The sequence below is a fragment of the Kushneria aurantia DSM 21353 genome (assembly GCF_000382245.1).
Lineage (GTDB): Bacteria > Pseudomonadota > Gammaproteobacteria > Pseudomonadales > Halomonadaceae > Kushneria > Kushneria aurantia.
On the sequence record NZ_KB907865.1, the window covers coordinates 1 to 115,092 of the forward strand.

Consider the following 115,092-nt stretch of genomic DNA (forward strand, 5'->3'; position numbering starts at 1 on the left):
CAGCGCGCTTCGCTACGTCACACCGAGCCAGCGCCATAACGGCGAGGCCAAAGGCATCCTGGCGCAGCGTCGTGAGGTCTTCGAGGCGGCGAAAAAGCGTCACCCGGAGCGCTGGTCGGGCGACATCCGCAAGCTCAGCCTGCCGGATGTGGTGCACCTCAATCCCGAGCGGAACCCGGTGCCACAAGCCGCAGGATTTTAAAGAGCCGAAGTCATTTAATGTGCCAACTATGTTGACAGGCTCCGCCTTTTGATAGTCGCCACCATCCGGTAATTAAAATACAGTTGAACCACCGTTTTTTAATTGTATTTCATTGGCGATCATCAAAATGCATGCACCTCTCGGCTATGCCTGGCTCAATGAGCAGTTCAATCTACAGGTTGTTCAGCCCCTGCCGGTGTACAGTTCAGCAGGAGGGACCCGGAAGAGTCGGAAGGGAGTACAACCTGCATTTCAACGCTTATCCGGAGGCGCGCGCTATCCCGAGCTTACACGGCACGTCACCTATCTCCATGACGTGGTGGCGCAGACACTGCAACAGGAGATGCACCGGGAGGCGGGTCTCTTAAAAGCCAACGATGATGCCCGGCAGGCGCTCAAGACACTCTTCGAAGCCCCCGACATGGATCTCGACGTTATCATTCGGTCAGTGATGCAGAACGGGTATCGGCTCTCCAACAGGCTCTCTGCCCGCTATCCGATGCTGGCGGAAGACCCCTTGCTGGCCTCGCGGACGGTGGAGGTCATACGCGAAGTCTTTGAAAGGAGATGAGGCTGAAGAAGATGAGGCGCCGCTCAGCCAGCGCCTCACTGCAGATACGGCGGTGACTCAGCCGCCGTAAACGTCGTCGACGCTCTCGAGCGGATAGTGCGTCGGATAGCCGCGGCTGGCCGCGCCGGAGTCGACCGCCGCACGCGCTACCGCCGCCGACACCCGCCCCAGCAGGCGCGAATCCATCGGCGTGGGGATGATATAGCCGCGCCCGAACTCGAGGCTTTTGACCTCATAGGCCTCCAGCACTTCCTGCGTGACCGGCTCACGCGCCAGGCCCTTGAGGGCATGGACGGCAGCGACCTTCATCGCCTCGTTGATCTCGCTGGCGCGCACGTCCAGGGCACCGCGGAAGATGAACGGAAAGCCCAGCACATTATTGACCTGGTTGGGAAAGTCAGAGCGACCGGTGGCCATGATGACGTCGTCGCGCGCCTCTCGCGCGACGTCGGGATGAATCTCCGGGTCGGGATTGGAGCAGGCGAACACCACCGGGTCGTGAGCCATTTTCGCGAGCTGCGCGGCGGAGAGCAGATCCGGGCCGGAGAGGCCGATGAAGACGTCGGCGCCATCAATGGCGTCGTCCAGGCTGCGATCTTCGGTAGTGACCGCGTAGCCCTGCTTGAACGCGTTGAGATCATCGCGGCCGTCGTGAATCACGCCCTTGCTGTCGAGCATGCGAATGTTGTCGCGACGGGCGCCGCAGGCGATCAGCAGATCCATGCAGGCGATCGCCGCTGAACCGGCGCCGAGGCAGACGATACGCGCGTTTTCAAGCGACTTGCCGGCGATATCGAGGGCGTTGAGCAGCCCGGCGGCGGTCACGATGGCCGTGCCGTGCTGGTCGTCGTGAAACACCGGAATATTACAGCGCGACTTCAGCTCGCGCTCGATGCGAAAGCACTCCGGCGCCTTGATATCCTCAAGATTGATACCGCCCCAGCTGATGGCGATGTTGGCCACGGTCTCGATAAACGCCTCGGGGTCGGCGGTGTCGACCTCGATATCGATGGCGTTGATGCCGGCAAAGCGCTTGAACAGTACGCCCTTGCCCTCCATCACCGGCTTGCTGGCCAGCGCGCCGAGGTTGCCAAGGCCGAGAATGGCGCTGCCGTTGGAAACCACCGCTACCAGGTTGCCCTTGCCGGTGTAGCGATAGGCGTCCTCGGGGTTTTTGGCGATCTCGCGTACCGGCTCGGCAACGCCCGGGCTGTAGGCCATGGCGAGGTGTTTCGAGCTGCTGGTGGGCTTGGTGACTTCGACGCTGAGCTTGCCGGGGATAGGCTGCGAATGGTAATCCAGCGCCGCCTGCTTGCGGTCTTCTGACATGAGTAATTTCCGATAGAGGTGCTTTCAATCCGATGAAGCCTAAATAAAAAGTCGTATTCCCACAAGGGAACGTCTCGGGCAAAACCCTGCCACCATGCGGGTACAGTAAAACTACAAGGCATTAGACCCCTGCCCCACAATCGACCGTGATACTCTGTCCCGGCCGCGAATGCCCCAACCCCGATGGAGCCGTGCCCTTGACCAGCCGAGCCGCGACCGAGGCTACCCTGCTGTCGGTCGCCGTGCCCTCACCACTCAGACACACCTTCGACTATCTGCCCGGCGACGACACGCCTGACGGGGGCTGGACGACCGGCGTGCGGGTGCGAGTGCCCTTCGGCCGACGCTCGGTGGTGGGCGTGGTAGTGGCGCTCGATCCACCCAGCGCGCTTCCCCGCGAGCGCCTGAAGCCGATCGAAGCGCTGATCGACCGCAGCCCGCTGCCGGCCGACTGGCTGTGGCTATGCCGCTTCGCGGCGCGCTACTACCAGCACTCGCTGGGCGATACGCTGGCCGGTGCGATGCCCGCGCCGCTGCGCCAGGGGCGGCCGCTGGAAGCCCGCACCCGGACACGCTGGCGTATCACCGAAGCCGGTCACACGCCCGGCGAGCAGCTTGGCCGCGCGCCGCGTCAGGCCGAACTGCTGGCGGCGATCGCCCAACACCCGCGCGGTATGGTCACCTCGGCGATCACCGCCATGAGCTTCAGCCACAGCCAGCTGCGCGCTCTGCATGATCGCGGCCTGATCGAATGTTGCGAGGAAAACATCGCCGCCCCCGAACAGGGCGCCGGCGGCCACAGCCTGGCGGAGCCGTCGCTGCCGCTCAACCGCGAGCAGAGCGCCGCGCTGAGCGCCCTGCACGAGGATCTGGAGCGCTTTCAGGCCTCGCTGCTGCACGGCGTCACCGGCAGTGGCAAGACCGAAATCTATCTGCAGTTGATCGAGGCGGTGCTCGATCGCGGCCGCCAGGCGCTGGTCCTGGTGCCCGAGATCGGCCTCACACCGCAGACCCTGGCGCGCTTTCGCAAACGCTTCAATGCCCCGGTACTGGCGCTGCACTCGGGTCTCAGCGACGGCGAGCGGCTCGACAGCTGGGAGGCCGCCCGCGCCGGTCGCGCGGCGGTGATCATCGGCACCCGCTCGGCGGTCTTTACGCCGCTGGCCAGACCCGGCGTGATCATCGTCGACGAGGAGCACGACGGCTCTTTCAAACAGCAGGACAGCCTGCGCTACCACGCCCGCGACCTCGCCGTGGCCCGCGCTCACTATCACGGCATTCCGGTACTGCTGGGCAGCGCCACGCCGTCGCTGGAGAGCCTCGCACGGGCGCGCAGCGGCCACTACCGCCACCTGCGCCTGACCCGCCGCGCCGGCGATGCCCAGCCCGCCGCCATGTCGCTGGTCGACCTGCGTGGCCGCCCGCAGCGCGGCGGGCTGGGGCCGCAGGCGCTGACGGCGATCGGCGAGCACCTCGGCACCGGCCGCCAGGTGCTGGTATTCGTCGACCGCCGTGGCTTCGCGCCCACGCTGGCCTGCCACCAGTGCGGCTGGCTGGCCGAGTGTCGCCACTGCGATGCGCGCCTGACCCTGCACCGCGACCCCTATCGGCTGATCTGCCATCACTGCGAGCAAAGCGCTCCGGTGCCGGCGGCCTGTCCGCAGTGCGAAAGTGGCGATCTGCGCCCGCTCGGCGCCGGCACCGAGCGTACCGAAGAAGCCCTCAGCGAGGCCTTCGACGACACCCCCATCGTGCGCATCGACCGCGACAGCACGCGCCGGCGCGACGCCTTCGAACAGCAGCTGGCCGAAATTCGCCGCGGCGAGCCCTGCCTGCTGGTCGGCACCCGCATGCTGGCCAAGGGCCACCACTTTCCCCATGTAACGCTGGTGGTAGTGGTCAACGCCGATGGCGGCCTGTATGGCGCCGATTTTCGCTCGCTGGAACACAGCGCTCAGCTCTTGACCCAGGTCGCGGGTCGCGCCGGGCGCGCCCAGCACGCCGGGCGGGTGCTGATTCAGACCCTCCATCCGCAGGACCCGGCGCTGCTCACCCTCGTTGAGCAGGGCTACGACGCGCTGGCCGAACAGCTGCTCGAGGAGCGCCGCATCGCCGGGCTGCCACCCTTTCGCTTTGTGGCCCTGCTGCGCGGCGAGAGCAGCCGCAAGGAGGCGGTCAGCGATCTGTTCGAACGCGCCGCCGGCACACTGCGCCAGTGGTTGGGCGAGCGCGGCCTGGCAGTGCAGTGCCTGGGGCCGGTGCCGGCGCCGATGGAGCGCCGTCACAACCGCTACCACGTCCAGCTGTTGCTGATTGCCGAGCAGCGCAGCGCCCTGCACGAAGCCGCCGCATGGCTCGATGAGTGGCTCGCCGGGCAGCGCGACGCCCGCCGCCTGCGCTATTCGATCGATATCGATCCGCAGGAGATGTACTGAGAGAAGGCTTGCAAAAGGGCTGTATGCCCCTGTAGCACCCTCATGATTGCCATGTAATGGGAGCCGTGAGCGGGTTGAAACAAGGGTCTATCGCCAGGGAGGGCGATAGTAGCGTCCAGGGAGGATTCATGGCGCCCTTGTGGAAACCTGCTTTCGGCGGCAGGAGCCGATTCCGAAATGCACGCCGGATGCCTGCCCTCTCGACCAACGATTTTGACACTGCCCAGCGTTGAACGATAATGGCTGTCTCGACGGCCACCGCACACGGGTTTTGCCGACACGACCCGCCTTTTAAAAGACTGATGCCCGCATGAAAGAGACGATTACCCTGCTGCTGCGAACCGCCCTCGACGCCCTGCGTGCCGAAGGCGCCCTGCCGGTCGCCGGCCGCGACGACAACATTCAGGTCGAGGCGGCGCGCGACCGGGCGCACGGCGACTACGCCTCCAATCTGGCGCTGACGCTGGCGAAATCGGCCGGCATGAACCCCCGCGAGCTGGCCGAGCGGCTGGTAAAAGCGCTGCCCGACGCCAATGCGGTATCGAAAGTCGAGATCGCCGGCCCCGGCTTCATCAACTTCTTCGTCAACGCCGGCGCCGCCGGCGAGGTCATCTTCGATATCCTGGAAGCCGGCGACGACTACGGCCGCAACAACGACGGCGGCGGGCAGAAGGTGCAGGTCGAGTTCGTCTCCGCCAACCCTACCGGACCGCTGCACGTCGGCCATGGCCGCGGCGCGGCAGTCGGCGATAGCCTGTGCCGGCTGCTGGCTGCCAATGGCTATAGCGTTACGCGGGAGTTCTACTACAACGACGCCGGTGCCCAGATCGATAACCTGACCCTGTCGGTGGCGGCACGCCTCAAGGGTATCGAGCCCAACGATCCCGCCTGGCCGAAGGACGGCTATCGCGGTGAGTACATTCAGGACGTCGCCCACGCCTACATGCAGGGCGAGACGGTGAGCGCCGACGACCGCCGCGTGACCGCCGCCGCCGACCCCGAGGACATGGCAGCAATCCGCGCCTTCGCGGTCGCCTGGCTGCGCCACGAGCAGGATCTTGATCTGCGCGCCTTCGGCGTCGAATTCGATATCTTCTATCTCGAATCGTCGCTGTACGAAAGCGCCAGGGTAGAGGCCACCGTCGAGCAGTTGATCGACGGCGGCCACACCTACGAGGCCGACGGCGCCCTGTGGCTGCGCACCACCGACTTCGGCGACGACAAGGACCGGGTGATGCGCAAGCGCGAAGGTGGCTACACCTACTTCCTGCCCGATGTCGCCTATCATCTCGACAAGTGGCAGCGCGGTTTCACCACCGTCATCAACGAGCAGGGCGCCGACCACCACTCCACCGTGACCCGTGTGCGCGCCGGTCTGCAGGCGCTGGAGGCCGGCATCCCGGCAGGCTGGCCGGAGTACGTGCTGCACCAGATGGTGCTGGTGACCCGTTCCGGCGAGGAGGTCAAGCTCTCCAAGCGCGCCGGCGACTACGTCACCCTGCGCGATCTGATCGACGAAGTGGGTCGCGATGCCACACGCTACTTCCTGGTCTCGCGCGCGGCCACCTCGCAGATGACCTTCGACATCGACCTGGCGCGCTCGCAGTCCAGCGACAACCCGGTCTACTACGCCCAGTATGCCCACGCCCGGGTATGCAGCGTGGAAGCGAAGGCCGCCGCCGAGGGCAAACCCTTCGATGCCGACTCGGCGGCCAACGCCCTGCATCGGCTGGAGGATCAGCGTGAAAAGGAGCTGCTCAACCGCCTGGGGCGCTGGCCGGAAGTGGTGAAACGCGCCGCCAGCGGGCGCGAACCGCACCAGATCGCTCAGTACCTGCAGGAGCTGGCCAGCGATTTTCACAGCTATTACAACGCTGTGCGCGTCATGGTCGACGAAGATGAGCTGCGCAACGTGCGCCTCGCGCTGGGCATGGCAGTGCGCCAGGTGATGCGCAACGGCCTCGACCTGCTGGGTGTCTGTGCACCCCGGGAGATGTAAATGGCACAGCGCCAGAGCAAAAGCAGAAAGGGCGCCACCAGCCGCGGCGGTGGCAAGCGCCAGAGCGACGGCTTTCACGTCCCGGGCTGGCTATGGGGACTGGTGGGCGTCATCGCCGGCTTTGCCGGCGCTCAGTATCTACAGCAGGACGCTCCCGATCAGCGCGACCCGATCGCCTCGATCGTGACCCGCCAGACCAACAGCGGCGGCGCTTCCGACACCGCGGCGCCGGGCGAAGGCAGCGACAGCGGCGCAGAGAGCAGCAATGATGAGGGTCGCATGCCTACCTTCGAGTTCTATACCCTGCTGCCGGAGTCCGAGGTCATCGCCCCCAACTCCGACGAGGTAGCTTCACCGCGCCCCGGCGCCGAGGGGGCGGTGATCGAACAGCACGCCCAGCGCATCGTCGAAAACGACGGCGGTACCTCGCCGACATCGCAGGCCGGCAATGACGCCGACGGCGGTGGCGATGCCATTCAGCGTATCGTCGCCCAGCGCAGCCAGGCGCAGCAGCGTCAATCCTCCGGCAGCGCCTCGTCCTCGTCACAGCAACAGACCGGCAACAGTGCCAGCTATATGCTGCAGGCGGCGTCGTTTCAGTCACAGCTCGACGCCGACAACATGGCCGGACGACTGCGTGACCTGGGGCTGGTGGCGCAGGTCACCCGGGTGCGCACCGCCGACAACACCACCTGGTATCGCGTTCAGGCCGGCCCCTACCAGGACAGCGGCGAACTGGCCCGTGCCCGCGGGCTGATGCAGGCGCGCGGCATCGAGCCGATGCAGATTCGCCAGCGCTGACCCCCTCGTCGGCAACCGCGCTACGCCGTGACTTGATTTGCCGGATGCCAGCCCGCATTTCCGAACAAGGATCACATGGCGCCTGGCGTGCCGCCCACTGGCGGTGGCCGGCGTCAAAGTCATCGGGTGCCCAGCAGATCGGCGGAATCTACACCGCTTGTGACGGCACCCTTTCAATCGGAGTAGCGCCGATGACCACGATTGTCTCCGTACGCCGCGGTGAACAGGTCGCGCTGGCCGGCGACGGGCAGGTATCGCTGGGTAATACGGTCATGAAGGGTAACGCCAGCAAGGTACGTCGTTTCCATCACGGCCGGGTTCTGGCCGGCTTTGCCGGCGGCACGGCGGACGCCTTTACCCTTTTCGAGCGCTTCGAGGCGCAGCTCGACAAGTACCAGGGCCACCTCGCCAAGGCGGCGGTGGAACTGGCCAAGGAGTGGCGCACCGACCGCGCCCTGCGCCGGCTGGAGGCGATGCTGGCGGTGGCGGACAAGGACGCCTCGCTGATCATCACCGGCACCGGCGATGTACTCGAACCCGAATACGGCATCATCACCATCGGCTCCGGCGGCCAGTACGCCAACGCGGCCGCCCGCGCCCTGCTGCAGAATACCGAGCTCTCTGCTCGCGAGGTCACCGAAAAAAGCCTCAACATCGCTGCGGATATCTGCGTCTATACCAACCATCACATCACCGTCGAGGCGCTGGACTGATCATGACCGAGACGAATACGACTGTTCCCGAACTGCCGCAATCCCATATGACCCCGCGCGAGATCGTTCACGCGCTGGATCAGTACATCGTCGGTCAGGCCGAGGCCAAGCGCGCCGTGGCGATCGCCCTGCGCAACCGCTGGCGGCGTATGCAGCTCGACGAGTCGCTGCGCGCCGAGGTCACGCCCAAGAACATCCTCATGATCGGCCCCACCGGGGTGGGCAAGACCGAAATCGCACGCCGGCTGGCAAAACTCGCCAACGCGCCTTTCATCAAGGTCGAGGCGACCAAATTCACCGAGGTGGGCTATGTCGGCCGCGACGTCGAGTCGATCGTGCGTGACCTGGTCGAGGCAGCGATGAAGCTGGTGCGCGAGCAGGCCAAGGCGCAGGTGCAGAACAGGGCCGAGGACGCCGCCGAGGAGCGCATTCTCGACGCCCTGCTGCCGCCGGCGCGAGGCAGCGAATATGACAGCGGCAAGAGCCGCGACAGCGGTACGCGCCAGACCTTTCGCAAACAGCTGCGCGAAGGCAAGCTGGACGACAAGGAGATCGATATCGAACTCTCCCCCGCCGGCCAGGGCATGGACTTCCAGGCGCCGCCGGGCATGGAGGAGATGGCCAGCCAGCTGCAAAACATGTTCTCCAGCATGGGCAAGCAGAACAGTGAAACGCGGCGCATCACGGTTGCCGAAGCGCGCCGGCTGGTACGCGACGAAGAGGCCGGACGGCTGGTCAACGACGAGGATCTCAAGCAGCGCGCCATCGAGGTGGTGGAGCAAAACGGCATCGTCTTTCTCGACGAGATCGACAAGGTCGCCAAGCGCGCCGAGTCGGGCAGTGGCGGTGATGTCTCCCGCGAGGGCGTGCAGCGCGACCTGCTGCCGCTGATCGAGGGCTCGACGGTTTCCACCAGGCACGGCATGGTGCGCACCGATCACATCCTGTTCATTGCCTCCGGGGCGTTCCACCTCTCCAAACCGTCGGATCTGATTCCCGAACTGCAGGGCCGCCTGCCGATCCGGGTGGAGCTGTCGGCGCTGTCACCGGACGAATTCAAGCGCATCCTGACCGAGCCGTCGGCGTCGCTGACGCGCCAGTACGAGGCGCTGATGAAGACCGAGGGGCTGGATGTAAAATTCACCGACGACGGCATCGAACGCATTGCGCGTACCGCCTGGCAGGTCAACGAGGGCACCGAAAACATCGGCGCGCGCCGTCTGCATACGGTAATGGAGCGGCTGCTGGAAGAGGCGCTGTTCGACGGCAGTGATATGCAGGGACCGCTGGTGATCGACGCCGCCTACGTCGACGAGCGCCTCGGCGAGCTGGCCCGCGACGAGGATCTGTCGCGCTATATTCTCTAGCAGCCTGGCGGAGAGGTTCGGCAACAGCCTGCAGCGAGGGTTATTCGCCATGGATGGCGAATTCAGGGAAACGCTGAATAAATCGACGAGCGAGATGAAGCGCAAGGCGCATGGAACACAGAACACGAGACATAACATGGGGTTAGTCGAGTGTTCGACCGGGCTGGCGCACCAGTACCACGCAACGCAGCGATTCGCTGGCGCAGGCATTTATGCAGCGTTTCCTTAGCTGTCCATGGAAGGATTTACAGCGCCCCCGTGAAAGGCTTTTCCGATCCGACAGCAATGCCGGAACACCTGGTCAGCAGCCTCGGGCAGGGCGCCCTGCTCTTCTCTGCGTCACTATCGGAGGTGCCATGACAACGCCCCCCCTCACCAACGCCCACTACCATCAAAAAAGCCGCGAACTGGCACTCACCTGGCAGATCGACGGCGAACAGCAGACCTTTCGCCTGAGCGCCGAAATGCTCAGGGTCTACTCTCCATCCGCCGAGGTGCGCGGCCACAGCCCGGAGCAGGCGGTGCTGCAGACCGGCATGAAGTACGTGGGTCTCAAGAACATCACGCCAGTGGGCAACTATGCCCTCAAGCTGCACTTCGACGACGGCCACGACAGCGGCCTCTACACCTACGCGTATCTGTGGGAGATGATCGAAAACCGCGAGCTCTGGTGGGAGGACTACCTCCACGAACTCGACAGGGCCGGCGCCTCCCGCGAACCCCTGGGTATTCCATTGCAGTCGGGCTCCTGAGCCGTCAGGACAAACCTGACAGTGGCAGCTACAATGGCTTTTTGAGCGCCGCCACAGTTCGGCTGCACCCACTCCGAGCAGACGGGAAGATCGCATGGAAAAGCAGACCACCCACTTTGGCTATGAAGAGGTTCCCGTCGAGGAGAAAGCCGGTCGCGTCGAGAAGGTTTTCGACAGCGTGGCACAGCGCTACGACGTCATGAACGACCTGATGTCGATGGGCATTCATCGCCTCTGGAAGCGTATTACGCTGGAGCGCTCCGGCGTGCGCCGCGGCCAGACGGTACTCGATATCGCCGGCGGCACCGGCGATCTGACCGAGAAATTCGTTCAGCGGGTCGGCCCCCAGGGGCGGGTGGTACTGGCCGACATCAACGCCTCGATGCTGCAGGTGGGCCGCGACCGGCTGCTCGACCGCGGCGTCGGCGCCCGGGTCGAGGTGGTGCAGGCCGACGCCCAGGCGCTGCCGTTCCCGGACAATACCTTCGACTGCATCACCATCGCCTTCGGCCTTCGCAACGTCACCGACAAGGATGCCGCACTGGCGTCCATGGCGCGCGTGCTCAAGCCCGGCGGTCGGCTGCTGGTGCTCGAGTTCTCGAAGCCGCGCAACCCGGTCTTCGAGAAGGTCTATGACCAGTACTCCTTCCATGTGCTGCCGCGCATCGGCCGTTGGGTGGCCAACGACGCCGACTCCTATCGCTATCTGGCGGAGTCGATCCGCATGCACCCGGACCAGCAGACGCTGCAGGCGATGATGGAAAATGCCGGTCTCGAGCGGGTCGAATACACCAATCTGACCGGCGGTGTGGTCGCGCTGCATCGCGGCTTCAAATTCTGAAGCCGGTGACCGCACCGATCGTCTCACTTCTTTTTCGCAAGCAGGGACTGATGCCTTGATGTCCTTTGTGACCCACGGCCTTCTGCGACGAGGCGAACAGTGTTTCAATCGCCTGCTGGCGCGCGATCCGGCCGCTACGACGCGGCTGCGCTCGCTGGCCGGCCAGCGTCTGGTGGTGGCACTCGCCTCGCCGCCGCTGCGCCTGGCGATCGACTTCACGCCCGAGGGCGTGCACCTTGCACAGGCCGACGAGGCCAGCTGGCAAAGCGCCGACAGCCGGGTCGAGCTCGACGGCGACAGCCTGGGCGCGCTGCTGGGAGGAACGCCGGTGCAGTCACTGATGACACAGAATCGGCTGATCGTGCACGGCAGCCTCGCCACTCTGATGAAGGCCCGTGAACTGGTGATGGATCTCGACATGGATGCCGAGGGCGCGCTGGCGCGCTGGCTGGGCGAGTCCCCGGCACACGGCATCGCTACCGGCCTTGCGCGGCTGGGGCGTTTTGGCCGCGACACCTCGCAAAGCTTCGAGCATGACCTGCGCGCCTACATGATCGAGGAGGGAGAGTGGCTGGCAAGCCGTGACCTGCTCGATATCGCCAGGGCGCGACTGACCCGGCTGGAGGTCGCCAGCGACCGGCTGGAAGCGCGCCTTGACCGGCTCACCCGCCAGCGCGGCGAGGGCCCTGCCTCATGATGCTGTGGCGCCTGATTCGCATCGCCTGGGTGGTAACGCGCTACCGGCTTGATCATCTGATTCCTCTCGACCGCCTGCCGCGCTACGCCCGCCTGCTGATGGCCGTGGCCCCAATCCGCCTCTTTCCCAAAGGCGACAAGAGCCGCGGGGAAAGGCTGCGCCTGGCGCTGGAGAACCTGGGGCCGATCTTCATCAAGTTTGGCCAGATGCTCTCCACCCGGCGCGATCTGATGCCACCGGATATCGCCGTCGAGCTCAAGCGCCTGCAGGATCAGGTGCCCCCCTTCCCCGGCGAAACCGCACGCGCCATCATCGAGGAGGAACTGGGCGCGCCGGTGGGCGAGTTGTTCGAGGCGTTCGATGCCGAGCCGCTGGCCTCGGCCTCTATCGCCCAGGTGCACAGCGCGCGGCTGGACAGCGGTGAAGAGGTGGTGGTCAAGGTGATCCGCCCCGGCATCGACGCCGTGATGCGCAGCGACATCAAGCTGCTCTACACCTTTGCCAGGCTGCTGCTCAAGGTGTGGCCGGAGGCGAAACGTCTGCGCCCGGTCGAGGTGGTGGAGGACTACGAGTCGACGCTTTTCGACGAGCTCGACCTGCAGAAGGAAGCCGCCAACACCTCCCAGCTCAAGCGCAATTTCCAGTACTCGCCGCTGCTGCACGTCCCTACCATCTACTGGCCCCGCACCCGTCGGCGGGTAATGACCCAGGAGATGGTTCGCGGCGTGCCGGTGGCCGATACCGACAAGCTCGAGGCCAACGGCGTGGATATGCGTCTGCTCGCCGAGCGCGGCGTGGAGATCTTCTTCACCCAGGTGTTCCGCGACAACTTCTTCCACGCCGACATGCACCCGGGCAACATCTTCGTCGATATCAGCGACCCGCGCGACCCCAGTTTCATCGCCATCGACTGCGGCATCGTGGGCAGCCTGACCCGCGAGGATCAGGACTATCTGGCGCGCAACATCATCGCCTTCTTCCGTCAGGACTACTACGAAGTCGCCATGCTGCACATCGAATCCGGCTGGGTGGGCGAAAACACCCGCGCCAACGAGTTCGCCGCGGCGATCCGCTCGGTGTGCGAGCCGATCCTGGAAAAGCCGCTCAAGGATATCTCCTTCGGGCAGGTGCTGATGGGGCTTTTTCAGACCGCGCAGCGCTTTCACATGGAAGTACAGCCGCAACTGGTGCTGTTGCAGAAGACGCTGCTCAACATCGAGGGGCTGGGCCGCAGCCTCTACCCCGAGCTCGACCTGTGGAACACCGCCAGGCCCTTCCTCGAGCGCTGGATGCACGATCGCGCCGGCCCGCGCGGCTTCTGGGAGGAGCTCAAGCGCCAGGCACCCGATCTTGCCCAGCGCGTACCGCAGCTGCCGGTACTGGCGCACCAGGCGCTGTCGCAGGTAGAGCATCAGCGCAAGCATCGTGAGCGCCAGAGCGAGGCGCTGGCCACCCTGCACTCCTCGTTGAGCGGCGTGCGCCGCGGCGCGCGACGTATCCGCATCGGCCTGGCGCTGGTCGCCGCGGCACTGGCCTGGCAGCCGATCACCCAGTGGGCGCAAACCCAGCACTGGAGCGTGGTAGTGGCCGCCGCCGTGGGGCTGGTGCTGGTGGTATGGCGCTGAGTCACATCGCCCTAAAACCGTGCGCCTTGTGCCACTTCGGCCGCCGCCTCAACGGCCTATGGCACCAGCCGAATGGTCGTCTCGCCCCTTGAAAGCGGCACGGAATAGCCCCCTCTTTCGAAGACCGCATCCGCCACTCGCAGCGCTGAGGCATCATCCGTGGTGGCCTGCAGGAAAACACGCGCCGTCGACGTAAAGTCATCGGCCGGGGCGAGCGTCAGCGTGATGTCGCCGCTCGTACTCTGGTAGGTGGCGCTCTGAATCCGCCCCGCCTGCAGGGTGATCCACTGCCCCGCCGGCGCGATGAACAGCCGCTTTTGCGCCTCTTCCAGGGGGACAACACGAATGCTGTCTGCCGATGCCTGCAACTCTCCGCCAAGGGCAAGCCAGCCGAAGGTGGGATGATTGACGACATAGGTGCCGATGGCATAGGCATGGCCGAAAAAACCCATGCCGTAATCGCCACTGTAAGGGTCCCACTTCATCATGTCCGGCCAGGCATGGAAGGCAGTGGAAGTGAAGCCGTTGCGGTGAATGCTGGCCATGGGTCCCATCATGCCGCCATAGCCGACGCGCAGCAGATGAAAGTCGGACGGGTCGCGGCGAAAGGCGTCGAGCAGCGGTACGGCGTTCAACGCCGAGCCGTAGTGGTGAATCTGGCGCTCGAAACGCTCGTATTTACCGGCGGTGCCGAAGTCCCAGTAGCGTCGCGCGTTGCCGTTATAGCCCCAGCCGGGAATTGTTGGGTCATAACCGAGGATGACTTCACGGGTCTGTTCGGCCTGGGCATCAAAGCCGAAATAGCGCATCCAGGCATAGACTTCCGGCTGACCGGTGGAGTCCCACGGCATCTCGGAGCCAAAAGGATACTCGAGGCTGTGCCAGTGCTCGGCACGCTCGCGCATCAGGCTTTCCAGCTGCTCCGCCTTGTCGGTCATCCCTTCGCGCTGCAGGTCCTTGAGAATTTCGAGAAAGACCTCGCCGCCCATCAGACCGAATTCGGCATAGAGTTCGGCGTCGCGCGGCATGGCCACCGCTACCCTGTAGGCATTGTCGAGATAGAACTGCCAGTCGTGGCGCTTGACCAGCCCCTCGTGATTGCGCGCCAGCCGGTACAGCACCCAGTGGTTGATGGCAGGCCAGGGGTAGTTGTAGGAGCGGTCGAGCCGATCACTCTCCTCCTTGTCCCAGGACCACCTGAACCTTTCCGGGTCTTCTGCATAGCCCGGGTACATGTCGGCAAAGCGCTCGGGATCGAACCAGACCAGGCTCTTTTTGATCGCCCCTGCGTGCTCGCCCTCGGCAACCTGCAACCTGCCGATCACGGTCTCATCCGTCAATCGCTCGAGCTTTGCGATCTCTTGCGGGTCGGGATTGTTGAGCTGTTTGGCGATCGCCGCCATCCAGCTCCCCGCGCCGCCCTCATCGCTCATGCCGGGGATCCACATACGCCAGTCGGAGAGCACTACCCCGCCGGCCTCGCTGTCATAGCTCAGAATGGCAGGCGCGCGGCCGAAAGGGTCATCCGGATTGTCATACCACTGCTCGGTGGTGGCAAAGTGTCCCAGATCGGCAACGGCCTGCGACAACGGCTTGACAAGATAGTAGCTGATCGTCTGCTGCTGACCGTCGGCATACCCCAGAGTCAGGCGGGCGCGCCCCCAACCCCCGACCTTCACCTTCAGTTTTGTCCAGCCATTGACGCTGCCTTCGCGGCTTACCTCGAGGGCACCGGCCGGGTCACTGTCGATATGCTCGATCGCACTCGGCGCCCGCACGAACAGCAGCGCGCTCTGATTCGCCGGGACAATATAGCCGGGCAGGCCGACGGCCACCGGCCGCTGATGGGCAATGAGCGTCTCCTCGATGGCGCGTATCGTCGGCGACTGCACGAACTGCAGGCCAAACTGTGCCGTCTCGCCGGGCGCCAGCGTTTCCGAACCGGGCGTATTCCACTGCCGCCCGGCGTCACGCCACTCGCGCTCGACATACCCCCGCGAATACACCGTCCAGTCGTAAAAACCTTCGAAAAAGTTGGGGCTGGAGCGGTCGGTAAAGATCGAATTCGGCGCCTTGTCCGGCTGTTTGAGCGGCTTGTAGGCCTCCAGTGCTGTATTCGACTCCGGCAACACCAGTAGCGCCGGTCCTTCGCCGTTGAGTCGAGTCACCTGCACATAGCCGGCGTCGCGACCGATATAGGGATCGGCAAAGCTGGCCCGGGTGTGCGCTTCGTCAAGCGTCCGCCCATCGATGATATTGTCGAACACCATCGGCATGCCCAGCACGCCGATTTCCAGCGCCTGCTCGGTGACGTTGGTAATGCGAAAGCGCAGCGCCAGTCGGCCATTGTCCCGTGCCCACACCCGCTCGACCCGGAAAGGCGGCTGCTCGCCCATGGTCGCGGTGATATCGGCGGCGGCGATCACCTCTCCCTCGGCAGGAAGCGGATGGATCGGCTTGCGGTGAGTCGATGAGGAGAAATCCCGCCATTCGCTTCCCGGCGCACGCACCCGCAGGTTGAGATCGCCAATATGATTGTAACCGTCACCGGAGCGCTCGCTCTCGAGCCAGCTCGGCACGAAACTGAAGCCGGGCTCCTCGGTTGGTGACAGACGCGACAGCGTCTGTGTATCCGGGCGCAGTTCGAACTCGAGCTGCCCGATCGAGTGGACTGCCATGCTCGATGATCCTGCCGTGCCGGCAGGTGCGGCCAGCCCACCGGCGGCACCGGCCCCACCGACAAAGCTGCTCGTCATCAGCACTGCAAAAAATGGTGATGTTCTCACTGCTATCTCCCTGAAAAGGTCTCAATGGATGAAGATTTCCGGACAAGGCGGCTGAGATGTCTCCGACCGCACGCCATGGAGGTCGCCCTGTCACCTGTCGAATCGTCGCTGTCACCAGTCTCTATCGTGCAGGGCACTCAAGCCTTCGGCTGTTCCTGCCCTTCGCCCGTCCCTTCAGCGCGCTGCGCCAGATCGCTTTTGATGGTCTTGAGAAAACGTTCGTTCACCTTGAAGAAGTAGGTCGCCAGCGCCACCATAAAATGCAGCACCCCGGGAATCACGGTAACCAGCAGCAGAATGCCGGTAACCGAAGCTGTCGTCTGATTCTCCAGGCCGGGTTGATAGTGGACCAGAGAGAGCGTGAAGCTGACGATCGCACCGCCGGTCGCCCAGGCCAGCTTGATAAAGAAAAGATTGAAGGCAAAGGTCATGCCCGAGGTACGCTTGCCGGTTTTCCACTCGCCGTATTCGTCGGTAAACGCCATCATGGCAAAGGCCAGCGGCAGCACAAAGCCGTAGAAGACGGCGCCGAGCGCATTGAGCGCCAGCCACAGCGTCGAATATTCACCGGGAATGAAGGCGACCAGACAGGAGGCAATACCCAGCACAAGATTGGTCAGAATGAAGAAGCGAACCGTCTCTATCTTCTGGACAATATACTTGACCATGAAACTGCCGCCGATGCCGACAAAACCTACCCCAAAGAAAAGAGAGGTATAGGCCGGTGACTCTCCAAGGTAGTACTGAATAAAATAGAGCAGCGCGCCCCCTTTCACCATCCCGACATTGATACTGAGAAAAATAATGAAGAACATCAGTACCAGTTGATCGTTGCGCCAGGTGTTGCTGATCAACGTCTTCAGATTATAACGCTCGGTGTCGCTGTAACTGCTCGCCACGCGCTCCTTGACGGTTGCAAAGCAGGCCAGCAGCATAATGGCACAAAGCACCGCCATCAGCGTCACGCCCCACTGATACCCCCGGGCTTCATTGCCCTGCCCAAACCACGCCACCAGCATCGGCAGGCCAACGGTAATGCACAATCCCGCCAGCCCACAAAGCGCAAACCGATAGGACTGACAGGCAACCATCTCCTTCGAATTGCGGGTCATGGCGTTGATCATTGCGCAATAGGGCACGTTGGATGCCGTGTAGCACAATGACAGCAGAAAGTAGGTAATGATGGCGTAAACCACGAGGGCGTTACCTTCAAGACCGGGAGAGAAGAAGGTCAGGAAGAGTACAGCTCCCATCGGCAGCGCCATCCATAGCTGCCACGGGCGATATCGCCCCCATCGCGATCGGGTTCGGTCGGCCAGCATCCCCATCATGGGATCGGTAAAGGCATCGATAACGCGCAGCGACAGGAAAATAGTGCCGACGATCGCCGGCGCAATGCCGAAAACGTCGGTATAGAAGTAGGTCAGGAAGCTGCCGATCAATGCGGTAATGATGGTTCCACCGGCATCTCCCAGACCGTAGCCTATTTTTTCCCGTATCGACAGATGATCTCCGGAATCAACGGCTCTATCCGTTTTTTCTACAACATTTTCTACAACGGGAGTTGAAATTTCAGCGCGCATAACAGGCCTCCTTTGCAATGGATACCACCACCCAAACCGTCTCTCCGATCATCCAAAGGATCTATCGAGGCGTGTTTTTCATTTTTCTGTTCGGCCCCATGAGCGCGACATCCTGCTCAAGGGCACACATTATGGCAACCGGCCGACTCCTGAATAATGTCTCCCATGCTACCGATCCATGTCGTTCCGCTATTTTTATGGAAAATCCTTGTTACGCAGTATTCCAAAAAAAGCCTTGACCACCATCCGACCATGGTCTTGATGTCGAACCTCATGGCACATGGCTGGCGTGATCTTCCGGCCTTAAAACCAGGTTTCCATCTGAATGCCGTAGGTCCACTCATTACCGTCAAAATTGTCACGACCCAGACTGTCAGTGCGACAGAAACGATTGATACTCTTGTCCCAGTTACTCCAACTGGCAAAGAAACGAATCTCGGGGCGCACCAGGAAACCGCCCACTTTGGGTTTTATCGTCGGCGCCACGGTAAAACGCCGATAAGAACCCTCTATGGGTCTGAAATTCCTTGTCACATCGTCATCTTCGTAGGTCAGGCCGGCGGGGTCGATATTCATCCACTGATAGGTGGTCTCATACTGCATCTCGAAGTTACGGTTAACCTCGTTGACAAGGCGTACGGTCAGCGTGACCCAATCCTGTTTATCCCCCTGCGAATAACGGTTACGACCGCTAAAGGCGGCAAGCCAGGGTTCGATGCGCCAGTCGGGCGTAATATACGTCGTACCGCGAGTCTCCACTCGAACGCCCTCGGCACTATCAATCAAATTCTGGTCGACACCAAGCGAAACGACCTGCGCTCCCAGGCCCTTCCCCATCAACAGGGCCGCTCTGAAATTACCGTCACCCAGACCGTAAAAGCTATCGTCATCCTTGTAAGCCACCATGGCATGGAGGCCGGTATCGGCGGCAACTCCTTCGCCGTCAATGTCACGCTTATCGTTATCCCTGGCGGACATGGCGCTGAGCATCAGATACCAGTTGCCGATATGGTGGCTGTTGGAAAGAACAAGGGCATCGGTGCTGTACGCACCCTCGTCATCCGCATCATCGACGTCGCCCGGATAAACGACACCGGGTACTGCAGGGTCGCCGAAACTGCGGCCCACGAAGGAAATATCGGTATCCCAGTTTTCGCCCAGCTGTATATCCTGAATTCCCGCTCCGACACCACCCAGAAAGAAAATACCCAGCTCATCGGGGTAGAAGCGCTTGCCCGCCCACAGGATGGTATTTTCCATCGGACCGGTAAATGACGGCAGGTGACTGAACTCAACGTTGGCCTGGCGCACGTTGAAAGTCGACTCCTCGGCCGTCCAGTCGTTGAGGCTATTGTTCTGGTCGGACATCATCAGGTTATAGCGCGTGTGGGCACCGTTTTCGTAGTTCTGTTCATAGCTGAAAAGCCCCTCGAAGAAGACATCCTTCTCATTACCCAGCAGCCCCAGAGCGCCATCGTAACGCCCGGCCGGTGTCATATTGGGATTGATCGGCACGCTCTTGAAATTATCGCCCAGTATCAGCGAAGAACGGCTATAGGCATGAAAAACGAACCTGTCGCTTTTATCGGATGGCAATTCCACCTCCGGCAATTGCGTATCCTCCTCTGCCGATGCCCCTTTCAGCGCAAGACGGCCTGACTGAAGCGCAATTTTTCCCGTCTCCGAGGGTGACGATCCGGCATTCCCTGCGCTCTCGATCTGTCTTTCCGCCTGCTCTGCCTCTCGTTCTGCCTGATCGGCCCGCTGTTCGGAAGCATCAAGACGCGCCTCGAGTCTCTCGATACGCTCCTCGATAGTCAGCTCATTTTCTGTCGCGCAGGCAATTGAAGAACAGCAGCAAAGCAAGGCTACGAATAAAATCAAAAAACGGCGAAACGAAACCGATCTCATCAGACAACCCCCGGCCTTCTATTTTTCTTTTGATGTTCAATGAAAACCGCAGAACATTTTGGCACTGCCTTGAATATTCAGGGCACCCTTCAGGCGACCATCGAAGACAAGAGGCCCTTTTCAGGAACCCCCCTGCCATTCGATATGGCGTCTCACCAGCATATTGATAACGTAAAATGAGTATCAGGTCTGATGAAAATCACCTTCAGAACGCTTCTCCAGGTCCTGCTTGATGGTGGCCAGAAAAGTTTCATCCACCTTGAAGAAATAGGTGAGCAGTGCCACCAGAAAGTGCACTACGCCGGGAATTACGGTGACCAGCATCAGAATGCCGGTCACCGAAGCGTGAGTCTGATTTTCGAGACCGGGCGTATAATCGACAATGGAGAGGACAAAGCTGACGACCGCGCCACCCGTGGCCCATGCCAGCTTGATAAAGAAAAGATTGAAGGCAAACGTCATACCCGACGTTCTTTTTCCGGTTTTCCATTCACCATATTCATCGGTGAAAGCCATCATGGAAAAGGCCAGAGGCAGTGTAAAACTATAGAAAATGGCAGCCAGTGCATTAAGCAGCAACCAGACCTTCGTGTACTCGCCCGGGATGAATACCACCAGGCAGGAAGACACTCCCAGCACGAGGTTGGTTAAAATAAAGAACCGAACGGTCTCGATCTTCTTGACGATATATTTGACCATAAAACTACCAGCGATACCGATAGAGGCCACACCGAAGAAGAGCGAAGTAAAGGCCGAGGACTCCTCCAGGTAATACTGGATAAAATAAAGCGTCGCACCTCCCTTGATCATACCGATATTGATGCTGAGAAAAATGATAAAAAACATCAGCACAAGCTGATCGTTCTTCCATGTATTGGCGATCAGGGTTTTCAGCTTGTAATGGCTTTCACTACCGCTATAGCTGCTCTTGACGCGCTCCCTGACGGTGGCAAAGCAGGCCAGCAACATAACCGTACAGAGTACTGCCATCAGCGCGACGCCCCACTGATAGCCTCTGGCCTCATTGCCCTGTCCCAGCCACTCCACCAGCATCGGCAGCCCAACCGTGATACATAGTCCGGCAGTACCGGCCAACGCAAAACGATAGGACTGACAGGCCACCATCTCCTGGGAGTTTTTTGTCATGGCATTGATCATGGCGCAGTAGGGCACATTGGAGGCGGTATAGCACAGCGACAGCAGGAAATAGGTAGCGATCGCATAAGCCACCAGCGCCCTGCCCTCCAATCCAGGCGACAGGAAGGTCAGGAAAAGAACCACTCCCATCGGCAGTGCCATCCAGAGCTGCCATGGACGATATCTTCCCCAGCGTGAACTGGTTCTATCGGCCAGCATGCCCATGATGGGATCAGTAAAGGCGTCAACGATGCGAAGCGACAGGAATATGCCCCCGACAATAGCAGGCGCGATACCGAAAACATCGGTGTAAAAATAGGTCAAAAAACTGCCTATGAGTGCAGTAATAATCGTGCCACCGGCATCGCCCAGCCCGTAACCCACTTTCTCCCTTACCGAAAGGTTATCTCCGGACCCGGCGCACTCGCTTCCCTTTTCTAGTGACGAAATGTCAGCCTGCATATCACTACCTCGCATCAAACTACGCCCCCTGCTACTCATCACTGGCCTGGTCGATTTCACACGACAGTCGCAAGGAGAAGCAGATGTGCATTTAGTCAACCAGGAGTCGTGGACAAGCGGGGATTGGCTCGCTACTGATCGACATGGGAGACGCTATTACGAGGTTTAATTGCTCACTAATATCATTTTTTATATCAATTCATTTCAATAAGGCACTGCACTGCGCAAATAAAAACTGGCTCAATCCCTTACGATGCAAAGGAGGTTGTGGACACGAGACCAAAGTTTGCCTGGCATTCGTCGCTTGCGGCCAAAAGGGCAGGCCCGCGAATAGCGGCGCGCCGGGCCATTGCATGGGGATACCACTCGCTTTCGGACACTGAACGTCCCTGCTGTATCGATGATCGCGATAGCCGGGCCAGCCCTTCATCGACACCGACCTGCCGGTAGTGGTATAAGCCGATCATTGGCCAATTCTGGTATTCTGGCGGAAGAACGGATTTTTCATGAGCACCCTCCTCGACGAACTCGAGACGCGGCTGGCAAGCCGTCGCCACGGCGATGCCGACACCTCCTACGTGGCGGGTCTGCATCAGCGTGGCCTGAATAAAATTCTGGAGAAGGTCGGCGAAGAAGCGGTCGAGACCATTCTCGCCGCGCGCGACGCTGAAAACGGCGACGACAGCGCGCGCCAGGCACTGATCGGCGAGACCGCCGATCTGTGGTTTCACAGTATGGTAATGTTGTCTCACCTCGGGCTCGACCATCATACTGTGCTGGAAGAACTGGCTCGACGTCAGGGCATTTCGGGGCTGGAAGAAAAAGCCTCGCGGCCGACCGAGTAGCGCCCGGCGTCGCGCCCTGTCAAAACCCTGCAACAGCCCTGGTGCAGAGTAGCGTTTCACATAGCCTCTGCCCCGGCAGAACAGACTGGAGAAACACCATGTTGGGTGGTATCAGTATCTGGCAGCTGCTCATTGTACTGGGCATCATCATTCTGATTTTCGGCACCAAGAAGATTCGTAACCTGGGCGGTGACCTGGGCGGTGCCATCAAGGGCTTCAAGCAGGCCGTCAACGAGGAGGACGACGACAAGTCGTCGGCACAGTCGCAGCAGCGCGTCAGCCACGAAGAGAAGCGCGACAGCGACACCTTCGAGGGTCGCGCTGAAGAGAGCGGCAAAGAGAAAGAAGACGTGCGGAAATAACCGCTCATGTTCGATGTCAGTTTTCCCGAGCTGATCGTCATCGGCACCATTGCGCTGATTGTGCTGGGCCCCGAGCGTCTGCCCACTGCGGCCCGAACCACCGGGCTGTGGCTGGGCAAGATCAAGCGTACGGTATCCAGCGTGCAGAAGGAGATCACGTCGCAGTTGGAGACCGAAGACCTGCAGCGACGCATGAAGGATCAGCAGGATCGCTTCGATCGTGGCCTGAAAAAGGCGCGGGAAGATATCGAGGATCTCGGCGATGACGCCAGCGGGCGCCAGAAAAGCGTTTCTGAGCGCGCGCTCGGTGACAGTGCCGAGCGGCCGGCTGAGGAAGAGACCCAAGCCCGCGCCGCCTCGTCCGCTACCCACGCCTCCGATAGCGATGACAACGACCGGGCCGACAGGGAAACGCCGCATCAATGAGTCAGCAGCAGGATGAGCAGCCGCAGACACCGCTGATCGATCATCTCATCGAGCTGCGTTCGCGCCTGCTGCGCGCCGTACTGGTGGTGGTGATCGCTTTCGCGGCGCTCTACGGCTTCTCCAATCAGATCTACAGCTTTGTCGCCGAACCGCTGATGGCGCTGCTGCCACCCGGCTCGCAGATGATCGCCACCGAAGTCGCCTCGCCCTTCCTGGCGCCTTTCAAGCTGACCCTGATCGTGGCGGTATTCGCCGCCATACCCTTCGTGCTCTACCAGGCCTGGGCCTTTATCGCACCGGGGCTCTACGCCAACGAGAAGAAGTTCGCCCTGCCCCTGCTGGCTTCGAGCGTGCTGCTCTTCTACGGCGGTGCGGCCTTTGCCTACTACGTGGTATTTCCGCTGATCTTCGGCTTTTTCACTACTACCGGCCCCGAGAACGTGCAGATCATGACGGATATCAACGCCTATCTGTCATTTGTGCTCAAGCTGTTCTTCGCCTTCGGACTGGCCTTCGAGATCCCGGTGGCAACCTTTCTGCTGGTACTGACCGGCGTTACCACGGTGCAGGCGCTATCGGCCAAGCGCCCCTATGTGGTGATCGGCTGCTTTATCGTCGGCATGGTGCTGACCCCGCCCGATGTCATCTCCCAGGCGCTGCTGGCCGGGCCGATGTGGCTGCTTTTCGAGATCGGCATTCTCGCCGCGCGGCTGATTCGCCGCACCCGCGGCGGTCGCGACGAGCTGGAATAACCCTCACTGCCCGGGCAACCCTCGGGGTCGCAAGAGCGGCCCCGAGGCTTCAGGAACTTACCAGCGTGGCTGCACCATTAGCGCGTCCATTCTATCGACCAGCTTGAAAAGACCGGCAGCCACTTCCGAAGGTCGCCCTTCCATCAGCCAGCCGGGCGAGGTAATCACTCGGTGCTCGGCATCGACCACGATTTCAGAGACACCGGCGCTCTTGTGCAGACCCCCCATGGCACTCACTTTTCCGGACAGCTCGGCGCTCTGCCCCAGCGTCACCGGTATCGCCTGCTCGAAGATACGTAGCACCAGCAGCGCCGCCATGCCCGCCAGCGCAATCGGCTTGCGCGCCTGATGAAACTCACGCAGCAGCGCCACCAGATGCTCCAGCACCTGCATCGAGGCGCCGCTGGTGGCAAAGTCGCTGAGCTCGCTGATCGCGCCGTGGCCACCGGGTATGACAATGGCGGTAAAGGCTTCAGGGTCCAGGGTATCGAGAGAGTGCACTTCTTCGTGCAGCATGCGCCGCGACTCCACCAGGGTGCGACGCTCTTCTCCGGCAATCGGCTCGCCGCTGGCGTGATCGAGAACGTGATGCTGTGCGACATCGGGGGCAAAGCAGGTCCATGCGATATTGAGTTGATCAAGACGCAGAAGAACCAGCGCCAGCTCCTGGGGATCGGTACCATCCTGCCACCCGCATCCCGACACAATCACGGCTACCTGCTTTTTCATGATACTGCTCCCGATTGATGGCGGCCCGCCGCCGTTATCTCATGGCGCAAAACGCGACGGCCGACCAAAGGTGTTTCCCGGTCGTCAACGCGACCCCGGAACCAACTGTTATAATAGCGACCAACGATGTCATTTTGCGTTCAGGAGTCGTTCCGTGTCCTTTATACCAGCACGCCACTTTCCCGGCACCCGCATGCGCCGTATGCGCCGCGACGACTTCTCGCGACGCATGATGCGCGAAAGCACGCTGACGGCAGATGACCTGATTCTGCCCGTTTTTGTTCAGGAAGGCGAAAACCGTCGTGACGCCGTGCCCTCCATGCCGGGCGTCGAGCGTTTGTCACTCGATCTGCTGATCGAGCAGGCGCGCGAAGCGGTCGAGCTGGGCATCCCGGCGCTGGCGCTGTTTCCGGTCATCGACGCCGAAAACAAAAGTGAACTGGCCGAGGAGGCCTATAACGCCGGCGGCCTGATCCCGCGCAGCGTGCGCGCGCTGAAAACGCAGCTGCCCGAACTCGGCCTGATTACCGATGTGGCGCTGGATCCCTATACCAGTCACGGTCAGGACGGCATCCTCGATGACAATGGCTATGTGCTCAACGACCGTACCGTCGAGACGCTGATCAAACAGGCGCTGTGCCATGCCGAGGCGGGCGCCGACTATATCGCCCCCTCCGACATGATGGACGGCCGTATCGGGTCGATCCGCGACATGCTGGAAGCCGACGGCCTGATCGACACGCGCATCATGGCCTACTCTGCCAAGTACGCTTCACGCTATTACGGCCCCTTCCGCGACGCCGTGGGCTCGGCCGCCGGCCTGGGGCGAGCCGATAAGCAGACCTACCAGATGGACCCGGCCAACAGCGACGAAGCCCTGCACGAAGCGGCCATGGACATCAGCGAAGGCGCCGACGCCGTCATGGTCAAACCCGGCATGCCCTATCTCGACGTACTCTATCGCGTCAAACAGGAGCTGCAAGTCCCGACTTTCGTCTACCAGGTGAGCGGCGAATACGCCATGCACAAGGCAGCTTTTGCCAACGGCTGGCTGGACGAGCAGAGCGTCGTGCTGGAGTCACTGCGCTGCTTCAAGCGCGCCGGCGCCGATGGCATCCTGACCTATTTCGCCCTTGATGCGGCGCGGGCGCTGCGCGGCAGGTGTTGATACGACGCTGTCACCCGGGATTCACATGGATACGCGATTATATCGAGCGCCCCGTCGCTCCCCTTTTATTGTCTGCGGAGAATCCGAATGTCAGCTTCCACGCCTTATCAGAGTAACGGGGAAGACAAACAGCAGGATAGCGAGAACATCAGAGCCCCCCGCGTCAGCCCGCATCACAGCGCCGCGCGCGCACGCCTGGCAAGCCAGGAGGGCCACGAACTCTCGCTGGATGATCCGAGCCTCTACTTCAATCGGGAGTTCTCGACGCTGCGCTTTCACATTCGCGTGCTGGAACAGGCGCTGGACGAGAGCCATCCGCTGCTGCAGCGGCTGATGTTTCTGCTGATCTTCTCCTCCAATCTCGACGAATTTTTCGAGATCCGCGTCGCCGGGCTCAAGCGGCGCATCGCCTATGGCAACGAAACCCCCGGCATCGACGGCATGTCGATGTCCGATCTGTTTCAGCAGATCTCCGAAACTGCCCACTATCACGTCGAGCGCCAGTATCGGATTCTCAACGACACCCTGATTCCGGCGCTGGCCGAGCAGGGCATCCATTTCCTGCGCCGCAATGCCTGGACGGACGAGCAGCGCCAGTGGGTCAACGAATATTTCGATGAAGAGGTGATGCCGGTGATCAGCCCCATCGGGCTCGACCCCTCTCACCCCTTTCCGCGGCTGGTCAACAAGAGCCTCAATTTCATCGTCGAACTGGAGGGGCGCGACGCCTTCGGCCGCGAAGGCGGCATGGCAATCATTCCTGCGCCGCGCTCGCTGCCGCGCCTGATTCGCCTGCCCGAGCATCTCGAGGAGAGCGGCTGCCAGCAGTACATCTTCCTCTCCTCGATGATTCACGCCCACGCCGAGCAGCTCTTTCCCGGCATGAAGGTCAAGGGCTGCTACCAGTTCCGTCTGACCCGCAACGCCGATCTGTCGATGGATACCGAGGATGTTGCCGACCTCGCCACCGCGCTGCGCAGCGAGCTGCTGGCGCGGCGCTACGGCGACGGCGTGCGGCTGGAGGTGGCCAACAACTGTCCGGCGCACCTCAGCGACTTCCTGCTGACCCAGTTCCGCCTCACCCAGCAGGATCTCTATCTGGTCGACGGGCCGGTCAACCTCAGCCGGCTAATGGCGATGATCGGCGACAGCGGCCGTGCCGACCTGCGCTTCAGTGCCTTTACCCCCGGCACGCCCAAACCACTGCGCGGTGGCGACAGCATCTTCGATGTCATCAGCCGTCAGGACATCCTGCTGTTACACCCCTGGGAGTCGTTTACCGTCATCGAGAACTGGCTGGCCGAAGCCGCCCGCGACTCGGGCGTGCTGGCCATCAAGCAGACGCTCTACCGCACCGGCGCCGACTCCGGCGTGGTCAGCGCGCTGGTCGACGCCGCCCGCGCCGGCAAGGAGGTCACGGTGGTCATCGAGCTGCGGGCGCGCTTCGACGAGGCCGATAACCTCGCCCTCGCCTCCCGCCTGCAGGAGGCCGGCGCCAACGTCATCTACGGGGTGATGGCCTACAAGACCCACGCCAAGCTATTGCACATCGTGCGCCGCGAGTCGGGGCGGATTCGCCACTACGCCCACATGGGCACCGGCAACTACCACTCCAAAACCGCCAGGCTGTATACCGACTATAGCCTGCTGACCGCCCGCGAGACGCTCTGCGAGGACGTTCATCACGTCTTCCAGCAGCTCTCCGGCATGGGCGAGCCGCGCCATACCGAGCACCTGCTGCACGCCCCCTTCACGCTGCACAGCCGCCTGGTGGAGATGATCGACCGTGAAGCGGCCAACGCCCGCAAGGGCAAGAAGTCGGGCATCATTATCAAGTGCAACTCGCTGACCGAGACAAGGCTGATCCAGGCACTCTATCGCGCCTCGCGCGCGGGGGTGCGCTGCCGGCTGATCATTCGCGGTACCTGCTGCCTGCGCCCCGGTGTGCCCGGAGTATCGGAGAACATCACGGTGCGCTCGATTGTGGGTCGCTTCCTCGAGCACACGCGCGTTTTTCACTTCCACAACGCCGGCAAACAGGAGACCTGGTGCTCCAGCGCCGACTTCATGGAGCGCAACATGTTTCACCGGGTCGAAACCTGCTTTCCGCTGCTGGACAGGAAGATTGCCCAGCGGGTACGCAAGGATCTGGACACCTACCTGCTGGACAACTGCCAGAGCTGGGAGCTGGGCGAGGACGGCCAGTACATCAAAAACGATCCGGCCGAGGGCGAAGACGCCATCAGCGCCCAGGAAACCCTGCTCTACGCCTACGCCGCGCGCGCCTGAGCATCGGCTCGGCGCCGGCCAGCCCCGAAAGGCATCGGGCTGCGCAGTGCGCGGCCCGTCTTTACGCTTATCCGCCACAGGATAATGCGATCCGCCACATTCAAAAAATCACCGGGAGCGATTTTTGACGCCAAAGGCGGCCCGAAGGGTGCACGCCAGGGATGGCAGGGCACAAAAAAGCGCAGAACGCAAGCCCACCATTCTGTAATTGATCCACACCTTTCCCGCTCAGTAGATTTGATTAAAACCCGCAAATGACCCGGCGTCCTCCCACCCTTGTCCCTGCTGCAAAGCAGCTCAACAGGCAGTCAGCGGCAGTCATGCCTGACGCTGAAGGCGGCCAGTGGCAGCCGAGTACTCAAAAAGAATCTTTAACAATGCAAGGGGATCAATCATGCTCGGCAAATTCAGACCACTGCTGCTCGCATCGGCAATATTACTGTCGGCGAGCGCCGCACAGGGCAATGCAGCAGGCAGCGAAGACGGCCCACAGAGTGGCGTTCAACTGCCCGATACCATTCTCTACGGCGTGGCCTATTACGATGAATACACGCCGACCGACCGCGTGGAAAAGGATGCCCGAATGATGAAGGAGGCGGGCATCAATGTCGTACGCATCGCCGAATCGACCTGGGGCACGCTGGAGCGCCAGCCGGGCGAATTCGACTTCAGCAGTATCGATCGCACGCTTGCCGCGATGCATGCACAGGGGATCAAGGTGATCGTCGGTACGCCCACCTATGCCGTGCCCACCTGGCTGGCGCGGATACATCCCGACGTGCTGCAGACCCCGGGCGCCTTCGGCCCGCGCCAGAATATGGATATTACCGATCCTGATTATCTTGCCGCCGCCGAGCGGGTGATCGTCCACCTGATCGATCACGTCAAGGATCATCCGGCGGTAATCGGCTATCAGATCGACAACGAAACCAAGGCCTATGGCCTTGACGGCGAGCGGGTACAGAAGGGTTTTGTCGAGGCAATGAAGCGCAAGTGGCCCAGTCTCGAGGCGTTGAACGAGGCCTGGGGGCTCGATTACTGGAGCAACCGCATCAATCGCTGGGAGGATTTTCCCAGTACCAATGCCTCACTCAACGCCAGCATGAACAATGCGATGAGCGCCTATCGCCGCGGCATCGTGACCGATTTCCTGAAATGGCAGGCCAGCCTGGTGCGCGAACATGCCCGGCCGGACCAGTTCGTGACCCACAATATTGATTACAACTTCTACCCCAAGGGGTACTCCTATGGTTTGCAGGAAGAGGCCAACCATTGGGACGAGGCGGCCTTCCTCGATGTCACCGGAGTAGATATCTATCACCCCAGCCAGGACGATCTGACCGGCGGGATTATCGCCTTTTTCGGTGATCTCGCCCGCTCCGCCCGCGATGGTGAGAACTACTACGTCATGGAGACCGAGGCCCAGGGCTTTCCCCAGTGGACACCCTATCCCGGCCAGCTACGGCTGCAGGCCTACAGCCACCTTGCCTCGGGAGCCAATATGGTCGCCTACTGGCACTGGGCGACTACCGCAAATGCCATTGAAACCTACTGGCGCGGTCTGCTGACCCAGAGCTACCAACCCAATCGGATCTATGAGGAAGCCAGCACCATCGGCGCCGATCTGCAGCGGCTGGGTCCTCGGCTGGTCAATCTGCAAAAGGACAACAGGGTCGCGATCTATGTCAGCACCCAGGCACTGACCGCGTTCAACGCCTTCCCGATCGACGGACCGGAACGCAAGATCAATTACAGCGATGTGGTCCATGGCTTCTACGACGCGCTCTATCGGCAGAATATAGAGAGCGATTTTATCGCACCCGAATCGAACGTATCGCTGGAACAGTACGACCTGATCATCGTGCCCGCGCTCTATTCGGCCAGTGACGCGCAACTGCAGGCGCTCAACGATTATGCCAGGGGCGGTGGACATCTGCTCTACACCTTCAAGAGCGGCTTTACCGACGAAAACACCAAAGTCCGCTACAGCAGGCAGCCGGGAGGCATCGCCGAAGCGGCGGGCGTGACCTACGAACTCTTTACCCTGCCGCGCAATGTATCCCTGGCGGATGACCCCTTCCGCGTCGGCGAAGCGAACAACCGGGTACGCTGGTGGATGGAGATGCTGACGGCCACCGACGCGGAAGTGATCGCACGCTACCAGCATCCCGAATGGCCCGACCACGCCGCCGTGACTCGCCATCAGTGGGGCGAGGGCGAAGTCGAGTATGTCGGCTTCATGCCCACCCGGGAGATGACGAATAAAATTGTAGCCTCGGCACTCGAGCGTGCCGGCATCGCGCTGCCCGAGGTGCAGTGGCCGATTATCATACGCGGCGGCAGCACTCCGGATGGCCGCCAGCTCCACTACGTTTTCAACTACTCCGACCAGACGCGCCGGGCGCCGAGTCCGGCGGGAGGCACGGAACTGCTCTCCGGCGACAGTGTCGCCAGCCAGGAAAGCCTCGAGTTGGCCCCCTGGGGCGTGGCGATCATCGAAACCGCGGCGGACGAGGCGTCGTGAACCCGAGGATAGTCTCGGGTATGGCGAGGGTCGAAGCCTCCCCCTCGGCACCTCGGTAGACGCCACCCGCCACAAAAACGGGCCGCGCAGTGCGCGGCCCGAGTCGTTGTCACTCTCGTCGATTTTCAGACACCGACCGCACCGCCGTCCAGCTTCTGAATCACCACCGTGGAAGCGCGCGGGCGTACCGTGCCGCTGGTGGCCTCGGTTGCCGACTGCACGTTCTGGTTGGGGTCGGCCGGCCAGTTGCCCGGATGCTGAATATTGATAAACAGCGAGGTCCTGTCCGGGGTGGCAAAGATACCGGTCACCTCGCAGCCGTTGGGTCCCACCGCGAAACGCCGCAGTTGCGCCTGGTCATCGGGGTTGACCACCGCCTGATCGCCGGGCCCGATGCTCACCGTCGAGGGCACCACTGCCAGCACCTGATCGTTGGTGTAGTCGAGAACGCCGTCATAGCCGTTATCGGTCTCGATCCACAGGATGCCCCGGCCGTCGCCGCGATCGTCGTACCACAGGCCGTCGGGACTGGCGAACTGGTTGAGTTCGGTGAGACCGGAGAAGTTATCGGTATCGCCCGCCGCCGCGCCGAACACGAAAATATTCCACTCGAAGGTGGTTGCCCCGGCACTCGGCTCGCGCCAGCGAATCACCTGACCGGCCTCGTTATCGGGGCGCGGGTTGGCGGCGTTGACCGGCGCGGTGTCATAACCGGCGCCCAGTGCCTCTATGCTGCTGGCGTCGTCGGTATAGGTGGCGGCCATGCCCTCGGCGGTGCGGTCGCTGTTGTTGGTCAGCGTCATGTAAACGTCGCCGGAAGCCGGATCGACAGTGCCCCACTCCGGGCGATCCATCGGCGTGGCGCCCAGCATATCGGCGGCGTCGCAGGTGTTGATCAGCACGCCGGCCATATCGTCGGCACCGATGCCCAGCGCGTCCGACAGGCGGCGGCCATCCTGCGTCGTGGCATCGGGGGTCAGCGCCAGCCACTCGCCGCTGCCATCAGCGTCGAAGCGTGCGACATAGAGCGTCCCCTCATCCATGTACTTCGAACCGATGGCAAGGCGGTCATAGTCCTCACCCGGGCGGTTGGCATCAGCCGGATCCCAGTTGGCGGCAGAGACGAACTTGTAGATGTACTCATTGCGCGCGTCGTGGCCGGTATAGAACACCACCGGCTCGCCTTCGGTCAGCTTGCCCGGCCAGCACCCCTCGTGACGGAAGCGACCCAACAGAGTGCGCTTCAAGGCGGCGGTTTCGGTGCTTACGCTGGTGGTATTGCCGTAGGGGTCGATCTCGACCACATAGCCGAAGGTGCGCGGCTCGTTGCGATAGTCACCGCGGGCACTGGCCGCAGCGGGTGTGGCATCAAAGCGGGCAAACTCACCGTTGCTGCCCTGCGATGCCGCGGTCTCCCAGCCCCAGATGGAGCGCTCGCGCAGAATGCCCAGCCGGTCGTCGTCGGCATAGCGGTCGCTGTTCTTGATGAAGATGCCCGGCCAGTTCTCCTCGCAGGTGAGGTAGGTGCCCCAGGGGGTAAAGCCGTTGGCGCAGTTGTTGTTGGTACCACGGGTGCGAGTGCCGTCGTTCGAATAGGCGGTGACGACATAGTCACTGCCGCGCACCGGCCCGGACAGCTCGATGGGGGTGCCGGTGGTAATACGTCGGTTGTAGCGCGAACCGGTATCCGACGACCAGATGTTGTCACTGTTCTTGCTCAGCCTGACAATGGTGATGCCATAGGCGTTGATCTCGGTGCGCACCTCGTCCACCGGACGATCGCCACCCTGCTGGTTGGTCGGCCCGCCCTGCGGCGCCCACAGCGCGCTCTGATCGATGTACTCGTTGTTGAGCGCCATGATGAATTCACGCGAGGCACTCTCCTCGCTGAGCGGAAAGTGATACATGCCGTCGTGGTTCATGCCCACGCTTGCGGCCTGATACTCCGGCGTCATGCGACGATCGGTCGACCACTGTCCCACGCTGTTATTGAGCGGTGTCCCCCAGGGGATCAGTACCTGGGCGGTATAGCCTTCGGGTACCACAATGGCATCGGTTTTCGAGCCGCGGATCGATTCGAACCCGAGCGCCAGCGGCTCTACATCAGGTGTGTCGCCGCCGCCATCGTTGTCATCGTCATCGCTGCAGCCGACCAGACCGAAACCGCTCATCATGGTCATGGCGGCCATGCCCATACCACCGTGCATCACGCCCCTTCTGGAAATGTGACGCTCGAGCACCGACGAAAAGGGCTCGTTACCGCTGCGGTTCAGAATGCGATGGTCCTCGATTTCCTTGCTCATCAAGCTCTCCTCGAGTTGAGTTATTGTCACGCGACACGGCGCAATCTAGTGGAAGTCCGTGACAGCCTTTTTACAGAAAAAATTTGGCAGCAGCGTCAAATCATTCATTAAAAATAAAATCCTGAATTAAATGAAAAGGCCTCATGACCCGTAGTACAAAATAAAATCCCAATGCGTTGATTCTAAAAAAACAAAAGAACACAAAGCCGTGATTCTTCATGACATCACGCCCCGCCCATAGGTGACGCATAATGCTGCCCTGGAATGACAATAATGTTAAATCCGCACCGACCGCTGCACGCAGCTCATCTGTCACAAAAACGACATGATTTCTTCATTAACATGCCTGTCCCTGACAGAAGGTAATGCTTTACCACGACGCTCTTGAAGGAGGCGTCGGTGGCCATTCCCGGGAGCAACATGACCAATTTTGCCATCCACAGAGAGCGTTCGGCAGCGCCGGATGCCACTCGCTCGTGTTGTTTCAACATCGGGCGTCGGCGCTTTGTGGGCGCCCTGGGGGCGGGAATAGCGGGGGCAGCCCTGGCGGGCTGCGCAGCGACCGGCACGGGGGGGCGCCGCCGTTCATTGGCGCCGGGCCGGCGCGTCGAACTACTCTACCTGGCCGATACGCTGGAGTGTCTAAAGCCCTCTCGCCCGGTCGCGCCGGCAACCTTTCTGGGCCCCGCCTCGCTGCTGGGTGCCGAGCCCTGGGCGACCGCCGGAGACGTCGCCACCCTCGCCGGCGCAGCCGGCCGCGACTGGCAACGGCTATGTATTCCCGAACTCGCCGTAGCACAGCAGAGCGGCGGCTACGGCGGCCTGGCGGCGCGCCTTGAGCAGCTGCGCGAAAGCCTCGGCGCGGCGCGCACCCTGACGCTGGAGAACGGCCAGTGCTGGAGCGGCAGCGGCCTGGGCCACCTGTCCAACGGCCGAGCCGGGCTCGACGCCAGCCGGCTGCTGGGCAGCGACGCGCGGGTCAGCAGCGACGAACGGGTGCTGTGGCCACAGCAGGTCGAGAGCCTCTATCGCCGCTTCGAGCGCCCGGTGCTGGGCGCCCTGCCCGCCGGGCGCAGCGCGGCGGTGACGCCGGCGACCCGCTTCGAGCGCGACGGCGTGCGCGTCGCCGTGGTGGGCGCCACCGACCCTCATGCCTTTGACGAGTCGCGCCAGCTGGACGCCTGGTATCAGGCGCTGCACTCAAGCGTCGAGGACGCCGCCAAGGGCGCCGACCTGGTGGTGTTGATGGCCGACACCGGCAGCGGCGTGGCACGCTGGCTGGCCGGCCGGCTGCCGGCGGTCGATCTGGTGCTGGCGGCACGCGGCCAGGATTTCTGGCCCGATCTGATTCAGGTCGACCACCGCAGCGGTGGCCAGGTGCCCCTCTGTCTGCCCGGCAGCCACGCCAGCGGTTTCTATCAGCTCAGCTGTGTCAGCGATAGCGACGGCTGGCGCGTCGAGGCACGCTTTCACCTCAACGACGGCGCTCTATCCCCCGAGCGCAGCGCACCGCTGCAGGCGCGTTTCGATCAGCTGCGCGCGCCCTACGCCGGCTGGCTCGACCGCCGGCTGGCGACCGCTCCCGACTGGCTGTGGCGTCGCGACAGCGCCGGCGGCAGCTGGGATGCACTGATCGCTGCCGCCCTCGCTGAAGGAGAAGGCGATCACGCGCTGCTGCCGGGGCTGCGCTACGACAGCCCGCTCGCCCCGGGGGAAGCCATTACCCGCGACCACCTGCTGCGTCTGACCGGCGGCTATCCGGCGCGGGTGACAGGGCTCGAGTTGAGCCGCGACGATCTGCACCAGTTGGTCGAACGCAGCGTCGACAACAGCCTCGGCACGCCGCTGGTGATCAACAATAGCCAGGACCTGCCGCGCCTGAGCGGCGCCGACTGGCAGCTCGACTACGGCGCCGGGCCGGGCGAGCGCAGCCGTATCGACGCACCCGCCGGCACTCATCGCTGGCAGACCTTCAGCGCCCGCCCCGAGGCGCCGCCGGGCGAGCCGCTGTGGCAGCGCATGGAGCGCTTTCTGCTCGACCGGCCGTCACTGACCCTGCCGCCGCGACCGGATGTCGAGGCACGCTACGTCGACGGCCATCCCGGCTGGCACCCCGAAGCCAGGCTGACATGAAAACAGCGGCGCTCACCAACGCTTTCACGCACCCCGCCGCGTGGCGCTGGCTCGGCTGGTGCCTGCTGGCGTGGCTGGCCGCTCATGCGCTGTCCGGCGTCGCACAGCTGGTCGTGCAGAGTGACAGCCCGGCGGCCACAAACACCGAGGTGCGCCTCGAACCGGCCTGGTTGCCGGTGGTGTCGTCGCAATGGGGCAGTGAAGTGGCCGGCGACGAGACGATACCGCTGACCGATCTCCCCTGGCAGGTGGTCGGCCGGGCGCTGAGTGCCGGCGGCGCGGCCTCGCTGGTGGTGCTGTCGACGCCAGACGGCCAGCGCGCCCTGATGGTGGGCGATGAGATCGAGGCCGGAATCAGCGTCGCCGCTATCGATGCCCAGGGCATCGTGCTCTCCCGTCACGGTCGCGCCGAGCGCCTGCCGTGGCCCGAGCCGCAAGCGCAGGACGGCGCCATTACGCCTGCTGACAACGACATGCCACCTCGATCCTCTTCCCGGGAGCCATGATCATGAGATGTCGCCCGCTGCTCATTCTCCTGCTGCTGTTGCTGGCCCTGCCGGCGGCCGCGGCCAGCCAGTCCGACGGCGCCAGTGCACGCTACGACGTCAACTTTCAGGACACCAGCCTGCGCGAGTTCATCGACAGCGTGGGGCGCATCACCGGCCGCGACTTCATCGTCGATCCACGGGTGCAGGGCAACATCTCGCTGACCAGCCAGCGCCGGCTGAGCGCCGAGGAGCTTTATCGCGTCTTCCAGAACGAGCTACAGGTCAACGGCTACGCCACCGTACCGCTGGATAACGGCCAGGTACGTATCGTGCCGGCCCAGACCTCGCGCAGCCAGCCGATTCCGTTTGGCGACGAGGGCGGTGGCAACACCGTCGCCACCGCCGTAATCGAGACGCGCAACCTCGACGCCGCCACGCTTGCCAACGTGCTGCAGCCGCTGGTCGACAGCCAGGTGGGGACCGTCACGCCCTGGCCGGAGAGCAATCTGGTGGTGGTCACCGACTGGCGCGACAACCTGCAGCGCCTCGAACGGCTGGCCACCCGGCTGGACCGCCAGCGCAACCTGCAGGCCGAGGTAATACCGCTGGAACATGCCAGCGCCGACGAACTGGCGGAGACGCTGGATACGCTGATGGAGAACGAGGGCGGCGGCCAGGTGCGGGTCGTCGCCAACCAGCGTGCCAATGCACTGGTCGTCTACGGCAGTGGCGAGGGGCTGGCGCGGGTGCGCCAGCTGGCCGCTTCGCTGGACGAGCCGCAGTCGTCGAACCAGCGCAATACCCGGGTCATCTACCTCAACAACATCAGTGCCGAATCAGTGGTCGAGGTGCTGGGCGGGCTGAGCGGCGACAGCAATCAGGCCGCCTCGGGCATGGCGCAGCAGGCGCGTCGCTTCGCCCAGCGCGCCGTCGGCAGTGAAAGCAGTGCCTTCGGTATGGCCAGCGACGGTCTCGGCAGCGGCGGCGCAGGGAGCAGCCGCGACGGCCGCACCCTGCCCGACCTGCCCGATGCCGAGAGTCGCAATCCGCCGCTGTCCGGCACGCTCTCCAGCGGCAGCGGCGAAGTCGGCTTCGCCGTACACCCCTCGACCAATGCGCTGGTGCTGATCGGCCCGCCGGCGCGCCTTGACGAATACGAAGCGATCATCGGCCAGCTCGATATCCGCCGCGCCCAGGTCGCGGTGGAGGCGATCATCGCCGAGATCACCGAATCCCGCGCCCGCCGTCTCGGCGTGCAGTGGCTGTTCGGTGACTTCAGCAGCGACGGCGCCACTCCGGTGGGCGGCTTCAACTATCCGGCCGACGGCCAGCCCGGCATCAATTCGGTGGCCGGCGCCATCGCTTCGGGTGACAACAGTCAGCTGGGCCGCCTGCTGGGCAGCGTCACCGGCGTCACCGCCGGCGTGGGTCGCGTCAGCGACAGCGGCTTCAGCTTCGCCGCCCTGCTCAGCGCGCTGCAGAGCGACAGCGAGACCAATCTGCTCTCCACCCCCTCGCTGACCACCCTGGACAACAGCGAGGCCTATATTCTGGTGGGTCAGGAAGTGCCCTTCGTCACCGGCTCGACCACCTTCAACGACAGCCCCTATCAGATCATCCAGCGCGAGGATATCGGCGTCAGCCTGCGCATCCGCCCCTCGATCAGCTCCGACAACACCATCCGCATGGATATCGTCCAGGAGGTGTCGTCGCTGGCGCCCAACGTCCAGGCCTCGGATGTGGTCACCAACAAACGCGAGATCGAAACCTCGGTGATCACCAACGACGGCGGCATCGTGGTGCTGGGCGGGCTGATCAGCAACTCGGGCAATTCGAACTCGGCGCAGGTGCCGCTGCTGGGCGACATTCCGCTGCTCGGCAACCTCTTTCAGTACACTCGAGCCGAGCGTGACAAGCAGAACCTGATGGTCTTCATTCGCGCCCGGGTGATCCGCAGCCCGGCGCAGATGGATCGCGCCACCGGCGACAAGTACCGCTATATGCGCGCCCAACAGTTGCTGGCGGGCTTCGAGGACGAACAGACACTGGCGCCCTGGCAGGAGGCCCGCGACGCGCCGGATACCGACGCGGGTCAGCCGGCTCCCCACGCAGATCAGCAGCGCGCCGGCTGGCAGCGGCTCTACCCCTCGATGCGCAGCCGACTGGGAAGCCTCGCGCCGTGATGCCCGAAAGTACCCTTGCCGCCACCGACCACCCCGCCGGTCCGCTGCCCTACCGGCTGGCCAAACGCGCCGGCGTGGCGATCGTGCCGGAGAGCGAGCACTACCGGCTGCTGTGCCGCGATGACGGCTCGGCGCTGCAGTGCGAGGTGCTGCAGGACATTCAGCGCCGCCGCGGCCGCGCCACGGGCTGCGAATGGCTCGACGCCAACGCCTTCGAAGCCCGGCTGGGGGCGCTTTACGACGCCGACCGAACCAACAACGAAGCGCTGCTCGAAGGGCTGGCCGAGCACGTCGACCTCGACAGCCTGATGCAGGAGCTGCCGCGCGCCGAGGACCTGCTGGAGAGCGAAAACGAGGCGCCAGTGATCCGCCTGATCAACGGTGTCTTCTCCGAGGCGCTGCGGCTGTCGGCCTCCGACGTTCACGTCGAGCCCTTCGAGCGTGAGCTGCTGATACGCCTGCGCGTCGACGGCGCCCTGCGCGAGGCGCTACGCCCACCCAGGGTGCTGGCGCCGGTGCTGATCTCGCGCATCAAGGTGATGGCGCGACTGGATATCGCCGAGAAGCGCCAGCCCCAGGACGGCCGCATCACGGTGCGCGCCGCCGGCCGCGAGGTCGATATCCGCGTCTCCACCCTGCCCGGCATCCACGGTGAGCGGGTGGTGATGCGCCTGCTCGACAAGCAGGCATCGCTGCTCGACCTCGACCGGCTGGGCATGCCATCGGCACTGCTGGCGCGCTACCGCCGGGTGCTGCGCCAGCCCAACGGCATTCTGCTCAACACCGGCCCCACCGGTTCGGGCAAGACCACTACCCTCTACGCCAGCCTCAACGCGCTCAATGACCGCAGCCGCAACATCCTCACCGTCGAGGACCCGGTGGAGTACGCCATCCCCGGCATCGGCCAGACCCCGGTCAACCCCCACGCCGGGCTGACCTTCGCCCACGGCCTGCGCGCCATTCTGCGCCAGGACCCGGACATCATCATGATCGGCGAAATCCGCGACCTGGAGACCGCCTCCACCGCCGTGCAGTCGAGCCTCACCGGCCACCTGGTGCTCTCCACCCTGCACACCAACAGCGCCCTGGGGGCAGTGGCGCGGCTGCGTGACATGGGGGTCGAACCCTTTCTGCTGGCGACCAGTCTCAAGGGCGTGATGGCACAGCGGCTGGTGCGCCGCCTGTGCCCCCACTGCCGCCGCTGGCGCGCGCGCGAGGCCAGCGACGTGCAGTGGCTGGCCGGCATCGAACGCCTCGAACGCCTCGCCGAGGCGGTGGGCTGCCCGCACTGCGACCACAGCGGCTATCGCGGCCGGCTGGGGCTTTACGAATTCATTCCCATCGACGAGCGCCTGGCGGGGCTGATCCATGACGGCGCCGCCGAGGCCGAACTGGCGCAGCACGCCTTCACCGATGCCGGCGCGCAGTCGCTGACCCACGCCGCGCTGGCGCGGCTGGAGGCGGGCGACACCAGCCTCGACGAGGTACTACGCGCCATCCATCAGTGATGCCGGATGGTATTCGCAACGAGAGCGTTCATCTCACCGGGAGCAGGTTGAAGCAAGGGTCTTTCGACAGGAAGTCGAAAGTAGCGCCCAGGGAGGGGGCACAGCGCCCTTGCGTTACCTGCCCGCGGTGAAATGAAGCGCCTGAGGCGCTTTCAGGGTGACGCAAAACTGCAATCGAGCGCGGTCAGACTATCGCGCCCGAGTGCCGCTATCGCAGGAGGAGGCATGCCGACCTACCGCTATCTGGCCCTCGGCCCCGACGGCCGCCGCCAGCGCGACGTGCTGCAGGCCGACAGCGAGCGCCAGGCGCGTCAGCTGCTGCGCGAGCGCGGCCTGTTCCCGCGCCGGCTGGAAGCGGTACGCAGCGCCGAAGCACCGCGCCGGACACAGCGTGGACGCCTCGACTCGGCCAGCCTGACGCTGTTGACCCGCCAGCTGGCGACCCTGATCGACGCCGGCATCCCGATCAGCGACGCCCTCGACGCCCTCACCCGCCAGGCCGAGCGCCAGCGCGAGCGGGCGCTTCTACTGGCCGTCGGCAACCGGGTGCGCGAGGGTTATTCGCTGGCCGACAGCCTGCGACCGCACGCCAGCTTCGACCTGCTCTACCGCTCGCTGGTCGCCGCCGGCGAGCGTGCCGGACGGCTGGCCACGGTGCTGACACGGCTGGCCGACTACCTCGAACGGGTCCAGGCGCAGCGCCAGAAGGCGCGTACCGCACTGGTTTATCCGCTGGTGCTGGCGGGCGTCTCGGTGGCAGTGGTGATCGGCCTGATGACCTGGGTGGTGCCGCGGCTGGCGCAGCAGTTCGAGCGCTCCGACATGGCGCTACCGCTGATCACCCGGATGATGATCGCCCTTTCCGAACTGACGCTGACCCTCGGCCCCTGGCTGGCCGTGCTGCTGGCGCTCGCCGTGCCGCTGGCAGTGCGGCTGTCACGCCGCCCGGCAGCGCGGGCGCGTCTCGACGCCCTGCTACTGCGAATACCGCGCATCGGCGAGCTGATCCGGCTGCTCGACACCGGCCGCCTGACACGTAGCCTGGCGATTCTGACCCGCAGCGGCATCGCCCTGCTGGAGGCGCTCAAGGTCAGCCGCGACACCCTCGGCAACCAACAGATGCGCAATGCCGTCGACCTGCTGTGCCAGCGCGTCGAGAGCGGCATCAGTCTGCACCGCGCCATGGAGGAGACACGTCGCTTCTCGCCGTCGCTTTTGCACATGATCGCCAGCGGCGAATCGAGCGGCACCCTCGACACCATGCTGGAGCGCATCGCCGACGCCCAGGAGAGCACCTTCAATCGCCGCGTCGACATGGCACTGGCGCTGTTCGAACCGCTGATGATCCTGGTGATGGGTGGCGTGGTGCTGACCATCGTGCTTGCCATCCTGCTGCCGATCATGCAGCTCAACGGCGCCATGGCGCTGTAATCCCGGGCGCCCTCGACCGCCCCCGGACCGACAAGGGAGATAACCATGACGCGTCACCACAATGCCCGGCGCACCCGTGCCCATCAGACAGGCTTCACTCTGCTGGAGATCATGGTGGTGATCTTCATCATCGGCCTGCTGGTGGCGATCGTCGCCCCCAACGTGCTGAGCAATCAGGACGACGCCATGCAGCAGAAGGCGCGCGCCGATATTGCCACCCTCGAGCAGGCGCTGGATATGTACCGCCTCGACAACTACCGCTACCCCACCACCGAACAGGGCCTGGACGCGCTGACCAGCCCGCCCACCAGCGCCCCGCAGCCGGATAACTACCGCGAGGACGGCTACGTGCGGCGCCTGCCGCAGGACCCCTGGGGCAATGACTATCACTACGCCAGCCCCGGTCAGCACGGCCGCATCGACATCTACTCGCTGGGCGCCGATAACAGCAGCGGCGGCGAGGACAACAATGCCGATATCGGCAACTGGATGCTATGAGCGCGGCTCGCGCACAGGGCGGCTTCTCGCTGCTCGAACTGCTGGTGGTGATCGTGATCATCGCACTCGGCAGCGCGCTGTCGGTGGCCTGGCTGGCCGGTGCCGACGACAGCGACCGGCTGCGCACTGCGGCGCGCCAGCTGGTCGGTGAGTTCCGGTTGGCCGGCGAGGTGGCGCGGGTGCGCCAGCGCGTGATCGGCTGGCAGCCGGTAGACGGTGGCTACCGCTTCGTCAGCTGGCAGGAAGAGAGCGGCTGGCAGCCCTGGCGCGAGACCCGCGAACTGACGCCGACTCAGTGGCCGCTGCCGGTCACTGCCGTGCGCCAACCGCCGCCGGGAGCCGACACGGCGCTGCCGTGGCTGATCTGGCTGCCCGACGGCGAAGTGATGGGCGCTCGCCTGCTGCTGCACAGCGGCAGTGCCCGTCAGGCGCTGGAGGTCGATGGGCTGGGCGCACGGCTGACGAATGCGGGGTCGACATGATGCGCAACGTACGCCGGCAGGTCGGCTTCACCCTGCTCGAGGTCGTGGTGGCGCTCTTTATTCTCGCGGTGATCACGGTGATCGCTGCCCAGGGCGTGAACCAGCGCTTTCGCGTCGCCGAGGCGGGCGAACGCCGTGCGCCCATGCTGCTGTGCGCTCGCGAATTCGAAAGCCGTGCGGCGCTCGACGACTACTGGCCGCCGATCGGCACCCATCAGGGCAGCCTGCAGCAGGCCGGGCATACCTGCTGGTGGCGCCTGGAAGTCAGCGACACCCCCATTCAACGCATGCGCCGCGGCCGGCTGACCCTTTTCGACGATGCCGCGCGGGAACATCCGGTGCTGCACTTCACTCTTTTTCTGGCGCCGCCATGAGCCACTCACTATCCGCAGCACAGCGCCAAAGCGGCTTCACCCTGCTCGAGGTGATGATCGCCATCGCCCTCACCGCCCTGGTGGGGCTCGGCGTGGCCCAGCTGGTCAATCAGCTGGTGACCGCCCGCGAGCGCTTTGCCACGCCACCGCCGCTGGACGCCGATGTCGATTTCAGCCGGCTGGTAGAGCGCCGGCTGGAAGCGCTGGTGGTGCGGCCGGTGCGTGAACAGGGGCTTTTACAGTTCAACGCCCCGCTTGCCTGGCGCGTTTCTCCGCCGCGGCTCGACTGGGTGTCGCGGGGCAGCGCGGCGCTGCCGATCGGCGATTACTACACTCGCCTGCGCCGTCAACGCCTCGAGTGGGACAGTGACAGCCAGCGGTTGACGCTCTACTCGGCCGGCCTGCTGGATGCCGCCGGCGCGCCGCAGTGGCAGCGGGTAGCGGTGCTGGAAGGCGTCGAACGCCTCGATGTCGCCTTTTACGCCGGCGGACGCTGGCACGAGACGCCGCCCCCTGATGGCCACAGCCGCGGCGTGCGGCTCACCTGGCAGCACGGCGGCGACGATATCGTGGTAGTGGCGCCACTGCCGGACCCGCCACCATGACGTCTGCTGCCTCGACAACCACGCCGACGCACAGGCAGCGCGGCGCCGCCCTGCTGATGGTGCTGCTGGCAATGGCGCTGGTGAGCCTGGTGCTCACCTCGCTGACGCTGCAGGGACGGCGCGAACTGACCCGGCTGGAGCTTATGCAGCAGCAGAGCCAGGCCGACTTCTACGCCCGCGGCGCCGAAATCATCGCCCGCCGTGCGCTGACCGACGCCGCGGTACGCCGCGTACCGCTGTGGTGGCAGACACTGGCCGGCCGACCGCTCGACTACCCTACCGACGAGGGCAACCTGCGGCTGGTGGTGGAGGATCTCAGGGGCTGCTTCAACGTCAACGCACTGGCCGGCGACAACAGTCAGCTGGCGCAGCAGCAGCTGCTCTACTGGGCAAGCCACTACGCCGGCGAGCGCCTCGGTGACATGATGCCGGGAGAGCTCGTCGCCCGCCTGGCGGACTGGGTCGACGCCGACAACATCAGCCGCGAAGGGGGCATGGATGGCGCCGACTACGCCCGTCTCGCGCCGCCGCGACTGAGCGCCGACAGCCCCATGAGGGACGCCAGCGAACTCAACTGGCTGGCGCCGCTGGACAGCGCCCGCTACCGCCGTCTCGATGCGCTCTGTGCCCTTCCCGACAGCGGTCGCTGGCGACTCGACCTCAACGGCCTCGATGCCGACGACCTGCCGCTGCTGGATGCGCTGTTCGTCGGCGAGGTCGACCGCGGCGCCCTCGCCACCCTGATTCGCGCCCGGCCCGCCGGCGGCTACGACAGCCTCGACGCGGTGCGCACTGCGCTGGGCGGCGCAGCGCCCTGGCTTGACGAGTACGGCAATCGCCTGACCCTGACGCCGGATTACGTTGCGCTGCATATCCGCATCACCCTCGGCGAGCAGCACTACTATTTCTACCGCCTGCTGCTGGCCGAGGGCACCAGCGCCTTCTACCCACGCCAGCCCGCCGCCCGGGTACAGGTACTCAGCCGCCGCAGCGGTTACCCGAGCGAGCGCCTCTCCGCAACCGGCCCGGCCTCGATACCCCTGTCTGCCACCACCGCAGCGGAGCCGCCCTGATGCGACTTTCCCGACGTGCCCACCACAACACAGCGCGCCGCGGCGGCATACTTATCGCCCCGCGCTGCCGTTCCGCCCCGGCGCCGACCGACATCCCGGAGCTTGACTGGCTCGACCGCGACAGCGGCGAGCACGGCGTCATCACCGCGCAAAACGCGACCGAGGCGCTGCCGCAGCTCGCCGGACGCGGCACCATCCTGCTGCTCCCCGGCGACGCCGTCAGCCACTTCCATGTCGCCGCGCCGCGGGGCATCAAGCGCAGCGAGTGGCCTCTGCTGCTGGAGGAACCGAGCGGCGAAGACGTGCACGCCCTGCGCCTCTACCCCCTGCTGCGCGGCCGCGACCACCTTGAACTGTTGGCGCTGCCGGCCGCCGAGCTGGAGGCCTGGCGAGCCTGGGTGGCGCACCTGGGCCTATCCCTCGAGGGCTGGACCACCGCTTTCATGGCCCTGACCACGCCCGATACCCCCGAACTGGCCGTCACCCTCGACGACGGTGACCACCGCCTGTTCAAGGGGTGCGGCGAGGCCGTGGCGCCCAGCGGCGCGGCGACAGTGCAGTGGCTCGCCTGGCCGCGGGAGTGGCCGGCGCCGCCCGCCTGGCAACACAGGCGCTGGCAGGATCCCGGCCACGGGAACGCCGACCCGCGTGACAGCGGCGATCCGTCGCCCAATGGCGGCGCCGAAGCCTTCGCAAGCGCCGCCTCGGCACGACGGCGAAGTCTGGCCTGGCTGACCACACAGCTGCCCGCTCCTTTTGCGTTCGATACCCGAGGCAACCGGCGCAGCGGCCTGCCGGTTGGGCTTCTGCCCGGTCGCCGGGCGCAGCTGATGGGTGCCGCTCTGGTGCTACTGGCGGTACTCAATATGGCCCTGTGGCTGGCAGCGCAGTTCGAGCAGCGCTACCACCTGGCGCAGCACAGCGAAGCGGCGCTGGCGGCACGCTTTATCGGCCCGCCGCCGGCTGACGCCGAACGGCAGCTGGCCGCGCGCCGCGACGCCCTCGACGCCCTGGCACTGCGCAACCGCCGCCTCGGTGAGGCCATCGAGCGCGCCGACGTGCTGCTCGACGACCCGCGCTGGCAGCTTTCACGGCTGACGGTAAGCGGTCAGCGCGCCACCCTGGGCTGGCGCCGTGCACAACCGCCGGCGCCGGTGATCATCGAGCGCGCTCGCCAGCGCCTCGATGCCCTTGGCACGCCGCAGTGGCAGCCGCAGCGCGAGGAGCTGACCCTTGAGCTGTCCCTTGCGGCGCCGCAAGACGAGGTAGCACCCCGACCATGAACAACACGCCACGATATCCGGGCCGGGATACAGACGCCACGGCAACACCCGCGGGCGAGGCTCTGATCAGCGAGAATCGCCACACGTCGCACCGCCGCCGTCTCGGCCTCGGCGCCGCACTCAAGCGTCGGCTCGCCGCGCGCACGCCGCGCGAGCGCTGGCTGCTGGGAGCAGCGCTTATCGCGAGCCTGGTAGGCGCCGGCTATCTGCTCGCCAACCGTTTGCTACCGCCGCTGGTCGAGTACGTCACGGCGCCTGCCGCCGAGTACTCGCCGCTGCTGCGCGAACTGCCGCCGGCCACCCCGGTCGATGCCGAGAGCTGGCAGCGTGCGGCAGTAACGCATGGCCTGGCGCTGACCGAGGTGACGGTCAACGACGAGGTTGTCATCACCCGCGGCGAGGCTCAGCAGCCGCAGGCGCTGGTCGCCTTCGCCCGCTGGGCGGCGCAGCGCGGCTGGTGGGCAATCGACTGGGCGCTGGCGCGTAGCGACACCGGCAGCCTGCAGATAGAGGCGAGCTGGTACTACCAGCCGCAGCTTGCCGATATTCAGCGGGAGACACCATGATCACCATCCTGCGGCGCGTGCCGGCGATGATCGCGGTGGCGCTGGTATTTATCCTGACACTGGCACTCAACTGGCCGCTAACGGGGCTGACCGGCCTGCTGGCAGCAGACAGGGGACTACGCCTGGAGGGCGCCAGCGGCACGCTGACCGACGCCCGCCTGGAGCGCATCGCCCTGGCGCCGGGCGGCTGGCCGCTGGCACTGGGGCCGATTTCATGGCAGCTCGGCTGGTCGCCGAGCGTTCGGCTACAGCTGGGACAGGGGCCGGGGGCGTGGCAGGTGGACGGCGCCCGGCAGGGCCTGGTGGGCAGCCGCTGGCAGATCACCGGCGGCGACATGGCGGCGCTCGACATGTCGCGTCTACCGGTCGAAGTCGACGCACGCTGGGAGGGTCAGCTCGACGTTCATATGGCGGGACGGCGCTGCGTGGCCAGCCAGGGGGCGCTGACCGCCGCCGCTATTCGCCTGCTCACCCCCGCCCCGGTGACGGTGGGCCGGGGCCGGCTACGCCTTGACTGCTCGACACCGCGTGCCCGCCTGCTGCTGGAGCTCGAGGACGGCGAGGCGCTGCAACTCACTGCCGAACTGAACGTCGACCGCGATGGCGGCGGCGACGGCGAACTGCGCGGTTTTATCGCCGCCAGCCACCCGCTTGCCGACTGGCGCGGGTTACTGCAGCGCGGTGCCGATGACGAGCGCATCGAGGAGCACTTCAGTTGGTAGCGCAGGCGCTCAGGCGCTCGCCAGCAGAGACGCCCTGGCGCAGCTGCTGTGCGGCGCGCGTCAGCAGCGCCGCGCTCTCCTCCCAGCCGAGGCAGCCGTCGGTGACCGACACACCGTAGCGCAGCTCGCCACCGAGTTTCTGCTTGCCGGACAGGATATGGCTCTCCAGCATCACACCGGTCAGGGCGCGCTGGCCGGCAAGGCGCTGGCGCAATACGTCATCGAGCACCGCCGGCTGACGCGCGGGGTCCTTGCCGCTGTTGGCGTGCGAGCAGTCGACCATGATCGAGCCGTCGAGACCGCCCTCGAGCAGCGCGCCGCGGGCGCGCTCGACGCTTGCGGCGTCGAAGTTGGGGCCGCGCTGACCGCCGCGCAGCACCAGTTGGGTGTCGGGATTACCCTTCGAGGTCAGCAGTGCCGGGCGGCCGTGGGCATCGAGGCCGGGATAGCGGTGGCCGTGGCGGCTGGCGCCCATGGCGTCGACGGCCACGCCGATATCGCCACTGGTGGCGTTCTTGAAGCCCACCGGCAGACCCAGCGCACTGACCATCTCGCGGTGCACCTGGGATTCGGTGGTGCGCGCGCCGACCGCCGCCCAGCCGAGCAGATCCTCGATATAGTCGACCAGCATTGGCTGCAGCAGTTCACAGGCGATCGGCAGGCCAAGCGCGGTGATGTCACGCATCAGCCGACGTGTCTGGTAGAGCCCTTCGGCCATGTCGTCGCTGCCGTCAAGGTGAGGGTCATAGGCCAGTCCCTTCCAGCCCACGGTGGTGCGCGGCTTCTCGACGTAGACGCGCATCACCGGCAGCAGCACATCGCCAAGCTGCGCGTTGAGCTCGGCCAGCCGGCCGGCGTAGTCCAGCGCGCTGTCGCGGTCGTGGATGGAACAGGGACCGATGACCACCAGCAGGCGCTCGTCGCGACCGGCCAGCACGTCGCGAATGGCATCACGCTGGCGATGAATACGGGCTTCAAGGGCGGGGTCGAGGGGCACCGCACGCCGCAGTTCGTCGGCGGTCGGCAGCAGCCGGCTGCCAGCGATTTCGGCGTCGACGTCAAGGCTGGCGTCGGTTTCGGCAAGGGCGGTATCGAGCTGAGCGTTCATGATCTCTCCGGGCTTCAACAGGGTCGTGACAAGGGGGGATGCGCGCCGCGTCCCACCACGGCAGCGGTCGGCGCCGCAGGCACCGCTGCCGCGTCGATAAATCGCCAGTCGAGGTTCGGATAGCGGCGGTAAGCGGTGTCGATCATGATGCTCTCCCTGTTGATACCTTTTGATGGATGGCTCGCCGTGAGCCGTAAAAAGCAGAACCCCCGGTGGCGTCTGCCTACCGGGGGTTCGTGGATGCGGTGGGCAGCGCGGTGGTCACCGGCGCGCCCGTCCTGAAGGACTCAGGCGCGCCTGTGCCTAAACCAGTAACCGCCCCAATAATAGCCAAACCGACGACACACACCGGCGCACGCCACCAGAGCGGAAGCGCGCGTCGAAAGGATGTGCAAACCGGATACCGTCATCATGGGCTCGTCGTCGGTTGAATCGTCGTCGGTTGAATCATTGGCCGATCGCCGATGGCGATCATCTGTTCAGCACTCTAGCACGGCCTGTTCAAAAGAAAAACTCCCACACCGCCAGTGCCGGCAGCGCTGCCGCCAGCGACAGCAGCAAAAGAGCGCCAACACAGAAAGCCGCTACCAGATGCCGTTTGAAAAACGTCGTCATGACCGTAGCCTCACCACCTGATCGAGAAGGACATGCCTTCGTATATTCACTTCACGTGGCGGCCGCCGTCAACGGCCAGGGTGGTACCCGTGACGAAAGGATTATCCAGCAGGTAGCGTACGCTCTGCCAGATCACGCCCGGACCGGGCACCGCCGGCAGCACGGCGCGGCGATTGAGGTGTTCGAGATAGGCATCGTCGTCGCTGTCGTTGAGCATGATGCCTGCCGGCGCCACGCCGTTGACCTTGATGGCAGGCGCCAGCAACCCCGCCAGCGACAGGGTCAGGTTCTCCAGTCCCGCCTTGGTAGCGGCGTAGGCAATATGGCGGTGCGAACCGTGGGCGGCGCTGTAGTCGGTAATATGGATGATATCGCGCATCGGCTCGCTGCACGCCTCCAGCAGGGCGCGGCCATGCAGACTGATCAGATACGGCGCCTGCATGTGGACGCGAAACATCAGCTCGAAGCCCGCCGCATGCGGTTCGTCCTCGCCGTCGGGTTGCCAGTGCGAGGCGTTGTGGATAATGGCGCGCAGGGCCGGAACGGTCGACTTCAGGTGTTCGATAAAGGTCATGATGCCGGCCTCACTGGCGAAGTCGGCATACAGCGCGGTAATGCCACGGCGGCGCAGCGCCTCGACCGCCGGGCGCTCGCGGCGGTAGGTGATGATCACCGGATGGCCGTCGTCATACAGACGCTCGGCGCAGTAGCGTCCCAACCGCTGGGCGCCGCCGGTAATCAGAATCGGCGCCTGGCTCATGCAGAAGTACCGCCGCCCGCTCTGGGGGCGTAGCTGAACACGTCGGAGAAGATACGCCGCGCCAGCGGCTCGATGCGCTCCAGGGTATCGACCACGGCATAGACCATGCCGGGCGAGCCGGCGATGAAGATGCTCGCCTCGTCCGCCCGCTCGACGCGATCATGAAGGGCGTTATCGATGCGCTCCACCACGCCGTCGAAGTCGTCCTCGTCGGGCAGTTCGACCACCGGCGTGAAGGTGAACTGCGCAAACTGCGCCTGCCAGTCGCGGGCCATGCTCTCCAGGTAGAGTTCGCCGCGCTCGCGGGCCGCCCACCACAGGTGGATGGGGCGCGCAGCGTCATGGGCCAGCGCCGCCTCGATGATCGATTTCATCTGCGCAAAGCCGGTACCGGCGGCGATCAGCAGCAGCGGGCGCGGATCGTCGAGCTCGAGCACCGAGTCGCCGCCGGGCAGCCGCACAGTGAGCTCGCGGCCCACTTCGAGCCCGTCGAACAGCGCCCTGGCACTGGCGCTGCCGGCGACGTATTGAACGTGCAGCTCGATCTCGCCGTCACCGTTGGGGGCGTTGGCGATCGAGAACGGCAGCCAGCCCTCGCCGACGGCGATCTCCAGATACTGGCCGGGGGCGAACATCACCTGCTGCGGGTCGCCGCGCAGAAAAAGGCGGTAGACGCCGGCCGGCAGGGTTTCCATCGTTACGACCCGGAGGGTCAGGGTGGTGGTCGACATGAAATTCCCTTTCAGGCTCTCCGTCGCAGCACGGCCGCGGCGGTTTGTTCGAAGGTATGTTGCACTCAGTGCGGCGCGTCGAAGATGCCCAGCGACTGCCAGCGCTCGTCGACGCGTGTTTTGACATCGTCGCTCATGGCGATCGGCACGCCCCATTCGCGGTCGGTTTCGCCGGGCCATTTGCTGGTGGCATCGAAGCCCATCTTGGAGCCCAGCCCGCTGACCGGCGAGGCGAAGTCGAGATAATCGATCGGCGTGTTCTCTACCATCACGCTGTCCCGCGCCGGGTCCATGCGGGTGGTGATCGCCCAGATCACATCCTTCCAGTCGCGCGTATTGACGTCGTCGTCAACCACGATGACGAACTTGGTGTACATGAACTGGCGCAGAAAACTCCACACCCCCATCATGACCCGCTTGGCGTGACCCTGATACTGCTTTTTCATCGACACCACCGCCATGCGGTAGGAGCACCCCTCGGGGGGCAGATAGAAGTCGACGATCTCGGGGAACTGGCGGCGCAGCACCGGTACGAACACCTCGTTGAGCGCCACGCCCAGCACCGCCGGCTCGTCCGGCGGCCGACCGGTGTAGGTCGAGTGATAGATGGGGTCACGACGGTGGGTGATACGCTCGACGGTGAACACCGGAAAGGTATCGACCTCATTGTAATAGCCGGTGTGATCGCCGAAGGGGCCTTCCTCGGCAACATCGTCGGGGTAGATGTAGCCCTCCAGCACGATCTCGGCGCTGGCCGGTACGCTCAGATCGAAGTGGGCGCACTGCGACAGTTCGGTGCGCGAGCCTCTCAGCAGGCCGGCGAAGGCGTACTCCGACAGGCTGTCGGGCACCGGCGTCACCGCGCCGAGAATGGTCGCCGGGTCGGCGCCCAGCGCCACCGCGACAGGAAAGGGCTCGCCGGGGTGCGCCTCGCACCAGTCGCGAAAATCCAGCGCGCCGCCGCGGTGCGACAGCCAGCGCATGATGAGGCGGTTTTTCGACAGCTTCTGCTGGCGGTAGATGCCCAGGTTCTGGCGCTTTTTCTGCGGCCCGCGGGTGACCACCAGCGGCCAGGTGATCAGCGGCGCGGCATCACCCGGCCAGCAGTGCTGGATGGGAATGGCGTCCAGATCGACGTCGTCGCCCTCCAGTACCACTTCACGGCACGGCGCCTTCTTCACCTGACGCGGCCCCATGCTCATCACCTGGCGAAAGATCGGCACCTTGTCCCAGGCATCGCGAAATCCCTTCGGCGGCTCCGGCTCCTTGAGAAAGGCGAGCAGCTCGCCCACCTCGCGCAGCGCCTCGACCGACGACTGCCCCATCCCGAGCGCCACCCTTTTGGGGGTGCCGAAAAGGTTGGCCAGTACCGGCATATCGCTGCCGCGCACGTTCTCGAACAGCAGCGCAGGGCCCTCGGCGCGCAGCACGCGATCGCAGATTTCGGTCATCTCCAGATGCGGGTCGACCTCGGCGGTGATTCGCCTGAGTTCGCCCATGCGCTCCAGACCGTCGATAAATTCGCGCAGATCGCGATACTTCATGCCCTCACTCCGCTACTCCAAAGCCATCCGATACCCAAAAGCAAGGGGGCAGCATAGCATGCCGCCCCCTCCTCAAGCCTGGCATGACGCCGTGCTTCAGCGTCTTTTCATCGCCTCGAAGAACTCGAGGTTGGTCTTGGAATCCTTGAGCCGGTCAAGCAGGAACTCGGTGGCAGCGACGTCCTCCATCGGGTTGAGCAGCTTGCGCAGAATCCACATGCGCTGCATTTCGTCCTCGGAGGCGATCAGGTCCTCGCGGCGGGTACCCGAGCGGCGAATATTGAGCGCCGGATAAACGCGCCGTTCGGCCAGCTTGCGGTCGAGATGCGCCTCCATGTTGCCGGTCCCCTTGAACTCCTCGAAGATCACCTCGTCCATCTTCGAGCCGGTATCCACCAGTGCCGTGGCGAGAATGGTCAGGCTGCCGCCCTCCTCGATGTTACGCGCGGCACCGAAAAAGCGCTTGGGCTTCTCCAGCGCGTGGGCGTCGACACCGCCGGTCAGCACCTTGCCCGAGGAGGGCACCACGGTGTTGTAGGCGCGCGCCAGGCGGGTAATGGAGTCGAGCAGAATCACCACATCCTTTTTGTGCTCGACCAGCCGCTTGGCCTTCTCGATCACCATCTCGGCAACCTGCACATGGCGTGCCGGCGGCTCGTCGAACGTCGAGGCGACCACTTCGCCGCGCACCGTGCGCGACATCTCGGTGACCTCCTCGGGTCGCTCGTCGATCAGCAGCACAATCATGTGGCACTCGGGATTGTTGCGGGTGATCGAGTTGGCGATGTTCTGCAGCATCATCGTCTTGCCCGCCTTGGGCGGCGAGACGATCAGGCCACGCTGGCCCTTGCCGATCGGCGAGGTCAGGTCAAGCACTCGCGAGGTAATGTCCTCGGTGGAGCCGTTGCCGATCTCCATCACCAGCCGCTCCTGGGGGAACAGCGGCGTCAGGTTCTCGAACAGAATCTTGTGCTTGGCGTTTTCCGGTCGGTCAAAGTTGATCTGATTGACCTTGAGCAGCGCGAAGTAGCGCTCGCCCTCCTTGGGCGGACGAATCTTGCCGGAGATGGAGTCGCCCTTGCGCAGATTGAAGCGGCGTATCTGCGAGGGCGAGACGTAGATGTCGTCGGGACCGGCAAGATAGGAAGAGTCAGCGCTGCGCAGGAAACCGAAACCGTCCTGGAGGATCTCGAGTACGCCATCGCCGTAGATATCCTCACCGCTGCGGGCGTGTTTCTTGAGGATGGCGAAGATAATGTCCTGCTTGCGCGAGCGGGCCAGATTGTCGATGCCCATCTCCTGGGCAACTTCCAGCAGTTCGGGAACGGATTTTTGCTTGAGTTCGGTCAGATTCATCGGCTTGTTTCGAAAATCGCTCTAAACGGCATGGCTGTAAGAGATGTGGCCGGGACAGGAGACGATCATGGCAATGACCGTTCGAGTGTGGCCGGAGCCCGCGGCAGGTCGAGTCCGGTGAGCGTTGAAAAGCTACCGGCAGATGTGACAACCGCGAAAAGCGCCTCGTTTCGAAGGAAAGAAATGATTTGAGACAGTGCCCGAGGTCGACACCCGAAAGCCATCAGCGTCCGTATATCCGCTCGATAAATAGCGTGGCAGGTACGGAGGCGGTCGTTGTGCGATGTGCAGCGAGTGAAAGGATGACTCGGGGGAGTGCCGGACGCGATCAAAAGGCGATCCCTGTCGAGCAGCAAATCGATGTTAGACAACACCGCACGGTGACGCAAGTTCTTTTCGTATAAAGGTGGCGATATCAGAGATGTTCATCGAGCATGTCGTCGAGCTGTTGGCGCGACAGCGCCCCGACCCGGGTCGCCTCCAGCGAGCCGTTAACGAACAGAAAAAGGCCCGGCGTTCCTCGCGCGCCCAGCCGCGAGGTCAGCGCCGGGTTGGCCTCGGTATCGACACGATAAAAGCGCAGACTGTCACCCCGGGCGGCGGCGACCTCCTCCAGCAGCGGCATCAACTCGCGGCAGGGATTGCACCAGCTCGCCATGAAAACCACCAGGGCGTTGTCGTGACTGTCGATCACGTCACGCTCGAAGCGCGCCTCGTCGAGCTCTGTCATCTGCGTCATGCCACTCTCCGTGCGCCATTGTCCCGTAACGTTGACATCATATCAGCCCGGCAGCACTCTTGGCGCCACTGTGCGCCGCATGAAAGGTGCCCACAACAACACCCCGGCCACCACGAGCCGCAGGGCGGCGCATTGAACAGGCCAGGGACAATGAACTGTCACGCTGACATTGCATAATGCACGAAAGGGTCATGGATATCGGCTAATGGACAAAGCTCGGGCAGACTCTCCTCTTCGGCTTGCCGCCGTGGACCTCGGCTCCAACAGTTTTCACCTGCTGGTGGTCGAGGTACACGACGACCGCTTCGTCGAGCTGGAAAAGTGCAGCAGGAAAGTGCAGCTCGCCGCCGGCCTCGACGACGACGGCCACCTCGACGACAAGGCGACGACGCGGGCGCTCAAGTGCCTCGACACCTTCGGCAACCTGCTGGCCGAAAACCGCGTTGATCGACTGCGGGTGGTGGGCACCAATGCCCTGCGCACTGCCACCAACAGCGTCGATTTTCAACGCCGCGCCGAGCACAGCCTCGGTCAGCGCATCGAGATCATCTCCGGGCGCGAGGAAGCACGGCTGATCTATCAGGGCGCCTCCCGCGAGTGGCACGACAACCCCGAGCACTGTCTGGTGGTCGACATCGGCGGCGGCTCCACCGAGCTGATCGTCGGCAGCGCCACCAGGCCGCTGGCGCTGGAGAGTCTGGATATGGGCTGCGTGGCCTATACCCGCCGTTTTTTCCCCGACGACCGGCTCGGCGAGGCGCCTATGGACCGCGCCCAGCGCAGCGCCCTGCTCGAGCTTGCGACCATCACCACCCCTTATCGGCAGTTGGGCTGGCAACGCGCAATGGGCAGCTCCGGCACCATCAAGGCCGCCGCCGCCGTCATCCACGCCCTGCACCCGCACATCGACAAGGGCGTGATCACCCGCGCCGGCCTGTTCGAGCTGCGCCGCCGACTGACCGCGTTCGAACGCCTCGACCAGGTCAGCATGAACGGCCTCAAAAGCAACCGCGCCCGCGTCTTTCCCGCCGGCATCGCCATCCTGTGCGCCGTCTTCGAAGCGTTCGGCATCGAACGCATGTACCACACCGACGGCGCTCTGCGAGACGGTGTACTGCTTGATCTGCTGGAGCGCGACACCGGCCGCGACGTGCGCTACACCACCCTCACCGACCTGCAGAAACGCCTGCGGGTGGATACCGACCAGGCCACCCGGGTCACCGACACTTGCCTGCAGCTTTTCGACCGCATGGCCGAGTCCTGGCAGCTCGACGAGGACGGCCGCGAACTGATCGAACAGGCCGCTTTGCTGCACGAGATCGGCCTGGGGGTCTCCCACAGCCGCTTTCAGCACCACGGCGCCTATCTGCTCGCCAATGCCGACATGCCGGGCTTTTCACTACCCGATCAGTGGGCATTGGCATGGCTGGTACAGGCGCATCGACGCGACCTGCCCAGCGCCCTGCCTGACCATCGCGCCGCCCTCGAGGCCGATCAGCTGATGAAGATGGCGCGCCTGCTGCGTCTGGCGGTGGTCTTTCATCGCCGCCGTGACGGCGCCGCAGCGACGCTGCCCGCCATCAGCGCCGACGGCGACCGACTGGTACTCGACTTCAAGCGACCGCCGGACCAGCTGCTTGCCGACGACCTCGTCCAGGAGCAGGCCTGGCAGCAGCGCAGCGGGCTGGCGCTGGCGCTGCGCTGGCCCTGAGAAGGCGAGGCGTCACGTCTGCTTCAGTCGCCACCCTGTGGCGGCCAGCGCCAGCGGCCCCAGCAGTGCCACCACCTCATCCCCGGCGTAGACCACCAGCACCTGCGCCCGCCGCCATGGCGGCACGCCGGCCTCCTGAAGCACTCTTTTGACATCGCGCCGGCCGCGCCCGGCCAGCCGCAGGTGCTCGCCGCCGCAGCGCGGCCTGACCGTCAGCCGCCCCGGGCACCCGGTGCCATTATCCGACAGCAGCCGGACATTGACAGCACCGCACGGCGTCATTAGCGGTGCGACGCCGTCCCATTCCCGCTGCCAGTCAGCGAATGGCGGCGCCGGGGGCGCCTCCAGGTAGAGATGACCGCGCCACAGATGCGCCTCGACGCCCGGCCAGGCGATACAGGGCGTGGCGTCGTGGCGCGCCGCCGCCAGCTGACGCAAAAGCTCCGCCATGCGCGCCGCGGGCGGATGGGGAAGTTGCCGGCAGTCAAGGGCGTAGCGGATCAACAAGCGCTGGCGCGGCAGCGATAGCGCCATCAGGCCGGCACGCTGCAGACGCTCGGCACGGCCACCGACGTGCGCCAGATCGATCGCCGCCAGCTCTGCCAGCAACTCGTCCGCCTCGCCAAGCCACTCGGCGCTGCGCGACAGCGCCCGCGCCGCGTTCGGCCAGCGCGCGCTCAGCGGCGCCATTACCGCATGGCGCAGGTAGTTGCGATCCAGCCCGGTGTGGCGATTGGAGGGGTCCTCGCACCAGTCGAGCCCGCGCTGCCGTGCCGCCGCTTCCAGCTCGGCGCGGGAAAACCCCAGCAGCGGACGCTGCAGTCGCCGCTCGGCGTGTTGGCGCTCGCTCATCATGGCGGCCAGGCCGCGCACGCCACTGCCGCGCAGCGCCGACAGCAGGAAAGTTTCCGCCTGATCGTTGGCGTGCTGTGCCAGCCAGATCGTCTCGTGCACTTCGCTGTGCGCGATCAGCGCCGCGTAGCGCGCCTCGCGGGCGGCCGCTTCCGGCCCGTGGCCGTCGGGCTCGACTGTAACCCGCACGACCTCCAACGCCACCTCCAGCTCGGCGCAAAGACGCCGGCAGTGGGCTTCGAAGTCGTCCGCTGCGGCCTGCAGGCCGTGATGAACGTGCAGCGCGCGCAGCGCGACCGCGTGGCGCTGCGCCGCCTCGTTGGCAAGGGCAAGAAGCAGGCAGGAGTCGAGACCACCGGAGAGCGCTATCACGATGCCGTCACCTGGCGCCCGCTGCGCCAGGTGACGGTCGATATGGCAGGAGAGCGAATCCGGATGGCTCATGGGGTGCGATTCCCCCAGGGCGTTCGGCAAGGGAACGCCAGAGGCGGCATTATTGTTCCACGGTACCGTAACTCATCAGACGCTGATAGCGCCGCTCGAGAAGCGACTGGGTATCCATCGCCTGCAGCACGTCCAGCTGCTCGAGCAGCGCGCCTCGCAGCCGGCGCCCCATCTCGGCGACGTTGCGGTGGGCACCGCCCAGCGGCTCGTCGATCAGCCGATCAACCAGCCCCAGCTCCTTGAGGCGGGTGGCGGTAATGCCCATCGCCTGAGCGGCGTCGGCGGCCCGGTCGGCGCTTTTCCACAAAATCGAGGCGCAGCCTTCGGGGGAGATCACCGAGTAGGTCGAAAACTGCAGCATCGCCAGCGAGTCGCACACGCCGATCGCCAGCGCGCCGCCGGAGCCGCCCTCGCCGATCACGGTGGAGATGATGGGCGTTTTCAGCCGCGACATCACCGCCAGATTGTGGGCAATCGCCTCGCTCTGTCCGCGCTCCTCGGCATCGATACCGGGGTAGGCGCCGGGGGTATCGATGAAGGTGAGGATCGGCATATGAAAGCGCTCCGCCATCTCCATCAGTCGGCACGCCTTGCGATAGCCTTCCGGGCGCGGCATACCGAAGTTGCGCCGCACCTTGTCCTTGACGTTACGCCCCTTCTGATGGCCGATCACCATCACCGGGCGGTCGTCTAGGCGCGCCACACCGCCGATCAGCGCGGCGTCATCGGAGAAGTTGCGGTCGCCGTGCAGCTCGTCGAACTCGGTAAAGATCTCATCGAGATAGTCGAGGGTGTAGGGACGCTGCGGATGGCGAGAGAGCTGCGATACCTGCCAGGGAGACAGATCGCGGAAAATCTGTTCGGTCAGCTTGTGGTTCTTGTCCTCAAGCTTGGCAATTTCGTCGCTGATGTTGATCTTGCTGTCGTTGCCGACCAGCCGCAGCTCTTCGATCTTGGCGTGCAGTTCGGCAATCGGCTGTTCGAAATCGAGATAGTTCGGATTCATAGGGTGCGTCACAGGGCTCTTTCATCAACGCGAGCAGCGCAGGGCGACCGCGGCGGTAGGTCCGAACCGCCGCAGCGCAGGCTGAAATCGCACGGCGTCGGTGAGTCGATGCGCCATTATCCCATTGTTGTTGCCGGGTGCAACCGTCGCTCCAAAACGATTCGGCCCCCGCCTAACGATAGCTCAGGGTGACATCCGGGTGCCCTTCAACGCCTTCATGCAGGGCGATCAGCAGCTCGTCGCAGGGCGCTACCCGCCAGTCGTGACCGAACTCGAAGCAGCCGCCGGCGCGGGCGTTACGGTAGTGCAGCCGTACCGGCAGGCCGTCGTCGCTGAGATGCGGCCTCAGCCGCTCCTGCAGGCTGCGATTGAAACCGCCGTTGATACGCGCAGCGTCGATGCTGATCTCCAGTGCCTCGCCGAAGCGGGTACGCGCCGCCACCATGGGAGTGACCTCACGAGCGCGCAGGCGCAGGCCGCCGGAGTAGTCATCGAGACTCACCTCGCCCTCCAGGATAATCACCTGATCCACCGCGAGCTGGCCGCGCACCTGATCATAGAGCTCACCGAACATCGACGCCTCGATTCGTCCGGTGCGGTCATCCAGCGTCACGAAGGCGATGGTGTCGCCCTTTTTCGACTTCATGGTGCGCATCGCCACGATCAGTCCGGCGACGCGCTGCAACTCCCGCGCCGGCTTGAGATCGGCGATGCGGGTAGAGACAAAGCGGGCCAGCTCGGCCTCATACTCATCAATGGGGTGACCGGTGAGATAGAGGCCCAGCGTCTCCTTCTCGCCGGCCAGCCGGTCGCGATCGCTCCAGTTGCGCGCGCGGCGGTGGTCACTGTAGACGTCGCTGTCGTTGTCGTCTGCGCCGGCGAAAGCCTCGCCGAACATATCCAGCATGCCGATGCTCTGGTTGTTCTGACTCTGCGAGGCGGCGCGCAGGGCGTCATCCAGCGCGCTGGCCAGCACCGCCCGCGTGGGGCCGAGGCTGTCCAGCGCGCCGGAGCGGATCAGCGCCTCCATGGTGCGCTTGTTGATGCGCCGGGCGTCGATGCGACGGCAGAAGTCGAACAGGTCGCGAAACGGCCCCTCGGCGTCACGCGCCTCGACGATGGCGCTGATCGGCCCCTCGCCGACGCCGCGAATGGCGCCCAGTCCGTAGACCACTTCATCCTGCTCGTTGACGCTGAAACGGTAGCGCCCCACGTTGACGTCCGGCGGCGTGACGGCCAGCCCCATGCGCCGGCACTCCTCGATCAGCGGTACCGCCTTGTCGAGATTGTCCATCTCGGTGGAGAGCACCGCCGCCATGAAGGGCGCCGGATAGTGCGCCTTGAGCCAGGCGGTCTGATAGGAGACCAGCCCGTAGGCCGCCGAGTGCGACTTGTTGAAGCCGTAGCCGGCGAACTTCTCTACCAGATCGAAGAGGTTACCCGCCAGCTCCTGATCAATGCCGTTGTTGGCACAGCCTTCCATGAAGCCGGCGCGCTGTTTGGCCATCTCCTCGGGCTTTTTCTTGCCCATGGCGCGGCGCAGCATATCCGCCTGACCGAGACTGTAGCCGGCCAGCACCTGGGCGATCTGCATCACCTGCTCCTGGTAGAGGATGATGCCGTAGGTGGAGCCCAGCACCGGCTTGAGCAGTTCATGCTGATAGTCCGGGTGCGGATAGGACACTTCGGCCCGGCCGTGCTTGCGGTTGATGAAGTCATCCACCATGCCGGACTGCAGCGGGCCGGGGCGAAACAGCGCCACCAGGGCGATCATGTCCTCCAGCGAATCGGGCTTGAGGCGCTTGATCAACTCCTTCATGCCGCGCGATTCGAGCTGAAAAACCGCCGTGGTTTCGGCCTTTTTGAGCATCTCGAAGGTGGCGCGATCATCGAGCGGGATGGTGTTGATATCGAGCTGGCCCTCACCGCGCCGGGCACGGGTCTCGTCGACCATCTCCAGCGCCCAGTCGATGATCGTCAGAGTGCGCAGGCCGAGAAAGTCGAACTTGACCAGCCCGGCCTCCTCGATGTCGTTCTTGTCGTACTGCACCATTAGACCGCTGCCGTCCTCGTCGCACAAAAGCGGCGAAAAATCGGTCAGCCGCGAGGGAGCGATCACCACCCCGCCGGCGTGCTTGCCGGTGCCGCGGGTCACGCCCTCCAGCTGCAGCGCCATCTCCCAGATCTCGCGGGCGTCCTCATCGGCCTCGAGGTATTCGCGCAGCACGCTCTCCTGCTCGTGCGCCTTCGCAAGCGTCATGCCGACCTCGAAGGGAATCAGTTTGGAGAGCCGGTCGCCCATCGAGTAGGGCTTGCCCTGGGCACGCGCCACGTCGCGTACCACCGCCTTGGCCGCCATGGTGCCGAAGGTGACGATCTGCGAGACGGCGTCGCGCCCGTAGCGGTCGGCGACGTAGTCGATCACCCGGTCGCGCTTTTCCATGCAGAAGTCGACGTCGAAGTCGGGCATGGAGACGCGCTCGGGATTGAGAAAGCGTTCGAACAGCAGGTCGTACTCGAGCGGGTCGAGATCGGTGATCTCGAGTGCGTAGGCGACCAGCGAGCCCGCCCCCGAACCGCGCCCCGGCCCTACCGGCACGCGATTCTGCTTGGCCCAGCGGATGAAGTCCATGACGATCAGAAAGTAGCCGGGAAAGCCCATCTGATTGATGATATCGAGCTCGAAATCGAGTCGCTCACGGTAGGCGGGCTCGTGCTCTTCGCGGACGCGGCCGGGGTAGATGGGCCGCTCGCCGTCGAACAGCAGATCGAGCCGGCGCGTCAGTCCCTCGTGGGAGATATCGCGAAAGAAGGCCGCCATGGTCTGGCCTTCCGGCACCGGGTACTCGGGCAGAAAGATCTCACCCAGGCGCATCTCGACGCTGCAGCGCGCGGCGATCTGCACGCTGTTGGCCAGCGCCTCGGGGATATCGGCGAACAGCTCGGCCATTTCCTCGGGCGACTTGAGGTACTGCTCCTCGCTGTAGCGGCGCTCGCGGCGCGGATCGTCAAGGGCCTTGCTGTCGGCGATCGCCACGCGGGTTTCGTGGGCCCAGTACTCCTCGCGGGAGAGAAAGCGCACGTCGTTGGTCGCCACCACCGGGGTATCGGTGGCGGCGGCCAGTTCGACCGACAGGTGCAGACACTCCTCGTCGTTCTCACGGGCGGTACGCTGCAGTTCGAGATAGAAACGGTCGGGGAAGAAACGCTGCCACTCGGTGAGTATCGCCCGGGCGGTATCGGCATGGCCGTGGAGCAGAAAGCGGCCGACTTCCCCTTCGCGGGCACCGGAGAGCGCGATCAGCCCCTCGCTCTGCTCGAAGACCCACTCCTTTTGCACCAGCGCCCTTCCCTGCTGCTGGCCGTGCTGCCAGGCGCGCGAGATCAGCTCGGTGAGGTTGGCATAGCCGGTCTGGTTCATCGCCAGCAGCGTGAGCCGATAGGGGTGGGCACTGTCGAGGGCGTTGTGCAGCCACAGATCGGCGCCCACGATCGGCTTGAGGCCGGCCCCCTGGGCCAGCTTGTAGGCCTTGACCAGGCCGAACAGATTGGTCTCGTCGGTAATCGCCAGCGCCGGCTGCCCCAGCGCCACCGCCCGTTTGTTGAGCGCCTTGAGGCGGATCAGGCCGTCGGTGAGAGAGTATTCACTGTGAAGGCGCAGGTGCACGAAGGGGGTGGTCATCGCGGGGAATCGCTCCGGCTGGCAGATCGGCAAAGGGGCGGTGAATCCGCAGGCCCATATGGTAACGCCGGGGGCCACAGGGAGCCAGATGATCTGCCGCCGGGGAAACGCCCTCGGCCGCGATCAACCGTAGCGCCCGGTAATATAGTCCTCGGTGCGCTTTTGCTGCGGATTGGTAAAAAGCGAGTTGGTGTCGGCATACTCGACCACCTCGCCGAGGTGGAAAAACGCAGTGTAGCCGGCCACGCGCGCCGCCTGCTGCATGTTATGAGTGACGATCACGATGGTGTAGTCTTCGCGCAGTTCATGGATCAGCTCCTCGATCCGGAGGGTGGCAACCGGGTCGAGCGCCGAGGCCGGCTCATCGAGCAGCAGCACCCGGGGCCTGACCGCCACCGCACGGGCAATACACAGCCGCTGCTGCTGCCCGCCCGACAGTGAACTGCCGCTACTGCGCAGCTTGTCCTTGACCTCGTCCCAAAGCGCCGCCTTGCGTAGCGCCCACTCGACCCGCTCCTCCATGTCGTGGCGCCCGAGGCGCTCATAGAGACGCACGCCGAAGGCGATATTGTCGTGGATACTCATGGGAAAGGGCGTGGGTTTTTGAAACACCATGCCGATCTTCGCGCGCAGAGCGTTGAGATCGATACTGCTGTCGAGCAGGTTGGCGCCGTCCATACGGATCGTGCCGGTGGCGCGATGGTGCGGGTAGAGCTCGAAAATGCGGTTGAAACAGCGCAGCAGCGTCGACTTGCCGCAGCCCGAGGGGCCGATAAAAGCCGTCACTTCATTGTCGACGATATTGACCCGAATATTTTTGAGGGCATGAAAACCGCCGTAGTAAAAATTCAGATCCTCGACCGCGATCCTGCAGGGGTTGTGCCTGGCCACCACGCCCTGCTGTCGGTGCCCCGGGCCGCTGGGCTGGTCCGCCACGTCAACACTGTCGCTGCGCCACTGTGACGCATCGGCGGCAGCGTCCGACGACATTGTGGCGGAAGGCACCTCCCGTTTTGTACCGGCCATGTCATTGCTCCTGTCTATTCGAGCGCAAGCCGAAGCGCACAAGGATATTGAGCGCCAGAATCGCAAAGGTGATCAGAAAGGCGCCGACCCAGGCCAGATGGTGCCAGTCCTCATAGGGGCTAAGCGCGAACTGGAAGATCATGATTGGCAGGTTGGCGATCGGTTGGAGCACATCGAGGCTGAAGAAATTGTTGTTCAGGGCGGTAAACAAAAGCGGCGCGGACTCGCCGGCAATACGTGCGATGCCCAGAATGACACCCGTGGCGATGCCGCTCATGGCGGCGCGATAAACGATCCGGGTAATGATCTTCCAGCGCGGAATGCCCAGCGCAGCGGCGGCTTCACGCATCTCGTCGGAGACCAGACGCATCATGTTCTCGGTAATGCGCAACACCAGCGGGATCATGATCAGAGCCAGCGCGACGCCACCGGCCAGCGCCGAAAAGTGGCCCATGGTGACCACCATCAACTGATAGATGAACAGACCGATGATGATCGAGGGCACCGACAGCAGCACATCGTTGAAAAACCTCACGATCGCGCCGAGCCGCGAATAGCGACCGTATTCCGCCAGATAGGTGCCGGCCAGTACGCCGATCGGGGCGCCCACCAGCGTTCCGATGCCAACCACCAGCAGGCTGCCGACGATAGCGTTGGACAGGCCGCCGTCATTGCCCGGCGCCGGCGTCGGCCGAGTAAACACCTGCCAGTCGAGATGGCCGACACCGTGACTGACCAGCGTCCACAGCAGCCACATCAGCCAGAACAGTCCGAAGGCCGTGGTGGCCACGCACATGCCCATATTGAAGCAGTTGATGGCCTTGCGCTTTTGATAACGCGTCATGACGCTCCCTCACTGTGGCCCTGCCCTCCGGCCAGGCTCATCAACAAAAGCCGTGCCAGCACCAGTACGATCAGGGTAATGAGAAACAGCACCAGCCCCAGCGCGATCAGCGACGAGGTGTAAAGCTCGCCGGTCGCCTCGGTAAATTCATTGGCCAGCGTCGCTGCGATGCTGTTACCGGGATAGAAAAGCCCCTGCGGGATCGTGTGCGCGTTGCCGATCACAAAGGTCACCGCCATGGTTTCGCCGAGCGCGCGGCCCAGTCCCAGCATGATTCCGCCGATCACCCCGACTCGGGTATAGGGCAGAATGACGCTGCGGGCGACTTCCCAGGTCGTCGCCCCCAGCGCATAAGCCGACTCCTTCAAAAGCGGCGGCACAACGTTGAAGGTGTCGCGCATGACGGCCGTAATGAACGGCACGATCATGATCGACAGCACCAGTCCCGCGGTAAAAATGCCGATACCGATCGGTGGCCCCCTGAACAGGTAGCCAAGCAGCGCCATGTCGCCCAGCCAGCGACTCAGCGGCGGCTGCACCCAGGTCGATAGAAAGGGGGCGAACACGAAGATGCCCCACATGCCGTAGATAATGCTGGGCACCGCGGCGAGCAGCTCGATGGCCGTGCTGATCGGCTGTCGCAGCCACGCCGGGGCCAGTTCAGTCGTAAACAGGGCAATCCCGAAGCTCACCGGCACGGCAATGATCAACGCCATCAGCGAACTGGCCAGGGTGCCGAATATCGCCACCAGGGCGCCGTACTCATCGGTTACCGGATTCCACTGCGTGCTGGTCACAAAACCCACGCCGAACTGCCGCAGCGCCGGCCAGGCACCGATCACCAGCGCGACGGCAATGGCCATGATCAACCCCAGTACGATGAGCGCGCAGAGGCCGCTCAGCTGCCTGAAAACACGGTCGCCGACAATTCCTGTCGCGCGTCGCCCGGGCTGGACCACGGCGTCACCCTGCTCATTCGCTGTCAGGTTGCTCAATTCACTCTCCGTTCATCGGGCAGCGCCCTGATGGGTCATACATCCGGCAACGCCGTGACCAACGGGCGACCGACCCGAAAGTCGATCGCCCCCTCACCGGCGCCAGCCCCGTCAACCCGGCAGACACGACACCGGCCCCACCCGCCACTTACTGCGGCTGGTTGTCGAGCGGCCACAGCGGCTGGCCGTCACTGCCCTTGATCTGCTTGTGCCACTCGCTTTTCACCATGTCGATCACGCTCGACGGCATCGGCACATAGTCGAGATCGCGGGCCATGTCATCGCCGTTACCATAGGCCCAGGCAAAGAACTTCAGGGCAGCCTGCGCGACCTCGGGATTTTTTGGCTGCTGATACATCAGGATGAAACTGGCGCCGGTAATCGGCCAGCTGTTGTCCCCCGGCTGATCGGTCAGCACCATGTAGAACCCCGGTGCGTTCTGCCAGTCGGCATTCGACGCCGCCGCCTGGAAGGTCTCGGCAGTCGGCTTGACGAAATCGCCGGCGCTGTTCCTGAGCCGGGTGTAGGTCATGCTGTTCTGCAGTGCATAGGCATACTCCACATAGCCGATCGAGCCCTGAATACGATCCACATAGGAGGCTACGCCCTGATTGCCCTTGCCACCCACGCCGGTGGGCCATGACACGGCCTTGGCATGCCCCGGCCCTTTCGCCCAGACATCGCTGACCTTTGTCAGATAGCTGGTAAAGATCCAGGTGGTGCCCGAGCCGTCCGAGCGATGGACTACCGTGATGTCCTGATCCGGCAGAGTGATATCCGGGTTGAGTGCGGCGATCGCCGGATCGTTCCAGCGGGTGATGTTGCCGGCGTAGATATTGGCCAGCGTAGCGCCATCCAGACGCAGTTGACCGGGCTTGATGGCATCACCCAGATTGACCACCGGCACCACGCCCCCCATCACCATGGGGAACTGCAACAGCCCGTACTGATCGAGCTCCTTTTTCTCCAGCGGCGCATCGGAGGCACCGAAATCGACCGTTCCGGCCTCGATCTGCTTGATGCCGCCACCCGAACCGATGGCCTGATAGTTGAGCTTGACGCCCGTCTGCTGCTGATAGGTCTGCGCCCACTTCGAGTAGACCGGGTACGGGAAGGTGGCGCCGGCACCGTTGAGGGTATCGACCGACGCCATGGCAGTCGCGCAGAGCGACAGCGCGGCGGCGGCCAGCGCTGTTTTAATGAAGTTGAATCGCACGGCAATCTCCTTTGACAGAGCAACGCTTATGGGTTCGAGCGGTCTGAAGCAAAAGAAGGTTACTGCGCTTTTGTGAAGCTTAAGTGACAACAAACAGGGTTGACATCTACCATCCTGAACGTATCCAACCCCCGCAAACGCGCCAGGCCTATAGCGACGCGCCCTCTGCGTCGCTGTCATTCACCGGCGCACGCCGGTGCTGTCAGGAGGAAGGGGCCGAACGGTCTCTCAGCGGCCGGAACGAGCGCCGGTGCTCGGGCAGCGGACCCAGACGCGCCAGCGCCTCGAGGTGCCCCCTGGTGGGATAGCCCTTGTGGGCGGCAAGACCGTAGTCCGGGTAACGACGATCGAGCTCGACCATCTGCGCATCGCGGGCCACCTTGGCCACGATCGAGGCGGCGGCAATCGCCGCCACCCGGCTGTCGCCGCGCACGATCGCCTGGCCGGGCAGCGCATGGCCGGGCAGCCGATTGCCATCCACCAGCAGGTACTCGGGCGTTACCCCGAGGCCGTCGATGGCGCGGCGCATGGCAAGATGGGTAGCGTGATAGATATTGAGCGCATCGATCTCGGCGGGGCTTGCCTCGCCCAGCGCTACCGCCAGCGCCCGCTCGCCGATTGCGCTGGCCAGCGCCTCGCGCCTTTTGGCGCTCAGTTTCTTGGAATCGGTCAGGCCGGCGATCGGCCGCTGCGGGTCGAGAATCACCGCGCAGGCGACCACCGGGCCGATCAGCGGTCCGCGCCCCACCTCATCGACACCGGCGGCGAGGTCGCCCCGGTAGTCGATGATCGGCGCCTCGTGGTCGATGCTCATCAGGCGTATTCCCTTGCCACCAGCGACAGCACCGCTTCGGCAGCGCGCGCACTGGCACCGCGCATGAGCGTTCGATGCATCGCGACAAAGCGCTCCGACAGCGCCCGGCGCTGCGCGCTGTCGTGCAGCAGCGGCGTCAGCGCCGCGGCGATCGCCTGCGGCTCGGCGTGGTACTGGATCAGTTCCGGCACCAGCGGCTCGTTGGCGATCAGATTGGGCAGCGAGATCCAGCGCGTTTTGACCAGCCGTCTGGCAATCTGCCAGCTCACCGGCGCCATGCGGTAGGCGACGACCATCGGCCGGTGACACAGCATCGCCTCCAGTGCCGCGGTGCCGGAGGTCAGCAATACGGCATCGGCGGCGGTCATCACCTGCCAGGCGCGCCCTTCGACCAACTGCATACCCTCGGCCTCGACACCCTGGTCGATCAGTTCGGCGCGACGCTCGGCGGAAGCGGCCGGAATGACCACTTTCAAGTCGGGACATTGATCGCGCAAAAGTCGCACCGCAGCGATGAAGGTGGGAGTCATGAAGCCGATCTCGCTGGCCCGCGAGCCTGGCAGCAGCGCCAGCACCCGGTCGTCGTCACCGAGCCCCAGCGCGCGACGCGCCGCCGGCCGGTCGTCGTCCAGCGGCAACTCTTCGGCCAGCGGATGGCCGACGAACGCGACCGGCACCCGGTGGCGTTGATAGAAGGCTGCTTCAAAGGGCAGAAAGGTGAGCATAAGATCCACCGCGCGGTGAATCTTTTTAATTCGCCCCTGCCGCCAGGCCCACACCGAAGGGCTGACATAGTGGGCGGTGGCCACGCCGCGCTGACGCAGGGCCGCTTCCAGGCCAAGATTGAAGTCCGGTGCGTCGATGCCCACCATCACTTCAGCGCCCCATTCAAGCGCGTCGCGCTGCAGGTGGCGGCGCACACCGATCAATCGCGGCAGGTGGCGCACCACCTCGGCAAGGCCCATTACCGACAGGGTCTCCAGCGGGTAGAGACTCTCCAGCCCCTCGGCGATCATGCGCGGGCCGCCGATGCCGCGAAATTCGAGTTCGCCGTGGCGCACCTTCATCTCGCGCATCAGGGTAGCGCCAAGAATATCGCCGGAGAGCTCACCGGCGACGACAAAAACGCGCATGCCGTCTTCCTCCGGGCTGATGTACTTTCAGCGCGTCAGCCCGCGCGAAGAAGTCTTCAGCGAGTCGATAAAGAGCTCAAGCCAGGCACTGCGCTCGCCCTGCTGTTCGAGCTCTTCCAGCGCCTGATTGAGGGTGCGCTGGCTGCGAAAGACCAGCCGGTAGGCGCGGCGAAGCTCGCTGACCACTTCGGCCTCGAAGCCGCGGCGCTTCATGCCCTCGGCGTTGAGGCCGTGAGTGGCAGCGGGGTTGCCGCTGATCATGACAAAGGCGGCAATATCCTTGGTGATGATCGAGCCACCACCGCACATGGCGTAGGCGCCCACCCGGCAGAACTGATGAACGGCGCTGAGCCCGCCGAGAATGACGTGCTCGCCGATATGCACATGTCCGCCCAGCGTCGCCTGATTGGCCATGATGACGTGGTCGCCAATCACGCAGTCGTGGGCCACATGAGCGTAGGCCATGAACAGACCGTGGCTGCCGATACGGGTCACGCCATGATCCTGAACCGTGCCGCGATGCACGGTAACGCCTTCGCGAAATACGTTGTGATCGCCGATTTCGAGACGGGTCGGCTCGCCGCGATACTTGCGGTCCTGACACTCTTCGCCGATCGAGGCGAACTGGAAAATACGATTGTGGCTGCCAATACGGGTCGGCCCGCTGATCACCGTATGGGGACCGATCACACAGCCGGGTCCGATCTCGACATTGGCGCCGATCACTGCGAACGGACCGATCTCGACATCGTCGGCCAGGCGGGCATCCGGGTCGATAATGGCAGATGGATGAATCAAGAGACCTTCCTTTCGGCGCAGATGATATCAGCTTCGCAGACCACATCGCCGTCGACGTGGGCGCGGCAGGAGAACTTCCAGATGCCGCGACGCGCCTTGAGCATGCGCGCTTCCAGGGTCAATTGATCGCCCGGAAACACCGGCCGCTTGAGGCGTACGTTATCGCTGCCGACATAGTAATAGATGTAACCATCGGCGGGCCGCTTGTCGACGGTCTTGAAACCCAGAATACCCGCCGCCTGGGCCAGCGCCTCGATGATCAATACACCCGGCATGATGGGGTGATCGGGAAAGTGGCCCTGAAAGAAGGGCTCGTTGTAGCTGATGTTCTTGTAGGCCGTGATGCACTCGCCCAGCTCAAGCGCGACGACGCGATCCACCAGCAAAAACGGGTAGCGGTGGGGAAGATATTCCTGGATCTCTTTGATATCCATGACCATGGGCTCACAACCTCTGACATAACGAAATGCCTGCCGGTACGGCAGGCATGTGACTGGCGGCCCGACGGGCAGCCATGACGATTTTTATTACAAGGTGCGCAAGGGTATCGAAAAACGGCATGCGGCGCAGAACTCTAGGCGCTGTCGCGACGCTCGAGTCGCACAATACGACGCGCCAGCTCATCGAGCTGCTTGAAACGTACCGCGTTCTTGCGCCACAGCGCATTGGGCATTGAACCGGTCCCGGACGAGTAGACACCCGGCGCGTCGATCGAGTTGGTCACCAGGCTCATACCGGTAACGTTGACCCCATCGCACAGGGTCAGGTGGCCGGCCAGGCCGACACCACCACCCAGCTGGCAGTGACGCCCCACCTGTGTGGAGCCGGCGATACCTACGCAGCCGGCCAGCGCGCTGTGATCGCCAATATGCACGTTGTGGGCGATCTGCACCTGGGAGTCGATTTTGACGTCATTGCCGATCCGGGTGTCATCCAGCGCGCCGCGATCGATGCTGGTGCAGCTGCCGATCTCGACGTCGTCGCCGATCACCACTCCACCGAGCTGGGCGATCTTGTGCCAACCGCTGCCGTCGTGAGCGAAGCCGAAACCGTCGCCACCGATCACGGCACCACTGTGCACGATCACACGCTGACCGATCACCACGCCATGATAGAGCACTGCACCGGGGTGCAGCAGGCCGTCGTCGCCGATTCGACAGTAGTCGCCCACTACAGCATTGGCACCGATACTGACGCGGTCGCCAAGCACTACTTCGGCGCCGATCACGGCGTGGGGGCCGATAGTCACATCAGCCCCCAGCCGGGCGCTATCGTCGATCACCGCGGTAGGGTGAATGCCGCACCGGCGGCTGGGCAGCTCGGGCTCGAAGAAGTGCGACAGCTGCGCATAGCCCAGATAGGGGTTGTCGACGCCAAGCGCCGGCACCGGGCACTGCGACACCAGCTCATGATGCAGCACCACGGCGGCAGCACGGGTATTGGCGAGATCGCCGAGATAGGCGCGATTGGCGAGAAAGGCGATATCAGCAGGGCCGGCGTCTACCAAAGTGGCGAGACCTTCGATGCGCAGCTCGGCGTCACCGTATAGCGTCGCATTCAGGCCCTCTGCCAGTTCCGAAAGTAGATAGCTGTGGCTTGAGTATCGGGTCATCGTGTTGAAGCGACGCGCGCCTTCAGTTAAGCGAATTGAAGGTGCTGGTCACTTCCCGGGTCATATCCAGCGACTCCCCGGCGTAGATCACGCTGTCGCGGTCCACCAGCACATCGATGTTGTGGTGTTCAACCACCTGCTTGATGGCACGATCAAGCTTCGGTCGTGCCTGCTCCAGAAAGGCCTGCTCCTGCTCGTCGCGAGCCTGTTCGAGCCGGCCGCGCTGACGCTGGAAGCGACTGCCCTTGTCACGCAGCTCACTGACCAGCGCCTGGCGCTCGGCGTCGGACATCGTATCACCATCGCGCTCCAGACGCTTTTGAAGGCTCTGCACCTCATCGGCCAGAGCCCGAACCTGGCGCTGCTGATCGCTTAACCGGCTTTTGAGCTGGTCCAGCGAACGTTGCGCCTGGTCGGTGTCCATCAGTGCCTGACGCCAGTCGAGCACCGCCACTTCATTGGCCCGAATCTCGGTAGCAATCACCGAGGCGCACAGCAGCGCCATAACCAACGCGGCCCGACGCACCGTCGCCAACCGTGCAAAGGCGCCGCTCATCAGAAGGTCTGACCCAGCGAGAACTGGAAGAACTGCGTCTCATCGCCGTCCTTCTCGTTGAGCGGGCGCGCCACCGAGAAGGTCAGCGGCCCCACCGGGGTCAGCCACGACAGGCCAAGGCCGGCGCTGTAGCGCAGATCGCTCAGATCGACACCCGAACTACAGGCGGAGGTGACATTATCACCGACCGGATAGCAGTCGGTCAGATAGGTGTTACCCGCATCGATGAAAAACGAGGTCTGCACCTGACGTTGATCGTCGATGAACGGCGTGGGGAAGATCAGCTCTGCCGAGCCCTCGACCAGCACGTTACCACCGAGGGTATCGTCATCATCATCTCTGGAGCCGGGGCGCGGCGTGGTGGGCTGGCCCAGGGTGTTGCTGCGAAAGCCACGCACCGAGCCCAGGCCGCCGGAGTAGAAGTTCTCGTAGAACGGCAGGTTGTCGGTACCGCCGATGCTGTCGGCGTAGCCCAGCTCGGTGGCGAACCTGAGCGACCACTCCTCGGTCTTGATCGGGAACAGCTTGCGGCCACGATAGCGCAGCTTGTAGAACTGCGCGTCGCCGCCGGTGACATCCAGCGAGGCGTTCTGGTAGCTGCCGGCGGTGGGCAGAGTGCCGCGGTTGAGGTTGTTGCGCGTCCAGCCGGTGCTCAGGGTGGCGGTATCGAAGTTATCGCCCTCACTGTCGACGAATTCGACGATCTCGGCGGGCGAGTCGTTGTAATAGTCGACCGACAGGCTCTCGAGATTGAGGCCGAAGTTGACCCGCGACAGATCGCTGATCGGATAACCGAAACTGACCCCGCCACCGATGGCATCGGTAGAGTAGGTGGAGATATCGGAGTCTTCATAGTCGGTCGAGCGGTAGTAGAGATTATAACCGCGCGAAATACCGTCCAGCGTCCAGTAGGGGTCAGTGAAGCTGAAGCGCAGATTGGTGTAATAACGGCTGGTCTGGGCGCCGATATCGACCCGGTTGCCAGTACCCAGGAAGTTGCGCTGCGACAGCGAGGCGCCATAGATTATTCCCTCGGACTGGGCGAAACCGAGACTTGCCGAGATGCTGCCGGAGGGCTGCTCCTCGACGTTGTAGGTCACATCCAGCTGGTCGGGGGTATCCGCCACCGGCTGGGTATTGACCTCAACGCTGCGGAAAAAGCCGAGCCGCTCGAGACGCTGCTGGGAGTCGCTGATCGCATCGGTCGATGCCGGCGCTCCTTCCAACTGGGTAATCTCGCGGCGCAGCACTTCGTCGGCAGTCGTGGTATTACCCTGGAAGTTGATGCGTCGCACGTAGGCGCGCCGCCCCGGGTTGACCCGGAATACCACGTCGACACGACCATCGGCCTCGTTGACCTGCGGCATCGCATCGATCTGAGCAAAGGCGAAGCCCTCGGCGCCCAGCGCCTGACGCAGCGCTTCGGTAGAGGCGGTCAGATCGGACTGCGAAAACGTCTTGCCGCTCTCGACCTGAACCAGCGAGCGCGCACGGGTCTCATCGATCTGCAGATCGCCGGCGAAGCTGACGTCGCCGAAGTCATAGCGGTTGCCTTCATCGACGTTGATCGTCACGAAGATCGATGACTGATCGGGGCTGATCGATACCTGGGTGGAGTCAATGGAGAAATTGACGTAGCCGCGATCGAGATACCAGGAACGCAGCCGGTCGAGATCGCCCTGCAGCTGCTCGCGGGAGTACTGATCGGAGGAGAACCAGCCGAAGAACCAGCCGGGCCTGTCCGACAGCTCGAACTGATCGAGCAGGGTGGCATCGTCGAAGTCCTCGTTGCCGACGATGTTGATCTGGCGAATCCGGGCAACGCTACCCTCGTTGATATCGATGTTGACCTGAACCCGGTTCTGGCCCAGCTCCTCGACCGAGGTGTTGATGCTGGCACTGTAGCGCCCCTGGCTCTGGTAGACGCGCTCCAGTTCGCGCTGCATCTCCTCGAGAGTGGAGCGCTGCAGCACTTGGCCTTCGGCCAGACCGGCGTCGGTCAGCCCCTGACGCAGGCGATCCTCGGGGATCTGCGAATTGCCCTCGATATTGATACCGGCGATCGAAGGGCGCTCCTCGACGTCCACGACCAACACGTCGCCGTCGCGTCCGAGACGCACGTCATCGAACAGCCCGGTGGCGAACAGCGCCCGGCCGGCGTTGGAGATCGCCTCGTCGTTGACACTATCGCGGGCGGAAATCGGTAGCGCGTTGAACACGGTACCCGCCGAGACGCGCTGCAAGCCTTCCACGCGAATATCGGAAACCTGGAAGGATACGGCCAGTGCCGCCGGAGAAACCCCCGCCAGCGCTACCGCCAAACCCATAGCTCTAATCTTCATGCCGTCATTTCGCTTGTTTCGGAATTCCGCCCGCTGATTCGAACAGGCACCTTATACACAACCCCACCACCCTGACAAGCGCCGTGCTCGGTGGCGAGCGTGGCAACCGCGCTCACAGTCGCATAATGTCAAAATAGAAGGCCATCAGCATCAGCGAAGCGACCAGCGCCATGCCGATCCGCAGGCCTACAGCCTGGACGCGCTCCGAGACCGGCCGGCCGCGTACCGCCTCGATCAGGTAGTAGACCAGATGACCACCATCCAGCACTGGAATCGGCAGCAGGTTGAGCACACCCAGGCTGATGGAGAGATAGGCCAGAAAACTGATAAAGCTCTCTATCCCGGAGCGCGCCGAATCTCCCGCCACCCGGGCGATGGTGATCGGCCCGGAGAGGTTGGAGGGAGCAATCAGGCCGGTGATCATCTTGCCGATCGACCCAACGGTCAACGCGGTCATTTCACCGGTACGCTCAAGTGCCTGACCCACTGCGCCCAGCGGTCCCCACGACAGGGTGCGCTGATACTGCTCGGGCCAGGCTGCCTGTGTCGCCGCGGCACCGATGTAACCGCTGCGCTCGCCCCCCTGCTCATTGACCTCGGGAGTGATGGTCAGTTCGCGGCGCACACCGTCACGCTCGACGGTCACGTTCAGGGCGTCGCCGGCCGCAGCGCGCACCCTGGCTACCAGATCGCCCCACTGCGCGATCGGCTCACCGTCGATCGCCACCACCCGGTCGCCGGCCTGCAGGCCACCGCGCGCCGCCGGGCCATCCTCCAGCACGCGCCCGATGAGCGGTGCCACATCGGGCCGCCAGGGGGTAAAACCCAGCGTCTGCAGCGGCTGTGGCGGCTCCTGGCGAACCATGAAACGTTCCACCGGCAGGCGATGCTCAACGCTGCCACCGGCCTCGCTGCGGGTGGTCATCGTCAGCTCGCCGGTGGTACCGATCTCGCCTACCAGCGCCAGATTGATATCGCTCCAGCTGGGCGTGTCACGCCCCTCGACGGCGACGATCTGCTGGCCCTGCTGGAGGCCGCCACGATCAGCGGGTGAGCCGGGCGTCACCTCGCCGACCATGGGGACTACCGTGGTGGTACCCACCATGAACATGACCCAGTAGGCGAAGACAGCGAGTATGAAGTTGGCCAGCGGCCCCGCCGCCACGATGGCAATGCGGCGATAGACCGACTTGCGATTGAAGGCGCGGTGCTGCTCGGCGGGGTCGACCGGGCCCTCGCGCTCATCGAGCATCTTGACATAGCCACCCAGTGGAATGGCGGCCAGCGCGAATTCAGTGCCGTGGCGGTCGACGCGCGATACCAGCGGTTTACCGAAGCCCACCGAGAAGCGCAGCACATGAACGCCACAGCGCCGTGCCACCCAGAAATGGCCGAACTCATGAATGGTGATCAGCACGCCCAGCACGACGATCACCGCGGCAATGTTCTGTATTACCCCCATGGCACTCTCTCCACCGTTACCGCCGCACCCTCGTCGATCAGCGCCTGCACCATCCGCCGCGCGGAGCGGTCGTGGGCCATTATGGTCTCCAGCCCATCCGCCGAGACGCTTTCGATCTCCTCCAGCGCCCGCGCTACCAGCGCAGCGATCTCGGTAAAGCCAATGCGCCCGGCGAGAAAGGCCTCGACGGCCACCTCGTTGGCGGCGTTGAGGATCGCCGGCGCCGTACCGCCTGCCGAGATTGCCTCGCGGGCCAGCCGCAGACAGGGAAATCGCTGCATATCGGGGGGTTGAAAGTCGAGACGCGCCACCGCGAACAGATCCAGCGCCTCGACGCCGGCATCGATGCGCTCCGGCCAGGCCAGCGCATGGGCGATCGGCGTGCGCATATCGGGGTTACCCAGTTGCGCCAGCACCGAGCCGTCGCTGTAGGCAGCCATGGAGTGAATCACGCTCTGCGGGTGCACCACCACCTCGATCTGCTCGGGACGGGCGTCGAATAGCCAGCACGCCTCGATCAGTTCCAGCCCCTTGTTCATCAGGGTGGCGCTGTCGACCGAGATCTTGCGTCCCATCGACCAGTTGGGATGAGCGCAGGCCTGCTCGGGAGTAACCCGCGCCAGCGCCGCGGCATCGAACTCGCGGAAAGGGCCACCGGAGGCGGTCAGCAGCAGCCGCGTGATGCCGTGGCGGCCAAGGCCGCCGCGGTGCTCGCGGGGCAGGCACTGAAAAATGGCATTGTGCTCGGAGTCGAGCGGCAGCAGCACGGCGCCGCAGCGCTCGACCTCGGCCATGAACAGCGCACCGCTCATTACCAGCGCCTCCTTGTTGGCCAGCAGCACCCGGCGCCCGGCGCGTACCGCCGCAAGCGTCGGCTGCAGGCCGGCGGCGCCGACAATCGCCGCCACCACCGTATCGGCCTCGGCCGCCACTTCACACAGCGCTGCCTCGCCCCAGCTCACCTCGACATCGCAACCCGCCTCACGCAGCGCATCGGCCAGCCAGCGCGCCCCCGCTTCGCTGCCCAGCACCGCCCGCTCGGGCCGATGCTCGAGACACAGCGCCAGCAGCTTGTCGTGGCTTTCGTGGGCGGTCAGCGCATGCAACCGATAGCGCTGCGGATGACGCGCGAGAACGTCGAGCGTGCTGCTACCGATCGAACCGGTAGCGCCCAGCAGGGTTATCGTCTGCATGGCGGACTCCCCGAGAGAACTGCCCCGGGCGTCACGGCCCGGGTGCACTGGATAGACGCCGGAGAAAGGCGACAGTCAGCTGACCCACGGTGCCAGCAGCGCAAAAATGGGAATAGCGGCGGTCAGGCTGTCGACCCGGTCGAGCAGGCCACCATGGCCCGGCAGCAGATTACCGGAATCCTTGATGCCGCGAAAACGCTTGAGCATGCTCTCGGTGAGATCGCCCAGCACCGAAGCGCCGGTCACCACCGCGCTGATAATCATCAGCCATAGCGTCTGGCCGACGCCAAAGCCCTGCCACAGTGCCATGATCAGCGCCAGCACCAGGGTTGCCGCCAGCGCACCGTAGACGCCCGCCCACGACTTGCCGGGACTGACTCGCGGCGCCAGCTTGCGCCTGCCGAAAGCGCGGCCGGCGAAGTAGGCGGCGATATCCGACCCCCACACCACAAACAGCACGTAGAGCAGCCACAGCGGTGACTCACGCAGCAGTACCAGCGCCACCCAGCACGGCAGCAGCACCCAAAGCCCCATCACGTAGCGCGCCGCGCGGCTGCCCCACTGCTCGCTGCGCCGCGGGTAGCGAATCACCCAGTAGAGGCACGCCAGCCAGCCCGCCAGCGCGAACCACAGCGGCCAGACATGGGTGGCAATGCCGCTCGACCAGGCCAGCGCCATCAACGCCACCAGCGATACCGCCGAAAGCGCCCGCTCGCTGGTCGACTCGGCCCCGGCAAGATTGGACCACTCCCAGCCGCAGGCGGCGATCAGAACGCCCACGAAGGTGGCATACCAGCCGCCCCCCAGGGTGAAGAGAAGAATCAGCGAGGCGGGACCGATGGCCAGCGCCGTGAGCACGCGTTGTTTAAGCACCCTGAACCTCGATCTGTTCGTCGGTCATACCGAAACGGCGCTTGCGCCCGGCGTAGACCCGCAGCGCCTCATCGAAGGCTTCGGCATCAAAATCCGGCCAGTAAAGCGGTGAAAAATAGAACTCGGCGTAGGCCATCTGCCAGAGCAGAAAGTTGCTGATACGCTGCTCGCCGCTGGTACGGATGCAGAGATCCACATCCGGCACGTCATCGAGGGCCATCTCGCCGGCAAAAGCAGCTTCGTCGATCGCGTCGGAACAGAGATCGCCGTTCTCGACACGCTGCGCCAGCCGCCGCGCGGCGCTGGCGATGTCCCAGCGGCCGCCATAGTTGACCGCCACCACCAGGTGCAGCCCGCGGTTGTGACAGGTCAACGACTCGGCGTGTTCGATGGCACGATTGAGCGGCGCCGAAAGCGGCGAGCGCTCGCCGATCACACTCAGCCGAATGCCGTTTTTGTGCAAACGCGACACTTCGCGCTTGAGCGCCATGATGAAAAGCTCCATCAGGGCACTCACCTCGTGCTCCGGTCGCTTCCAGTTTTCGCTGGAGAAGGCGAACAGGGTTACCGCCTTGAGCCGATGCTCTGCCGCGCGCCGAATGACGGCGCGCACCGACTCGACGCCGGCATGGTGGCCGCGCACCCCGGAAAGACCGTGATGTCTCGCCCAGCGGTTGTTGCCATCCATGATAATGGCGACATGGCCAGGCAGATTGGTGATCGAATCAGACGTCATGGCATCTCACGGGGCACGAGGCAGCACTGCGTGGACAAATGAAGACAGCGCCGGAAACCGGACAGCAGCGTTTGGCGGCAGGACACCTCTGCGCTCAGACCTGCATCAGGTCATGTTCCTTGTGTTCGAGCGCCTTGTCGATATCGGCAATGAAACGATCGGTCAGCTTTTGAATATTGTCTTCGGCCTGACGCTCCTCGTCCTCGGTGATCTCCTTCTGCTTGAGAAGGGATTTGGCCTCGTTGTTGGCATCGCGACGCACGTTGCGTACCGCGACCCGGGCGCTTTCCGCTTCCGAACGGGCCTGCTTGATATAGCCCTTGCGGGTCTCCTCGGTCAGCGGCGGCATGGGTACGCGGATGACGGTGCCGGCAGTCGCCGGGTTGAGGCCCAGGTCAGCGGTCATGATCGCTTTTTCGACCTTCTGCACCATCGACTTCTCCCACGGGATCACGGCGAGCGTGCGGGCGTCCTCGACATTGACGTTGGCCACCTGCGAGACCGGCATCTCGGCGCCGTAGTACTCGACCCGCACTGCATCGAGAATACTCGGGTGAGCGCGGCCGGTACGAATCCTGTTGAAGCTGCCGTGAAGCGCCTCGACGCTCTTGCTCATGCGGCTCTCGGCGTCTTTCTGAATCTCGTTGATCACGTGTAAACCCTCTGCTCTGACTGATGGCAATACTGACCGACAGGGCGATGCCAGCACTTCCCTGCTACTGCGACGGCCCTTCGTCGACGATGGTACCTTCACGACCGCCCATGACGAGGTTCAAAAGCGCGCCCCGACGGGACATATCGAAGACGCGAACCGGCATCGAATGGTCACGCACCAGGCAGATGGCGGTCAAATCCATCACGCCCAGTTTCTGATCGAGAACATCGTCGTAGCTGAGCCGTTGGTATTTGGTCGCCTCCGGGTAACGTACCGGGTCGCGGTCATAGACACCATCCACCTTGGTGGCCTTGAGTACCACGTTGGCGTCGATCTCGATTCCGCGCAGACAGGCGGCGCTGTCGGTGGTGAAGAAGGGGTTGCCGGTACCGGCAGAGAAGATCACCACGTCGCCGGCGGTGAGATAGCGGATGGCGGTACGCCGGTCGTAATGTTCGACCACGCCGCTCATGGGAATCGCCGACATGACCCGCGAGCGAATATTGGCGCGCTCCAGGGCGTCGCGCATCGCCAGCGCGTTCATCACAGTGGCCAACATACCCATGTGGTCACCCGTCACCCGCTCCATGCCGGCGGCATGCAGCGCCGCACCGCGAAACAGGTTACCGCCGCCGATCACCATGCCGACCTGCACGCCGATACCGACCAGCTGGCCGATCTCCAGCGCCATGCGATCGAGCACCTTGGGGTCTATACCAAACTCCTGCTCGCCGGTCAGCGCCTCGCCTGACAGTTTGAGCAGGATACGCTTGTACTTGGCGTTGCGTTCCGCATTGGGGGGCATGTGGCATCCTCCTGATGACCCGGGACGGAGAAAAGTGATGCGCCGCCACCGATGACCGTCGCCGGTCGCTCACCGGGGGCAGATACACGAAAGCGTGCGCGAACGCACGCCTTCGATAATGCCGTCGATCGATCGGACCGGCCGACAGCATGGCAAAACAGGCCGCGCTCTCAACCGCGACGCGCCTGTTCCATGACCTCTTTGGCGAAGTCGACCTCTTCCTTCTCGATGCCTTCGCCGACCTCGAAGCGCAGGAAACTCTCCACTTCGGCGCCGGCCTCTTTGGCGTACTCGGCGACCGTCTGGTTCTGGTCCTTGACGAACGGCTGGTTGACCAGGCTGTTCTCGGCAAGGTACTTCTTCAGCCGGCCCTGCACCATTTTCTCGGCGATTTCGGCGGGCTTGCCGGCCATGTCGGGCTGCGCCATGATGATCGCCTTCTCGCCGTCGAGCTCTGCCTGCGGCATCTTCTCGGGATGCGATACCGACGGGTTGATGGCCGCCACGTGCATGGCGATATCGCGCGCCACTTCCTGATTGCCACCCTTGAGCACGACAACGGCACCGATGCGGTCGCCGTGCACATAGGCACCGACGCTGCCGCCCTCGGGAGCTTCGATCACGGCGGCACGACGCACGGTGATATTCTCGCCGATCTTCTGCACCAGCTGAGCGCGCGCCTCTTCCAGCTCACCGTCCATGATGATCGCGACGTCTTCGCTACGCGTGTCGAACACCTTGTTGAGCACTTCATTGGCGAAGTCGCGGAAATTGTCATCGCGCGAGACGAAATCGGTCTCGGAGTTGACCTCCAGCATCACGGCGGTGCTGGCGTCGTCGGAGACGCGCGTCAGCACCGCGCCCTCGGCAGCGACACGGCCGGCCTTTTTGGCCGACTTGAGCCCGGCGTTCTTGCGCAGGTTGTCGATCGCGGTGTCGATATTGCCGTCGGCTTCGGTGAGCGCCTTTTTGCACTCCATCATGCCAAGCCCGGTGCGTTCGCGCAGTTCCTTGACCTGAGATGCGCTGATAGCTGCCATGTGATTAACCTCTGTATTCAAGTCTGAATGTCACAACAAGGGGGCCCGCAAGCCCCCTTCGGCGCCGCTGGCGGCGCGGACGACACTTGCCCCGGGGCCGACTCAGTCGGAAGTGGCCTCGGCATCGGCGGTTTCGTCAACCTCGACAAACTCGTCCGGGCGGCCCTCTTTCGACTTCGCGCAGGCGTCGGCGATGGCGCGCACATAGATCTGAATGGCGCGGATCGAATCGTCGTTGCCGGGAATGACGTAGTCGACGCCATCCGGATCGGAGTTGGAATCCACCACGCCGATAACCGGGATACCCAGCTTGTTGGCCTCGTTGATGGCGATCCGCTCATGGTCGACGTCCACCACGAACATCACGTCCGGCAGACCGCCCATGTCCTTGATACCGCCGATGGAGCGCTCGAGCTTCTCCTGCTCGCGGGTTGCCATCAGGACTTCCTTCTTGGTCAGCTTGTCGAAGGTGCCGTCCTCGTGCATGGCTTCCAGCTCGCGCAGACGCTTGATCGACTGACGAATGGTCTTGTAGTTCGTCAGCATGCCGCCCAGCCAGCGGTGATTGACGAACGGCTGACCGGCGCGGCGCGCCTCCTCGGCAACGATTTTGGCGGCGGCGCGCTTGGTGCCAACAAACATGATCTTGTTGTTGTTGGCGGCCATGCGCTCGACCACTGCGGTGGCTTCATTGATCGCCGGCAGCGTATGTTCGAGGTTGATGATGTGAATCTTGTTACGCGCCCCGAAGATGTACTTGCCCATCTTCGGATTCCAGTAGCGGGTCTGGTGGCCGAAGTGGGCACCCGCCTTGAGCAGATCGCGCATATTGACTGACATGATGACTCTCCTGAGTATCGGGTTAAGCCTCCACGAACCCCATGGATCCAACCGCTGCACCTGTGGCGGCGACGGCGGCACCCGGGACCATGTGACGGTACGTGTGTGGTCTCTGTGTGGTTGAAACGCTCTCCCGGCATCAGCTGCGCCTGGCACTTGTTGCCTCGCAGTCGATGGATTGCAGGAAAACGCGCGGCTTTATACCATACATCACCGCCATGATGAAGCCGAACCTTGTCGGTGGCCGCCGGGATAGTCTCCGCGACGCCATCGTGCGGCGCTATTTTCTTCCGGGCGTCACCGCCGCTGCAGGCCGCCTGCCAGCAGAGAGCGTGACGCGCCCGTCAACCACGAGACGACATGAATATCCCCATCCATAGTGCTGAAGAGATCGAAAAACTGCGTATCGCCGGACGGCTGGCCGCCAGCGTGCTGGAGATGATCGAGGCGCATATTCGCCCCGGCATCTCCACCGGCGAGATCGACCGCCTCTGCCAGCGCTACCTGGAAGACGAACTGGGCGCCATCTCCGCTACCATCGGCTACCACGGCTATCAGCACGCCACCTGCATCTCCCTCAACCATGTGGTCTGTCACGGCATTCCCGACTTCGGCAAGAAACTGAAAAAGGGCGATATCTTCAATATCGATGTTACGCTGATCAAGGAGGGCTACTACGGCGACACCAGCCGCATGTTCGTGGTGGGTGAGAACATTCGCGGCGAGCGCCTGTCGCGAGTCACGCAGGAGTGTCTCTACGCGGGAATGAAGGTCATGCGCCCCGGTGCCCGGCTTTCCGACATCGGCCGTGCAATCGAGACCCATGCCCACCAGAATGGCTACAGCGTGGTACGCGACTTCTGCGGCCACGGCATCGGCTCGCAGTTTCATCAGGATCCGCAGGTGCTGCACTATAACGGCTACGGCGAGCACAACGACGCCGTACTCGAAGCGGGCATGTGCCTGACCGTCGAGCCGATGATCAACGCCGGCGGCTGGCAGACCAGGGTGCTCAAGGATGGCTGGACCGCGGTGACCCGCGACAAGAGCCTGTCGGCGCAGTGGGAGCATACCCTGGTGATCACCGCCGATGGCATCGAAGTCACCACCGCCCGCCATGACGAGGACCTGAGTTTTCTTCATGACTGAGCGGTGATGCGCGACGGGGCCCCACAACAACATCCAAGGCTGACGATACTCCGCCCATGCTGCTTCACCACTACCGCTTCATTGCCGATGACAGCCTGATCGATACGGTTTCCCTGAGCGCGCAGCTCGAACGTGACGACTCACCGGTTGCCGCCGTTCGCGATACCCTCGACGACCTGCGCCGGCGCCTCGACGAGCGCTTCCGGAGCGGCGCCGATATTCGCGACCTGGTCTTCGGCCGAGCCTGGTGCATCGACCAGCTGCTGGCGCTGCTGTGGCAGCGCTTCGAGTGGCCCGGCGACGGCGTTGCGCTGATCGCGGTGGGCGGTTACGGCCGCGGCGAGCTGCATCCGAACTCCGACATCGACCTGATGGTGCTGCTCGAGCACAACGACGACAGCCCCTGCCGCGGGCCGTTGAGCGAGTTCATCACGCTGCTGTGGGATATCGGCCTGGAGATCGGCCACAGCGTGCGCTCGCTCGATGACTGCGAGCGCGAGGCACGCGACGACGTCACCGTCATCACCAACCTGCTCGAAACCCGCACCCTGGCCGGTCCCGAAAGATTGCTGGAGGAGATGCGCCGGCGCCTGTCGCGCGAGCGGATGTGGGACAGCGACGTCTTCTATCGCGCCAAGCTGGAGGAGCAGCGCAGCCGCTACCGGCGCTTCAACGACTCCGAGTATCATCTCGAACCCAACGTCAAGAGCTCTCCCGGCGGTCTGCGCGATATCCAGACCGTGGGCTGGATCGCCAAGCGCCACTTCGGTGCCGATCTCATCGAGGAGCTGGTGGCACGCGGCTTCATGACCGACTCCGATCTGCGCATCGCCAGCCAGAGCCGCGCCTTCCTGTGGCAGGTCCGCTACGCCCTGCACATGATCACAGGGCGCGCCGAGGACCGTCTACTGTTTGACAACCAGCGCGCCATCGCCGCCCTGTTCGGCTACCGCGACACCCACGAGCGGCTCGGCGTGGAGGAGTTCATGCGCCGCTACTATCGCGTGGTGACGGCGCTTGCCGAGCTCAACGACATGCTGATGCAGCATTTCGACGAAAATATTCTGCAGGGCGATGAAGCGCCGGCCATCACACCGCTCAACGACCGCTTCGAGATACACGGCCGCTATCTGCGCATTCGCAGCGCCAACGTTTTCAAACGCCGCCCTTCAGCGCTGATCGAGATGTTCGTGCTGCTCGCCCAGCATCCCGACATCGAGGGCGTGCGCGCCGAGACCATTCGCGCCATTCGCGACCATCGCCACCTGATCGACAACAGCTTTCGCGCCGACCTCAGAAATCGCAGCCTGTTCATGGAGCTGCTACGCAGCGGTGGTCAGGTGGCGCGCGAGCTGGGGCGCATGGCGCGCTACGGCATCCTCGGCAAGTATCTGCCGCGTTTTGGCCACATCATCGGCCTGATGCAGCACGATCTGTTCCACATCTACACCGTCGACGCCCACACCCTGCGGGTGCTGGCAGCCATCGAGCAGTTCCGCACGCCAGGGGGGCGCGAAGCGTATCCGCTGTGCGCCGCCCTGATCGGTCGTCTGCCCAAGCTGGAGCTGCTGTGGATCGCCGGGCTCTATCATGATATTGCCAAGGGACGCGGCGGCGATCACTCCCTGCTGGGGGCCCGCGACGTGCAGTCGTTCTGCACCCGCCACGGCCTGCCGCGGCGCGACACCCAGCTGGTGAGCTGGCTGATCGAGCACCATCTGCTGATGTCGACCACCGCCCAGAAGCGCGATATCAGCGACCCGGAAGTAATTCGCGAGTTCGCCGGCGTGATGCAGGACGAAGTCCATCTGGACTACCTCTATCTGCTCACCGTGGCCGATATCAACGCCACCAACCCGACACTATGGAACAGCTGGCGCGCCGCGCTGCTGCGTCAGCTGCACAACGAAACCCGCCGGGTACTGCGCCGCGGCCTGGAAAATCCGCTCCACCGCAGCGAGCGGATCGAGGAGACCCGCGACGAGGCGCGCGCCCTGATCAACTGCATGGGCGGCGACTGCCGGCCGGTCGAGACGCTGTGGCAGACGCTGGGCGATGACTACTTCCTGCAGTACAGCGCCAGCGAGATCGTCTGGCACACCCGAGGCATCCTGGAAGCCGGGAGCGATAGTGTACCGCTGGTGCTGATCAGCGCGCCCACCGCAGAGATGACCGACGGCGGCACCAAGGTGTTCGTGCACACGCGCTCGGCCAACAATCTGTTTGCCGCCACCGCCGCCGCCATCGACCAGCTGGGACTGTCGATCCACGACGCGCGTATCGCCACCTCCAGTCACGACTGGACCCTCAACACCTTTATCCTGCTCGATGAAGACGGCAGCGCCATCCGCGACCCCGGGCGGCTCGGTGAGATTCGCCAGCATCTTGTCGAGGAGCTCGACGACCCCGACGACTATCCGCGCATCGTGCGGCGCCACACCTCGCGCCAGCTCAGACATTTCCGCGTACCGACGCGGGTGCTGATCGAACAGGACGACGCCAACGGCCGCACCGTGCTGGAACTGATCGCCGCCGACCGTCCGGGACTGCTGGCACGGGTCGGGCAGATCTTCATGCGCTTTGACATCGCGCTGTCGATGGCGCGCATCGCCACCCTCGGCGAGCGGGTCGAGGACGTCTTTTTCATTACCGACACCGAGGGCATGCCACTGGTCGATCCTGCACTGCAGCACGCCCTGCGCGACGAGCTGTGCGCGGTGCTCAATGCCGAAGCCGGCGTCACCCGCCAGCAGGACGCCTGAGCGACCGATTTGAGCCGCGCCTGCCGGGGCGCCTATAATCGCCGCCTTGCCTGCACACAGCACCGACGGATCAGACTGCATGCTCAAGCTCTACGGCCTTGCCAACTGTGACAGCTGCCGACGCGCCCGCCGCACCCTGGAGGGGCGTGGCCTTGCGGTCGAGATGATCGACCTGCGCCGACTCGCCGAGCGCGGCGAGCTCGACGACGCCCTGCTCACCCGCCTTGCCGCCGAACGCGACTGGCAGGAACTGCTCAACCGGCGCAGCAGCGCCTGGCGCCAGCTGGATCAGGCCAGCCGCGACGGCATCGACCGCGACCGCGCACTGACGCTGATGCGCGAGCAGCCGACGCTGATCCGTCGCCCGCTGCTCGACAGCGGCAACGCGATACTGATCGGCGCCGAGGTTGCGCACTACGGCGACTGATCGTCTTTATTTTGCGCGCCCGGCACTCGGAGCGCGCCTTTTTGTGCCTGTCACCATTTTCAAGGAGTTCCCCATGCTGAGCTTTGCCCTGGGCGTCGGCACCCAGAACCTCAAGGGAGAGTGGCTGGAAGTCTACTATCCCGCACCGCTGCACCAGCCCGATGCCGGTATCGTCAAAACCCTGCGTGACACCCTGGGTGCCCCCGAGGGCAACGTCGCGGTGAGCTTCCTGCCCGAGCACTGCGAGAGCCTCGCCGAAGCGCTGGAGCACGAAGGACTCACCGACCAGGGCGAGATCGCCCGCGCCATGGCCGCCAGCCGCCGCCCGCTGGTCGCCATGTTCCTCGCCGAGGACCGCCCCCCCGAGAGCGTGCCCGAGGTGTATCTCAAGCTGCATCTGCTGTCGCACCGCATGGTCAAACCCCACGGCATTAAACTCGACGGCATGTTCGCCCTTTTGAAGAACATCGCCTGGAGCAGCGAGGGCGCCATCGACATCGGCGAGCTCAACGATCGCCGCCTGCGCGCGCGCCTGGAAGGGCGAGCGCTGTCCGTCGACTGCGTCGACAAGTTCCCCAAAATGGCCGACTACGTGGTGCCCGGGGGCGTTCGTATCGCCGATACCGCCCGCGTGCGCCTGGGGGCCTATCTGGGCGAAGGCACCACCGTCATGCACGAGGGCTTTTGCAACTTCAACGCCGGCACCGCGGGGCCCGGCATGGTCGAAGGCCGCATCGCCGCCGGCGTGATGCTGGGCAGCGGCTCCGACCTGGGCGGCGGTGCCTCCACCATGGGCACGCTCTCCGGCGGCGGCAACATCGTCATCGGCACCGGCGAAAACTGCCTGATCGGCGCCAACGCCGGCATCGGCATTCCGCTGGGCGATCGCTGCACGGTGGAAGCCGGTCTCTATATCACCGCCGGCGCGAAGGTCGCGGTGCTCGACGACAAGGGCGAGCTGGTCGAGACGGTGGCGGCCCGCGAGCTGGCCGGCCAGAGCGACCTGCTGTTCATTCGCCACTCGGTCACCGGACGCCTGGAGTGTCGCACCAACAAAAGCGCCGTGGCGCTCAACGACGCCCTCCATGCCCACAACTGAGACCGTGGCGCATTCGCACAGCGCCACCCTGCAGCTGGCACTGGCACTGCTCGAGCGCCGCTCGCTGACCCCCGACGATGCCGGCTGCCAGACGCTGATCGGCGAGCGGCTGGCGGCGCTGGATTTCGAGCTCGAATGGCTCGACCGGGGCGACGTGCGCAACCTCTGGGCCGTGCGCGGCGACGCCGCCAACGGCCCGACGCTGGTGCTGGCAGGCCACACCGATGTGGTGCCCGTCGGCGCCGAAGCGCTGTGGCACACGCCCCCCTTTGCGCCCCGAATCGACGCCGACGGCTGGCTGCGCGGGCGCGGCGCCGCCGACATGAAGGGCGGACTGGCGGCAATGGTGACCGCCGTGGAGCGCTTTATCGCCCGCCACCCGGATCATCCCGGACGCCTCGCCTTTCTGCTCACCAGCGACGAGGAGGGCCCGGCGATCGACGGTACCCGCGCGGTGGTCGACATACTGCACCAGCGCCGCGAACGCCTCGACTACTGCATCGTCGGCGAGCCCTCCTCGGAGTCGCAATTTGGTGACGTGATCAAGAACGGCCGGCGCGGCTCGCTCAACGGCGTACTGCGGGTTCAGGGCGTACAGGGCCACGTGGCCTATCCGCAGCGCGCCCGCAACCCTGTCCACCAGGCGCTGGCGGCGCTCGACGAGCTGGTCAGGCAGCACTGGGACAGCGGCAACGACTTCTTCCCGCCCACCAGCTTTCAGATCTCCAACCTTCATGCCGGCACCGGCGCCAACAACGTGATCCCCGGCGAGCTGGAAGTGACGTTCAACCTGCGCTTCTCCACCGAAAGCGACGCCGACACCCTGAAAAGCCGCATCGAGGCCGTGCTGGCGGCACACGGGCTCGACTACGCCATCGACTGGCAGCTCTCCGGCGAGCCCTTTCTGACCCGTCCGGGGGAGCTCACCGAGGCGGTTACTACGGCGCTCGAACGCCTCACCGGTCAACGGCCGACGCTCTCCACCGGCGGCGGCACCTCCGATGCCCGCTTTATCGCTACCCTGGGGCCGCAGGTGATCGAACTCGGGCCCTGCAACGCCACCATTCATCAGCGCGACGAGCGCATCCGTGCCGGCGATCTCGACCTGATGAGCGAGGCGCTGGAATTCACCCTCGATCAGCTGATGCGGTGACGCCATGGAGCACTACCCGGATATCGAAGTCTATCTCGACTGCAGCGACATCGAACGTATCGCCGCCTGGCTGAGCGACGCCCTGCAGGCACCGGTGAGGCTGGAGCGCGCCGGCAAACGCCAGTGGCGTGCGCTGCCGCAGTGCGATGGCCTGCCGCTGCCGATCCTGCTGGTGGAAGCGGCCGCCGACCGCTTCGCCAGCCTGTGGCTCGACAGCGACCGCACCCCCTGGCCGCGCGATGCCGACTGCGCCCGCGAGGCGAGCCGCCAACTCGAGTGCGAGGTGCGCTGCTCACTGGGCGGCTGGCAGCCCGGCGACGATCCCGACCGCTTTTTTCAGGTCAAACCCGATGGCAGCGAGGGCGTCATCCACTGGCCCGATGCCGGCGCCTGAAGCGCCCTGCCCTACTGCTTTTTCCGTTCAGGCCTTCTGCGGCAGCACCGAGCCCCCGCGCTCGGTTGCAACAACTTGTTATCGCGCTATAAATCACTATTATGGGTGAGGCGTTATTTCATAAATGGACATTCAATAAAAATATCGCGTGGCACACCCCGGTTGCGCGCTATCGTCATATCAAGGAGCCAAAGGGATGCATAACACCACGACGCTACGCTGGCTGGGCGTTGTCGCACTCGGCGCCGGCCTGCCGCTGTCGGCCTCGGCCAACGACTGCAGCACCGTACGCTTTGCCGAGGTGGGCTGGACCGACATCACTGCCACCACGGCGCTGGCCAGTGAAGTCGTCGAGGGGCTCGGCTACGAGGCCACCACCGATACGGTCTCGGTACCGATCGCCTACACCGGCCTGGCCAACGACGACTTCGACGTCTTTCTGGGCAACTGGATGCCGTCGATGGCCTCCATCAGCGACCCCTACATCGAGGAGGGCAGCGTCGACCGGCTGGTCGCCAACCTCGAGGGTGCCAAGTACACCCTGGCGGTGCCGCAGTATGTGTATGACGCCGGCGTTACCTCGGTCGCCGATCTGAACGACCACGCCGACCGCTTCGATCATCGCATTTACGGCATCGAAGCGGGCAACGACGGCAACGTCCTGATCCAGCAGATGATCGACGACGACGCCTTTGATCTCGGCGACTGGCAGCTGATCGACTCGAGCGAGGCCGGCATGCTGGCCACCCTGCGCGCCAGCGTGCCGGATCAGGAGTGGATGGTGTTTCTCGGCTGGGCGCCTCATCCGATGAACAGCAACTTCGACATCGCCTATCTGAGCGGCGCCGATGACTACTTCGGCCCCGACATGGGCGGCGCCACCGTCTATACCAACACTCGCGGCGGCTACGCCGAGCAGTGCCCCAATATCGCCACGCTGCTCAACAACATGACCTTCACGCTGGAGATGGAAAACCGGCTGATGGGTGAGATCATGAACGACGGCACCGAGCCGCGAGTCGCGGCGCGCCGGTATCTGCGCGAGCATGATGCACTGCTCGACGAATGGCTGGATGGCGTCGAGACGCTGGACGGCCAGCCCGGCGCTGCCGCGGTACGCAGCGCGCTGAACGAAGGCTGAGCGACAGCCGCGCAATCACAGCGCCCCTGCCGGTTTCCCGGCAGGGGCGCTGTGCTGTCGGCCGTTTGCCGATACGGGCGTGATGACGTCTCAGGTGATGACGGTCACATCCTCGGCCTGCAGGCCCCGCTCGTTCTGCACCGAGTGGTAGCGCACGCGCTGCCCCTCGGCCAGGGTACGATGCCCCTTGCCGCGAATGGCGCGGAAGTGGACGAAAACGTCCTCACCGCCATCGCGGGCGATAAAGCCATAGCCCTTGTTGACATTGAACCACTTGACGACACCGATCTCACGATCGTCGTTCTCCACATCGACAACGTTGGAGAGCGCGGGCGTCAATATATGCATGACCAGGGTAGCAATCTCCAGCACGATGAAGGCCGCCATCGAGACAAGCGCCCAGGTGGATACGATGCCCGGGCTGCCGCCGAGGGCGGCAAGGGCAGAAGGACTTGCAATATAAAGGAAAAAACCAGCCAGCAACGGCATGGCCAGCGCCAGCAGCAGGCTGATAAAGGTACAGCGCCAGACGGTTTTTGCACTCATGACGATACTCTGTTGCAACTATAAGGATTTTTTGAAAAACAGACGTCGTCACTCCGGATGTTCCCTGATACCGTTTGTACCGAAGTGTCGACACGGCAACGGCCTTGCGACACGTCACCGACCACGGCAGAACCCTCTCATGGAAAGTCCCCCGCAGCGCGACGATTCTAACACGACGATTGACACTACGCTTGAGCGGGTGCTAGCGCGCGTCGACGACCTGGAAAGCCGCCTCGCCTGGCAGGAAAACTGGCTCGAGCGCCTTGATCAAACGCTGATCCATCAATCGGCTACCATCGAACGCCTCGAGCGTCGGTGCCAGCTGATGGCGACGCGGCTGGGTGAGCACCGCAGTGCGCTGGAGGCGCTCGGCGGCGAGCCGGAGGGGAGTGACGAGCGCCCACCACACTACTGAGATGAACAGCGCGGCGGCGCTCTTTTCACCCCTTTTGGCGATACCCAGCAGCCCGGCACCGTGCCGGGCTTTCGTTCGTGGCAGGATGTTGTCCCGCTCGCCTACCAGGCCGAGTGCGGCACCGAGGGATCGAGATCGTCGAGAAAGCGCTCGGCATCCAGTGCCGCCATGCAGCCGCTGCCAGCCGAGGTGATGGCCTGTCGATAGACATGATCGGCAACGTCGCCGGCGGCGAATACGCCCGCAATACTGGTCGCGGTGGCATTACCCTCCAGCCCCGACTTTACCTGGATATAGCCGTCGCGCATCTCCAGCTGACCGGCGAACAGTCCGGTGTTGGGGCGGTGGCCGATCGCCACGAACAGCCCCGGCGCGTTCAACTCGCGGATGGTGCCATCAGCCACCGATTTGAGCCGCACGCCGGTCACCCCGGAGTCATCGCCCAGCACCTCGTCGACCGTGGTATTCCACGCCATCTCGATGCTGCCGCTGTCGACACGCTCCTGAAGCTTCTGCTGCATGATCTTCTCGGCCCGCAGGCTATCGCGACGATGCACCAGCGTGACCTTCGAGGCGATATTGGAGAGATACAGCGCCTCCTCGACGGCGGTATTGCCACCGCCGACCACCACGACCTCCTTGTTGCGATAGAAAAAGCCGTCGCAGGTGGCGCAGGCCGAAACCCCCTGACCGCGGAACTTCTCCTCCGACTCCAGCCCCAGATAGAGGGCGCTGGCACCGGTGGCAATGATCAGCGAATCGCAGCTGTAGACACCGTTGTCGCCCTCCAGTCTGAAGGGCCGTTCGCTCAGGGTTGCCGTATGAATATGGTCAATACGGATGTCGGTCTCGAAGCGCTCGGCATGACGGCGCATACGCTCCATCAACTCAGGGCCCTGGACCCCGCTGTCGTCACCCGGCCAATTGTCGACATCCGTCGTGGTGGTCAACTGGCCGCCCATCTCCATGCCGGTGAGCAGCAGCGGCGACAGATTGGCCCGTGCGGCATAAACCGCCGCCGAATACCCGGCCGGTCCGGAACCCAGAATGATCAGCGGATGGTGGCTCGCTTCGCTCATGACAACCTCGATAAAAAGTGTATCGCGTGATGGACGCGATTGTAGCACCGGCGGCGACGTACTTCAGTGCTGCATGCGGCCTGCGAGCAGCGCCGGGCCGCCCTCGCCCGTCACCTCTACACCTCGTCGTCGCGCTTGAGCACCACCGACTCGAGGGTGTCATCCAGCGGCGATACGGTTATCGCCACCATGATGGGCGCACAGCACCAGTGACAGTCGACCCAGGTCTCGTGAGAGCCCTGGCTGATATCGACGGGAATGTCATTGGCTGCACCGCAGTGCGGGCAGCCTTCCTGCTGCCAGCTCAACCATTGGTCGCACATGGGAAGTCACCACACTCATGACAAGGAATTGAAACTATATGACCGAACCGCGAATATGCTAGGATCACAGTTTGTCGACAATCCGGCGAAACGTTCATGGTGCAGTCAACCGCCGCTTCGCCGACTATACTGCATTGTCCGGCATCACCGTCGAGCACTCGACCGTGGCACGACCCTTACCGGATACAGCCTGCCGGCCCTGTCCACCCCGCATTCTGGCGTATGCATCGGGAAAAGGCGCCGCCGGCCGGAAACCAGATGATGAGGAGGTTTCATGAGCACCGACAACGCCCAGGATACGCTCAATGAACTCAAGGTAGGCGATCAGACCTATCACTATTACAGCCTGAAAAAAGCCGCCGAGCAGTATGGCGACATCACGCGTCTGCCCTTCACGCTGAAGGTGCTGCTGGAGAACCAGCTGCGCTTTCAGGATGGCGAAACCGCCACCGAAAACGACATCCAGGCGCTGGTCGACTGGCAGCAGGAAGCGAAGTCGAGCCACGAGATCGGCTATCGCCCGGCCCGCGTACTGATGCAGGATTTCACCGGTGTTCCCGGCGTGGTCGACCTGGCCGCCATGCGTGACGCCGTTGCCAAACTGGGCGAAAAGCCTTCGCGGATCAACCCGCTCTCCCCCGTCGATCTGGTCATCGACCACTCGGTGATGGTCGATGACTACGGCAATCCGCAAGCGTTCGAGGATAACGTCAAAATCGAGATGGAGCGCAACCTGGAGCGCTACGAGTTCCTGCGCTGGGGCCAGCAGGCGTTCGACAACTTCCGCGTCGTGCCGCCGGGCACCGGCATCTGTCACCAGGTCAACCTCGAATATCTCGGCAAGTCGGTGTGGACCAAAGAGGAAGATGGCAAGACTTTCGCCTTCCCCGACACCCTGGTGGGCACCGACTCCCACACCACCATGATCAACGGCCTTGGCGTACTCGGCTGGGGCGTTGGCGGTATCGAAGCGGAAGCGGCGATGCTGGGCCAGCCGGTATCGATGGTGATCCCGGAAGTGGTCGGCTTCAAGCTCGAGGGCAAGCTGCGCGAGGGTATCACCGCCACCGACCTGGTACTGACCGTGACCCAGATGCTGCGCAAGCGCGGCGTGGTCGGCAAGTTCGTCGAGTTCTACGGTGACGGCCTCAAGGATCTGCCGCTGGCGGATCGCGCCACCATCGCCAACATGGCACCGGAGTATGGCGCTACCTGCGGTTTCTTCCCGCTGGATGAAGAGACCCTGAACTACATGAAGCTCACCGGCCGCAGTCAGGAGCAGATCGATCTGGTCAAGGCCTACGCCCGGGAGCAGGGCCTGTGGCGCGAACCCGGCCATGAGCCGATCTTCACCGATACCCTCTATCTCGACATGAACGAGGTCGAGGCGAGCCTGGCCGGCCCCAAGCGCCCGCAGGATCGCGTCGCGCTCACCGACATGAGCAGCACGTTCGAGAAGCTGCTGGCCGATCAGTCAAAGGACGCCTCGAACCAGGAAGAGAATCGCTGGCAGGGTGAAGGCGGCAGCACCGCGCCCTTTGTCGACAACAGTTTCGATGAAGAGCCCAACGTCGACTACAAGGGCGAGAAGTTCCGCCTGCAGGATGGCGCCGTGGTGATCGCTGCCATCACCTCCTGCACCAACACCTCCAATCCCAGCGTGCTGATGGCCGCCGGTCTGCTGGCCAAAAAGGCAGTCGAAAAGGGCCTGGTCAGCAAGCCCTGGGTCAAGACGTCGCTGGCGCCCGGCTCCAAGGTGGTCACCGACTACCTCGCCACCGCCGGTTTCCAGGAGCCGCTCAACAAGCTCGGTTTCAACCTGGTGGGTTACGGCTGCACCACCTGCATCGGCAACTCCGGGCCGCTGCCCGAACCGATCGACCAGGCGATTCAGGACGAGAGCCTGACGGTCGCCTCGGTGCTGTCGGGTAACCGTAACTTCGAAGGCCGCATCCATCCGCTGGTCAAGACCAACTGGCTCGCCTCGCCGCCGCTGGTGGTCGCCTATGCGCTGGCCGGTAACGTCCGTATCGATATCTCGAAGGACGCGCTGGGCAAGGACAACAGCGGCAACCCGGTCTATCTGAAGGATATCTGGCCGTCGCAGAAGGAGATCGCCGAGGCGGTCGAGCGCGTACGCAGCGACATGTACCGCAAGGAGTACGCCGAGGTGTTCGACGGCGACGAGGCGTGGCAGTCGATCGACATCACCGAAGGCGAAGTCTACGAGTGGTCGAAGGACTCCACCTACATCCAGCATCCTCCCTTCTTCGAAGGCATGGATCGCGAGCCGGCACCGGTCGAGGACGTTAAAGAGGCGCGCGTGCTGGCCAGGCTGGGCGACTCGGTGACTACCGACCACATCTCGCCGGCCGGCTCGATCAAGCCGGACAGCCCGGCGGGGCGCTATCTGCAGGAGAACGGGGTAGCAGTCAAGGACTTCAACTCCTACGGTTCGCGGCGTGGCAATCACGAGGTGATGATGCGCGGCACCTTCGCCAACGTGCGCATCCGCAACGAGATGCTCGACGGCGTCGAGGGCGGCTTTACCCGCCACGTGCCCTCCGGCGAACAGATGGCCATCTACGACGCCGCGATGAAATACGCCGAGAGCGACACCCCGCTGGTCGTGATCGCCGGCAAGGAGTACGGCACCGGCTCATCGCGCGACTGGGCGGCCAAGGGCACACGCCTGCTGGGCGTGCGTGCGGTGATCGCCGAATCCTACGAGCGTATCCACCGCTCCAACCTGATCGGCATGGGCGTGCTGCCGCTGCAGTTCCCCGAAGGCGAGGATCGCAACTCACTGGGTCTGACCGGCAACGAAACCGTCAGCATCAGCGGTCTGAGCGATATCGAGCCCAACGCCAAAGTGAAGGTGTCGATCACCTTCGAGGATGGCAACAGCAAGGAGATCGACGCGGTCTGCAGCATCTTCACCGCCAACGAGCTCGCTTACTTCCGCCACGGCGGCATCCTGCACTACGTACTGCGCAGCATGCTGTAAGCCTTTCGTGCCGGCCGCTCGGCGGCCGGTATCGATCACAACGAAGGGCCGCTATCCACCGCGATAGCGGCCTTTTTCGTGCTCCGCCGCTCGGCAACCTGACCACAGCTCAACCGGCGCTAACGGCAGAGAGCGCTGGCCCCCCGCGTAAGCCCTCGTCTGCGTCATAAGACAACTCCTGAAAGTAATAAAAGATGGGATGATTGATATTTTATAGGCATATAGCGGTGCGGCCCAATAAGGTCTTGCTAACCGATCGATCGGCCCGCGCGCCCACACTGCGTTATGCTGGGGGCATGACGCCTCGATACGCCGAGGCAATGACCCATTTTGCGTCAAGGAGTTTCTCATGCGCTGGATGCATCCGGCCCCGATCACCCCGATGAGTGCCACTGACAGCGCGGGCGGCGGCGCCGAGGACGTACCGCTGATCGAACGCCGGCGACTGTTCGGCAACCCCAGCCGCGTGCAGGGTCGGCTCAGCCCCGACGGCCGCTGGCTCTCCTGGATCGCGCCGGTCAACGAAGTCCTCAACCTTTGGGTAGCGCCCACCGAAAGTCCCGAAGACGCGCGCGCCCTGACCGACGAGCGTACTCGCCCCATTCGCAGCTACTTCTGGTCGCCGGACAGTCGCCAGCTGCTTTTCGTCAACGACCAGGGAGGCGACGAGAACTTCCGCCTGTTCGGCGTCGAGGTGGAGAGCGCGACCCAGCGCACCCTGACCCCGCAGGAGGGCGTACGGGTGCAGGTGCTGGGCGTCAGTCGTCACGTGCAGGATCACATCATGGTGGGCATCAACGACCGCGATCCGCGCTGGCACGACGTCTACCGCCTTGATCTGTCGAGCGGCGAGCTGACCCTGGTGATGCAAAACGACGGCTACGGCGGCTTTCTGCTCGATGAACAGCTCGCCATCCGAATCGCCGAGCGGCCCCGTGACGACGGCGGCGAGGATTTCTTCCGCATTCAGGACGGCGAGGTGGAAAGCGAGCCCTTCGTCAGCATCAGCTTCGAGGACAGCGCCAACACCGGCCCGGTGGGCTTCAACCGCGACGGCGACACCCTCTACTGGATCGACAGTCGCGGCCGCGATACCGCCGCGCTGATGGTTCAGAGCCTGGAGAGCGGTTCCATGCAGGAGGTCGCCGCCTCGCCGAAAGCGGATATCACCGACGTGATGACCGACCCTGACAGCCAGCATATCCAGGCCTGGGCGGTCGACTACCTGCGCACCGAGTGGCACTTCATCGACGCCGCCATCGGCGAGGAGATGCGCTTTCTCGACGAGCAGCTCGACGGCGATGTGCATGTTACCTCGCGCAGCGACGACGACCGCCGCTGGATCGTGGTCAATGACCCGGTCACCGCTCCCCCCGAAACCCGGCTTTTCGACCGTGACAGCCGCAAGCTGACCCTGCTGTTCGTCAGCCGCCCGGAACTGACCGGCGCCCCGCTGGCGGGCATGACCCCGCTGGAAATCACTGCCCGCGACGGCCTGACCCTGACCGCCTATCTCAGCCTGCCGCGCGGCAGCGACGCCGAGGGTTTCACTGCCCCCGAACGGCCGCTGCCGATGGTGCTGCTGGTACATGGCGGCCCCTGGGCGCGCGACGACTACGGCAGCAACGGCATGCATCAGTGGCTGGCCAACCGCGGCTATGCAGTACTGTCGGTCAACTATCGCGGCTCGACCGGCTTTGGCAAATCCTTCACCGCCGCCGGTGACGGCGAGTGGGGCGCGGCAATGCACGACGATCTGATCGACGCCGTCGACTGGGCGATCGAGCGCGACGTTGCCGATCCCGGGCGAGTGGCGATCATGGGCGGCTCCTACGGCGGCTACGCCACCCTCGCCGGCCTGACCATGACCCCCGAGAAATTCGCCTGCGGGGTGGATATCGTCGGCCCCTCGAACCTCACCACCCTGCTGGAGAGCATTCCACCCTATTGGGAAGCCGGCCGCCAACAGATGTATCGCCGCATGGCCGACCCCGGCACCGAGGTGGGGCGCGCCTGGCTCGAAGAGCGCTCGCCGCTCACCCGAGCGGAGCGCATTCAGCGCCCGCTGCTGATCGGCCAGGGAGCCAACGACCCGCGCGTCAAGCAGGCCGAGAGCGACCAGATCGTCACCGCGATGGCGGAAAAATCGATTCCGGTCACCTATGTGCTCTTCCCCGACGAGGGCCACGGCTTCGCCCGTCCGGCCAACAACATCGCCTTCAACGCCATCACCGAGGCGTTTCTGGCCGAGTATCTGGGCGGTCGCGCCGAACCGATCGGTGACGCTCTGAGCGCCTCGACCGCCACCGTGCCCCACGGCGCCGACTACTCGCCGGGGCTGGCCGAAGCCCTGGCGCAGGGCACCACAGAGACCTGAGCGCGTAACGGGGCGTCCCTGCCCCGTTCCGTTCATCGCGGAGAGCAGCGATGCCCGATAACCACGACCAGCCCCTCGACAAGGCCTGCTACAGACAGCAGGCCACCGAGCTGCGCGAGCGGCTGCTGGAAGCACAGTTCGAGATGCGGCAGCGCGGCGACTTCCCGGTGCTGATCCTGATCGCCGGCTTCGAGGTAGCGGGCAAGGGAGAAAGCGTCAAGCTGCTGCATGAGTGGCTCGACCCGCGTCACCTGCGGGTCGATACCTTCGGCGAATTCACCGACGAGCTGCACGCCCGTCCGGCGGCCTGGAGCTACTGGCAGCGGCTGCCGTCGAAGGGGCATATCGGCATCTTCTTTCTCAACTGGTACACCCGGCTGCTGCGCGCCCGGGTCAACGAGGAGGTCGATGAACAGGGTTTCGAACAGCAGCTCGACGACATCCGGCGGCTGGAAACGATGCTGGCCCATGAGGGTGTGGTACTGCTCAAGCTGTGGTTTCACCTCTCCAGGGCGGAGATGAAAGCACGCCTCGAGGCGCAGCAGCACAGCAGCGAGCGCAGCTGGCGGCTGACCCCGCTGGAGTGGCACCAACTGGATCACTATGACACGACCCGCCGCCACGCCGAACAGATGCTGGCACACACCCGCTGCCGCCACGCTAACTGGACAGTGATCGACTGCGCCGACCCAAGGCGACGCAATCTTGCCGTCGGCCGGGCGCTGCTCGACGCTATGCGCTGCGGCCCGGCCAAGGGCCCGCCGCTGCCGGCGCTGTCGCAGGGTGGCGCCCTGCCCCCGCGGCCGCGGTCCGAAGCGATGAAGCGCAAGGACTACAAGCGCGAGCGCAACCGCGAACAGCGGCGACTGCTGAGTCTGATGCGCAAAAAACGTATGCGCCGCCACGCCGTGGTAGCGGTCTTCGAGGGCAACGACGCGGCCGGCAAGGGCGGCAGCATTCGTCGCGTCACCGACGCGCTGGACCCGCGCGAATACCGCATCGTGCCCATCGCCGCACCGAGTCAGGAAGCGCTGGCACACCCCTGGCTGTGGCGCTTCTGGCAGCAGTTGCCGCGCCTTGGCGGCCGCATGACCATCTTCGACCGCTCCTGGTACGGCCGGGTACTGGTGGAGCGGGTCGAAGGACTGTGCACGCCGGCGGACTGGCAACGCGCCTTTGAAGAGATCAACGACTTCGAAGCGCAGCTGGCCGAAGCCGGCATCATCGTCGTCAAATTCTGGCTGGCGATCGACAGCGACACCCAGCTGGCGCGCTTCCGGGCGCGCGAGGCGTCACCGCTGAAGCGCTACAAGATCACCGACGAGGACTGGCGCAATCGCGGCAAATGGGACGACTACGCCACCGCCGTGGGCGACATGGTCGCGCGCACCAGCACCGATACCGCGCGCTGGACGGTGATCGACGCCAACGACAAGCGCCACGCTCGGGTCGCGGTGCTGAAAACTCTCAACGACGCCATCGAGCGGGCTTTTGCAAAGGATCGGCAAGGAGACGGCCAATGAGCGATAGCCTGCTGCGCCAGCGCAGTCTGGCACTACTGCAGCAGGCGCTCGGCGAGCGGCTGCTGGCACTCTACGCTTTCGGCAGCCGCGTTTCGAACGAGGCCGGGCCGCACAGCGACCTGGATCTCGCCGTGCTGCTTGACGAGCGAGCCGACCCGTTCAGGCTATGGGAGGCGGGACAGCAGCTCGCCGTGGCGCTTGATCTTGACGTCGATCTCATCGATCTGAATGAGGCCTCTACCGTCATGCAAGCGCGGGTGATCACCAGCGGCGAGTGCTGGTGGTCACGCGACGATAGCCGCACCCTGCAATTCGAAGTCTTCGTCATCAGGGAAAAGCTGGCGCTCGACGAGGCACGTGCACCGCTGCTGGCGGATATTCGACGAGAGGGGCGCGTTTATGGCCGATGACACACCGATCAACGATGTGCTGATCAACAAGGCGGCGACCATCGAGCCCTCTCGCTACGCCGCCGAACGCGCCGTGGTCAGCCTGAGCAGCCCCTTCTGCAGCACGATAAAGGCCAGTAGCAGCACGCCGATGGCGATGCGGGTCCACCAGCTCGACAGAGTACCGTCGAAAACGATGTAGGTCTGGATCAGCCCCATGGTGAGCACCCCGAACAGGGTGCCGAACACATAGCCGGCACCGCCGGTCAGCAGGGTACCGCCGATCACCACGGTGGCAATCGCGGTCAGCTCGGTACCCACGGTGGCCAGCGGATAGCCCGAGCCGGTATAGAGCGCGAAGACGATGCCGCCAAGCCCCGCCATCAGGCCCGAAAAGGCGTAGATCATGACGGTCGTGCGTCCCACCCGGCTGCCCATCAGCCGCGCCGTCTGCTCGCCGCCGCCGAGGGCGAAGACATTGGCCCCGAAGCGAGTACGGTGGGCGATGATATGGCCGACCACGAAGGCCAGCAGCATCACCACGCCGATCAGCGTCAGCCGCCCCTTGCCCGGCATCAGCCAGTAGACCCGCTGCAGCGAGGTAAAGAAGGGGTGGTCGATGGGAATGGAATCGATGCTCATCATGTAGGCCACGCCACGAACCAGAAACATGCCGGCAAGGGTGACGATAAAGGCGGGCATGGCGAGGCGATAAATCAACCACCCCATGGCCGCACCGAAGGCGGTGGTTATCACCAGCAGCAGCGCGAACACCGCCAGCGGGTGCAGCCCGCTGTCGCGCAGCATGACGGCGATAAAGACCCCCGAAAAGGCGATCACCGAGCCCACCGACAGATCGATACCACCGGACAGAATGACGATCGTCATGCCCACCGCGACAATGCCCAGGTAAGCGTTGTCGGTCAGCAGATTGCCGGCCACCCGGGTGGACAGTATGTAGGGAAACTGCAGGTAGCAGATGGCGTAGGCGATAATAAAAATGGCGATGGTCGCCAGCAGCGGATAGAGACGTGGATTTCTCATCGATCCGACCTCTGTGGGGCCGCCTTCGCCGAGCGGCGCGGCGCGCGGCGTGACAGCTGCGAACCCAGGCGTTTCAGGTCGCCGGCCAGGCTGGGCGACTGCACCACCAGAATCAGGATCACCAGCACCGCCTTGATGACCAGGTTGTACTCCGAGGGGAAACCGGCCAGCAGAATACCGGTATTGATGGTCTGAATGATCAGCGCCCCGATCACCGCAGCAGAGATCGAGAAGCGCCCGCCACGCAGCGAATTGCCGCCCAGCACGGTGGCCAGAATGGCATCCAGCTCGAGCCACAGCCCGGCATTGTTGGCATCGGCGCCGCGAATGTCGGCGGTGGTGATGATGCCGGCCAGCGCCGCGCACAGACCGGACGCCATGTAGACGGCGATCAGGATGACTCGCGCATTGACCCCCGCCAGCGCACTGGCGCGGCGATTGATACCGACCGACTCGATCAAAAGCCCCAGTGCCGTGCGGCGCACGATGACGATCGCCAGTGCCGTGACCGCCAGCCAGATCCACACCGGCACCGGCACGCCAAGCAGCGTGCCGGAACCGAGAAAGGCAAACCCCGGCATATTGAAGGTCAGAATGCGGCCCTCGGTAATCAGCTGGGCGATACCGCGCCCCGAAATCATCAGAATCAGGGTGGCAACGATCGGCTGAATGCCGACCACGGCGACCAGAAAACCGCTGAAGCCGCCGGCGCACAGGCCGGCGGCCAGGGCCAGCACAATCGCCAGCACCAGGCCGTGACCGGCCACGATGGCGGCCGCGGCGACCGCCCCGGTGATCGCCATCAGCGTGCCTACCGACAGATCGATGCCGCCGGTGGCCACCACCAGCGTCATGCCCACCGCCAGCAGCGCCACCGGCGCGCCGCGTTTCAGTACATCAATAACAGGGCCGACCAGTCGACCGTCGCTATAGTCGATACTCAGGAAGTCGGGAAACACCAGACTGACCAGCACCATCACCCCCAGCAGGGTGATCAGCTGCGGCAGAATACGCTTCACTGCGGCGGGCATCAGGCACTCACCTCCCTGTGTTCGTCCGAGGCAGCGATGGCATGGACGACGTTTTCCAGCGTAATGTCGCTACCGCTGAGCCTCGCCACCTGGCGACGGTCGCGCAGCACGATGACGCGATCGGAAACGGCGATCAGCTCATCGAGCTCGGAAGAGATCACCAGCACCGCCATGCCCCTGGCGGTCAGTTCGCGGACCAGCTGGAGAATTTCGGCATGGGCACCGACATCGATGCCGCGGGTCGGCTCGTCGAGCACCAGGAAGCGCGGATTCATCGCCAGCCAGCGGGCCAGCACCACCTTCTGTTGATTGCCGCCCGACAGTTCGCCCACCGCCTTCTCCGGCCCGGAGGTGCGGATATCCAGCCGCTCGATATAGTCGGCGGCAAGCCGCTTCTGCTCGGCGCGCGGTACGCGCCGCAGCCAGCCGCGGCGGGCCTGCATGGCGAGGACGATATTGTCGCGAATCGACAGGTCGGCGATGATGCCATCGGTCTTGCGGTCCTCCGGCGCGAAGCCGAAGCCGGCGGCGATGGCATCGCGCGGGTTGTTGAGGCGCAGATCACCCTCGGCGTCGCTGACGGTACCGCTGTGCATGCGCCGAATACCGAACATGAGCTCGGCGGTCTCGGTACGCCCGGAGCCCAGCAGACCGGACATGCCGATCACCTCGCCGCGCTGCACCTCGAGATCAAAGGGTTCGACAAAGCCCCGCCGACCGACGCCGGCAAAGGAGAGCAGCGGCTCTCCGGCCAGCGGAGCGCTACGGCGATGACGCTTCTCGCTCTCCTCCTGCGCGGCCAGCTCGCGCCCCAGCATATGTTCGATCAGGCGCACGCGGTCGAGGCTGTCGCTGCGTTCGGTGACGATTCGGCAGCCGTTGCGCAGCACCGTGATGCGATCGCAGAGCGCATAGACCTGATCGAGAAAGTGCGATACGAAAATGATGCCCAACCCCCGGTCGCGCAGCCGGCGCACCACGGCGAACAGCATCTGCACCTCGCGATCATCGAGGCTGGCGGTGGGCTCATCAAGGATTAGTACGCGTCCCGAGAGCTCCACCGCGCGGGCGATGGCGACCAGTTGCTGCACCGCTACCGAATAGCTGCCGAGATCGCGGTCGAGATCGATATCAAGCCCGTAGCCCTCCAGCATCTGCGCCGCCCGGCGGCGCTGAGCACGGGGACTGATGATGCCGAAGCGGCGCGGTTCGTGGCCGAAGGTCAGATTCTGGGCCACCGTCAGGTTGGGCAGCAGATTGACCTCCTGATAGACCGTGCCGATGCCCAGCGCCTGCGCCCGAGAGGTGGAATCGGGCGAAATGTCACGACCGTCGAGCAGGATACTGCCGGCGTCGCGCCGATAGACCCCGGTCAGGCATTTGATCAGGGTCGACTTGCCCGCGCCGTTCTCGCCCAGCAGGGCGTGCACCTCGCCGCTGGCGAGCTCGAAATCGACCTCGTCAAGGGCTTTCATGCCAACAAAGGTCTTGGTCAGGGATTGCAGCGCAAGCAGCATCGGGGTCCCCATGACAACAGGCGAAAGGTAACGGCACCGGCTCTTCACAATACGCCAGAGCGACCGGGCCGGGACCACTACGGCCCCGGCTTCAGGCCACCTTCACGGCAGCAGAATGTCTCAGTAGCCGAGATCCTTGCGACGCTGGTATTCGCCCTCGGGGTCATCGGCCTGGGTGTAGAGCGTCGATGGGGTCTGGATAAACTTCGGCGGCAGCGTGCCGTCCTGCCACCAGGCCTGCAGCGCATCGAAGGCGGGACCGGCCATATTGGGCGTCAGCTCGACGGTGGCGTTGGCATCGCCGTTGGCCATGGCCCGGAAGTAGTCCGGTACGCCATCGATGGAGACGGTCAGGATATCCTCGCCGGGGTTGAGGCCCGCCTCCTTGATCGCCTGGATGGCGCCGACCGCCATATCGTCGTTGTGCGAGAACAGCGCACAGATATTGCGACCGCCGTTTTCCGCCTGCAGGAAGCTCTCCATGACTTCCTTGCCGCCGGAGCGGGTAAAGTCGCCGGTCTGGCTGCGAATGATGCTGATATTGGGGTGATCGGCGATGGCGTTTTCGAAACCCTGTTTGCGTTCGATGGCCACCGACGAGCCGGTGGTCCCCTGGAGCTCGACCACGTTGCACTGGCGATCGCCGACTTCATCGACCAGCCAGCCGCCGGCGACCTCGCCCTCATGTACGCTGTCGGCCCCCACCGCCGTCATGTAGAGATCATCCGGCGCATCGATCCGGCGGTCGAGCAGAACGACCGGAATCTCGGCGTCCCTCGCCTCCATCAGAATATTATCCCAGCCGGTCGACACCACCGGCGCCAGCAAAATGGCGTCCACTCCCTGGGCGACGAAGGAGCGCAGCGCGGCGATCTGATTCTCCTGGCGCTGCTGGGCATCGGAGAACCTGAGGTCGATACCGCGCTTTTCGGCCTGCTGCCGGGTGATGGTCGTCTCCGCCGCGCGCCACCCGGACTCCGAACCAATCTGTGAAAATCCTACCGTTTCGGCAACCGCCGCGGTGGTACCAAAGCCCATTACCGCGACGCTGATGGCGAGTAACTTTTTCATTGCAAGATCCCCTTTGGTCCTGTCCCCGGGCCGACCTTCAACGCTTTGATGAGCGTCGGCGGCCTGGCGCTTCGACCGTCTATTGGCTATTGAAACGGCTCGCATGACCCGCATCGATCCGCGAGTCGAAAATTCGATTAAAGATCGCTGCCGATTGATTCACATGATGATGATTGGCAACGAGAGGGCGTTAAAGATTCTTTCCCGAGATTTAAATCACCCTCTTTCGGAGCATTTAGCCGCCAAAGCGATATGTCAGACAATCACTCTTTGGTCGGGTAAGGCTTAAAAAAAGCTATCGACAGAGACCGCCCGATCTGTCCGATAACCCAAAAAACGCGGCCGGGTTTTTCAACCCGGCCGCGCCGTCTTTCCAATTGAACTGACTATCCTGCTGAGTTCTTTATAGAAACCGTCCCAGGCCAACGGCACTGCGCAGTCGATCAAGTCGCTCGGCAGCCTCGGCGCGCGCCCGCTCGGCACCCTTTTGCATCACATTTTCGATATGACCGGGATCGGCCAGCAGCTTTTCGTACTCCTCGCGCGGCCCGGCAAGATGGGCGTTGAGATACTCGAATAGTTCGTTTTTCGCCTCGCCCCAGCCGATCCCCTCGGCGTAGCGGCGGCGCATGTCGGCGGTTTCGGTCTCGCCGGCAAAGGCGGAGAAGATCTGAAACAGGGTGCAGGTTTCCGGGTCCTTGGGCTCCCCCGGCTCCAGCGAGTTGGTTTTGATTTTACGCACCAGCTTGAGCAGTTTCTTCTCGGAGACGAACAACGGGATGGTGTTGTCGTAGCTTTTCGACATCTTGCGACCATCGAGCCCGTTGAGCGTCTGCACCCGCTCATCGACCACCGCCTCCGGCAGGGCGAAGTAGTCGCCCTTGTAGACATGGTTGAAGCGCCCCGCCATGTCGCGCGCCATCTCGATATGCTGCACCTGGTCGCGCCCTACCGGCACGCGGTTGGCGTTGAACAGCAGAATATCGGCGGCCATCAGCACCGGGTAGCTGAAAAGTCCCATGGTGATGCCGCGATCCGGATCGGGGACGCCGGCCTCTTCGTTATCGGCCACCGCCGCCTTGTAGGCGTGGGCGCGGTTCATCAGCCCCTTGGCGCAAACGCAGGAGAGCAGCCAGGCCAGCTCGGTGGTTTCGCGCACATCCGACTGGCGGTAGAAGATGGCGTTGTCGGTATCCAGCCCCAGCGCCAGCCAGCTGGCGGCGATCTCGAGACGCGACTGCTGCACCCTTTTGGGGTCGTTGGCCTTGATCAGGGCGTGCAGATCGGCAAGGAAATAGTAGGAGCGAACCTCGGGGTCCTGGCTGGCGGCCACGGCGGGGCGGATCGCGCCGACGTAGTTGCCCAGATGCGGCGTACCGGTGGTGGTAATACCGGTGAGTACTCGAGAGATGGTCATGAAGGCGGTATCTGGTTGCTGATGACTCGGAAACGACGGTCAGTGTAACGCCGAGCCGGGCCGGTAGCGAACGACGCGCCATGAAGCGCTCAGCGACGCGCCTCGCCGCACTGCCAGCAGCGGTCAAAGGCGCCGTCGTGCACCTCACCGCACTGCGCACAGCACCAGCGCTGGCCCGGTTCGCTGTCGCCGCGCTGCCAGCGCGCAATCACCCCGGCCGCACGCTCGGCGTTGTGCGGCGCTACCCACAGTTGCGGCTCGCAGTCCAGCGGAGCGAGATCGCCCATGCCGCCGGCCAGCGTCCAGTTGCGGATCTCGCAGGGGACGCCCTCCCCCTCGACGAGGTTGCGAACGTGACCGACCAGCAGGCTGTCGGGGTGCTGAAAGACTCTGACCCAGTCGCGCATACCGATCAATCGCGGAAGATACGCACCCCGAGCGCCTTGAGATAGGCGGTTTCGGGGATCGCCGGATGCACCGGATGATCGCTGCCCTGATGGCCCTGATAGATCAGCTGAGCGTGGCGGTCCTGATGCCGCGCGGCACCGCGCACGATATCGATCAGCCGCTCATCGGCCAGATGCATCGAGCAGGAGGCCGACACCAGCAGACCATCGCGGTCCAAAAGGCGCATCGCCTCACGGTTGAGGCGTGAATAGGCGCGCTCACCGGCAGGAATGTCCTTGCGCTTGCGAATGAAGGCGGGCGGGTCGAGCACCACGGCATCGAACTGCTCACCGCGGGCCTTGAGCTGCGCCATGACCTCGAAGGCGTCGCCCTCCAGCGTCGATACCCGCGCCTCCACGCCGTTGAGAGCGGCGTTCTCGGCCACCCGCGACAGCGCCGCGGCGGAGCTGTCGACGCAGACCACATCACGGGCGCCGTGGGCTGCCGCCTGCACGCCCCAGCCGCCGACATAGCTGAACACATCCAGCACGCGCTTGCCCGCGACCAGGCCGTTGAGCCAGGCGCGGTTATCGCGGTGATCGAAGAACCAGCCGGTCTTCTGGCCGCCCAGCACGTCGGCGACGAAGCGCACGCCGTTCTCTTCCATCGGCAGCGGCTGATCCAGACTGCCCTTCACCACCTCGACCGCGGCGTCGAGCTTCTCCAGCCGGCGACCGGCACTGTCGCCACGCAACACGATCGCCCGCGGCGACAGCACCTTCTCCAGCGCGTCGATAATGTCGCCACGTACCCGCTCCATGCCCAGCGTGTTGAGCTGAACCACCACCACATCGTCGAAGCGGTCGATCACCAGCCCCGGCAGCAGATCGCCCTCGCCGTGCACCAGCCGGTAGAAAGGGCGTGAATAGAAGCGCTGACGCAGCGACAGCGCCTGCTTGAAGCGGTGTACCAGCAGTGAACGGTCAAGGCCGGTAGATGTATCGCGAGAGACGATACGAGCGCAGATCAATGAGTGCGGATTGACGTAGGCAATGCCCATCGCACGGCCGTTGGCGGCCTCGATGATCGCCTGGGTGCCGGGCTCGAACGCCTTGAGGGGCGTGGCATCGGTGTCGATCTCGTTGGAGTAGAGCCACAGATGGCCCGACTTGAGGCGGCGCTCGGCGTTTTTTCTGAGGCGAAGAGGTTGGGTCACGATAGCTTCCGCAGTCGGAGGTGAAGAGTCGTCGGGATGAGTACGAGCGCTATTTTACCAGCCTGATGGCCCGCCGCGCTGTCTCCCCTTCAGCGCTGACAGCCGGGGCAATAAACGCTGGCGCGCTGGCCGAGCGTGATCGAGCGCAGTTCGCGTCCGCAGACCCGACAGGGCTGGCCGCCACGGCCGTAGACATTGAGGCGCTGCACGAAGTAGCCCGGCTCACCGCGGCCACTGACGAAATCGCGCAGGGTGGTGCCGCCCTGCTCGATCGCCGCCGCCAGCACTCTCCTGATCGCCTCGGCAAGGCGCCGGTAGCGCACACTGGCGATCCGCCCGGCCTCGCGGCGCGGGTCGATACCGGCCAGAAAAAGCGCCTCGGCGGCGTAGATGTTGCCCACCCCCACCACCACGGCGCTGTCCATGATAAAGCTCTTGACCGCCACGCGTTTACCCCGCGAGCGGCGATAGAGATGAGCGCCGCCGAAGTCGTCGCCCAGCGGCTCGGGGCCGAGGCTTGCCAGCCGCCGATCGGCGCAGGGATCGCCAGCGATAAAATCGACCAGCCCGAAACGGCGCGGGTCGTGATAGCGCAGCACCAGCTTCGAACTCATCACCAGATCGATGTGATCATGCTTGCGCGGTGGCGTACCGATCTCCTCCAGCCGCAGGCTGCCCGACATGCCCAGATGCCAGAGCAGGTGGCCGTGCGCCACCGGCATCAGCAGATATTTGGCGCGCCGCGCGATATCCCCCACGCGCCAACCCACCAGCTCCTCGAGCGCCGACGGCACCGCAATGCGCAGCTGACGCTGGCGCACGATGACTTCATTGATCTCGAAGCCGGCCACCCAGGGGGCGATACCGCGACGTGTCGTTTCGACTTCGGGGAGTTCGGGCATGGGGAGCTGGACTATCGATCGTTGATGGCACGCAAACATGAAAAAACCCGGACGCGACCGGGTTTTTTCGTACGCCCCTGAGAGCGCGACGGGCCGGCATTACCGGCTGTCGTACTTACTTGATCTTCGCTTCGCGATAGATCACGTGCTTGCGCACGACGGGATCGTACTTTTTGAATTCCAGCTTGTCGGGGGTGTTGCGCTTGTTCTTGTCGGTCGTATAGAAATGACCGGTACCCGCGCTCGACACCAGCTTGATCTTGTCACGCATTGCAGTTGCCTCCGCCTACGAACGCTCTTTGCGCCCGAAATGTGATCATGAATAGGTGCCTAGACCCGTTCGCCCCTGGCGCGGATATCCTTCAGCACGGCATCGATACCCTTTTTGTCGATGATGCGCATCCCCTTGGAGGAGAGGCGCAGCCTGACAAAGCGCTTTTCCGACTCGACCCAGAAGCGATGCGCATGCAGATTGGGCACGAAGCGACGACGCGTGCGGCGCTGGGAGTGAGAAACGTTGTTACCGGTCACCGGACGCTTGCCGGTAACCTGACAGACCTGTGACATGGAAGCCTCCGTCCATGACCCCAAGGGGTCATACGATTGTCGTCTATGAAATGCCGGGCAGGACCGGTGAGAGAAGTGGCAGGTGCCGAAAAAGGTCGCAAGCCCCGCGAACGGCGCTTTCGAACCCTCTTTCTGGTGCCTCTCTGCCCCCTGTTCATAACCCGCAGAAAGTCAAAGGGCGTACTTTATACCAGAGCAGCCCGCTTTCGGCAATGTTTAAGGTGTCTACAGCAGCCCCCGCTCGGCAAAGGAGAGCACTTCGCCGTCGCCGACGATGAAGTGATCCAGCACGCGAATGTCGAAAAGCCCCAGCGCCTCGGTCAGCCGGGTAGTGATGCGCCGGTCGGCGTCGCTCGGTTCAGCGACGCCCGAAGGGTGATTGTGAGCAAATATGACCGCTCCGGCGCCCACTGCCAGGGCCTGCTTGACCACTTCACGCGGGTAAACGGCGGCGCTGTCGAGGGTGCCGGTAAACAGCTTTTCAAAGCGCAGCACCCGGTGCTGGCTGTCGAGAAAGAGTGCGGCAAAGATCTCGTGGCCGGCGTCACGCAGCTGGGCGCTGAGATAGCGACGCACCGTCTGCGACGAGTTGAGTACGTCACCGCGCACCAGCAGCGTTTCCAGATGACGCCGGGAAAGCTCCAGCGCCGCCTGCAGCTGCACATACTTGGCATCGCCCAGCCCGTGGGCGCTGCAGAACTGCTCGCGGCCGGCCTCCAGCAGCGGCCGCAGGCCACCGAAGTTCATCAGCAGATCGCGTGACAGGTCCACCGCCGAGCGCCCGCGCACGCCGGTACGCAGAAAGATCGCCAGCAGCTCGGCATCCGACAGCGCCTGCGACCCCATCGCGATCAGTTTCTCGCGCGGGCGCTCCCCCTCCGGCCATTCACCGATTCCCATCCCGCCTCCCTTGCATGACCGGGTTGGCCAATTTTATATTGGAATTTAAATTAGCGTGCTAATAGAGTCGGCATCAGCAACGATAGGGTAGAGATCGGCACGCTGCCCATTTTCTTCACCGGAGAGCCATGATGCGTTTTTATAAACTGCCGAAGACCGGCGCCATCAGCGACCTGACCCTGGATGAAAAAGAGACGCCGCAGCCGGCGCGCGGCCAGGTGCTGGTGCGCATGCGTGCCGCCTCGCTCAACTACCGTGATCTGATGGTGGTCACCGGACGCTACGGCCGTGGCGGCGTGGCCGAAAACCGCATCCCGCTTTCCGACGGCGCTGGCGAAGTGGTCGAGGTGGGCGAAAACGTCGACCGCTTCGCGGTCGGTGATCGCGTGGCCGGCATCTTCATGCAGAACTGGCTGGCCGGTGAGGTCAAAGACAGCCATTCGGACTCGGCGCTGGGCGGCGCCATCGACGGCGTGCTGAGCGAGTTCGTGCTGTTCGATCAGCAGGGGCTGGTGGCACTGCCGGCGCACATGGATTTCGCTCAAGGGGCCACCCTGCCGTGCGCCGCGGTGACCGCCTGGAACGCGCTCTATCATGGCCGCTCGCCACTGAAGGCGGGCGACAGCGTACTGCTGCTGGGCACCGGCGGCGTCTCCATGTTCGCCCTGCAGCTGGCGAAGGCAGCGGGTGCCGAGGTGATTCAGACCTCATCGAGCGATGACAAACTCGCCCGGGTACGTCAGTTGGGCGCCGACCATGTCATCAACTATCGCGATACCCCCGAGTGGCAGGATGAAGTCAGGCATCTGACCGACGGCCGTGGCGTCGACCACGTGGTCGAGGTGGGCGGCGCCGGCACCCTGGCCCGCTCGCTTCGCGCGACACGCACCGGCGGTCAGGTCAATCTGATCGGCGTGCTGACCGGCGGCGAGATCAATCCCACCATTTTGCTGGGCAAAAGCATCAGCCTGCGCGGCATCTACGTCGGCTCGCGGGAGCTGTTCGAGCAGATGAACCGCAGCCTGTCGTTGCACCGCATCGAACCGGTGATCGACACTACCTTCGACTTTGACAACGCGCCCGCGGCACTGGAACATCTGGCAAGCCAGCAGCATCTGGGCAAAATCGTCATTATCATCGACTGAGACGATCGAGGCGGCTGGCCGATCGTCTCGTCGCCAGTCGAACGGGGGCGCCATGTCTCACCTGATCCTGATTCGCCCCGGCCCGGAGGCCTTCCGGACGCCGGCGGCCTCCACCGCCGGCGCCCGCGACTATCGCTTTGATATCGCCTTCACGCCGATACTCAAGCGCACCCTGCATATCCGCTACGAACTGCTCGATGGCGAAAAGGAGGGCGCGCATCGCAGCTGGTATCTCGACGATTACCAGTGTGCCGCCATTACCGGCCGTGACAGACAGGCTGCCGGTGAGTTTGGCGCGGAGCAGATCAGGCGCTGGCAGCGCAGCCTCGAATCCCTGGACGACGTCTCGCCCGATGCCGCCGCCGGTGCCGTCACCGAAGCGCGCCTGCTGCCTGCCGGTGCGCAGATGCAGCGAGCACTGGAGCGTGCGCTGGCCTTCTGGTCGTTCACGCTTTATCGCTCCCTGCGCCGTGACGGCGTCGCGCTGGTGGCCACTCCCGACAACAGTCTGCAAATGCTGACCCGTTTCATGGAGAGCGTCCCGGAAGACGAGATCACCGAAAAGAGCCTGCCGACCGGCGCGCCGCTGCTCTATACGCCGCTGGATCGGCAGAAACAGCACGACGGTCAGCGCAAGCTGGCCTGAGCCGCCTCCGGTCCCGACCACTTTTCCAGGGCGGCCTGGCGTGCGCTTGCCTTCTGCGCTGCAGTCAGACCGTGCTCGCCGTCATAAAGCGCCGACTCCCAGCCACCGTAGGTGGGATTGGGCAACACGATCCACCGTTCGCCAAAATGGGCCCGGTCCTCGGCGGCGCGCCGGTTGCGCGTGGCAACGTCGTCAACGTCATAGCGGGCGGAGAAGTCACCCAGGTTGTCACCGATCATTACGGCGACGCGATAGCTGCGCTCGATACGCTCGCGCCGAGCGCTCTTGTCGCTGCTGTCGGTGCGCATCAGCAGATGGGCGTCGTCGGCATCGGGAAAGCCTACGGCCTGAAGATTGCGCAGGGTCGCCGCCCGCCCACTCTCTCTGCTGTTGGTCACATAAAACACTGCCACATCATGGCGCCGGGCATAATCCAGAAACGCCTGCGCACCGGGCACCGCCACTGCGCTGGCCTGCGCCACCCAGGCGCCCCAGCTTTCGCTCGAATAGCCTTCGTCGCGGCCCACCAGCCAGGCCTGATAGGGAGTATTGTCGAGCACCGTCTCGTCGACATCGACAATCACCGCTGGCGGCAAATCTTCTTCGCGAGGCTCGGCCAGCTGACGCTCGAGCTGCAGCCGGGCGAGGTGAAATGCCTGCCACGCCAGCGCCCGGTATTCGGCGGCGCTCTGCATCCACAGCGTCGCCAGCACCAGCTGCTCGTTGAGATCGCGCGTGGTGTAATCCTGTTGCGGCGCCTGTGTCTGCGCGCCGCTGCAGCCTGTCAGTCGCCACTAAAGCGGTCGTTCGTCGCGGAGCCCACCTCAAAGCCTTGTCTTTTCCCGAAAGCATGGGGATCCCCTGTCATTGTTGGAAAGGTTATGGCGCGTCCCGCCGTTTCGCCGGCGACCAATGCTACGCAAGCCACGCCCGCCGGTGTTAAGGTAACACTCCTTCGAAAACTGTCCCGCATCGGAGCTTTCGATGTCGCTCGCCGGCACACGCGTGGTACTGGGCATCAGCGCCGGTATCGCCGCCTACAAAAGCGCCTTCCTCGCCAGGCTTTTGAAAAAAAGCGGCGCCGAGGTGCGCGTGGTGATGACCGAAGGCGCTCAGGCCTTCATCACCCCCCTGACCCTGCAGGCGCTGACCGGCGAGAGCGTGCGTACCTCGCTGCTCGACCCGCAGGCCGAGGCCGGCATGGGCCATATCGAGCTGGCGCGCTGGGCGGATATCCTGCTGATCGCCCCCGCCACTGCCGACCTGATGGCGCGACTGGCCGCCGGCATGGCCGATGATCTGCTCACCACCCTGGCGCTGGCCACCAACGCCCGCTGCCTGCTGGCGCCGGCGATGAACCAGGCGATGTGGGCCCATCCGACGACCCGCCGCAATGCCGACATCCTCGCCGGCCTCGGCTGGCAGCTGCTGGGTCCGGACGCCGGCGAACAGGCCTGTGGCGATGTCGGCAGCGGCCGCATGCTGGAACCGGAGGCGATCCTCGAAGCGCTGCGAACACCCCCACTCGCAGCGCCCGACAGCACCGGTCCGCTGGCCGATACCCGAGTACTGATTACCGCCGGCCCCACCCGCGAAGCGATCGACCCGGTGCGCTATCTCTCCAACCGCAGCTCCGGCAAGATGGGCTTTGCGCTGGCCGAAGCGGCCCGTGCGCTGGGCGCCGAGGTCACCCTGGTCGCCGGCCCGGTACAGCTGCCCACCCCTGCCGGCGTGAGCCGCATCGACGTGGTCAGCGCCCGCGACATGCTGGCGGCAGTGGAGGCGCGGGTCGACAGCTGCGATATTTTCATCGGCTGCGCGGCAGTGGCCGACTACCGCCTCGCCGAAATCGCCGAACACAAGCTGAAAAAGCGCGGCGATGAAGCACTGAGCCTGTCGCTGGTACAAAACCCCGACATCATTGCCCGCGTTACCGACCGCCCGGCACCGCCCTTTACCGTCGGCTTCGCCGCCGAGACCCGCGACATGGCCCGCTACGCACGCGATAAACTGGAGCGCAAGCGTCTCGACCTGATCATCGCCAACGATGTCGCCTCACCGGGGCTGGGGTTTGGCGCCGACGACAACGCCGCGGTGCTCTATCACTTCGCTGACGCCCCGAGCGAAGAGCTGATATCGCACAGCCTGACGCCGCGCCGCAAACGTGATCTGGCGACCGCCATTTTTGACTACCTGCTGACGCGCTATCACCGCGCCCCTTTATCAGCCACCGCCGGGAGCCCGACCGACCCATGACCGCCCAGGCCGACCGCCCACGCCTGCGGGTGCGCATCCTCGACGAACGCGCCCGTCAGTATCCGCTGCCCCACTACGCCACCGAAGGCAGCGCCGGCATGGACCTGCGCGCCCTGCTGGACGCGCCGCTGACGCTGGCGCCGGGCGACTGCGAACTGATTCACACCGGCCTCGCCGTGCACATCGACAACCCCGCCTGGGCGGGTATGATCCTGCCGCGCTCGGGACTGGGTCACAAGCGCGGCATCGTGCTGGGCAACCTGGTCGGGCTTATCGATGCCGACTACCAGGGCGAGCTGATGATCTCGGTGTGGAACCGTGGCCGCGAGAGCGTCACCCTGGCGCCCTTCGAGCGCATCGCTCAGTTCGTGCTGGTACCGATCCTTCAGGCCGAGCTGGAAGTGGTCGAGGCGTTCGATCAGGGCGACCAGGGCCAGCGCGGCAGCGGCGGTTTCGGCCACTCCGGGCGCCATTGAACGAGAGTGCCGCAGGACATATCCACGCCCCTCGCGGGATGAGCAAGCAGAGAGAGACGACATGAGCAACGCCCCGGTTCCCGCCTCGATCTTTCGCGCCTACGACATTCGCGGCCTGGTCGACGAACAGCTCGATGAACACAGCGTCGAACTGATCGGCCGGGCGATCGGCAGCGCGGCGCGCTCACGTGATGAATCCACCGTCGCGGTGGGCCGCGACGGCCGCATTTCCGGTCCGCGGCTGGCCACCGCCCTGATCGCCGGTATTCGCGCCGCCGGCTGCGGGGTTATCGACCTCGGTATGGTGCCGACGCCGGTGGTCTATTTCGCCGCCGTCGTGCTGCCCGATACCGACTCAGGGGTGGCCATCACCGGCAGCCACAACCCGCCCGACTACAACGGTTTCAAGATCGTGCTGAATGGCGTGACGCTGGCCGATGACGAGATAGGCGCACTGCATCGCCGCATTCTCGACGGCGACCTGGTGGCAGGAGAAGGGGACTATCGCCGGCACGACATTCGCAGCGCCTATCTCGAACGCATTCTCGGTGATGTGCAGCTGGTCAGGCCGCTGAAGGCGGTGGTCGACTGCGGCAACGGCGTCACCGGTGAGCTGGGCCCGGAGCTGATTCGCGGCCTGGGTGTGGAGACCATCCCCCTTTTCGACGAGGTCGACGGGCGCTTTCCCCACCACCACCCCGACCCCGGCCGGCCGGAAAACCTTGCCGATCTGATCGCTGCGGTACAGGCACACGGCGCCGATATCGGCCTTGCCTTCGATGGCGACGGCGACCGGGTGGGCGTGGTCACCCCGGCGGGCGAGATCATCTACCCCGAGCGGCTTTTGATGGCTTTCGCCGAAGACCTGCTGCTGCGTCAGCCCGGCGCGCGGATCGTTTTCGATATCAAGTGCACCAGTAACCTGATCGACGTTATCGAGGCCGGCGGCGGCATCGCGGAGATGTGGCGCACCGGCCATTCTCCGATCAAGGCCCGCATGAAGGAGAGCGGCGCAGCACTGGCCGGCGAGATGAGCGGCCACCTGTTTTTCAACGAGCGCTGGTACGGCTTCGACGACGGTCTCTACGCCGCCGCCCGCCTGCTGGAAATTCTGTCGCGTCAGGCCGAGGACGCCGATGGCTACTTTGCCCGCTTCCCGCAGGACCCCAGCACCGGCGAGATCAACGTGGCGGTCGATGACGAGCGCAAGTTCGACATCGTCGAGCGCCTGGCGCGCGAGACCGACTTCGGCCCACAGGCGACCCGTAATACGCTCGACGGTATTCGCGTCGACTACCCCGACGGCTGGGGGCTGTGTCGCGCCTCCAATACCACGCCGGCGCTGGTACTGCGCTTCGAGGGGCGCTCCACCGAGGCGCTCGACAGCATTCGTGATCGTTTCCGCCGTGCCCTGATCGCGGTGCAACCGGATATCGAACCCGGTTTCTAAAGCCGGCGGCAATCACGCCGATCAACAGGAGTCATGGTCGATATGCCCATACCCGATAGACAAGAGAGTGACAGCGACTACGCCCCGCACCGGATCGTCGAGATTCTTTCCGAGGCACTGCCCTACATTCAGCGCTTCTCGGGCAAGACGGTGGTGATCAAGTATGGCGGCAACGCCATGACCGAGGACAACCTGATTCACTCCTTTGCCCGCGACGTGGTACTGCTCAAGGAGGTGGGTCTCAACCCGGTGGTGGTACACGGCGGTGGCCCGCAGATCGGCCAGCTGCTCAAGCGGCTCAATATCGAGTCGCGCTTCGTCGACGGCATGCGGGTCACCGACGCCGAAACCATGGACGTGGTCGAGATGGTGCTGGGCGGACTGGTCAACAAGAGCATCGTCAACCTGATCAACGGCGTGGGCGGCAAGGCGATCGGCCTGACCGGCAAGGACAACGCCCAGATTCGCGCCCGGCAGCTGACCGTGCAGCGTCATACGGCGGAGATGACCGCCCCCGAGATCATCGATATCGGCCATGTCGGCGAGGTCGAATCGATCTCCACCGACCTGATCGAGATGCTCAGCGAGGCGGACTACATCCCGGTGATCGCCCCCATCGGGGTCGACGCCGAGGGGCACTCCTACAACATCAACGCCGATCTGGTGGCGGGGCGCATCGCCGAGGCGCTGAATGCCGAAAAGCTGATGCTGTTGACCAACGTGGCGGGGTTGATGAACAGCGAAGGCGACGTGATGACCGGGCTGAGCACCGCCGAGGTCGACCGCCTGATCGAGGAGGGCGTGATCTACGGCGGCATGCTGCCCAAGATTCGCTGCGCGCTGGAGGCCGCGCGCAACGGCGTCAACAGTGCGGTGATCGTCGACGGTCGCGTCGAGCACGCCGTGCTGCTGGAAATATTCACCCGCTCGGGGGTAGGCACCCTGATCACCGACCGGGGCCGCGACGCCTCCTGAGCTCGCCCTATCAACGACCGCCTTGCAGCGGTCAGTGCAGGACAACAACGCATGACCCAGGACAACAAGATCTCCAGACGGGAACAGATTCTGCAGGCGCTGGCGCTGATGCTGGAACGCTCGCGCGGCCAGCGCATCACGACCGCAGCGCTGGCGCGCGAGGTCAGCGTCTCGGAAGCGGCGCTCTATCGCCACTTCCCCAGCAAGGCGAAGATGTATGAAGCGCTGATCGAGTATATCGAGCAGTCGATCTTCGAGCGGGTGGCGCTGATCGTCAGCGACGCCGGCGACATCAGAGCACGCTGCTACAGCATTCTGACCCTGCTGCTGGTGTTCGCCGACCGCAACCCGGGGCTGTGCCGGGTGATGACCGGCGAGGCGCTCATCGGCGAGCACGAGCGCCTGCGCGGACGCGTGGTGCAACTGTTCGAGCGGCTGGAGACGCAGCTCAAGCAGGTAATGCGCACCGCCGAGGTCGAAGAGCAGTGGCGCGCCCCGATCACCATCTCGGCGCTGGCCAATCTGGCGCTGGCGACCGTCGAAGGGCGCATCGTGCAGTACGTGCGCAGCGACTTTCAAAACAGCCCGCTCAATCACTGGGAAGACCAGTGGCCGCTACTGGCCGCTCAGTTGGCAGCGGAAGAGCTACCGCCGGCCTGACTCGACCGGCACTGCGGGCACTGCGCCAACGTGAAAACGCCCGCGACCCTTCAGGGGTCACAGGCGTTGAGCTTCAGATCGATAACGCCGGGCGAAGCGGTCGTCAGACCGCTTCCATGCTCTCGCCCATCGCCTGCTTGAGCTTTTTCATGGCGTTCTTTTCCAGCTGGCGAATACGCTCCGCCGAAACGCCGTAGGTATCGGC

103 protein-coding genes and 1 pseudogene (1 of these 104 only partly in view) are annotated in these 115,092 nt (G+C 64.3%); 52 read left to right on the plus strand and 52 right to left on the minus strand.

Annotated features, from left to right (window positions below):
- Positions 1 to 202 (plus strand): annotated as a pseudogene (locus H146_RS21680) (IS3 family transposase); the annotation flags it as partial.
- A 112-nt stretch (positions 203 to 314) separates the two neighbouring features.
- The gene (locus H146_RS21220) at positions 315 to 773 is read left to right on the plus strand and encodes a hypothetical protein (RefSeq protein WP_156826687.1); all 459 of its coding nucleotides are present in this window, start codon (positions 315 to 317) and stop codon (positions 771 to 773) included.
- A gap of 57 nt (positions 774 to 830) precedes the next feature.
- Here H146_RS21220 and H146_RS0104085 read toward each other — a convergent pair whose 3' ends face one another.
- On the minus strand, positions 831 to 2,102 hold the full coding sequence (locus tag H146_RS0104085) for a malic enzyme-like NAD(P)-binding protein (protein ID WP_019950585.1): 1,272 nt from the start codon (positions 2,100 to 2,102) through the stop codon (positions 831 to 833).
- A 197-nt stretch (positions 2,103 to 2,299) separates the two neighbouring features.
- Between H146_RS0104085 and H146_RS0104090 the strand changes: the two genes are divergently transcribed.
- The 9 genes from H146_RS0104090 (at position 2,300) to ubiB (ending at position 13,332) form a co-directional block, all read left to right on the plus strand.
- Positions 2,300 to 4,537, plus strand: a complete 2,238-nt coding sequence (locus H146_RS0104090) for a primosomal protein N' (RefSeq protein ID WP_019950586.1) — start codon at positions 2,300 to 2,302, stop codon at positions 4,535 to 4,537.
- 310 nt (positions 4,538 to 4,847) lie between these two features.
- Positions 4,848 to 6,536 (plus strand): arginine--tRNA ligase, encoded by a 1,689-nt coding sequence (gene argS, locus H146_RS0104095; protein ID WP_019950587.1) that lies wholly within the window; start codon positions 4,848 to 4,850, stop codon positions 6,534 to 6,536.
- On the plus strand, positions 6,537 to 7,337 hold the full coding sequence (locus H146_RS0104100; RefSeq protein ID WP_019950588.1) for an SPOR domain-containing protein: 801 nt from the start codon (positions 6,537 to 6,539) through the stop codon (positions 7,335 to 7,337).
- Positions 7,338 to 7,528: 191 nt separating this feature from the next.
- The gene (gene hslV / locus H146_RS0104105; protein WP_019950589.1) at positions 7,529 to 8,050 is read left to right on the plus strand and encodes an ATP-dependent protease subunit HslV; all 522 of its coding nucleotides are present in this window, start codon (positions 7,529 to 7,531) and stop codon (positions 8,048 to 8,050) included.
- Positions 8,051 to 8,052: 2 nt separating this feature from the next.
- Positions 8,053 to 9,417: an ATP-dependent protease ATPase subunit HslU gene (hslU, locus tag H146_RS0104110; RefSeq protein ID WP_019950590.1), complete on the plus strand. Its 1,365-nt coding sequence runs from the start codon at positions 8,053 to 8,055 to the stop codon at positions 9,415 to 9,417.
- A 356-nt stretch (positions 9,418 to 9,773) separates the two neighbouring features.
- Positions 9,774 to 10,169, plus strand: a complete 396-nt coding sequence (locus tag H146_RS0104115; protein ID WP_019950591.1) for a gamma-butyrobetaine hydroxylase family protein — start codon at positions 9,774 to 9,776, stop codon at positions 10,167 to 10,169.
- A gap of 94 nt (positions 10,170 to 10,263) precedes the next feature.
- Entirely contained in the window at positions 10,264 to 11,010 is a 747-nt protein-coding gene (gene ubiE / locus H146_RS0104120) for a bifunctional demethylmenaquinone methyltransferase/2-methoxy-6-polyprenyl-1,4-benzoquinol methylase UbiE (protein ID WP_019950592.1), read from the plus strand.
- Positions 11,011 to 11,068: 58 nt separating this feature from the next.
- Positions 11,069 to 11,707 carry a ubiquinone biosynthesis accessory factor UbiJ gene (locus H146_RS0104125; RefSeq protein WP_019950593.1) on the plus strand — a complete coding sequence of 213 codons (639 nt, stop codon included), beginning with the start codon at positions 11,069 to 11,071 and terminating at the stop codon, positions 11,705 to 11,707.
- Entirely contained in the window at positions 11,707 to 13,332 is a 1,626-nt protein-coding gene (ubiB, locus tag H146_RS0104130; RefSeq protein WP_026351738.1) for a ubiquinone biosynthesis regulatory protein kinase UbiB, read from the plus strand. Before H146_RS0104125 ends, ubiB begins: the two co-directional genes overlap by 1 nt.
- Positions 13,333 to 13,388: 56 nt before the next feature.
- Here the strand turns inward: ubiB and H146_RS0104135 are convergent, their stop codons facing one another.
- Positions 13,389 to 16,010 (minus strand): DUF5695 domain-containing protein, encoded by a 2,622-nt coding sequence (locus H146_RS0104135; protein ID WP_019950595.1) that lies wholly within the window; start codon positions 16,008 to 16,010, stop codon positions 13,389 to 13,391.
- Between H146_RS0104135 and H146_RS21225 the strand changes: the two genes are divergently transcribed.
- A complete protein-coding gene (locus H146_RS21225) occupies positions 16,009 to 16,173 on the plus strand; it encodes a hypothetical protein (protein ID WP_156826689.1) in 165 nt (54 codons plus the stop codon). The two genes, H146_RS0104135 and H146_RS21225, sit on opposite strands and share 2 nt — an antisense overlap.
- An 82-nt stretch (positions 16,174 to 16,255) precedes the next feature.
- Here H146_RS21225 and H146_RS18395 read toward each other — a convergent pair whose 3' ends face one another.
- From H146_RS18395 to H146_RS0104150, 3 genes are all read right to left on the minus strand, one after another.
- Positions 16,256 to 17,701: an MFS transporter gene (locus H146_RS18395; protein ID WP_083920776.1), complete on the minus strand. Its 1,446-nt coding sequence runs from the start codon at positions 17,699 to 17,701 to the stop codon at positions 16,256 to 16,258.
- Between the two features lie 303 nt (positions 17,702 to 18,004).
- On the minus strand, positions 18,005 to 19,612 hold the full coding sequence (locus H146_RS0104145; protein WP_026351739.1) for a carbohydrate porin: 1,608 nt from the start codon (positions 19,610 to 19,612) through the stop codon (positions 18,005 to 18,007).
- Positions 19,613 to 19,795: 183 nt separating this feature from the next.
- A complete protein-coding gene (locus tag H146_RS0104150) occupies positions 19,796 to 21,211 on the minus strand; it encodes an MFS transporter (protein WP_033195443.1) in 1,416 nt (471 codons plus the stop codon).
- Between the two features lie 506 nt (positions 21,212 to 21,717).
- Here H146_RS0104150 and H146_RS0104155 point away from each other — a divergent pair.
- The 4 genes from H146_RS0104155 to tatC all read left to right on the plus strand — a co-directional run bounded on the left by H146_RS0104155 (position 21,718) and on the right by tatC (position 23,596).
- Positions 21,718 to 22,056, plus strand: a complete 339-nt coding sequence (locus H146_RS0104155; RefSeq protein WP_019950599.1) for a phosphoribosyl-ATP diphosphatase — start codon at positions 21,718 to 21,720, stop codon at positions 22,054 to 22,056.
- A 98-nt stretch (positions 22,057 to 22,154) separates the two neighbouring features.
- Entirely contained in the window at positions 22,155 to 22,418 is a 264-nt protein-coding gene (tatA, locus tag H146_RS0104160; protein WP_019950600.1) for a Sec-independent protein translocase subunit TatA, read from the plus strand.
- 6 nt (positions 22,419 to 22,424) lie between these two features.
- On the plus strand, positions 22,425 to 22,844 hold the full coding sequence (gene tatB, locus H146_RS0104165) for a Sec-independent protein translocase protein TatB (RefSeq protein ID WP_019950601.1): 420 nt from the start codon (positions 22,425 to 22,427) through the stop codon (positions 22,842 to 22,844).
- A complete protein-coding gene (gene tatC / locus H146_RS0104170; protein WP_019950602.1) occupies positions 22,841 to 23,596 on the plus strand; it encodes a twin-arginine translocase subunit TatC in 756 nt (251 codons plus the stop codon). Before tatB ends, tatC begins: the two co-directional genes overlap by 4 nt.
- Before the next feature lie 57 nt (positions 23,597 to 23,653).
- On the opposite strand, the gene elbB is transcribed toward tatC, so the two are convergent.
- Positions 23,654 to 24,325 carry an isoprenoid biosynthesis glyoxalase ElbB gene (elbB, locus tag H146_RS0104175; RefSeq protein ID WP_019950603.1) on the minus strand — a complete coding sequence of 224 codons (672 nt, stop codon included), beginning with the start codon at positions 24,323 to 24,325 and terminating at the stop codon, positions 23,654 to 23,656.
- Between the two features lie 154 nt (positions 24,326 to 24,479).
- Between elbB and hemB the strand changes: the two genes are divergently transcribed.
- The 3 genes from hemB to H146_RS0104190 all read left to right on the plus strand — a co-directional run bounded on the left by hemB (position 24,480) and on the right by H146_RS0104190 (position 30,306).
- Positions 24,480 to 25,493, plus strand: coding sequence for a porphobilinogen synthase (gene hemB, locus H146_RS0104180; protein ID WP_019950604.1), 1,014 nt, complete (start codon positions 24,480 to 24,482; stop codon positions 25,491 to 25,493).
- Between the two features lie 87 nt (positions 25,494 to 25,580).
- Positions 25,581 to 27,782, plus strand: a complete 2,202-nt coding sequence (gene ppk1 / locus H146_RS0104185; RefSeq protein ID WP_019950605.1) for a polyphosphate kinase 1 — start codon at positions 25,581 to 25,583, stop codon at positions 27,780 to 27,782.
- A gap of 394 nt (positions 27,783 to 28,176) precedes the next feature.
- Positions 28,177 to 30,306 (plus strand): beta-galactosidase, encoded by a 2,130-nt coding sequence (locus H146_RS0104190; RefSeq protein WP_019950606.1) that lies wholly within the window; start codon positions 28,177 to 28,179, stop codon positions 30,304 to 30,306.
- A 125-nt stretch (positions 30,307 to 30,431) separates the two neighbouring features.
- Here H146_RS0104190 and H146_RS0104195 read toward each other — a convergent pair whose 3' ends face one another.
- Positions 30,432 to 32,609: a PhoX family protein gene (locus tag H146_RS0104195; protein WP_019950607.1), complete on the minus strand. Its 2,178-nt coding sequence runs from the start codon at positions 32,607 to 32,609 to the stop codon at positions 30,432 to 30,434.
- Between the two features lie 420 nt (positions 32,610 to 33,029).
- Here H146_RS0104195 and H146_RS0104200 point away from each other — a divergent pair, with 420 nt between their 5' ends.
- From H146_RS0104200 to H146_RS0104260, 13 genes are all read left to right on the plus strand, one after another.
- Entirely contained in the window at positions 33,030 to 34,742 is a 1,713-nt protein-coding gene (locus tag H146_RS0104200) for a bifunctional UDP-sugar hydrolase/5'-nucleotidase (RefSeq protein ID WP_156826690.1), read from the plus strand.
- Positions 34,739 to 35,248, plus strand: a complete 510-nt coding sequence (locus tag H146_RS20165) for a hypothetical protein (protein ID WP_019950609.1) — start codon at positions 34,739 to 34,741, stop codon at positions 35,246 to 35,248. Before H146_RS0104200 ends, H146_RS20165 begins: the two co-directional genes overlap by 4 nt.
- Before the next feature lie 2 nt (positions 35,249 to 35,250).
- Complete coding sequence (gene gspD, locus H146_RS0104210) at positions 35,251 to 37,413, plus strand: type II secretion system secretin GspD (RefSeq protein WP_245558687.1); 2,163 nt, start codon at positions 35,251 to 35,253, stop codon at positions 37,411 to 37,413.
- A complete protein-coding gene (locus H146_RS0104215; protein ID WP_019950611.1) occupies positions 37,413 to 38,921 on the plus strand; it encodes a GspE/PulE family protein in 1,509 nt (502 codons plus the stop codon). Before gspD ends, H146_RS0104215 begins: the two co-directional genes overlap by 1 nt.
- Before the next feature lie 225 nt (positions 38,922 to 39,146).
- A complete protein-coding gene (gene gspF / locus H146_RS0104220) occupies positions 39,147 to 40,352 on the plus strand; it encodes a type II secretion system inner membrane protein GspF (RefSeq protein ID WP_019950612.1) in 1,206 nt (401 codons plus the stop codon).
- Between the two features lie 45 nt (positions 40,353 to 40,397).
- On the plus strand, positions 40,398 to 40,850 hold the full coding sequence (gene gspG / locus H146_RS0104225; RefSeq protein ID WP_019950613.1) for a type II secretion system major pseudopilin GspG: 453 nt from the start codon (positions 40,398 to 40,400) through the stop codon (positions 40,848 to 40,850).
- Complete coding sequence (locus H146_RS20170) at positions 40,847 to 41,332, plus strand: GspH/FimT family pseudopilin (RefSeq protein WP_019950614.1); 486 nt, start codon at positions 40,847 to 40,849, stop codon at positions 41,330 to 41,332. The genes gspG and H146_RS20170 overlap by 4 nt, the downstream gene beginning before the upstream one ends.
- Complete coding sequence (locus H146_RS0104235; RefSeq protein ID WP_019950615.1) at positions 41,329 to 41,706, plus strand: type II secretion system protein GspI; 378 nt, start codon at positions 41,329 to 41,331, stop codon at positions 41,704 to 41,706. The genes H146_RS20170 and H146_RS0104235 overlap by 4 nt, the downstream gene beginning before the upstream one ends.
- Positions 41,703 to 42,311 (plus strand): prepilin-type N-terminal cleavage/methylation domain-containing protein, encoded by a 609-nt coding sequence (locus tag H146_RS0104240; protein WP_019950616.1) that lies wholly within the window; start codon positions 41,703 to 41,705, stop codon positions 42,309 to 42,311. The genes H146_RS0104235 and H146_RS0104240 overlap by 4 nt, the downstream gene beginning before the upstream one ends.
- Positions 42,308 to 43,384 carry a type II secretion system minor pseudopilin GspK gene (gene gspK / locus H146_RS0104245; RefSeq protein WP_019950617.1) on the plus strand — a complete coding sequence of 359 codons (1,077 nt, stop codon included), beginning with the start codon at positions 42,308 to 42,310 and terminating at the stop codon, positions 43,382 to 43,384. The genes H146_RS0104240 and gspK overlap by 4 nt, the downstream gene beginning before the upstream one ends.
- On the plus strand, positions 43,384 to 44,667 hold the full coding sequence (locus H146_RS0104250; RefSeq protein WP_019950618.1) for a hypothetical protein: 1,284 nt from the start codon (positions 43,384 to 43,386) through the stop codon (positions 44,665 to 44,667). The genes gspK and H146_RS0104250 overlap by 1 nt, the downstream gene beginning before the upstream one ends.
- A complete protein-coding gene (locus tag H146_RS0104255; RefSeq protein ID WP_019950619.1) occupies positions 44,664 to 45,233 on the plus strand; it encodes a hypothetical protein in 570 nt (189 codons plus the stop codon). Before H146_RS0104250 ends, H146_RS0104255 begins: the two co-directional genes overlap by 4 nt.
- Positions 45,230 to 45,955 (plus strand): hypothetical protein, encoded by a 726-nt coding sequence (locus tag H146_RS0104260; protein ID WP_019950620.1) that lies wholly within the window; start codon positions 45,230 to 45,232, stop codon positions 45,953 to 45,955. Before H146_RS0104255 ends, H146_RS0104260 begins: the two co-directional genes overlap by 4 nt.
- On the opposite strand, the gene H146_RS0104265 is transcribed toward H146_RS0104260, so the two are convergent.
- The 7 genes from H146_RS0104265 to H146_RS0104295 all read right to left on the minus strand — a co-directional run bounded on the left by H146_RS0104265 (position 45,945) and on the right by H146_RS0104295 (position 52,808).
- Positions 45,945 to 47,063: a 3-deoxy-7-phosphoheptulonate synthase gene (locus H146_RS0104265; protein ID WP_019950621.1), complete on the minus strand. Its 1,119-nt coding sequence runs from the start codon at positions 47,061 to 47,063 to the stop codon at positions 45,945 to 45,947. The two genes, H146_RS0104260 and H146_RS0104265, sit on opposite strands and share 11 nt — an antisense overlap.
- A gap of 14 nt (positions 47,064 to 47,077) precedes the next feature.
- On the minus strand, positions 47,078 to 47,209 hold the full coding sequence (locus H146_RS22280; RefSeq protein ID WP_281169596.1) for a hypothetical protein: 132 nt from the start codon (positions 47,207 to 47,209) through the stop codon (positions 47,078 to 47,080).
- 515 nt (positions 47,210 to 47,724) lie between these two features.
- Entirely contained in the window at positions 47,725 to 48,438 is a 714-nt protein-coding gene (gene folM, locus H146_RS0104275) for a dihydromonapterin reductase (protein WP_019950623.1), read from the minus strand.
- Positions 48,435 to 49,169 (minus strand): FAD-binding oxidoreductase, encoded by a 735-nt coding sequence (locus H146_RS0104280; protein ID WP_019950624.1) that lies wholly within the window; start codon positions 49,167 to 49,169, stop codon positions 48,435 to 48,437. The genes folM and H146_RS0104280 overlap by 4 nt, the downstream gene beginning before the upstream one ends.
- 65 nt (positions 49,170 to 49,234) lie before the next feature.
- Complete coding sequence (ubiD, locus tag H146_RS0104285) at positions 49,235 to 50,713, minus strand: 4-hydroxy-3-polyprenylbenzoate decarboxylase (RefSeq protein ID WP_019950625.1); 1,479 nt, start codon at positions 50,711 to 50,713, stop codon at positions 49,235 to 49,237.
- Positions 50,714 to 50,809: 96 nt separating this feature from the next.
- A complete protein-coding gene (gene rho, locus H146_RS0104290) occupies positions 50,810 to 52,069 on the minus strand; it encodes a transcription termination factor Rho (protein ID WP_019950626.1) in 1,260 nt (419 codons plus the stop codon).
- A 415-nt stretch (positions 52,070 to 52,484) separates the two neighbouring features.
- Complete coding sequence (locus tag H146_RS0104295; protein ID WP_019950627.1) at positions 52,485 to 52,808, minus strand: thioredoxin family protein; 324 nt, start codon at positions 52,806 to 52,808, stop codon at positions 52,485 to 52,487.
- A 205-nt stretch (positions 52,809 to 53,013) separates the two neighbouring features.
- Between H146_RS0104295 and H146_RS0104300 the strand changes: the two genes are divergently transcribed.
- Positions 53,014 to 54,519 (plus strand): Ppx/GppA phosphatase family protein, encoded by a 1,506-nt coding sequence (locus tag H146_RS0104300; RefSeq protein WP_019950628.1) that lies wholly within the window; start codon positions 53,014 to 53,016, stop codon positions 54,517 to 54,519.
- A 12-nt stretch (positions 54,520 to 54,531) separates the two neighbouring features.
- Here the strand turns inward: H146_RS0104300 and tilS are convergent, their stop codons facing one another.
- The 22 genes from tilS to rpsB all read right to left on the minus strand — a co-directional run bounded on the left by tilS (position 54,532) and on the right by rpsB (position 79,446).
- Positions 54,532 to 55,815 carry a tRNA lysidine(34) synthetase TilS gene (gene tilS, locus H146_RS0104305; RefSeq protein ID WP_019950629.1) on the minus strand — a complete coding sequence of 428 codons (1,284 nt, stop codon included), beginning with the start codon at positions 55,813 to 55,815 and terminating at the stop codon, positions 54,532 to 54,534.
- Between the two features lie 49 nt (positions 55,816 to 55,864).
- Positions 55,865 to 56,821 (minus strand): acetyl-CoA carboxylase carboxyltransferase subunit alpha, encoded by a 957-nt coding sequence (locus H146_RS0104310; RefSeq protein ID WP_019950630.1) that lies wholly within the window; start codon positions 56,819 to 56,821, stop codon positions 55,865 to 55,867.
- A 172-nt stretch (positions 56,822 to 56,993) separates the two neighbouring features.
- Positions 56,994 to 60,503: a DNA polymerase III subunit alpha gene (gene dnaE / locus H146_RS0104315; RefSeq protein WP_019950631.1), complete on the minus strand. Its 3,510-nt coding sequence runs from the start codon at positions 60,501 to 60,503 to the stop codon at positions 56,994 to 56,996.
- 123 nt (positions 60,504 to 60,626) lie between these two features.
- A complete protein-coding gene (pstB, locus tag H146_RS0104320; protein ID WP_019950632.1) occupies positions 60,627 to 61,529 on the minus strand; it encodes a phosphate ABC transporter ATP-binding protein PstB in 903 nt (300 codons plus the stop codon).
- A 1-nt stretch (position 61,530) separates the two neighbouring features.
- The gene (gene pstA, locus H146_RS0104325; RefSeq protein WP_019950633.1) at positions 61,531 to 62,373 is read right to left on the minus strand and encodes a phosphate ABC transporter permease PstA; all 843 of its coding nucleotides are present in this window, start codon (positions 62,371 to 62,373) and stop codon (positions 61,531 to 61,533) included.
- Complete coding sequence (pstC, locus tag H146_RS0104330) at positions 62,370 to 63,368, minus strand: phosphate ABC transporter permease subunit PstC (RefSeq protein WP_019950634.1); 999 nt, start codon at positions 63,366 to 63,368, stop codon at positions 62,370 to 62,372. Before pstC ends, pstA begins: the two co-directional genes overlap by 4 nt.
- Positions 63,369 to 63,516: 148 nt before the next feature.
- Complete coding sequence (gene pstS / locus H146_RS0104335) at positions 63,517 to 64,584, minus strand: phosphate ABC transporter substrate-binding protein PstS (RefSeq protein WP_019950635.1); 1,068 nt, start codon at positions 64,582 to 64,584, stop codon at positions 63,517 to 63,519.
- Positions 64,585 to 64,786: 202 nt separating this feature from the next.
- Positions 64,787 to 65,398, minus strand: a complete 612-nt coding sequence (gene rnhB / locus H146_RS0104340; protein WP_019950636.1) for a ribonuclease HII — start codon at positions 65,396 to 65,398, stop codon at positions 64,787 to 64,789.
- On the minus strand, positions 65,398 to 66,531 hold the full coding sequence (lpxB, locus tag H146_RS0104345) for a lipid-A-disaccharide synthase (protein ID WP_019950637.1): 1,134 nt from the start codon (positions 66,529 to 66,531) through the stop codon (positions 65,398 to 65,400). The genes rnhB and lpxB overlap by 1 nt, the downstream gene beginning before the upstream one ends.
- A 27-nt stretch (positions 66,532 to 66,558) precedes the next feature.
- Positions 66,559 to 67,329, minus strand: coding sequence for an acyl-ACP--UDP-N-acetylglucosamine O-acyltransferase (gene lpxA / locus H146_RS0104350; protein WP_019950638.1), 771 nt, complete (start codon positions 67,327 to 67,329; stop codon positions 66,559 to 66,561).
- On the minus strand, positions 67,326 to 67,769 hold the full coding sequence (gene fabZ, locus H146_RS0104355; RefSeq protein WP_019950639.1) for a 3-hydroxyacyl-ACP dehydratase FabZ: 444 nt from the start codon (positions 67,767 to 67,769) through the stop codon (positions 67,326 to 67,328). Before fabZ ends, lpxA begins: the two co-directional genes overlap by 4 nt.
- A gap of 134 nt (positions 67,770 to 67,903) precedes the next feature.
- On the minus strand, positions 67,904 to 68,941 hold the full coding sequence (lpxD, locus tag H146_RS0104360; protein ID WP_019950640.1) for a UDP-3-O-(3-hydroxymyristoyl)glucosamine N-acyltransferase: 1,038 nt from the start codon (positions 68,939 to 68,941) through the stop codon (positions 67,904 to 67,906).
- Between the two features lie 22 nt (positions 68,942 to 68,963).
- Positions 68,964 to 69,497 (minus strand): OmpH/Skp family outer membrane protein, encoded by a 534-nt coding sequence (locus H146_RS0104365; RefSeq protein WP_019950641.1) that lies wholly within the window; start codon positions 69,495 to 69,497, stop codon positions 68,964 to 68,966.
- Positions 69,497 to 71,839 (minus strand): outer membrane protein assembly factor BamA, encoded by a 2,343-nt coding sequence (gene bamA, locus H146_RS0104370; RefSeq protein WP_026351747.1) that lies wholly within the window; start codon positions 71,837 to 71,839, stop codon positions 69,497 to 69,499. The genes H146_RS0104365 and bamA overlap by 1 nt, the downstream gene beginning before the upstream one ends.
- Positions 71,840 to 71,951: 112 nt before the next feature.
- Complete coding sequence (gene rseP, locus H146_RS0104375; protein ID WP_019950643.1) at positions 71,952 to 73,301, minus strand: sigma E protease regulator RseP; 1,350 nt, start codon at positions 73,299 to 73,301, stop codon at positions 71,952 to 71,954.
- The gene (ispC, locus tag H146_RS0104380; protein WP_019950644.1) at positions 73,292 to 74,494 is read right to left on the minus strand and encodes a 1-deoxy-D-xylulose-5-phosphate reductoisomerase; all 1,203 of its coding nucleotides are present in this window, start codon (positions 74,492 to 74,494) and stop codon (positions 73,292 to 73,294) included. The genes rseP and ispC overlap by 10 nt, the downstream gene beginning before the upstream one ends.
- A gap of 75 nt (positions 74,495 to 74,569) precedes the next feature.
- A complete protein-coding gene (locus H146_RS0104385; RefSeq protein WP_019950645.1) occupies positions 74,570 to 75,367 on the minus strand; it encodes a phosphatidate cytidylyltransferase in 798 nt (265 codons plus the stop codon).
- Positions 75,360 to 76,103 (minus strand): polyprenyl diphosphate synthase, encoded by a 744-nt coding sequence (gene uppS / locus H146_RS0104390; RefSeq protein ID WP_019950646.1) that lies wholly within the window; start codon positions 76,101 to 76,103, stop codon positions 75,360 to 75,362. Before uppS ends, H146_RS0104385 begins: the two co-directional genes overlap by 8 nt.
- 94 nt (positions 76,104 to 76,197) lie before the next feature.
- Positions 76,198 to 76,755, minus strand: coding sequence for a ribosome recycling factor (gene frr, locus H146_RS0104395; protein WP_019950647.1), 558 nt, complete (start codon positions 76,753 to 76,755; stop codon positions 76,198 to 76,200).
- 64 nt (positions 76,756 to 76,819) lie between these two features.
- Positions 76,820 to 77,563 carry a UMP kinase gene (gene pyrH, locus H146_RS0104400; protein WP_019950648.1) on the minus strand — a complete coding sequence of 248 codons (744 nt, stop codon included), beginning with the start codon at positions 77,561 to 77,563 and terminating at the stop codon, positions 76,820 to 76,822.
- Between the two features lie 170 nt (positions 77,564 to 77,733).
- Positions 77,734 to 78,603, minus strand: coding sequence for a translation elongation factor Ts (gene tsf, locus H146_RS0104405; RefSeq protein ID WP_019950649.1), 870 nt, complete (start codon positions 78,601 to 78,603; stop codon positions 77,734 to 77,736).
- 102 nt (positions 78,604 to 78,705) lie between these two features.
- Positions 78,706 to 79,446 (minus strand): 30S ribosomal protein S2, encoded by a 741-nt coding sequence (gene rpsB / locus H146_RS0104410; RefSeq protein WP_156826697.1) that lies wholly within the window; start codon positions 79,444 to 79,446, stop codon positions 78,706 to 78,708.
- Positions 79,447 to 79,803: 357 nt separating this feature from the next.
- Here rpsB and map point away from each other — a divergent pair, with 357 nt between their 5' ends.
- The 7 genes from map (at position 79,804) to H146_RS0104445 (ending at position 87,568) form a co-directional block, all read left to right on the plus strand.
- The gene (gene map, locus H146_RS0104415; protein ID WP_019950651.1) at positions 79,804 to 80,592 is read left to right on the plus strand and encodes a type I methionyl aminopeptidase; all 789 of its coding nucleotides are present in this window, start codon (positions 79,804 to 79,806) and stop codon (positions 80,590 to 80,592) included.
- 56 nt (positions 80,593 to 80,648) lie between these two features.
- Entirely contained in the window at positions 80,649 to 83,354 is a 2,706-nt protein-coding gene (locus H146_RS18410) for a [protein-PII] uridylyltransferase (protein WP_019950652.1), read from the plus strand.
- Positions 83,355 to 83,433: 79 nt separating this feature from the next.
- The gene (locus H146_RS0104425) at positions 83,434 to 83,781 is read left to right on the plus strand and encodes an ArsC/Spx/MgsR family protein (protein ID WP_019950653.1); all 348 of its coding nucleotides are present in this window, start codon (positions 83,434 to 83,436) and stop codon (positions 83,779 to 83,781) included.
- 73 nt (positions 83,782 to 83,854) lie between these two features.
- Positions 83,855 to 84,880 carry a 2,3,4,5-tetrahydropyridine-2,6-dicarboxylate N-succinyltransferase gene (gene dapD / locus H146_RS0104430; RefSeq protein WP_019950654.1) on the plus strand — a complete coding sequence of 342 codons (1,026 nt, stop codon included), beginning with the start codon at positions 83,855 to 83,857 and terminating at the stop codon, positions 84,878 to 84,880.
- The gene (gene dapE, locus H146_RS0104435; RefSeq protein ID WP_019950655.1) at positions 84,867 to 86,033 is read left to right on the plus strand and encodes a succinyl-diaminopimelate desuccinylase; all 1,167 of its coding nucleotides are present in this window, start codon (positions 84,867 to 84,869) and stop codon (positions 86,031 to 86,033) included. The genes dapD and dapE overlap by 14 nt, the downstream gene beginning before the upstream one ends.
- A 4-nt stretch (positions 86,034 to 86,037) precedes the next feature.
- A complete protein-coding gene (locus H146_RS0104440) occupies positions 86,038 to 86,427 on the plus strand; it encodes a hypothetical protein (RefSeq protein ID WP_019950656.1) in 390 nt (129 codons plus the stop codon).
- Between the two features lie 196 nt (positions 86,428 to 86,623).
- Positions 86,624 to 87,568 (plus strand): choline ABC transporter substrate-binding protein, encoded by a 945-nt coding sequence (locus H146_RS0104445; RefSeq protein ID WP_019950657.1) that lies wholly within the window; start codon positions 86,624 to 86,626, stop codon positions 87,566 to 87,568.
- Positions 87,569 to 87,658: 90 nt separating this feature from the next.
- Here the strand turns inward: H146_RS0104445 and H146_RS22285 are convergent, their stop codons facing one another.
- A complete protein-coding gene (locus H146_RS22285; protein ID WP_019950658.1) occupies positions 87,659 to 88,114 on the minus strand; it encodes a cold-shock protein in 456 nt (151 codons plus the stop codon).
- 139 nt (positions 88,115 to 88,253) lie between these two features.
- Between H146_RS22285 and H146_RS0104455 the strand changes: the two genes are divergently transcribed.
- Positions 88,254 to 88,529 (plus strand): SlyX family protein, encoded by a 276-nt coding sequence (locus tag H146_RS0104455; protein WP_019950659.1) that lies wholly within the window; start codon positions 88,254 to 88,256, stop codon positions 88,527 to 88,529.
- 101 nt (positions 88,530 to 88,630) lie between these two features.
- Here H146_RS0104455 and trxB read toward each other — a convergent pair whose 3' ends face one another.
- Together trxB and H146_RS0104465 are read right to left on the minus strand one after the other, a co-directional pair.
- Positions 88,631 to 89,608 carry a thioredoxin-disulfide reductase gene (trxB, locus tag H146_RS0104460; RefSeq protein WP_019950660.1) on the minus strand — a complete coding sequence of 326 codons (978 nt, stop codon included), beginning with the start codon at positions 89,606 to 89,608 and terminating at the stop codon, positions 88,631 to 88,633.
- A gap of 116 nt (positions 89,609 to 89,724) precedes the next feature.
- Positions 89,725 to 89,931, minus strand: a complete 207-nt coding sequence (locus H146_RS0104465) for a zinc ribbon domain-containing protein (protein ID WP_019950661.1) — start codon at positions 89,929 to 89,931, stop codon at positions 89,725 to 89,727.
- 274 nt (positions 89,932 to 90,205) lie between these two features.
- Here H146_RS0104465 and acnA point away from each other — a divergent pair, with 274 nt between their 5' ends.
- The 4 genes from acnA to mntA all read left to right on the plus strand — a co-directional run bounded on the left by acnA (position 90,206) and on the right by mntA (position 97,248).
- Complete coding sequence (gene acnA, locus H146_RS0104470; RefSeq protein ID WP_019950662.1) at positions 90,206 to 92,938, plus strand: aconitate hydratase AcnA; 2,733 nt, start codon at positions 90,206 to 90,208, stop codon at positions 92,936 to 92,938.
- A 349-nt stretch (positions 92,939 to 93,287) separates the two neighbouring features.
- Positions 93,288 to 95,315, plus strand: a complete 2,028-nt coding sequence (locus tag H146_RS0104475; protein ID WP_019950663.1) for a S9 family peptidase — start codon at positions 93,288 to 93,290, stop codon at positions 95,313 to 95,315.
- Between the two features lie 50 nt (positions 95,316 to 95,365).
- A complete protein-coding gene (gene pap, locus H146_RS0104480) occupies positions 95,366 to 96,838 on the plus strand; it encodes a polyphosphate:AMP phosphotransferase (RefSeq protein WP_019950664.1) in 1,473 nt (490 codons plus the stop codon).
- Positions 96,835 to 97,248, plus strand: a complete 414-nt coding sequence (gene mntA / locus H146_RS0104485; protein ID WP_019950665.1) for a type VII toxin-antitoxin system MntA family adenylyltransferase antitoxin — start codon at positions 96,835 to 96,837, stop codon at positions 97,246 to 97,248. The genes pap and mntA overlap by 4 nt, the downstream gene beginning before the upstream one ends.
- A 54-nt stretch (positions 97,249 to 97,302) precedes the next feature.
- Here the strand turns inward: mntA and yjfF are convergent, their stop codons facing one another.
- From yjfF to radC, 11 genes are all read right to left on the minus strand, one after another.
- Positions 97,303 to 98,271 carry a galactofuranose ABC transporter, permease protein YjfF gene (gene yjfF, locus H146_RS0104490; protein ID WP_019950666.1) on the minus strand — a complete coding sequence of 323 codons (969 nt, stop codon included), beginning with the start codon at positions 98,269 to 98,271 and terminating at the stop codon, positions 97,303 to 97,305.
- Positions 98,268 to 99,302, minus strand: a complete 1,035-nt coding sequence (locus H146_RS0104495; RefSeq protein ID WP_019950667.1) for an ABC transporter permease — start codon at positions 99,300 to 99,302, stop codon at positions 98,268 to 98,270. The genes yjfF and H146_RS0104495 overlap by 4 nt, the downstream gene beginning before the upstream one ends.
- Complete coding sequence (locus tag H146_RS0104500; RefSeq protein WP_019950668.1) at positions 99,302 to 100,819, minus strand: sugar ABC transporter ATP-binding protein; 1,518 nt, start codon at positions 100,817 to 100,819, stop codon at positions 99,302 to 99,304. Before H146_RS0104500 ends, H146_RS0104495 begins: the two co-directional genes overlap by 1 nt.
- Before the next feature lie 120 nt (positions 100,820 to 100,939).
- Positions 100,940 to 101,890: a galactofuranose ABC transporter, galactofuranose-binding protein YtfQ gene (gene ytfQ, locus H146_RS0104505; RefSeq protein WP_019950669.1), complete on the minus strand. Its 951-nt coding sequence runs from the start codon at positions 101,888 to 101,890 to the stop codon at positions 100,940 to 100,942.
- A gap of 403 nt (positions 101,891 to 102,293) precedes the next feature.
- Positions 102,294 to 103,307, minus strand: a complete 1,014-nt coding sequence (trpS, locus tag H146_RS0104510; RefSeq protein WP_019950670.1) for a tryptophan--tRNA ligase — start codon at positions 103,305 to 103,307, stop codon at positions 102,294 to 102,296.
- Between the two features lie 89 nt (positions 103,308 to 103,396).
- Positions 103,397 to 103,714: a putative signal transducing protein gene (locus H146_RS0104515; protein WP_019950671.1), complete on the minus strand. Its 318-nt coding sequence runs from the start codon at positions 103,712 to 103,714 to the stop codon at positions 103,397 to 103,399.
- 5 nt (positions 103,715 to 103,719) lie between these two features.
- Positions 103,720 to 104,910, minus strand: coding sequence for a class I SAM-dependent rRNA methyltransferase (locus H146_RS0104520; protein ID WP_019950672.1), 1,191 nt, complete (start codon positions 104,908 to 104,910; stop codon positions 103,720 to 103,722).
- A gap of 89 nt (positions 104,911 to 104,999) precedes the next feature.
- The gene (gene mutM / locus H146_RS0104525) at positions 105,000 to 105,812 is read right to left on the minus strand and encodes a bifunctional DNA-formamidopyrimidine glycosylase/DNA-(apurinic or apyrimidinic site) lyase (protein WP_019950673.1); all 813 of its coding nucleotides are present in this window, start codon (positions 105,810 to 105,812) and stop codon (positions 105,000 to 105,002) included.
- Positions 105,813 to 105,927: 115 nt separating this feature from the next.
- The gene (rpmG, locus tag H146_RS0104530) at positions 105,928 to 106,083 is read right to left on the minus strand and encodes a 50S ribosomal protein L33 (RefSeq protein WP_019950674.1); all 156 of its coding nucleotides are present in this window, start codon (positions 106,081 to 106,083) and stop codon (positions 105,928 to 105,930) included.
- 59 nt (positions 106,084 to 106,142) lie between these two features.
- Positions 106,143 to 106,379: a 50S ribosomal protein L28 gene (rpmB, locus tag H146_RS0104535; protein ID WP_019950675.1), complete on the minus strand. Its 237-nt coding sequence runs from the start codon at positions 106,377 to 106,379 to the stop codon at positions 106,143 to 106,145.
- Between the two features lie 225 nt (positions 106,380 to 106,604).
- Positions 106,605 to 107,279 (minus strand): RadC family protein, encoded by a 675-nt coding sequence (gene radC, locus H146_RS0104540; protein ID WP_019950676.1) that lies wholly within the window; start codon positions 107,277 to 107,279, stop codon positions 106,605 to 106,607.
- Between the two features lie 128 nt (positions 107,280 to 107,407).
- Here radC and H146_RS0104545 point away from each other — a divergent pair, with 128 nt between their 5' ends.
- Positions 107,408 to 108,424 carry a zinc-dependent alcohol dehydrogenase family protein gene (locus H146_RS0104545; RefSeq protein ID WP_019950677.1) on the plus strand — a complete coding sequence of 339 codons (1,017 nt, stop codon included), beginning with the start codon at positions 107,408 to 107,410 and terminating at the stop codon, positions 108,422 to 108,424.
- A gap of 52 nt (positions 108,425 to 108,476) precedes the next feature.
- Positions 108,477 to 109,070 (plus strand): histidine phosphatase family protein, encoded by a 594-nt coding sequence (locus H146_RS0104550; protein ID WP_019950678.1) that lies wholly within the window; start codon positions 108,477 to 108,479, stop codon positions 109,068 to 109,070.
- Here the strand turns inward: H146_RS0104550 and H146_RS18415 are convergent.
- Positions 109,052 to 109,858: a 5'-nucleotidase, lipoprotein e(P4) family gene (locus H146_RS18415; protein WP_083920778.1), complete on the minus strand. Its 807-nt coding sequence runs from the start codon at positions 109,856 to 109,858 to the stop codon at positions 109,052 to 109,054. The two genes, H146_RS0104550 and H146_RS18415, sit on opposite strands and share 19 nt — an antisense overlap.
- Before the next feature lie 196 nt (positions 109,859 to 110,054).
- Between H146_RS18415 and coaBC the strand changes: the two genes are divergently transcribed.
- The 5 genes from coaBC (at position 110,055) to slmA (ending at position 114,887) form a co-directional block, all read left to right on the plus strand.
- The gene (coaBC, locus tag H146_RS18420) at positions 110,055 to 111,326 is read left to right on the plus strand and encodes a bifunctional phosphopantothenoylcysteine decarboxylase/phosphopantothenate--cysteine ligase CoaBC (protein WP_019950680.1); all 1,272 of its coding nucleotides are present in this window, start codon (positions 110,055 to 110,057) and stop codon (positions 111,324 to 111,326) included.
- Positions 111,323 to 111,802 carry a dUTP diphosphatase gene (gene dut / locus H146_RS0104565; RefSeq protein WP_019950681.1) on the plus strand — a complete coding sequence of 160 codons (480 nt, stop codon included), beginning with the start codon at positions 111,323 to 111,325 and terminating at the stop codon, positions 111,800 to 111,802. The genes coaBC and dut overlap by 4 nt, the downstream gene beginning before the upstream one ends.
- 61 nt (positions 111,803 to 111,863) lie before the next feature.
- Positions 111,864 to 113,252: a phosphomannomutase/phosphoglucomutase gene (locus H146_RS0104570; protein WP_019950682.1), complete on the plus strand. Its 1,389-nt coding sequence runs from the start codon at positions 111,864 to 111,866 to the stop codon at positions 113,250 to 113,252.
- 33 nt (positions 113,253 to 113,285) lie between these two features.
- A complete protein-coding gene (gene argB / locus H146_RS0104575; RefSeq protein WP_019950683.1) occupies positions 113,286 to 114,227 on the plus strand; it encodes an acetylglutamate kinase in 942 nt (313 codons plus the stop codon).
- A 51-nt stretch (positions 114,228 to 114,278) separates the two neighbouring features.
- Entirely contained in the window at positions 114,279 to 114,887 is a 609-nt protein-coding gene (gene slmA, locus H146_RS0104580; protein ID WP_019950684.1) for a nucleoid occlusion factor SlmA, read from the plus strand.
- 103 nt (positions 114,888 to 114,990) lie between these two features.
- On the opposite strand, the gene rpoH is transcribed toward slmA, so the two are convergent.
- Positions 114,991 to 115,092, minus strand: partial view of an RNA polymerase sigma factor RpoH gene (gene rpoH, locus H146_RS0104585; RefSeq protein ID WP_019950685.1) — the final stretch only. It continues 771 nt past the right edge of the window; only the last 102 of its 873 coding nucleotides appear in the window; its start codon lies beyond the right edge, outside the window — the gene reads right to left on this strand; its stop codon occupies positions 114,991 to 114,993.

Excerpts from the sequence above, each read along its gene's own strand:
- H146_RS0104085 (WP_019950585.1), bottom strand. The coding sequence starts at position 2,102 with ATGTCAGAAGACCGCAAGCAGGCGGCGCTGGATTACCATTCGCAGCCT.
- argS (WP_019950587.1), top strand. The coding sequence starts at position 4,848 with ATGAAAGAGACGATTACCCTGCTGCTGCGAACCGCCCTCGACGCCCTG.
- H146_RS0104100 (WP_019950588.1), top strand. The coding sequence starts at position 6,537 with ATGGCACAGCGCCAGAGCAAAAGCAGAAAGGGCGCCACCAGCCGCGGC.
- hslV (WP_019950589.1), top strand. The coding sequence starts at position 7,529 with ATGACCACGATTGTCTCCGTACGCCGCGGTGAACAGGTCGCGCTGGCC.
- hslU (WP_019950590.1), top strand. The coding sequence starts at position 8,053 with ATGACCGAGACGAATACGACTGTTCCCGAACTGCCGCAATCCCATATG.
- H146_RS0104115 (WP_019950591.1), top strand. The coding sequence starts at position 9,774 with ATGACAACGCCCCCCCTCACCAACGCCCACTACCATCAAAAAAGCCGC.
- ubiE (WP_019950592.1), top strand. The coding sequence starts at position 10,264 with ATGGAAAAGCAGACCACCCACTTTGGCTATGAAGAGGTTCCCGTCGAG.
- H146_RS0104125 (WP_019950593.1), top strand. The coding sequence starts at position 11,069 with ATGTCCTTTGTGACCCACGGCCTTCTGCGACGAGGCGAACAGTGTTTC.
- ubiB (WP_026351738.1), top strand. The coding sequence starts at position 11,707 with ATGCTGTGGCGCCTGATTCGCATCGCCTGGGTGGTAACGCGCTACCGG.
- H146_RS21225 (WP_156826689.1), top strand. The coding sequence starts at position 16,009 with ATGCTCGATGATCCTGCCGTGCCGGCAGGTGCGGCCAGCCCACCGGCG.
- H146_RS0104135 (WP_019950595.1), bottom strand. The coding sequence starts at position 16,010 with ATGGCAGTCCACTCGATCGGGCAGCTCGAGTTCGAACTGCGCCCGGAT.
- H146_RS18395 (WP_083920776.1), bottom strand. The coding sequence starts at position 17,701 with ATGCGCGCTGAAATTTCAACTCCCGTTGTAGAAAATGTTGTAGAAAAA.
- H146_RS0104145 (WP_026351739.1), bottom strand. The coding sequence starts at position 19,612 with ATGAGATCGGTTTCGTTTCGCCGTTTTTTGATTTTATTCGTAGCCTTG.
- H146_RS0104150 (WP_033195443.1), bottom strand. The coding sequence starts at position 21,211 with ATGCAGGCTGACATTTCGTCACTAGAAAAGGGAAGCGAGTGCGCCGGG.
- H146_RS0104155 (WP_019950599.1), top strand. The coding sequence starts at position 21,718 with ATGAGCACCCTCCTCGACGAACTCGAGACGCGGCTGGCAAGCCGTCGC.
- tatA (WP_019950600.1), top strand. The coding sequence starts at position 22,155 with ATGTTGGGTGGTATCAGTATCTGGCAGCTGCTCATTGTACTGGGCATC.
- tatB (WP_019950601.1), top strand. The coding sequence starts at position 22,425 with ATGTTCGATGTCAGTTTTCCCGAGCTGATCGTCATCGGCACCATTGCG.
- tatC (WP_019950602.1), top strand. The coding sequence starts at position 22,841 with ATGAGTCAGCAGCAGGATGAGCAGCCGCAGACACCGCTGATCGATCAT.
- elbB (WP_019950603.1), bottom strand. The coding sequence starts at position 24,325 with ATGAAAAAGCAGGTAGCCGTGATTGTGTCGGGATGCGGGTGGCAGGAT.
- ppk1 (WP_019950605.1), top strand. The coding sequence starts at position 25,581 with ATGTCAGCTTCCACGCCTTATCAGAGTAACGGGGAAGACAAACAGCAG.
- H146_RS0104190 (WP_019950606.1), top strand. The coding sequence starts at position 28,177 with ATGCTCGGCAAATTCAGACCACTGCTGCTCGCATCGGCAATATTACTG.
- H146_RS0104195 (WP_019950607.1), bottom strand. The coding sequence starts at position 32,609 with ATGAGCAAGGAAATCGAGGACCATCGCATTCTGAACCGCAGCGGTAAC.
- H146_RS0104200 (WP_156826690.1), top strand. The coding sequence starts at position 33,030 with ATGACCAATTTTGCCATCCACAGAGAGCGTTCGGCAGCGCCGGATGCC.
- H146_RS20165 (WP_019950609.1), top strand. The coding sequence starts at position 34,739 with ATGAAAACAGCGGCGCTCACCAACGCTTTCACGCACCCCGCCGCGTGG.
- gspD (WP_245558687.1), top strand. The coding sequence starts at position 35,251 with ATGAGATGTCGCCCGCTGCTCATTCTCCTGCTGCTGTTGCTGGCCCTG.
- H146_RS0104215 (WP_019950611.1), top strand. The coding sequence starts at position 37,413 with ATGCCCGAAAGTACCCTTGCCGCCACCGACCACCCCGCCGGTCCGCTG.
- gspF (WP_019950612.1), top strand. The coding sequence starts at position 39,147 with ATGCCGACCTACCGCTATCTGGCCCTCGGCCCCGACGGCCGCCGCCAG.
- gspG (WP_019950613.1), top strand. The coding sequence starts at position 40,398 with ATGACGCGTCACCACAATGCCCGGCGCACCCGTGCCCATCAGACAGGC.
- H146_RS20170 (WP_019950614.1), top strand. The coding sequence starts at position 40,847 with ATGAGCGCGGCTCGCGCACAGGGCGGCTTCTCGCTGCTCGAACTGCTG.
- H146_RS0104235 (WP_019950615.1), top strand. The coding sequence starts at position 41,329 with ATGATGCGCAACGTACGCCGGCAGGTCGGCTTCACCCTGCTCGAGGTC.
- H146_RS0104240 (WP_019950616.1), top strand. The coding sequence starts at position 41,703 with ATGAGCCACTCACTATCCGCAGCACAGCGCCAAAGCGGCTTCACCCTG.
- gspK (WP_019950617.1), top strand. The coding sequence starts at position 42,308 with ATGACGTCTGCTGCCTCGACAACCACGCCGACGCACAGGCAGCGCGGC.
- H146_RS0104250 (WP_019950618.1), top strand. The coding sequence starts at position 43,384 with ATGCGACTTTCCCGACGTGCCCACCACAACACAGCGCGCCGCGGCGGC.
- H146_RS0104255 (WP_019950619.1), top strand. The coding sequence starts at position 44,664 with ATGAACAACACGCCACGATATCCGGGCCGGGATACAGACGCCACGGCA.
- H146_RS0104260 (WP_019950620.1), top strand. The coding sequence starts at position 45,230 with ATGATCACCATCCTGCGGCGCGTGCCGGCGATGATCGCGGTGGCGCTG.
- H146_RS0104265 (WP_019950621.1), bottom strand. The coding sequence starts at position 47,063 with ATGAACGCTCAGCTCGATACCGCCCTTGCCGAAACCGACGCCAGCCTT.
- H146_RS22280 (WP_281169596.1), bottom strand. The coding sequence starts at position 47,209 with ATGATCGACACCGCTTACCGCCGCTATCCGAACCTCGACTGGCGATTT.
- folM (WP_019950623.1), bottom strand. The coding sequence starts at position 48,438 with ATGAGCCAGGCGCCGATTCTGATTACCGGCGGCGCCCAGCGGTTGGGA.
- H146_RS0104280 (WP_019950624.1), bottom strand. The coding sequence starts at position 49,169 with ATGTCGACCACCACCCTGACCCTCCGGGTCGTAACGATGGAAACCCTG.
- ubiD (WP_019950625.1), bottom strand. The coding sequence starts at position 50,713 with ATGAAGTATCGCGATCTGCGCGAATTTATCGACGGTCTGGAGCGCATG.
- rho (WP_019950626.1), bottom strand. The coding sequence starts at position 52,069 with ATGAATCTGACCGAACTCAAGCAAAAATCCGTTCCCGAACTGCTGGAA.
- H146_RS0104295 (WP_019950627.1), bottom strand. The coding sequence starts at position 52,808 with ATGACGCAGATGACAGAGCTCGACGAGGCGCGCTTCGAGCGTGACGTG.
- H146_RS0104300 (WP_019950628.1), top strand. The coding sequence starts at position 53,014 with ATGGACAAAGCTCGGGCAGACTCTCCTCTTCGGCTTGCCGCCGTGGAC.
- tilS (WP_019950629.1), bottom strand. The coding sequence starts at position 55,815 with ATGAGCCATCCGGATTCGCTCTCCTGCCATATCGACCGTCACCTGGCG.
- H146_RS0104310 (WP_019950630.1), bottom strand. The coding sequence starts at position 56,821 with ATGAATCCGAACTATCTCGATTTCGAACAGCCGATTGCCGAACTGCAC.
- dnaE (WP_019950631.1), bottom strand. The coding sequence starts at position 60,503 with ATGACCACCCCCTTCGTGCACCTGCGCCTTCACAGTGAATACTCTCTC.
- pstB (WP_019950632.1), bottom strand. The coding sequence starts at position 61,529 with ATGGCCGGTACAAAACGGGAGGTGCCTTCCGCCACAATGTCGTCGGAC.
- pstA (WP_019950633.1), bottom strand. The coding sequence starts at position 62,373 with ATGACGCGTTATCAAAAGCGCAAGGCCATCAACTGCTTCAATATGGGC.
- rnhB (WP_019950636.1), bottom strand. The coding sequence starts at position 65,398 with ATGAGCATCGACCACGAGGCGCCGATCATCGACTACCGGGGCGACCTC.
- lpxB (WP_019950637.1), bottom strand. The coding sequence starts at position 66,531 with ATGCGCGTTTTTGTCGTCGCCGGTGAGCTCTCCGGCGATATTCTTGGC.
- fabZ (WP_019950639.1), bottom strand. The coding sequence starts at position 67,769 with ATGGTCATGGATATCAAAGAGATCCAGGAATATCTTCCCCACCGCTAC.
- lpxD (WP_019950640.1), bottom strand. The coding sequence starts at position 68,941 with ATGACCCGATACTCAAGCCACAGCTATCTACTTTCGGAACTGGCAGAG.
- H146_RS0104365 (WP_019950641.1), bottom strand. The coding sequence starts at position 69,497 with ATGAGCGGCGCCTTTGCACGGTTGGCGACGGTGCGTCGGGCCGCGTTG.
- bamA (WP_026351747.1), bottom strand. The coding sequence starts at position 71,839 with ATGAAGATTAGAGCTATGGGTTTGGCGGTAGCGCTGGCGGGGGTTTCT.
- rseP (WP_019950643.1), bottom strand. The coding sequence starts at position 73,301 with ATGGGGGTAATACAGAACATTGCCGCGGTGATCGTCGTGCTGGGCGTG.
- ispC (WP_019950644.1), bottom strand. The coding sequence starts at position 74,494 with ATGCAGACGATAACCCTGCTGGGCGCTACCGGTTCGATCGGTAGCAGC.
- uppS (WP_019950646.1), bottom strand. The coding sequence starts at position 76,103 with ATGACGTCTGATTCGATCACCAATCTGCCTGGCCATGTCGCCATTATC.
- pyrH (WP_019950648.1), bottom strand. The coding sequence starts at position 77,563 with ATGCCCCCCAATGCGGAACGCAACGCCAAGTACAAGCGTATCCTGCTC.
- tsf (WP_019950649.1), bottom strand. The coding sequence starts at position 78,603 with ATGGCAGCTATCAGCGCATCTCAGGTCAAGGAACTGCGCGAACGCACC.
- map (WP_019950651.1), top strand. The coding sequence starts at position 79,804 with ATGAATATCCCCATCCATAGTGCTGAAGAGATCGAAAAACTGCGTATC.
- H146_RS18410 (WP_019950652.1), top strand. The coding sequence starts at position 80,649 with ATGCTGCTTCACCACTACCGCTTCATTGCCGATGACAGCCTGATCGAT.
- H146_RS0104425 (WP_019950653.1), top strand. The coding sequence starts at position 83,434 with ATGCTCAAGCTCTACGGCCTTGCCAACTGTGACAGCTGCCGACGCGCC.
- dapD (WP_019950654.1), top strand. The coding sequence starts at position 83,855 with ATGCTGAGCTTTGCCCTGGGCGTCGGCACCCAGAACCTCAAGGGAGAG.
- dapE (WP_019950655.1), top strand. The coding sequence starts at position 84,867 with ATGCCCACAACTGAGACCGTGGCGCATTCGCACAGCGCCACCCTGCAG.
- H146_RS0104440 (WP_019950656.1), top strand. The coding sequence starts at position 86,038 with ATGGAGCACTACCCGGATATCGAAGTCTATCTCGACTGCAGCGACATC.
- H146_RS0104445 (WP_019950657.1), top strand. The coding sequence starts at position 86,624 with ATGCATAACACCACGACGCTACGCTGGCTGGGCGTTGTCGCACTCGGC.
- H146_RS22285 (WP_019950658.1), bottom strand. The coding sequence starts at position 88,114 with ATGAGTGCAAAAACCGTCTGGCGCTGTACCTTTATCAGCCTGCTGCTG.
- H146_RS0104455 (WP_019950659.1), top strand. The coding sequence starts at position 88,254 with ATGGAAAGTCCCCCGCAGCGCGACGATTCTAACACGACGATTGACACT.
- trxB (WP_019950660.1), bottom strand. The coding sequence starts at position 89,608 with ATGAGCGAAGCGAGCCACCATCCGCTGATCATTCTGGGTTCCGGACCG.
- H146_RS0104465 (WP_019950661.1), bottom strand. The coding sequence starts at position 89,931 with ATGTGCGACCAATGGTTGAGCTGGCAGCAGGAAGGCTGCCCGCACTGC.
- acnA (WP_019950662.1), top strand. The coding sequence starts at position 90,206 with ATGAGCACCGACAACGCCCAGGATACGCTCAATGAACTCAAGGTAGGC.
- H146_RS0104475 (WP_019950663.1), top strand. The coding sequence starts at position 93,288 with ATGCGCTGGATGCATCCGGCCCCGATCACCCCGATGAGTGCCACTGAC.
- pap (WP_019950664.1), top strand. The coding sequence starts at position 95,366 with ATGCCCGATAACCACGACCAGCCCCTCGACAAGGCCTGCTACAGACAG.
- mntA (WP_019950665.1), top strand. The coding sequence starts at position 96,835 with ATGAGCGATAGCCTGCTGCGCCAGCGCAGTCTGGCACTACTGCAGCAG.
- yjfF (WP_019950666.1), bottom strand. The coding sequence starts at position 98,271 with ATGAGAAATCCACGTCTCTATCCGCTGCTGGCGACCATCGCCATTTTT.
- H146_RS0104495 (WP_019950667.1), bottom strand. The coding sequence starts at position 99,302 with ATGCCCGCCGCAGTGAAGCGTATTCTGCCGCAGCTGATCACCCTGCTG.
- H146_RS0104500 (WP_019950668.1), bottom strand. The coding sequence starts at position 100,819 with ATGCTGCTTGCGCTGCAATCCCTGACCAAGACCTTTGTTGGCATGAAA.
- ytfQ (WP_019950669.1), bottom strand. The coding sequence starts at position 101,890 with ATGAAAAAGTTACTCGCCATCAGCGTCGCGGTAATGGGCTTTGGTACC.
- trpS (WP_019950670.1), bottom strand. The coding sequence starts at position 103,307 with ATGACCATCTCTCGAGTACTCACCGGTATTACCACCACCGGTACGCCG.
- H146_RS0104515 (WP_019950671.1), bottom strand. The coding sequence starts at position 103,714 with ATGCGCGACTGGGTCAGAGTCTTTCAGCACCCCGACAGCCTGCTGGTC.
- mutM (WP_019950673.1), bottom strand. The coding sequence starts at position 105,812 with ATGCCCGAACTCCCCGAAGTCGAAACGACACGTCGCGGTATCGCCCCC.
- rpmG (WP_019950674.1), bottom strand. The coding sequence starts at position 106,083 with ATGCGTGACAAGATCAAGCTGGTGTCGAGCGCGGGTACCGGTCATTTC.
- rpmB (WP_019950675.1), bottom strand. The coding sequence starts at position 106,379 with ATGTCACAGGTCTGTCAGGTTACCGGCAAGCGTCCGGTGACCGGTAAC.
- radC (WP_019950676.1), bottom strand. The coding sequence starts at position 107,279 with ATGGGAATCGGTGAATGGCCGGAGGGGGAGCGCCCGCGCGAGAAACTG.
- H146_RS0104545 (WP_019950677.1), top strand. The coding sequence starts at position 107,408 with ATGATGCGTTTTTATAAACTGCCGAAGACCGGCGCCATCAGCGACCTG.
- H146_RS0104550 (WP_019950678.1), top strand. The coding sequence starts at position 108,477 with ATGTCTCACCTGATCCTGATTCGCCCCGGCCCGGAGGCCTTCCGGACG.
- coaBC (WP_019950680.1), top strand. The coding sequence starts at position 110,055 with ATGTCGCTCGCCGGCACACGCGTGGTACTGGGCATCAGCGCCGGTATC.
- dut (WP_019950681.1), top strand. The coding sequence starts at position 111,323 with ATGACCGCCCAGGCCGACCGCCCACGCCTGCGGGTGCGCATCCTCGAC.
- H146_RS0104570 (WP_019950682.1), top strand. The coding sequence starts at position 111,864 with ATGAGCAACGCCCCGGTTCCCGCCTCGATCTTTCGCGCCTACGACATT.
- argB (WP_019950683.1), top strand. The coding sequence starts at position 113,286 with ATGGTCGATATGCCCATACCCGATAGACAAGAGAGTGACAGCGACTAC.
- slmA (WP_019950684.1), top strand. The coding sequence starts at position 114,279 with ATGACCCAGGACAACAAGATCTCCAGACGGGAACAGATTCTGCAGGCG.